Annotated in this window: 73 protein-coding genes, 1 tRNA gene, 1 other RNA gene and 1 riboswitch; of the genes, 42 read left to right on the top strand and 33 right to left on the bottom strand. The window is 72.7% G+C overall.

Annotation, left to right across the window (positions count from 1 at the left end; translation table 11 throughout):
- Nucleotides 1-341 precede the first annotated feature (341 nt).
- Both EYB28_RS18755 and EYB28_RS18750 read left to right on the top strand, forming a co-directional pair.
- Nucleotides 342-779, top strand: a complete 438-nt coding sequence (locus EYB28_RS18755; protein WP_166851110.1) for an AAA family ATPase — start codon at nucleotides 342-344, stop codon at nucleotides 777-779.
- Between the two features lie 130 nt (nucleotides 780-909).
- Nucleotides 910-1,311, top strand: a complete 402-nt coding sequence (locus tag EYB28_RS18750; protein WP_166851108.1) for a hypothetical protein — start codon at nucleotides 910-912, stop codon at nucleotides 1,309-1,311.
- Nucleotides 1,312-1,376: 65 nt separating this feature from the next.
- Here the strand turns inward: EYB28_RS18750 and EYB28_RS18745 are convergent, their stop codons facing one another.
- Nucleotides 1,377-2,261: an alpha/beta fold hydrolase gene (locus EYB28_RS18745; protein WP_166851106.1), complete on the bottom strand. Its 885-nt coding sequence runs from the start codon at nucleotides 2,259-2,261 to the stop codon at nucleotides 1,377-1,379.
- Between the two features lie 182 nt (nucleotides 2,262-2,443).
- On the opposite strand from EYB28_RS18745, the gene EYB28_RS18740 reads away from it, so the two are divergent.
- Together EYB28_RS18740 and EYB28_RS18735 are read left to right on the top strand one after the other, a co-directional pair.
- Nucleotides 2,444-3,043 carry a TetR/AcrR family transcriptional regulator gene (locus tag EYB28_RS18740; protein WP_166851104.1) on the top strand — a complete coding sequence of 200 codons (600 nt, stop codon included), beginning with the start codon at nucleotides 2,444-2,446 and terminating at the stop codon, nucleotides 3,041-3,043.
- Between the two features lie 129 nt (nucleotides 3,044-3,172).
- Complete coding sequence (locus EYB28_RS18735; RefSeq protein ID WP_166851102.1) at nucleotides 3,173-3,430, top strand: hypothetical protein; 258 nt, start codon at nucleotides 3,173-3,175, stop codon at nucleotides 3,428-3,430.
- A gap of 16 nt (nucleotides 3,431-3,446) precedes the next feature.
- Here the strand turns inward: EYB28_RS18735 and EYB28_RS18730 are convergent, their stop codons facing one another.
- On the bottom strand, nucleotides 3,447-4,229 hold the full coding sequence (locus tag EYB28_RS18730) for an SDR family NAD(P)-dependent oxidoreductase (RefSeq protein ID WP_240930655.1): 783 nt from the start codon (nucleotides 4,227-4,229) through the stop codon (nucleotides 3,447-3,449).
- A gap of 120 nt (nucleotides 4,230-4,349) precedes the next feature.
- Here EYB28_RS18730 and EYB28_RS18725 point away from each other — a divergent pair, with 120 nt between their 5' ends.
- The gene (locus EYB28_RS18725; protein ID WP_166851100.1) at nucleotides 4,350-4,841 is read left to right on the top strand and encodes a GNAT family N-acetyltransferase; all 492 of its coding nucleotides are present in this window, start codon (nucleotides 4,350-4,352) and stop codon (nucleotides 4,839-4,841) included.
- Nucleotides 4,842-4,916: 75 nt separating this feature from the next.
- On the opposite strand, the gene EYB28_RS18720 is transcribed toward EYB28_RS18725, so the two are convergent.
- The 8 genes from EYB28_RS18720 to EYB28_RS18685 form a co-directional block, all read right to left on the bottom strand.
- Nucleotides 4,917-6,452: a flotillin family protein gene (locus tag EYB28_RS18720; protein WP_240930654.1), complete on the bottom strand. Its 1,536-nt coding sequence runs from the start codon at nucleotides 6,450-6,452 to the stop codon at nucleotides 4,917-4,919.
- Nucleotides 6,453-6,616: 164 nt separating this feature from the next.
- Nucleotides 6,617-7,975: a copper amine oxidase gene (locus EYB28_RS18715; protein ID WP_166851098.1), complete on the bottom strand. Its 1,359-nt coding sequence runs from the start codon at nucleotides 7,973-7,975 to the stop codon at nucleotides 6,617-6,619.
- Between the two features lie 187 nt (nucleotides 7,976-8,162).
- The gene (locus EYB28_RS18710) at nucleotides 8,163-8,741 is read right to left on the bottom strand and encodes a hypothetical protein (RefSeq protein ID WP_166851094.1); all 579 of its coding nucleotides are present in this window, start codon (nucleotides 8,739-8,741) and stop codon (nucleotides 8,163-8,165) included.
- Entirely contained in the window at nucleotides 8,738-9,820 is a 1,083-nt protein-coding gene (locus EYB28_RS18705) for a choice-of-anchor G family protein (RefSeq protein ID WP_166851092.1), read from the bottom strand. Before EYB28_RS18705 ends, EYB28_RS18710 begins: the two co-directional genes overlap by 4 nt.
- A 328-nt stretch (nucleotides 9,821-10,148) precedes the next feature.
- Complete coding sequence (locus EYB28_RS18700; protein WP_166851089.1) at nucleotides 10,149-11,738, bottom strand: hypothetical protein; 1,590 nt, start codon at nucleotides 11,736-11,738, stop codon at nucleotides 10,149-10,151.
- Between the two features lie 310 nt (nucleotides 11,739-12,048).
- Nucleotides 12,049-12,504, bottom strand: coding sequence for a carboxymuconolactone decarboxylase family protein (locus tag EYB28_RS18695; protein WP_166851086.1), 456 nt, complete (start codon nucleotides 12,502-12,504; stop codon nucleotides 12,049-12,051).
- A 76-nt stretch (nucleotides 12,505-12,580) separates the two neighbouring features.
- Nucleotides 12,581-13,054: an Rrf2 family transcriptional regulator gene (locus tag EYB28_RS18690; RefSeq protein WP_205711064.1), complete on the bottom strand. Its 474-nt coding sequence runs from the start codon at nucleotides 13,052-13,054 to the stop codon at nucleotides 12,581-12,583.
- A 130-nt stretch (nucleotides 13,055-13,184) separates the two neighbouring features.
- Nucleotides 13,185-14,978, bottom strand: a complete 1,794-nt coding sequence (locus tag EYB28_RS18685; protein ID WP_205710963.1) for a choice-of-anchor I family protein — start codon at nucleotides 14,976-14,978, stop codon at nucleotides 13,185-13,187.
- 217 nt (nucleotides 14,979-15,195) lie between these two features.
- Between EYB28_RS18685 and EYB28_RS18680 the strand changes: the two genes are divergently transcribed.
- Nucleotides 15,196-15,732: a PadR family transcriptional regulator gene (locus EYB28_RS18680; protein ID WP_166851081.1), complete on the top strand. Its 537-nt coding sequence runs from the start codon at nucleotides 15,196-15,198 to the stop codon at nucleotides 15,730-15,732.
- On the opposite strand, the gene EYB28_RS18675 is transcribed toward EYB28_RS18680, so the two are convergent.
- On the bottom strand, nucleotides 15,718-17,046 hold the full coding sequence (locus EYB28_RS18675; RefSeq protein WP_166851078.1) for a glycosyltransferase 87 family protein: 1,329 nt from the start codon (nucleotides 17,044-17,046) through the stop codon (nucleotides 15,718-15,720). The two genes, EYB28_RS18680 and EYB28_RS18675, sit on opposite strands and share 15 nt — an antisense overlap.
- 148 nt (nucleotides 17,047-17,194) lie before the next feature.
- Between EYB28_RS18675 and EYB28_RS18670 the strand changes: the two genes are divergently transcribed.
- Entirely contained in the window at nucleotides 17,195-18,538 is a 1,344-nt protein-coding gene (locus EYB28_RS18670) for an Nramp family divalent metal transporter (protein ID WP_166852768.1), read from the top strand.
- Between the two features lie 63 nt (nucleotides 18,539-18,601).
- Here EYB28_RS18670 and EYB28_RS18665 read toward each other — a convergent pair whose 3' ends face one another.
- Complete coding sequence (locus EYB28_RS18665) at nucleotides 18,602-19,087, bottom strand: NUDIX domain-containing protein (protein ID WP_166851075.1); 486 nt, start codon at nucleotides 19,085-19,087, stop codon at nucleotides 18,602-18,604.
- Nucleotides 19,088-19,329: 242 nt separating this feature from the next.
- Here EYB28_RS18665 and EYB28_RS18660 point away from each other — a divergent pair, with 242 nt between their 5' ends.
- Nucleotides 19,330-20,574, top strand: a complete 1,245-nt coding sequence (locus tag EYB28_RS18660; protein ID WP_166851073.1) for an acyl-CoA dehydrogenase family protein — start codon at nucleotides 19,330-19,332, stop codon at nucleotides 20,572-20,574.
- A gap of 29 nt (nucleotides 20,575-20,603) precedes the next feature.
- Here the strand turns inward: EYB28_RS18660 and EYB28_RS18655 are convergent, their stop codons facing one another.
- From EYB28_RS18655 to EYB28_RS18635, 5 genes are all read right to left on the bottom strand, one after another.
- Nucleotides 20,604-21,296: a GPP34 family phosphoprotein gene (locus EYB28_RS18655; RefSeq protein ID WP_166851070.1), complete on the bottom strand. Its 693-nt coding sequence runs from the start codon at nucleotides 21,294-21,296 to the stop codon at nucleotides 20,604-20,606.
- A gap of 112 nt (nucleotides 21,297-21,408) precedes the next feature.
- Nucleotides 21,409-22,119, bottom strand: coding sequence for a nicotinamide riboside transporter PnuC (gene pnuC / locus EYB28_RS18650; RefSeq protein WP_166851067.1), 711 nt, complete (start codon nucleotides 22,117-22,119; stop codon nucleotides 21,409-21,411).
- A gap of 121 nt (nucleotides 22,120-22,240) precedes the next feature.
- A riboswitch (FMN riboswitch) is annotated at nucleotides 22,241-22,373 on the bottom strand.
- Between the two features lie 82 nt (nucleotides 22,374-22,455).
- Entirely contained in the window at nucleotides 22,456-23,310 is an 855-nt protein-coding gene (locus EYB28_RS18645; protein WP_166851065.1) for a TetR/AcrR family transcriptional regulator, read from the bottom strand.
- A 149-nt stretch (nucleotides 23,311-23,459) separates the two neighbouring features.
- Nucleotides 23,460-26,840: a CARDB domain-containing protein gene (locus tag EYB28_RS18640; protein WP_166851062.1), complete on the bottom strand. Its 3,381-nt coding sequence runs from the start codon at nucleotides 26,838-26,840 to the stop codon at nucleotides 23,460-23,462.
- A gap of 332 nt (nucleotides 26,841-27,172) precedes the next feature.
- Nucleotides 27,173-27,400 carry a hypothetical protein gene (locus EYB28_RS18635; RefSeq protein WP_240930652.1) on the bottom strand — a complete coding sequence of 76 codons (228 nt, stop codon included), beginning with the start codon at nucleotides 27,398-27,400 and terminating at the stop codon, nucleotides 27,173-27,175.
- A 156-nt stretch (nucleotides 27,401-27,556) separates the two neighbouring features.
- Between EYB28_RS18635 and EYB28_RS18630 the strand changes: the two genes are divergently transcribed.
- The 10 genes from EYB28_RS18630 to EYB28_RS18585 all read left to right on the top strand — a co-directional run bounded on the left by EYB28_RS18630 (nucleotide 27,557) and on the right by EYB28_RS18585 (nucleotide 39,567).
- Nucleotides 27,557-28,210: a disulfide bond formation protein DsbA gene (locus tag EYB28_RS18630; RefSeq protein ID WP_304599258.1), complete on the top strand. Its 654-nt coding sequence runs from the start codon at nucleotides 27,557-27,559 to the stop codon at nucleotides 28,208-28,210.
- Between the two features lie 76 nt (nucleotides 28,211-28,286).
- Complete coding sequence (locus tag EYB28_RS18625) at nucleotides 28,287-29,210, top strand: LLM class F420-dependent oxidoreductase (protein ID WP_166851056.1); 924 nt, start codon at nucleotides 28,287-28,289, stop codon at nucleotides 29,208-29,210.
- 416 nt (nucleotides 29,211-29,626) lie between these two features.
- On the top strand, nucleotides 29,627-30,352 hold the full coding sequence (locus EYB28_RS18620) for a DUF624 domain-containing protein (protein ID WP_166851053.1): 726 nt from the start codon (nucleotides 29,627-29,629) through the stop codon (nucleotides 30,350-30,352).
- A gap of 43 nt (nucleotides 30,353-30,395) precedes the next feature.
- Nucleotides 30,396-31,937 (top strand): extracellular solute-binding protein, encoded by a 1,542-nt coding sequence (locus EYB28_RS18615; RefSeq protein WP_166851050.1) that lies wholly within the window; start codon nucleotides 30,396-30,398, stop codon nucleotides 31,935-31,937.
- 89 nt (nucleotides 31,938-32,026) lie between these two features.
- A complete protein-coding gene (locus EYB28_RS18610) occupies nucleotides 32,027-33,001 on the top strand; it encodes a sugar ABC transporter permease (RefSeq protein WP_240930651.1) in 975 nt (324 codons plus the stop codon).
- Entirely contained in the window at nucleotides 33,001-33,885 is an 885-nt protein-coding gene (locus tag EYB28_RS18605; RefSeq protein WP_166851046.1) for a carbohydrate ABC transporter permease, read from the top strand. The genes EYB28_RS18610 and EYB28_RS18605 overlap by 1 nt, the downstream gene beginning before the upstream one ends.
- Nucleotides 33,885-34,589 carry a rhamnogalacturonan acetylesterase gene (locus EYB28_RS18600; RefSeq protein WP_166851043.1) on the top strand — a complete coding sequence of 235 codons (705 nt, stop codon included), beginning with the start codon at nucleotides 33,885-33,887 and terminating at the stop codon, nucleotides 34,587-34,589. Before EYB28_RS18605 ends, EYB28_RS18600 begins: the two co-directional genes overlap by 1 nt.
- Nucleotides 34,586-35,248 (top strand): DUF1961 family protein, encoded by a 663-nt coding sequence (locus EYB28_RS18595; protein ID WP_240930650.1) that lies wholly within the window; start codon nucleotides 34,586-34,588, stop codon nucleotides 35,246-35,248. The genes EYB28_RS18600 and EYB28_RS18595 overlap by 4 nt, the downstream gene beginning before the upstream one ends.
- Nucleotides 35,245-37,980: a Tat pathway signal sequence domain protein gene (locus tag EYB28_RS18590; RefSeq protein WP_240930649.1), complete on the top strand. Its 2,736-nt coding sequence runs from the start codon at nucleotides 35,245-35,247 to the stop codon at nucleotides 37,978-37,980. Before EYB28_RS18595 ends, EYB28_RS18590 begins: the two co-directional genes overlap by 4 nt.
- Before the next feature lie 222 nt (nucleotides 37,981-38,202).
- Complete coding sequence (locus EYB28_RS18585) at nucleotides 38,203-39,567, top strand: uracil-xanthine permease family protein (protein ID WP_166851038.1); 1,365 nt, start codon at nucleotides 38,203-38,205, stop codon at nucleotides 39,565-39,567.
- Between the two features lie 2 nt (nucleotides 39,568-39,569).
- On the opposite strand, the gene EYB28_RS18580 is transcribed toward EYB28_RS18585, so the two are convergent.
- The 4 genes from EYB28_RS18580 to EYB28_RS18565 form a co-directional block, all read right to left on the bottom strand.
- Nucleotides 39,570-40,214: a LytR C-terminal domain-containing protein gene (locus EYB28_RS18580; RefSeq protein WP_166851034.1), complete on the bottom strand. Its 645-nt coding sequence runs from the start codon at nucleotides 40,212-40,214 to the stop codon at nucleotides 39,570-39,572.
- Nucleotides 40,215-40,269: 55 nt separating this feature from the next.
- Complete coding sequence (locus tag EYB28_RS18575; protein WP_166851031.1) at nucleotides 40,270-40,566, bottom strand: type II toxin-antitoxin system VapB family antitoxin; 297 nt, start codon at nucleotides 40,564-40,566, stop codon at nucleotides 40,270-40,272.
- Between the two features lie 138 nt (nucleotides 40,567-40,704).
- The gene (locus EYB28_RS18570) at nucleotides 40,705-41,478 is read right to left on the bottom strand and encodes a class I SAM-dependent methyltransferase (RefSeq protein ID WP_166851028.1); all 774 of its coding nucleotides are present in this window, start codon (nucleotides 41,476-41,478) and stop codon (nucleotides 40,705-40,707) included.
- A gap of 204 nt (nucleotides 41,479-41,682) precedes the next feature.
- Nucleotides 41,683-41,767: transfer RNA gene (locus EYB28_RS18565), tRNA-Ser, on the bottom strand.
- 158 nt (nucleotides 41,768-41,925) lie between these two features.
- Between EYB28_RS18565 and ffs the strand changes: the two genes are divergently transcribed.
- The 4 genes from ffs (at nucleotide 41,926) to EYB28_RS18545 (ending at nucleotide 45,267) form a co-directional block, all read left to right on the top strand.
- Nucleotides 41,926-42,022, top strand: an RNA gene (gene ffs, locus EYB28_RS18560) — signal recognition particle sRNA small type.
- Between the two features lie 390 nt (nucleotides 42,023-42,412).
- Nucleotides 42,413-43,318: a MetQ/NlpA family ABC transporter substrate-binding protein gene (locus tag EYB28_RS18555; RefSeq protein ID WP_166851025.1), complete on the top strand. Its 906-nt coding sequence runs from the start codon at nucleotides 42,413-42,415 to the stop codon at nucleotides 43,316-43,318.
- 87 nt (nucleotides 43,319-43,405) lie between these two features.
- Entirely contained in the window at nucleotides 43,406-44,605 is a 1,200-nt protein-coding gene (locus EYB28_RS18550) for a methionine ABC transporter ATP-binding protein (RefSeq protein ID WP_304599257.1), read from the top strand.
- The gene (locus tag EYB28_RS18545) at nucleotides 44,605-45,267 is read left to right on the top strand and encodes a methionine ABC transporter permease (RefSeq protein WP_166851022.1); all 663 of its coding nucleotides are present in this window, start codon (nucleotides 44,605-44,607) and stop codon (nucleotides 45,265-45,267) included. Before EYB28_RS18550 ends, EYB28_RS18545 begins: the two co-directional genes overlap by 1 nt.
- Before the next feature lie 7 nt (nucleotides 45,268-45,274).
- Here EYB28_RS18545 and EYB28_RS18540 read toward each other — a convergent pair whose 3' ends face one another.
- The 3 genes from EYB28_RS18540 to EYB28_RS18530 are packed head-to-tail and all read right to left on the bottom strand — an operon-like array spanning nucleotide 45,275 to nucleotide 47,435.
- Nucleotides 45,275-46,063 carry a hypothetical protein gene (locus EYB28_RS18540; protein WP_166851019.1) on the bottom strand — a complete coding sequence of 263 codons (789 nt, stop codon included), beginning with the start codon at nucleotides 46,061-46,063 and terminating at the stop codon, nucleotides 45,275-45,277.
- Nucleotides 46,060-46,821, bottom strand: coding sequence for an ABC transporter ATP-binding protein (locus EYB28_RS18535; protein WP_166851016.1), 762 nt, complete (start codon nucleotides 46,819-46,821; stop codon nucleotides 46,060-46,062). Before EYB28_RS18535 ends, EYB28_RS18540 begins: the two co-directional genes overlap by 4 nt.
- Nucleotides 46,818-47,435: a TetR/AcrR family transcriptional regulator gene (locus EYB28_RS18530; protein ID WP_166851013.1), complete on the bottom strand. Its 618-nt coding sequence runs from the start codon at nucleotides 47,433-47,435 to the stop codon at nucleotides 46,818-46,820. The genes EYB28_RS18535 and EYB28_RS18530 overlap by 4 nt, the downstream gene beginning before the upstream one ends.
- A 103-nt stretch (nucleotides 47,436-47,538) precedes the next feature.
- Between EYB28_RS18530 and EYB28_RS18525 the strand changes: the two genes are divergently transcribed.
- From EYB28_RS18525 to EYB28_RS20175, 4 genes are read left to right on the top strand one after another with little or no spacing between them, the layout of a single operon-like run.
- Nucleotides 47,539-48,354 (top strand): DUF4396 domain-containing protein, encoded by an 816-nt coding sequence (locus EYB28_RS18525; protein ID WP_240930648.1) that lies wholly within the window; start codon nucleotides 47,539-47,541, stop codon nucleotides 48,352-48,354.
- Between the two features lie 60 nt (nucleotides 48,355-48,414).
- Nucleotides 48,415-50,997: a DNA polymerase III subunit gamma and tau gene (locus EYB28_RS18520; RefSeq protein ID WP_166851011.1), complete on the top strand. Its 2,583-nt coding sequence runs from the start codon at nucleotides 48,415-48,417 to the stop codon at nucleotides 50,995-50,997.
- Nucleotides 50,994-51,431: an NUDIX domain-containing protein gene (locus EYB28_RS20180; RefSeq protein WP_205710962.1), complete on the top strand. Its 438-nt coding sequence runs from the start codon at nucleotides 50,994-50,996 to the stop codon at nucleotides 51,429-51,431. Before EYB28_RS18520 ends, EYB28_RS20180 begins: the two co-directional genes overlap by 4 nt.
- Entirely contained in the window at nucleotides 51,428-51,832 is a 405-nt protein-coding gene (locus EYB28_RS20175; RefSeq protein ID WP_205710961.1) for a VOC family protein, read from the top strand. The genes EYB28_RS20180 and EYB28_RS20175 overlap by 4 nt, the downstream gene beginning before the upstream one ends.
- 196 nt (nucleotides 51,833-52,028) lie before the next feature.
- Here the strand turns inward: EYB28_RS20175 and EYB28_RS18510 are convergent, their stop codons facing one another.
- The 5 genes from EYB28_RS18510 to EYB28_RS18490 all read right to left on the bottom strand — a co-directional run bounded on the left by EYB28_RS18510 (nucleotide 52,029) and on the right by EYB28_RS18490 (nucleotide 59,244).
- Nucleotides 52,029-55,376 (bottom strand): family 16 glycoside hydrolase, encoded by a 3,348-nt coding sequence (locus EYB28_RS18510; RefSeq protein ID WP_166851004.1) that lies wholly within the window; start codon nucleotides 55,374-55,376, stop codon nucleotides 52,029-52,031.
- 134 nt (nucleotides 55,377-55,510) lie between these two features.
- Nucleotides 55,511-56,116 carry a DNA-binding response regulator gene (locus tag EYB28_RS18505; protein ID WP_166851001.1) on the bottom strand — a complete coding sequence of 202 codons (606 nt, stop codon included), beginning with the start codon at nucleotides 56,114-56,116 and terminating at the stop codon, nucleotides 55,511-55,513.
- Entirely contained in the window at nucleotides 56,113-57,357 is a 1,245-nt protein-coding gene (locus EYB28_RS18500) for a sensor histidine kinase (RefSeq protein ID WP_205710960.1), read from the bottom strand. The genes EYB28_RS18505 and EYB28_RS18500 overlap by 4 nt, the downstream gene beginning before the upstream one ends.
- A 25-nt stretch (nucleotides 57,358-57,382) precedes the next feature.
- Nucleotides 57,383-58,216 (bottom strand): ABC transporter permease, encoded by an 834-nt coding sequence (locus EYB28_RS18495; protein ID WP_166850999.1) that lies wholly within the window; start codon nucleotides 58,214-58,216, stop codon nucleotides 57,383-57,385.
- The gene (locus EYB28_RS18490; protein ID WP_166850996.1) at nucleotides 58,213-59,244 is read right to left on the bottom strand and encodes an ABC transporter ATP-binding protein; all 1,032 of its coding nucleotides are present in this window, start codon (nucleotides 59,242-59,244) and stop codon (nucleotides 58,213-58,215) included. The genes EYB28_RS18495 and EYB28_RS18490 overlap by 4 nt, the downstream gene beginning before the upstream one ends.
- A gap of 135 nt (nucleotides 59,245-59,379) precedes the next feature.
- Here EYB28_RS18490 and recR point away from each other — a divergent pair, with 135 nt between their 5' ends.
- The 3 genes from recR (at nucleotide 59,380) to EYB28_RS18475 (ending at nucleotide 61,434) form a co-directional block, all read left to right on the top strand.
- Nucleotides 59,380-59,979, top strand: coding sequence for a recombination mediator RecR (gene recR / locus EYB28_RS18485; protein WP_166850993.1), 600 nt, complete (start codon nucleotides 59,380-59,382; stop codon nucleotides 59,977-59,979).
- A gap of 72 nt (nucleotides 59,980-60,051) precedes the next feature.
- The gene (locus EYB28_RS18480) at nucleotides 60,052-60,621 is read left to right on the top strand and encodes a DUF5063 domain-containing protein (protein ID WP_166850990.1); all 570 of its coding nucleotides are present in this window, start codon (nucleotides 60,052-60,054) and stop codon (nucleotides 60,619-60,621) included.
- A 30-nt stretch (nucleotides 60,622-60,651) separates the two neighbouring features.
- Nucleotides 60,652-61,434 (top strand): TSUP family transporter, encoded by a 783-nt coding sequence (locus tag EYB28_RS18475; RefSeq protein ID WP_166850988.1) that lies wholly within the window; start codon nucleotides 60,652-60,654, stop codon nucleotides 61,432-61,434.
- Here EYB28_RS18475 and EYB28_RS18470 read toward each other — a convergent pair.
- Nucleotides 61,404-62,036 (bottom strand): TetR family transcriptional regulator, encoded by a 633-nt coding sequence (locus EYB28_RS18470; protein WP_166850985.1) that lies wholly within the window; start codon nucleotides 62,034-62,036, stop codon nucleotides 61,404-61,406. The genes EYB28_RS18475 and EYB28_RS18470 overlap by 31 nt on opposite strands.
- A 90-nt stretch (nucleotides 62,037-62,126) precedes the next feature.
- On the opposite strand from EYB28_RS18470, the gene EYB28_RS18465 reads away from it, so the two are divergent.
- The 3 genes from EYB28_RS18465 to EYB28_RS18455 all read left to right on the top strand — a co-directional run bounded on the left by EYB28_RS18465 (nucleotide 62,127) and on the right by EYB28_RS18455 (nucleotide 65,464).
- Entirely contained in the window at nucleotides 62,127-62,885 is a 759-nt protein-coding gene (locus tag EYB28_RS18465) for an SDR family NAD(P)-dependent oxidoreductase (protein ID WP_166850982.1), read from the top strand.
- A 165-nt stretch (nucleotides 62,886-63,050) separates the two neighbouring features.
- Complete coding sequence (locus tag EYB28_RS18460; protein WP_166850979.1) at nucleotides 63,051-64,352, top strand: aspartate kinase; 1,302 nt, start codon at nucleotides 63,051-63,053, stop codon at nucleotides 64,350-64,352.
- A 5-nt stretch (nucleotides 64,353-64,357) separates the two neighbouring features.
- Nucleotides 64,358-65,464, top strand: coding sequence for an aspartate-semialdehyde dehydrogenase (locus tag EYB28_RS18455; protein WP_166850976.1), 1,107 nt, complete (start codon nucleotides 64,358-64,360; stop codon nucleotides 65,462-65,464).
- 96 nt (nucleotides 65,465-65,560) lie between these two features.
- Here EYB28_RS18455 and EYB28_RS18450 read toward each other — a convergent pair whose 3' ends face one another.
- Both EYB28_RS18450 and EYB28_RS18445 read right to left on the bottom strand, forming a co-directional pair.
- Nucleotides 65,561-66,751, bottom strand: coding sequence for a Fic family protein (locus EYB28_RS18450; RefSeq protein WP_166850972.1), 1,191 nt, complete (start codon nucleotides 66,749-66,751; stop codon nucleotides 65,561-65,563).
- Nucleotides 66,752-66,884: 133 nt separating this feature from the next.
- On the bottom strand, nucleotides 66,885-67,532 hold the full coding sequence (locus EYB28_RS18445) for a hypothetical protein (RefSeq protein WP_166850969.1): 648 nt from the start codon (nucleotides 67,530-67,532) through the stop codon (nucleotides 66,885-66,887).
- Nucleotides 67,533-67,678: 146 nt separating this feature from the next.
- Between EYB28_RS18445 and EYB28_RS18440 the strand changes: the two genes are divergently transcribed.
- From EYB28_RS18440 to EYB28_RS18410, 7 genes are all read left to right on the top strand, one after another.
- Nucleotides 67,679-68,068, top strand: coding sequence for a GntR family transcriptional regulator (locus EYB28_RS18440; RefSeq protein ID WP_166850966.1), 390 nt, complete (start codon nucleotides 67,679-67,681; stop codon nucleotides 68,066-68,068).
- The gene (locus EYB28_RS18435) at nucleotides 68,065-69,063 is read left to right on the top strand and encodes an ATP-binding cassette domain-containing protein (RefSeq protein WP_166850963.1); all 999 of its coding nucleotides are present in this window, start codon (nucleotides 68,065-68,067) and stop codon (nucleotides 69,061-69,063) included. The genes EYB28_RS18440 and EYB28_RS18435 overlap by 4 nt, the downstream gene beginning before the upstream one ends.
- A complete protein-coding gene (locus tag EYB28_RS18430) occupies nucleotides 69,060-69,833 on the top strand; it encodes a hypothetical protein (RefSeq protein ID WP_166850960.1) in 774 nt (257 codons plus the stop codon). Before EYB28_RS18435 ends, EYB28_RS18430 begins: the two co-directional genes overlap by 4 nt.
- 5 nt (nucleotides 69,834-69,838) lie before the next feature.
- Complete coding sequence (locus tag EYB28_RS18425) at nucleotides 69,839-70,636, top strand: hypothetical protein (RefSeq protein WP_166850957.1); 798 nt, start codon at nucleotides 69,839-69,841, stop codon at nucleotides 70,634-70,636.
- Nucleotides 70,637-70,679: 43 nt separating this feature from the next.
- Nucleotides 70,680-71,663: an ABC transporter ATP-binding protein gene (locus EYB28_RS18420; RefSeq protein ID WP_166850955.1), complete on the top strand. Its 984-nt coding sequence runs from the start codon at nucleotides 70,680-70,682 to the stop codon at nucleotides 71,661-71,663.
- A complete protein-coding gene (locus EYB28_RS18415) occupies nucleotides 71,660-72,469 on the top strand; it encodes an ABC transporter permease (RefSeq protein ID WP_166850953.1) in 810 nt (269 codons plus the stop codon). The genes EYB28_RS18420 and EYB28_RS18415 overlap by 4 nt, the downstream gene beginning before the upstream one ends.
- Nucleotides 72,470-72,707: 238 nt before the next feature.
- On the top strand, nucleotides 72,708-73,637 hold the full coding sequence (locus tag EYB28_RS18410; RefSeq protein ID WP_166850951.1) for a bile acid:sodium symporter family protein: 930 nt from the start codon (nucleotides 72,708-72,710) through the stop codon (nucleotides 73,635-73,637).
- 120 nt (nucleotides 73,638-73,757) lie between these two features.
- Here the strand turns inward: EYB28_RS18410 and EYB28_RS18405 are convergent, their stop codons facing one another.
- Entirely contained in the window at nucleotides 73,758-76,058 is a 2,301-nt protein-coding gene (locus EYB28_RS18405) for an immune inhibitor A domain-containing protein (protein WP_166850948.1), read from the bottom strand.
- A 420-nt stretch (nucleotides 76,059-76,478) separates the two neighbouring features.
- Between EYB28_RS18405 and EYB28_RS18400 the strand changes: the two genes are divergently transcribed.
- The 3 genes from EYB28_RS18400 to EYB28_RS18390 form a co-directional block, all read left to right on the top strand.
- Nucleotides 76,479-77,585: a 3-deoxy-7-phosphoheptulonate synthase gene (locus EYB28_RS18400; RefSeq protein WP_166850946.1), complete on the top strand. Its 1,107-nt coding sequence runs from the start codon at nucleotides 76,479-76,481 to the stop codon at nucleotides 77,583-77,585.
- A gap of 234 nt (nucleotides 77,586-77,819) precedes the next feature.
- Nucleotides 77,820-80,819 carry a LamG-like jellyroll fold domain-containing protein gene (locus EYB28_RS18395; RefSeq protein ID WP_166850943.1) on the top strand — a complete coding sequence of 1,000 codons (3,000 nt, stop codon included), beginning with the start codon at nucleotides 77,820-77,822 and terminating at the stop codon, nucleotides 80,817-80,819.
- Between the two features lie 155 nt (nucleotides 80,820-80,974).
- The coding region (locus EYB28_RS18390; RefSeq protein ID WP_166850940.1) for an RHS repeat protein at nucleotides 80,975-85,668 on the top strand (4,694 nt) is incomplete at its 3' end.

Below are 85,668 nucleotides of genomic sequence, written 5' to 3'. Positions count from 1 at the left end.
ACTCGAGACACGCTATGCCGATGTCTTGAGACACCCCATTCCGATGTCCTGAGACTGGACACCACCGCTACCGCACCCACAGTGGGATTCGAGCCCCTGACCAGCGCAAACGCCGGTCAGGGGCTCGAATCTTTGGTGCTGGTCCCGCAACAGTCGCAAAGAAACGGGTCGCGCGGCGCCGTCGTCCGTTTCGCACCGGTAGGGGCGACAGCCTCGTCGGGAGCGCGGCGACGCATCGTGATGACCACGGCACGATCCTCGTCCTCGATCGAATTGGGCATGGTCGCGATGCCCGCGAACGTGGACAGTCGCTCGACCTGTCGAGTGCGTACGCTCATGGCATGGTGCGCGTTCTCGTCACTGGGATGTCGGGCGCGGGGAAGTCGACTTTGCTGGAGGAGCTTGCTCGGCGTGGGCGTCTGACCGTCGACACCGACTATGACGGCTGGGAGTTGCCCGGCGCGGTGTGGGACGAGGCTCGGATGAGCGAGCTGCTGGATCGTCACGGCGACGTGGTGGTCTCGGGGACGGTCGAGAACCAGGGCCGCTTCTATGGCCGGTTCGAGCATGTGGTGCTGCTGAGCGCCCCTGTCGGGGTACTGGTCGAGCGCGCCGCGACACGGACCAACAATCCGTATGGACACTCAGCGGAGCAGCGGGCCGAGATTCGCCAGTATGTCGTGGACGTCGAACCTCTGCTTCGGCGAGGAGCGACCGTCGAGCTTGACGGTCGCCTGCCCGTCGGCGAGCTGGCCGACGCGATCGAGAAGCTGCGGTGAGCCGCGTGAGAGCGCGCGAGCCCACGGTCGGCGTAGCGTGATCGATGTGTCAGCACCGACGCCGACGACACCTCCCGCGCACCTCTGGGGCCGCGCGGACGCCGCTCTGCCGAGCATGCGGCGCGCGTCCTTGGCATCCGCGGCTGTCGCCGCGGTCGTCGTCGCCGACGGCGGCTGGCGGATGGTGGACCTCGGCTGGTTCGCGTTCGTGGGCTACTCGCTCCTGATCTGGGCCGTGCTGCCCGTGCTGGTCACGCTCGCGATCACGTTCCTGATCACGCTCGTGACGGACGTCGAGCTGCCGATGTGGTTCACCGCCGGTGTCGCCGCTCTCGCGACAGGCTCGTGGATGGGCTGGGGCGCCGGCGTGGAGCATGGCGGAGTCGCCTACGGCGTCGTCGTCGCGGCGGGCATCTTTGGTGTCGGCCTGATCCTCGACACGCACCGGCGTCTTCGCGCTCGAGTCCTGCTCGCCGCCCTGGTCGCTGCCGCGACGGCTGTCCTGGCGTTCGTCGGCTTCGACGTCTTGTAGGGCACGGCAGCGTGCGCTCGTCTGTCGACCACCTGGCGGCGGCCGACAGACGAGCAGAACGAGTCTCAGCCCACGAACTCCCGGAGGGCGGCGGCGAGGAGCTCGGGCTGCTCCTCGGGGATGAAGTGCCCCGAACCCGGGATGGTGACGTTCCGAGCGTCGTCCGCGTAGGGCTGGACGGGCGCCGTCATGTCGGGGATGCTGCCGAACTCTGCACTGACGCCGAGGACGGGCATCGTGAAACGCCTCGTCTCCAGGAGCGCACGGTTCTGCTCGGCGGAGCGCGCGGCCTCGCGGTAGTAGGCGAGCCCGGCGTTGACGCCGCCGTCCGAGGCGAAAGACGCCGCGTAGGCATCGACGTCGGCATCCGAGAAGGCTGTCCGGTCGTGCGTCTTCGCCCGGAGAAACCATGCGATGTAGTCCCGTTCGTTGCCCTTGAGCAGGACCTCGGGGAGCTCCGGCACCTGGTGGAAGGCGAAGTGCCACGTCTTCCACGCTCGCTCGGGATCGAGCGGGACCGAGTCGGGCAGGGTGATGCCGGGGATGCCGGCGTCGAGGAGCGCGAGGCGTTGGACCTCGTCGCCGTAGAGGAGGCCGTAGGGGAACGCGGTCCACGCGCCGACGTCGTGCGCGACCAGCGCATATCGGGTGACGCCGAGCTGCTGGAGGAGGCCATGGACACGGGCCGCCATCGTCTGGGTGTCGTAGCCGTCCGCCGGCCGGCCGGATCGGCCCTGCCCGGGGAGATCGGGGATGACCAGCCGGTAGTGCTCGGCGAGGTGGGCCGCGGTCTTGAGCCAGGCCCGGGCGTCCTGGGGGAACCCGGCCAGGAGCACGAGGGTCCGGCCTGCAGGGTTCCCGCCCACGAGGGCGTGGAGACGGACGCCGTCGACGTGACGGTACTCGGTGGCCAAGCCTGTCTCGTCCAGGTGCGGGATGGTCGTGGTCATCGTGATGCTCCGTGTTCGTCGACGACGGGGATCGGCACGCCGTTGCTTCCACTCCGGGACGGGCGCTCGAAGGAGGTCAGGTCGGTGGTCACCGGGCTACCATAGCCATCTTGTACTGATCGATCCAAGATAGGGTGGATCGAGGCGAGCGGTGGAGCGACTCAGCGGGAAGGTGGTCGAGGGTGGCCGGGAAGAAGGCGTTCGACGCCGACGTGGCGGTGGAGGCGGCGATGCTCGTCTTCTGGGAGCGCGGGTACGCGGATTCCTCCATCGACGTCCTCGGCGCCGCGATGGGCCTGGGGCGCAGCTCCTTCTACAACGCCTTCGGCGACAAGGCCACGCTGTTCCAGCGGTGCCTGGCGCGGTACGGGAGCCGGTACGGCGAACGGTACGAGCAGGCACTCGGATCGCAGACGGCGGACGTCCGCGCCGCGTTGACGTCGTTCTTCGACGTGACGCTCGAGCGCATCGCGGACCCCGACGTGCCGCGCGGATGCTTGGTCGCGCAGTCCGTGATCGCCAGTCCGACCCTGCCGGCGAGTGCCGCTGCCCAGGCGGACGCCCTCCTCGGGTCGCAGCGCAAGCGGATCACGACGGCACTTCTCGGTGCTGGGGTCGCCGCATCGACCGCGGACGACGTCGCGCTGCAGCTGGCGGCTGCCAACCAGTCCCTGGCCGTCCTCAGCCGGACGAGTCTGAGCACCGAGGGGCTTGAGGCGGTGGCGCGCGCTGCGGTCTCCGCAGCGATGACAGAACTCCGATCACGCCGGCTCAACCCGTAACGTACGGTGGCCGGAGTCAACCGTCCCGGAGGCCGATGCATGGACACCGATCGCCGAGTCGGCGAGCCGACCGCGTCGACGGCCGAGAGGCCGGGGACCCCGGCGGACGAGCCGGTCAGGAGAGCGTGGATGATCGGCCTCCTGCTGCTGCAGGTCGTGCTCGGGTCGCTCTACGTCGCAGCGTGGCTCGCCAACGTCGACGGGCGGGCCGGTGGGGCCGCGACCGTCCCGGCGTGGGTGAGCGTGACGACGGCCGCGGCCGTCGTCGCAGCCGTCGCCAATGAGCTCGTCGAGCTGGCGGTCCGCCGACGCGACGGCACTCGGGTGGTACTCGCCTCGACGGTCCTGATCCAGGCCGCGTGGACCGTCGAGGCGCTCTCCGTCTAGCCGGGCGCGGACGCCGTCACGCGATGAGCGACTGGCCCCCGTCGACGAACACCTCGGTGCCGGTCACATGGCTCGCGGCGTCGGAGACGAGGTAGGCGATGGTGTCGGCGACCTGCGCGGCCACGCCGGGCTCCTGGCCGGTCAGCGGGATCTGCCCCTCGGGATAGTCGGCGTCCACGCCGAGGTTGCCGGTGTCGCGGTGCTCGGTGTTGTCGCCGATCTCCGTGTCGATGGCGCCGGGGCACACGGAGTTGACGCGCACGCCTCGCGGGCCGAGCTCGACGGCGGCCATGCGGGCGAACGCGACCTGGCCGGCCTTGCTCGCCGCGTACGCCGACGCGCCGGAGTTGCTGAACGTGCGGGTGCCGTTGATCGACGACACGACGACGACAGCGCCGCCCTGCCGCACGAGCAGGGGGACCGCGTACCGCACGGTGAGGAACGTGCCGGTCAGGTTCGTGGTGATCGTGCTGTCCCACTCCTCCGGCTCCAGCTCCTCGAGCGGGGCCCAGACGCCGTTGACCCCGGCGTTCGCGACGACGGTGTCCAGCCGCCCGAGCTCGCGCTCCACCCGGTCGAGCACGGCGCGCACCGCGGCGACGTCCCCGACGTCGGCCGACACCGGCAGCACCCTGCCGCCGTCACGGCGGATCTCGTCGGCGACGTCGTCCGCGCTCTCCTGGCGGTGCCCGAGCGCGACCACCGTCGCGCCGTCGCGTGCCAGGCGCACCGCCGTCGCGCGGCCGATGCCCGACCCCGCGCCCGTGACCAGCGCGACCCTGCCCTCCGTCGTCATCATGCACCTCCAGTGGTCGAGGCCCCCGACGCTAGTGACGACGCCGTCGCCTCGCCCGCGGGAGCGTCGGCCATGCCGAGCCGACGCGCGGCCGGGACCGCGGTGTGCGGCAGGATCGTCGACATGACCCTCCCGGCCGTGATCCGCCCCGCCGCCCCCGACGACGCCGCCGGCTGCGCGTTCGTCCACCACACGTCGTGGGTGGAGACGTACTCGCGGCTGCTGCCGGCCGACCACTGGGAGACGGACACGCTGGAGCGACGGACCGCACGATGGCAGCGCCGGCTCGACGACGGCGCCGCGGTCACGGTGGCCGAGCGCGGTGGGCAGGTCGTCGGGTTCGCCATCGACGGGCAGGGGCGAAGGATCGGGGACCACGAGCCCGTCCGCGACCGCGAGCTGCTCTCGCTGTACGTGCTGTCGGCGCACCACGGCACCGGGGTCGGGCAGGCGCTGCTCGACGCCGTCGTCGCACCAGGGACGCCCGCCCAGCCGTGGGTCGCCGAGGACAACCCGCGGGCGCGCCGGTTCTACGGCCGCAACGGGTTCCTCCCCGACGGAGCCGGCTACGTCGACGACGGTCTGGGGCTCGCCGAGGTCCGCCTCGTGCGCTGAGCTTGCGGGACACGCGAGCGGCCCGGGCCCGCGGCTGCGGGTCCGGGCCGCTCGGGCGCCTCGGCGGACGGTGCGTCAGTTGTCGGTCGGGTCCACCGGGCGCTCCGGCTCGGCCGGTCCCTGCTGAGCGTTGGCGATGCCCCGCCCCACGGCGTTGCCCTGGATCACGCTGGACAGGTCGATGCCGGTCGCCTCGCGCACGGTGTCGAACATGGCGCGCATGCCCATCGCGGCCTCGCCCGCCATGTGCGACGACGCGCCGCTCTCGCCGGAGCCCGAGAGCACCATGACGTTGCCGACGTTCCCGTACCCCTTGGCGAACTCCGTCATCATCGGCACCAGCACGTCGAGCGACCGCTGCGCGAGCACCGCCTCCTGGTTCTTCATGAGTGCCTCGGCCTCGGCCTCGATCGCCGCGGCCTTCGCCTCGCCGGCCAGGCGGATCGCGTCGGCCTCCGCCTGCGCCCGCGCTCGGGCGGCGTCCGCCTCGGCCTCCGCCTGCAGTCGGGTCGCCTCGGCCTCGCGCTGGGCCTTGCGGGCCTCCGCCTCCGCCGCCTTGACCTGGGCGTACGCGTCCGCGTCGGCCTTCTTCTGCCGCTCGTACTCGTTGATGTCGGCCTCGCGGCGCTGCACCTCGGCCGCCGCCTCGGCGTCCTTCATCCGCGCGTACGCGCGGGCGTCGGCCTTCTTCTGCTCCTCGTACTGCGCGGCGTCGGCGACACGCTTGACGTCCGCGTCGAGCTGGGCCTGGCGGTTCTCGGCCTGCTGCATGAGGACGCCCTGCTCGGCGCGGGCCCGTGCGAGCGCCTCCGCCTGCTCGGCCTCGGCGCGCGCCTCGCCGACGTCGGACGCGGCCGCCGCCTGGTTCTTGTCGTACTGCGTCTGCTCGATCAGCGTCTCCTCGCTGGTCGAGATCTCGCGCGCCTTGATCTGCCGCTCGGCGTCGATGCGGGCGATCTCCGCCTGACGCTTGACCTTCGAGACCTCCTCGGCGCCCAGCGCGTGCACGTAGCCGTTCGCGTCGGTGATGCCCTGGATCTGGAAGCTGTCGAGCACGAGGCCCTGCTCCGCCAGGTCGCTCTTGATGAGCGTCGCGATCTGGTCGGACAGCTCCTGCCGGTCGCGCATGAGCTGCTCGACCGACAGGGTCGCGACGACGCCGCGCAGGGCGCCCTCGAGCTGCTCGGTGGTGAACACCTCGATCGCGTTGTCCTGCGACACGAAACGCTCGGCCGCCCGGGCGATCGACTGGTCGTCCGAGCCGACCTTCACGAGCGCCACCCCGGTGACGTCCACGGTGACGCCCTGGATCGACTGCGCGGTCGGCTGCACCATGATCTGGCGCGCCCGCAGCGACAGCGTCTCCGCGCGCTGCGTGATCGGGTTGACGACCGCGCCGCCGCCCCGGATCACCGAGAAGCTCGCCGTCGGCCCGTCCGACCTGCGCCGCTTGCGCCCCACGATCACGAGCGCCTCGTCGGCTCGCGCGACCTTGTACCAGGCGCGCATCACGAGCATGACGACCAGCGCGACGACCGCCGCGACGGCGACCAGCACCACGATGCCCACGGCCAGCCCTGCACCGCCGACGGCGGCAAAGAACCCCTCCACGTTGCTCCCTCTCCCGGCCCGCCCGGCACGCGACCCCGGTGGCGGCGTGCGGCGAACCTTCACACCCTAGTGACCGGATCTCCTCGACACCGCCATATCCCCGGGTGATCTCGCCGCCGGACGGTCATCGGCTCGGTCGCCCGCGCACACCGTACGGAACGGCCTCAGTCGTCGAGCAGCTCCTCGTACTCCTCGGTCCACTCGTTGGACGGGACGCCGTTGAGCTCCTCGCGCTCGGGCGGGACCGCGACGCGCTGCGCCGTCAGGTCGCGGGGGAGCAGGGTGAACCCCTGCCAGTGCGTGTCCATGGGGGACTGGTCCTCGTCGCGCACCACGTGGTGGAAGCCGACGGCGACCCACGAGACGACGTCGCCCAGGTCGTCGCCCTTCCCCCGGTCGACGTAGTCGAGGACGCCGCTGCCGCACTGGCCGTCGTTGTGGGTGGCGAAGACCTGGCACTCGTCCGCGTTCGTGAACGCGACGTCGTAGCCGGCGTCGTCGCCGTGCTCGTGGTGGTCGTGCGTGAACTCGAACGAGTCGGTCTTCCCCAGGTCGATCTCGTACGAGACGGGGTGGCCGTCATCGTTGAGCACGTCGGGGGCCAGGACGCGCCACCAGCGCCGGTCGGTCCACTCGGCGGTGGTCGGCCTCGGCAGCCGGGTCAGCGCCCCCTCCAGGACGGGGGACTCGCTGCCCATCTCGCCGGTGGGCTCGGCGTCGTACTGCTCGGCCGCGAGCTCGCCCCCGGCGCCGAGGTCCCAGTGGGCGCGCCACACGACGTTGTGCGAGTGGCTCGCGGCGTGGGCCTCGTCGCCCTCGCCGACGGGCCACCCGTGCTCGGGGTCGGTGAAGTCGACGGGGGAGATGTCGCCCGTCGCGCCGAGGGCCGGCCGGATGCTGCCGTCGGAGCCGAAGGAGTACTGCGCGATGTACTCGTACCAGCCGACCTTCGAGATCGACGAGAGCTGCCACGCGCTGCTCCGGTCCGCCACCAGGGTGCCGCCGTCGCTGGACCGGTAGCCGACGCCGGTGTCCACGGTCTCCGAGCAGAGCACCTCGCGCACCGGCGCCTCGCCGAACGTGCCGTCGCCGATGTTCGGGACGGCGGTCTCGAGCCGTTCGCCGGCGCACTCCGTGTCCGTGAGGGTCTTCATCTTCGTGCCGCCGAACCCGGCCTCCGTGATGTCCGAGGTCGACCGCCCCCCGTCGTCGTACGGCACCTCGAGCTGCGCGACCGACAGCGACGCGAGGATCGGGATCGGGTCCGCGCCCGTCGGCGTGAACCGGACGTCGCGGAGCACCAGCCCCAGCTTGGGGTCCACGGACCAGCACATCGACCACGACGCGCCGTTGTCGAGCGTCCGCGTGACGGGCTCGCCGTCCTCGCACTCCTGCGCCGCGCCCGGCGCCGAGGGATCGGCCGCGGCGGGCGGGGACTCGTCGCCCTGGTCCGTGCACCCGGCGAGCAGCGACGCGAGGGCCCCGGCGGCGACCAGCGACGTGAGGAGACGACGAGAGGACATGCTTGCTCCGAACGTGGCGAGATATGTGGCGAGATGGTGGGCGTGACGACGGCGGACGCGCAACGCGAGAACGGCGGCCCGGACGTACCGGACCGCCGTTCTCCGTGCGGGTGACCGGGCGGTGGTGCCGCACGGTCACGCCCGCGTCAGTGCGGGTCGCGCCGGTGCCCGGCGCGACGGTCGCGCATCAGCAGGCGGTGATGCTCGCCCCGGCGTTGCCGAGGTTGAGCCGCCCGGCGTCCGAGGCCGGCACGAGGCCGACGCTGAGCGCCGAGACCTGCAGACCGCTGGTCCGCTCCGAACCGTCGTCCGCCGTGCACGTCTGCGTCGCCTGGTGGTTCACCTGCACCGAGACGACCTGGGCGACCTGCTCGATGAACGGCTCCAGCGCCTGACGCACCGGCACCGTGATGGCGCCGGTCTTGATGTCGCCGATCAGCGTGTCGAAGAGCTGCTGACCGCCGTCGCCGAGCACGAAGTCGCGCGCCGGGACGAGCGCCGTCTCGACGACCGGGCCCAGCGTGCTCACCGTGGTCTTCAGCGTCGTGCAGCCCAGACCACCGAGGAGGCCCTCGCCCTCGCAGGTGACGTTGGTGAGGTCACCGCTCATGAGGTTGACGTCCCACTTGGCGGTGGCGTTGCCGAGCAGCGGCGTAGTGACGTCCGCGACGAAGTGGATCGTGACGCTCTCGAGCGCGCCCTCGACCGCACCGAGCGCGATGTGCGTCGCCTCGTTCATGGCGTCGTGCACGCTCTCGGCGATCATCGGGTAGATCTCGTCGTCGATGAGCTCCGTGTTCGGGTTCTGCGCCTCTCGGCGATCATCGGGTAGATCTCGTCGTCGATGAGCTCCGTGTTCGGGTTCTGCGCGTTGAGACCCGTCGGCTGGCCCGGACGCAGCTCGCCCGAGAGCAGCTGGTCGAGGTGGATCGTCGCGGTCCCCGTCGAGAAGTCGATCGTGAGGAACTTGTTCTTCGTCGTGATCGGCTCGTCCAGGACGGCGGCGAACACCTTGTCCTGGATGTCCGACTCGATCCACGTCTCGCTGAGGTCCACGCCGGCCGGCAGGGTGCCGGTGATCGCCGTGGTGTCGATCAGCTCGTTGACCTTGCCCACGAGCTGCTTCTCGTAGGTGCCGATCGCGTCGTAGAGCTGGCCGGCGGCCTGCTCGATGAGCGGCGAGTGCGCGATGGCGCTCGCCTCGCCGACGCGGTACTCGCCGGGACCACCCACGCCGTCCGGGTCGACGAACTCGCCGTCCTCGGTGACGACGCGCGCGCCGCCCGCACCGAGCCGGAGCGTCGCCTCGTCGACGACGCCGTCGGTCAGCGAGTTGACCTCGAGCTCGTCGAAGAGCGAGAGCAGGTCGATCTCGGCGGCGCCGAAGTCGCCGTCCTCGCCGTCGAGCGTGATGGCGCCGTCGGCGCCCAGCAGGCCGGAGATCGCCTCGGTGTTGAGCTCGTCGGTCGCCGTGGACTCGCTCTGCAGCGCGCCCAGCTGGCCGAAGTCGATGATCTGGTCGAGCGGGACGTCGACACCGTCGACGCTGATGCTCTTGTCGCCGAGCGCCTCGACGTCGAGGTCGGCCGTGTTCGGGCCGGGGTTCGACGGGAACGTCGCCTCCGACTGCGCGAGTCCGGCGACGTCCTTGCCGAGCAGGCTCGAACCGAAGACGCTCGCGGCGGCCCCGGCCTTCTCCGAGTCGTCCGCCCCGGCCAGGGCGGTGCCCAGCAGGTCCGAGGCGAGGGCGTCGGCCTCGACGCCCGCGGAGCCCTGCGGGTCGACGTCGACGGTGTCGGCGAACGCGACCCCCGTCGAGGCGACCATGGTGCCCGCGACCCCCATCGCGACACCTGCCAGAACGGTCTGTGACCGCTTCAGGCTGCGTACTTTCCTCTGCATACTTCCCCCCTGGTGGTATTTCAGAGATCAAGGCCCCGAGTCCGAAGTGCCGGAAAAGGGGCCCTGGGGGAACTATCGCAACTCCCGACGGCCGTGTCCAGGGGTTCGTCACATTTTGATCACGAACTGAGGATCGCGGTCCCACCAGCGCGATCGCGGTCCGGGGCGCGCCGGAACGGCGGCCCGGACGTCCCGGCCGCCGCCCGCGGCGGGACCCGGAGAACGGCGGCGACGGGCCGCGGGCGACCGTTCTCCGGGCTGCCGCCGTCCGCTATCCGGTGGGGAAGAGGGACGCGAGCCGGGCCGCGACGAGCGTCGCGGCGTCGACCACGAGCGTGAGCACCGCGACGGGCGTGCCGGCCGAGCGGGCACCGTCGCCCACCTCGAGCCCGGCCCCGACCGTCCGCGCCGGTGTGCCCGACATCGGGTCCGCGGCCGGTGTGGTCGTGGCGCGCCCGCCCTCGTCGTCGACGGCGACGACGGTGACGTCGTCCCGCGGCACGTCGTCGGGCACGGGTGCGCACACGTCGGTCAGCGTCCCGTCCTCGTCGGCGGTCGCGGTGGTCGGGGCGCCCTGGCGTGCCCCGTCGGTGGAGGTCGCCCGCAGGGTGACCTCGGACCTCGGGAGCCAGCCGCTCGACGCGACCCGGGCGCACGCGTCCGGGTCGTCCGACGGCTCGACCTCCAGGGACGGCGCGTAGACCCGCAGCTCGTCGGACACGGTGCGGCCGGCGCCGTCGGCGGCCGTCAGCGTGTGGACGCCCGCCACGGTGCCGGCCGGCACGGGAACGGTGGTGCCGGCCGGGACGGTGCCGTCCGCGTCCGTCGTCACGGTCACCGGGTCGCCGGCGGCAGCTCCCGCAGCGTCCGCCAGCCGCAGCACGAGGTCGGTCTCGCCGGGCCATCCCGAGGACGTCACCGGGATCTCGCCGCCGGCCGGCACCGGCGACGACACGTCGACCACCGGGTCGTTGGCCGCGATCACCGTGACCTCGTCCGTGACCCGTGCCCCGGCGTCGTCGCGGGCGACGACCGTCAGGGTCGTTCCCGCCGGCACGGCGGGGACGGCGAGGACGGTGCCGGCCGGGACGTCGCCGTCCTCGTCGGTCGTCACGGTCGTCGGGTCTCCGGCGGGGTTGCCGTCGAGGTCGGCCAGCCGCAGCGTGACGTCGGACGCCGCCCTCCAGCCGCCCGAGGCGATCCCGGTGCGGCCCGCGGCGGGGACCGGGGACGTGGCCTCCAGCGACGGGGCGTACACGTCGATCCGCGCCGTCGCGGAACCGCCGTCCTCGTCGGTGCCGACCACGGTGTACGCGCCCGCGGCGGCGCCGGCGGGCACCGGGACCGTGACGTGGCCCGTGACGCGGCCCTCCGCGTTCGCGGTCACGGCCACCGCACCGCCGACGGGGCCGCCGTCCGGCCCGACGAGCGAGAGCGAGACGTCGGCCTTCGGGCGCCATCCCGAGGAGCGGATGCGCGACGCGCCGCCGGCCGGCACCGGCGACGCGGCGTCCACGACCCGGGTCTCGTCGGTGGTCTTGTCGGTGGTCTCGGGGCCCGGGCGCGGCGCGTGCTCGCCGGGACGCTCCGACCGGTCGCGGCGTCCCTCGCCGGGCGCGGGCCGTCCGTCCGGACGCTTCTCCGGGCCGGGCCGATCGACGTGCGGGTCCGCGGGGACCTGGTGCGCGACGGCGCCGTGCGACCGTATGACCTGCGTTGTCTCGAGACCGGCGGCGGGCATCGCGCCGGTCGGGCCGACCATCGTGCCCGCGACCCCCATCGCGACCACGAGCGAGGTGGCACGTGTCCACCGCGGCCTGCCCCGGGGGCGCCCCCCGGCACCCCACGTTGCACTCTGCATGCTTCCCCCCTGGTTGTCCGTCGAAGACCGGTGCCCCTCGGTCGCGCGCGGCGAATCGAGAGGCAGAGACCTTCTCAGTGACTATCGCAACTCCTCCGAAAGGTGTCCAGCATTTCTTCACATTCTCGGAAGTTGTGACACGTTCGAGATCTTGAGGGCTCGTGTCGGCCCGGAATCGGCGCGGCTAGGCCGCTGACCTGCACCGATGGTCGAGCCGGACGGCGGCGTCGCCCGCCGTCCGGCCGCCGGCCACCATTCCTGTCGCCGCCCACGGGGAGATGTCGGCGGAGATCTCGGCGGGAGCTCTCCGTCAGGTCGCGGAGGGGCGCAGCCCGGTCGTGATGGCGCTCATGTTCCAGGTGGTGATGACCCCGACCGCGACGACGAGGTCGGCGCGGCGCTCCGTGCCCAGCAGGCGCCCGGCCTCCTCCCACAGGTGGTCGTCCACGTGGCCGACGCCCGCGGTGAGCGTCTCGGTGAACGCGAGGGCGACGCGCTGCTCCTCGTCGAAGAACGGGCTCTCCTGCCAGGCCGCGACGCCGTGGACGGTACGGGTCGGCACGCCGCGCCGCTCGAGGTCGCGGGCGTGGGTGTCGACGCAGTAGGCGCAGCCGTTGAGCTGGGACGCGCGCAGCTTGACGAGGTCGTACAGGACGGCGCCGAGCGACTCGCTCATCCGGGCGTCGAGCGCCCTCAGCAGCCGGAACGTCTCCGGGCTGGCCGTCCGGGTGGGGGTGCGGGGCTCTCGTGCGGCGGTGACCGTCATGCTGTCTCCTTCAAAGCAGATATCGGATATCCAGGTATCGACCACGGTGCGCCGTCGGGGGCGGCCGTGGCCGGGATCAGGGCGCCGCGAGGAAGCGGCGCGCGTCGGCGGCGCGCCCGGCGGGCGTGGAGCCCGCCAGGTCGGCGATCGAGGTGGCGGCCAGGGCGCGCCGCCAGGCGAGCTCGGCCTCGCGCATCGCGTGCGCGACGCCGCAGGGCTGCGCGAAGTCGCGCGCGGGGCGCTCGGCGTTCATGCCCTGCCGGCGGATCTCCGTGCAGGCGAAGGCGTCGTCGGGGCCCTCGATCGCCGCGACGACGTCCATCAGGGTGATCCGCGCCGCCGGCCGTGCGAGACGCACCCCGCCGCGCCGGCCCGGCACCGACTCCGTCAGCCCGGCCCGGCCGAGGGCCTGGAGCTGCTTGACGAGGTAGGCCGTGGGCAGGTCGTAGGCCGCCGCGAGCCGGGTGGCCGGCACCGGGGCGTCGCCGCCCTCCTCGGCCCAGTGCAGCAGCACGCACACGTGCGCCGCCCACTCGACGCCCTCGTTCATCCGCACGTCGCCACCTCCTTACTGGACAAAACATATCCAGGTTTGAGGGCCACCGCCAGGCCGAGCTTCGAATGGGCGTCGCGGTCCGTCAGGAGCCGGATCCTGACGCACCGCGACACCCGTTCGCGCGTCAGCGGCGCCCGGTGAGGCGGTCCACCTCGAACAGCGTCGTCGTACCGGACACCTCGTTCGCGACGGCGAGCACCGGGCGGTGCGTCGGGGACGCGCCCGCGGGGACGAACGCCATGCCCTCCGGCCCCAGGTCACCGGCGGACGCCAGGGTCGACGCCGGGTCCGCGCCGTCGTCCACGGCGTCCTCGACGGACACGGAGTAGTCCCGGTTCGACACGTAGGTGACGAAGGACGACTCGGCCGGGACGGTGACGTCGTAGACCATGATCCCGCTCGCGCGCTCCAGCCCGACGAACGCGTACGTGCGGCCGGCCACCTTCCCGACCGTCACGGCCTCGGGCTCCGGGCCCTTGTTGTCGCTGCGTCCCTCGAAGCTCGTCTCGGAGTGGTCCGTGTTGAACGCGTCGCCGAGCGCGTCCGCCGTGACCCGCTCGAAGTCGTCGCCCGAGTCGAAGACCTGCTCGCCGTCGGTGGTCCAGACGGAGAAGGACCGGGCGCCGAAGGCGTACAGCTCGCCGTAGCACGAGCCGTCGGGCCGCAGCCCGTCCTCGACGGAGACGTCGAGGCGGCCCAGGTCGGCGTCGTCGAGCAGGCCGGCCGCGGGGGAGTCGTCGCAGACCGGCGCCAGCCCGTCGTCGCCGAGGTCCTTGACGCGCGCGGCGTCCTCGTAGTCGCCCCACTCGCGGGCGTCGCCCTCGTTCGCCGTGACGAGGTACGTCTCGCCGCGGGACGTGTACGACGCGACCCCGTCCGGCATGTACAGGCCGCGCACCGGCAGCTCGCGCACGTCGGCGGCGCCGTCCTCGTCGGAGGGGTCGAGGCCCTGGCCCGGGAGCGAGTGGTCCTTGGTGCCCAGGGGCAGCACGTCAGTCACCGTGGCGGAGCGCAGGTCGACGACGGCGACCGCGTTCGCCTCCTGCAGCGTCACGTACGCGGTGCGCGAGCCCTTCGGCACGGTGACGTACTCGGGCTCGAGGTTGCGCGAGACGCGGAACGCCGACGACCCCGACGCGTCCGCGACGTCCGGCCCGGTGACGCGGACGCCGTCCGGCAGCGCGTCGCCCTCGAACGCGTGGAAACCGGCCGTGCGCACGTCCTCCTGAGTGATCGCGGAGTGCTTCCCCGTGAGCCGGCGGGGGAGGTCGACGACCGAGACGGACCCCTCCGGGTCCACGGAGAAGTCGTCGGCGGGCTCGCCCTCGTTCGCGACGACGGCGGTGCGCCCGTCGGGCGCGACGGTCACCATGTCCGGCAGGGCCCCGACGCGCACGGCGGCCAGCGCGCTCCCGTCGCCCGCGGCGTCGAAGAGCACGAGCCAGCCGGCGTCGGTCTTCACGTCGGACTCGACGGCCACGACGCCGAGGCCGTCCGCGCGCACCGCGACCGAGTTCGCCACGGCCCCCGCGGGGATCCGCGAGCCGTCGGCGGCGCGCAACCCCGCGGTCTGCACGGCGAAGAGGCGGCGCGGGGCGCCCGGGTCCGACACGTCGAGCGCGGTGACCTCGGCCGCCCGCGCGTTCACGGAGAACAGGCGCTCGGAGCGCGCGTGGTAGGCGACGATCTCCGCGGCGGACTCGTCGAAGACGCCGGTCGCGTAGGAGCCGAGCGGCTCCAGGGAGATCCGCGCGTCGTCCGCGACCACGGTGACCGGGTCGTCGACGACGCCGGCGGGGCTCCAGGCGTGCGCGCCCGGCGCCGCGAGGCCGACGGCCGCGACGGCGGCGGTCAGCGCGGCGGGCCCGCGGGCGCGGCGGCGGGTCGGTGAGGCGGTGCGGGCTGGGGTGCGAGGCACGGGGGCTCCCTCGGTCGGCGGCCGACGGCGCACGTCACGCGCCGTCGCGGTGACCGTAGGGAGTGCGGGTTGCGGCCGGGGGCGTGCCGGGTGAACGACGCGCGACCCGGCGGTGAACGCGCCTGCGCGACCGTGACGTCGCGGGCGAATCTCTCGTTGTGTCTCTGAGACATGTCTACTAGACCTGTCTCAGAGACAGATTGGCTAGGCTCGGGGCATGGGACACGTCATCCTCGGGCTGCTGCTCATCGCGCCGCAGAGCCAGTACGACCTCGGCAAGAGCTTCGAGGCGGGCGTGATGCTCTTCTACAGCGCGAGCTCCGGGAGCATCCGGCGCGCCCTGGACCGGCTCCTGGACCAGGGCCTCGTCGAGGCGGGCGAGGCCGGCGCGCGGGGCCGTACGGTCTATCGGGTCACCGACGCGGGCAGCCGGGAGTTCCACGCCTGGATGACCGGCCCGCTCACCGGTCCCGACGCCGAGGCGGCCGCCCTGCCACGCCTCTTCTTCCTCGGGCTGCTGGAGCCGGCCGACCGGGCCCGGGTGCTGCCGCTCGTCACGCACCGGATCGAGACCGACCTGGACCGGCTCACCGCGCTGGACGCGCAGCTCGACACCGAGGAGGTGCCGCCGGGGTACGACGACGTCGCCGCCTCCCAGCGCGCGACGCTCGACTACGGCATCGCCGCCCACCGGTTCGCCTTGGACTGGTTCCGGTCGTACGCCGAGCGCCAGGCCGCCTCAGGTCAGGGCTGACCCTGCCTCGTCGCGGGGCTCCCGGCTGTCACGCACCCCGCCGCGGGCGAGCTGGGCCATACGCCAGGCCGCGCCGCCGAGCAGCACGACCAGCGCGAGGTTGCGCAGCGCCTCCACCACGACGATCCACGGCACGGCCGACAGGAACTCCCCGTACGCGACCGGGTAGACCAGGTGGGTGGCGAGCGCCGTGAGGACCACGCCCACGGCGGGCGGCACCCAGATGCGGCGGTGTCCCGGTGTGGCGAGCGCGATCGCGGCGGCCATCGGCGGCCCGATCCACGCGACGAACTGGGGGGAGCCGACCTTGTTGAACACGATGAGCGCGAGGAGCAGCGCCGCCGCCCCGAGGAGGAGGACGTCGGCGGTGTGGTCCGGGCGACGCCGCGCCGCCCACCAGGTCAGCGCGGCGAGCGCCAGCACGGCCAGGGGGAGCAGCCAGTCGAGGGCGCCCGCGACCCGCTGCGCGACCTCGCCCTGCACCTCGTACGTGAAGATCTCGTCGTTGTACTCGACGGACACGGCCGGGTCCCACAGGCGGGCGACGCTGAACCAGGTGGCCGCGACCGACTCGACCTGGAGGGTGCGCGCGCCCTGCTGGCCGAAGACGCTGAACGCCCGCATGCCCGCCCCGCCGGCGATCGCCAGGCCCACCACCACGACGCTCACCGCCGCGCCGGGGACCATGACCGAGCGCCACAGGTCCCGCACCCGTCCGCGGGTCGCGGCCAGCGCCACGACGACGGCGCCCGGGGCGATCTTGATCCAGGCGCCGGCGGTGGCGATCGCCGTGGCGAGCGCGGGGCGCCGGCCGGCGAGCACGAGCGCGACGAGGATCATCGGTGCGATCACGCCGTCGAGCCGGCCGACGAAGATGGGGCCGAGCGCGAGCAGGAACACCAGCCACCACCAGGCGCCGAGCACGCCGTGCCGCGTGCACCGCACCAGCACGACCGTCGCCACGGCGTCGAGGAGGACGATCATCGCCGTCCAGGCGATCTTGTACCCGAGCAGGCCGCCGGTGACGAGCGCGGGGAGGACCACGGGGACCAGGGCGCCGGCGGGGTAGACCCAGTCGTAATCCAGCACGGGCCACTCGCCGGCCGTCAGGCCGTGCCGCGCCCACCACTCGTACAGCGTGACGTCGCCGTAGACCGTGTACGCCCAGGCGATCGCCGCGAGCACCACCCACGTGTGCACCGCGACGAACCCGGCCGCCAGCAGCCAGGGCGAGCGCAGCAGCCGCGGCAGCGCCGCGGGACGGCGTGCGGGTGGCGGCGCGGGCGAGCTCACGGGGTGCGGCACGCGGGCCATGTTCCCAGATCTTCCCGAGCGTTCCCGGGGCCGCCCCTCGTGGCCGGTCGCACCATCCCGGAGAATGTGGGAGGCCGCGTCTATGATTTCGGGTAGACGAAACTCGGACGGAGCGAACGTGGACGATCGGAGCACGGTGAGCGACGCGATGCGGGCTCTCGGCAGGGGCGGGGCCGCCACGAGCGGGCGGCCCGGACGGCAGGCAGGCCGCCGGAGGCCCGGCGCGGCCCGCCTCGTGACCCTGCTCGGCCCCGCCTTCGTGGCCGCCATCGCATACGTCGACCCCGGCAACGTCGCCGCCAACCTCACGGCGGGAGCACGGTTCGGGTACCTGCTCGTGTGGGTCCTGGTCGCCGCGAACGCGATGGCGGTGCTGGTGCAGTACCTGTCCGCCAAGCTCGGCGTCGTCACCGGGCGCTCCCTGCCGGAGCTGCTCGGCGAGCGGCTGTCCCGCCGAGGCCGGATCGCGTACTGGGTGCAGGCCGAGCTGGTCGCGATGGCGACCGACGTCGCCGAGGTGATCGGCGGCGCCATCGCGCTGCACCTGCTGTTCGGTGTGCCGCTCGCGCTCGGCGGCGTCATCACCGGCGTCGTGTCGATGGTCGTGCTGTCCGTGCAGCAGCGTCGCGGGCAGCGGGTCTTCGAGAGCGTCGTGACCTCGATGCTCGTCGTGCTGACCGTGGGCTTCTGCGCGGGGCTCTTCTTCTCCCCGCCCGACCTGGGCGCGGTCCTGGGCGGGCTCGTCCCGCGCCTCGCGGGCCCCGAGTCGGTGCTGCTGGCCGCCTCGATGCTCGGCGCCACCGTGATGCCGCACGCGATCTACCTGCACTCGTCCCTGGCGCGAGACCGGGTGCGCCACGACGCCCGCGTGCGCGAGCTCCGTCGACTCACCTCCGCCCGGGACGACGCGGCGCTCGCCACGGTCGAGGCGCCCGCGGCGACCGTGCGGCGCCTCCTGGCCGCGACCCGGTGGGACGTCGTCGCGGCCCTGGTCGTCGCCGGCGGCGTGAACATCGCGATGCTGCTCCTCGCCGCCGCCAACCTGCCCGGGCGGACCGGCACCGACACGATCGAGGGCGCCCACGCCGCCATCGCGTCGTCGCTCGGCCCTGCCGTCGCGGTCCTCTTCGGGATCGGGCTGCTGGCCTCCGGGCTGGCGTCGTCGTCCGTCGGCGCGTACGCCGGGGCCGAGATCATGTCCGGGCTGCTGCGGGTGCGCGTCTCCCTGCTCACCCGGCGCCTCGTCACGCTGGTGCCGGCGATCGTGCTGCTGGCGACGGGGATCTCGCCGACCTGGCTGCTGGTGGTCAGCCAGGTGGTGCTCAGCTTCGGCATCCCGTTCGCGATGGTCCCGCTCGTGCGCCTGACCCGGGAGGCGGGGCTGCTCGGCCGGTACCGCAACGGCGTCGCCACGCAGGTCGTGGCGTGGGCCGTGGCGGCGGTGATCGTCGCGCTGAACGTCGTGCTGCTCTGGCTGACCCTCACCGGCTGACAACCTTTCCGGGCCGCGAGCCGTCCCCGGTGCGCGAACGCCCCTTCGTGCCGGTGCGCTCGCTCACGACGCCGCGAGCGACTCCTGGAGCCGGTCGACGAACGCGGCCTGCGCGCTGACGACGACCTCCCGCGCGTCGTCGGGGGAGAACCAGGCGACGCGGTCGATCTCGGGGACCTCGACGCGCCGGCCCGACCGCGGGGGCCACTCGATCTCCACCGTGTTCCCGTGGATCGCGGTGAGGTCCGGCACCGGGGCGGGCCACCGGCGCGCCCAGGCCAGGACTCTCTTGCCGGCGCGCTGGCGCACCTCGCCGAGGTCGAGGTCCGGGGTCGAGGCCGCGGGGACCGGCCGTCCCAGCTCCTCGACGGCCTCGCGCACCGCGCCGTCGTGCGGCTCCTCGCCCGGCTCGAGCTCGCCCTTGAGGACCGTCCACGCGCCGGCGTGCTTGCGCGCCCAGAACGGGCCGCCCATGTGCCCGAGCAGCACCTCGAGCCGGTCGTCGGGCGTGACCCGGTACAGGAGCAGCCCCGCGCTCGTCGTCGCCATCGCCTCATCGTGCCGGGGCCAGGGCGCGAGGTCGAGGTGAGGGCTCGAGGTCGAGGTCCCGCACCTCGACCTCGAGCCCGCACCTCGACCTCGAAGGTGAGACCGAGTATCGGTTGACGTGAGACGCGGTCGCGGGCCACCATGGGTGCAGACCGGCGTCGCAGTCACCAGCCTGGCGGCGCCGGTCGTCCTTCTCACCCGGGCCCGGGACCGCCGGACCCCCGCGCAGAGAGAGGCCGACGATGCCCCGCACCGCTCCCGTCATGCCCGGCGTGACCGCCCCCGACTACGACGTGTCGCAGCCGCTGGACCTCGACTACGTCGGCGCGTTCGCCGACGTCGCCCCCGAGGCGCGCGAGCACCAGCTCGCCGTCCGCGCGTTCGTCCAGGACGAGGTGCTCCCCGTCATCGACGCGTACTGGGAGCGCGCCGAGGTCCCGTTCGACCTCGTGAAGAAGCTCGCCGAGCACGACTTCCTGCGCGACGGCGTCGACGTGCCCGGGCGCCCGCGGATCAGTTTCATGGCCGAGGGCCTGGCCAGCATGGAGATGTCCCGCGGCGACGGCTCCGTCGCCACGATCTGCGGCGTCCAGGGCGGGCTCGCGCTGCGCTCGATCGTCATGCACGGCTCGCCCGAGCAGGTCGAGCGGTACGCCGAGCCGATGGCGCGCGGGGAGATCCTCGGCGCGTTCGCGCTCACCGAGCCCACCCACGGCTCGGACTCCGTGTCGCTCGAGACGGCGGCCCGCCGCGAGACCCGCGACGGCGTCGAAGGCTACGTGATCAGCGGCGAGAAGAAGTGGATCGGCTTCGGCTCCTGCGGCGACGTCACCGTCGTCTGGGCCCGCCTCGTGGGCGACGACGGCGACGGCCAGGTGCACGGCTTCCTGGTCCCGCAGGACGCCCCCGGCTACTCCGCCACGACGATCGAGGGCAAGGTGTCGCTGCGCGCCATCTGGCAGGCGCACATCGTGCTCGACGACGTCTTCGTGCCCGCCGACGCCGCGCTGCCCGGCGCCACGTCCTTCAAGGCCACCGCGGCCGTGCTGTTCGCGACCCGCCTGGCCGTCGCGTGGTCCGCCGTCGGGCACGCGATCGCCTGCTACGAGGCCGCGGCCGCCTACGCGACGCAGCGCATCCAGTTCGGCAGGCCGCTGGCCGCCAACCAGATGGTGCAGGAGCGGCTCACCCGCATGCTGTCGCTGATCACGCAGATGCAGCTGCTGGTCGCGCAGGTCACGCGACTCGCCGACGCCGGCACGCTCACCGGCGAGCAGGCGTCGCTCGCCAAGTACACGACCACGCGGCAGGCCCGCGAGGTCGCGTCGGTCGCCCGCGACATGCTCGGCGGCAACGGCATCCTGCTCGGCAACCGCGTCGCGCGGCACTTCGCGGACATCGAGGCCCTCCACACCTACGAGGGCACCGAGTCCATGCAGGCCCTGATCGTGGGCCGCGACATCACCGGGGTCTCCGCGTTCGCCTGAGGCGCAGCGGGGGTACTGGCCTCGGGGCGTCAGGTCGTCGTGACGGTCGCGGCCGTCGCGGCGACCATCACCGGCACCATGACGGCGACGAGCATCTCGTCGACGGCCTTCTTCACCGCACCGCTCGCCCAGCTCTGCGTCGACAGCTCCTTCGCCCGCGTCTCGGCGGCCCTGCGATGCTCGCGCGGCACCAGTCCGCGCACCACCCCAGACCCGTGGGCGACGGCGATGAGCGCGCCGGTGCGGGCGTCCGGTGCCGCGTGGTCGAGCAGGGCGGCGCGGCACGCCGCGCGCAGCAGCTCCTCGTGCGTGGAGTCCCGCGCCGGCCACGACGTCCGCGGGAAGATCCCGAGGACCCGGCCCTCCTCGCGGCGCAGCACGCCGCGCTCGGCGAGCCCGGTCAGGAGGGCGTCGCGCAGGCCCTTGCTCAGCGGGCGCACGAGCTCCTTCGGCCGTCTCGGTCTCTCGGCGACGACGGCGAGCGCGCGGTCCAGCGCCGGGTGGTCGGCCGGGGACGGGTCGCGCACGACGACGCGTCCCGCGCGCGCCGGGCCCCCGTCGACCGTGACGTCGCCGGGGCCGGCGACGTCCACGCGGCCGTCCAGCGCGAGCTCGATCAGCAGCGCCCCGGCGAGGCGGTAGTCCAGCTCGTCGGCGCCGACCTGGGGCCTGCCGGAGTCGTCGTCGTAGGCGAGCAGCAGCAGGTCCTCGGCGATGATCATGGTCCGATCATCGCCGAGGGTCGAGCGCACGAGTGACGATCGCGTCGGCATGTCCGGATCGGCGCGGCAGTTCCGACTGCCGATCGGATCCCGGACTGCCGCGCTGATGGCGTCACGTCGCCGTGGGAACCTCGGTGCGGTCCTGCTCGCGGCGGTGGATGCGCCACCACACGAAGAAGCCGACCAGGGTGAAGGCGCCGTAGAAGACGTACATCAGGGCCGTGGCGAAGTAGTCGGCCGACCAGAGCAGCGGGACACCGACGACGTCGACCGCGACCCACACGAGCCAGAACTCGACCCACCCCTTCGCCATGCCGTACGTGGCGACCAGCGATCCCATGAAGATCCAGGCGTCCGACCAGACCGGCTCGTACGAGCCGAGGGCGCGGAACAGCGGGGTGAGGAGGAGGGTGCCGCCGACCATCACCACCACGATGCCGAGTCGCTGCGGCCACGTCGCCCACTGCGGGTGCACGGCCGCCCCGCCCGACGCCGGTACCTTGCCGTCGGCGCGCACCTCCAGGTCGGCGCGTCGTGTACGACGCCACTGCACCCATCCGTACACGGACACGACGAGGAACATCACCTGGCGGCCCGCCTGGCCGAGCATGTCGGCGCGGCCCGTGTCTCCGAACCACGAGCCCATGAAGACGGTGAACAGCACGAGGTTGCCGGCGATGCCGACGGGCCAGGCCCACACCTTGCGGCGCATCCCGCCCAGCGCGGAGGCCAGGCCGAAGCCGTTGCCGACGATCTCGCGCCACAGCAGCGACTGGTCGCCGATGGTCAGCGTGGCGTGGAAGAACGCGTCGATCGCGTCCATCGTTCACTCTCCCGGTCCGTCGAGCGGCTGCCGGGGTGAGGGGCGGCCGTCCGCCGGGAGCGCGGGGCCCTCGCCGGCGACACGGCGCCCGGCGGCACCCACCCGTCGCCGGGCGCGTGCCGCACGTGCTTCCTCCCATCCGGACTCTGACCGTCGGCCCTGGAGTTCCACCAGGTCAACCGGCCTCGCGGAGGAGGCGCGGGTCGCGGGCTGTCACCGCCGGCTCGGAATCTCACCGACCCCGGAGCACGTACGTTGCGTGTCTGTGGCCGCCGGAGGTCCCGGCGGCGTCCTGCACAACGCAGGATGCCACAGCCGCATTCCCTCCCCGACCTCTTAGGCGAGGGCGTCCCGCACGGCACGGGCGACGTCGTCGGGCCCGGCGCCCGGCTCCAGCACGGTGACGACGACGCGGCGTCCGTCCGTGCCGGTCACGCGGGGGGTCGACGCCGGCTCGTCCGCCGGGACACCCGCCCCGCCGGCCGTGCCGGCGGGCGGCGCACCGGGGGCAGCGGACGCCGGCGCGCCGCCGGCCGTGTCGGGAGCGTCGGCCGCGTCGCTGGTGTCCCGCATCGCGCCCCGGCGCAGGTCGGCGAACGCCTCCTCGAGCTCGGGCCGCAGGTCCAGCAGCGGGTTGCGCAGCCACCGGCGCAGGATCGCGTTGTGCACGGCGACGACGGAGGCGGCGAACGCGATCGACGTCGTCGTCATCGACCGGTCCGGCGGCAGCGTGTCCCGCAGGTAGGCCGTGAAGGCCCGCTCGTAGCGGTGCGTGGTCACGAGCTCGCGGTCCCGCAGCGCGGGCACCTGCTGCAGCAGCCGGTGGCGTGCGAGCGACGTCTCCCGCTGGCCCACGTGGTGGTCGAACACGAGGCGCGCGGCGCGGCAGACCTCGAGGTACGGGTCGACGGACGGGTTCCACGAACGCTCGGTGCCGTTCCCCTGCTCGCTGCCCCCGCGCGCCTCGGGACGGGTCTCGGCGAGCATGACCACCACCTCCTCGAGGAGGATCTCGTGGTCCGCGAAGACGACGTCCTCCTTGGACCGGAACCGGCGGAAGAACGTCGCGCGGCTCACCTGCGCGGCGTCGGCGATCTCCTCGACGGTGGTCTGCTCGTAGCCCTGTCGCGAGAAGAGGTCGATCGCGGCGACGACGGCCTGGGCGTGGGTGTGCGTCCGGACGGCGGTCATGTGCAGGAGGCTACTCCGGGACGGCCGGGAGTCGTGTCGCGGGCCTACCCTGCGGGCCGCCGCTGTCTCGCGGGCAGCGGGGCCGGCGCCGCGACGGCGGCGCCGGCCCCGGGACGAGGACGGCCGGGCCGGCGCCCGACCGCCGGTCGTCACGTCCCGGTGATCTCGAAGGTCGAGCCGGGTTCCGTCACGACGTCGCCCTCGGCGGACCCGGTCACGGTGACGTTCTCCAGGATCGCGTTGCCGCGCGCCCCGCCCATCGCGAGGATCCCGGAGCCGTTGGTGGAGTCCGCGATCCGCACGTCCGTGATCCGGACGTCGGGCATGGCGCCGCCGCCGTTCTTGAACTGGATGCCGTCGTAGGTCGAGTCGACGATCTCGGTGTCGCGGATCGTGACCCCGACGATGTCGTGCGTCTGCGGGAACAGCGTGATGGCGCCGAACTCCTGGTCCTCGTTCCAGAACGCCCCACCCGTGCGGTACAGCCCGTTGTTCGCGACGAGCGTGGTCCCGGAGAACGGGAGCGGGCTGTGGTCGGTCGCCAGCATGATGCCGGGGTAGTTCATGGTGTCGTACACGAGATTGTTCTCGATCGAGTTGTCGCGGCCGCCGTAGATGGCGATGCCGTTGGCGCGCCACGGGAGCTGCACGGTGTTGTTGCGGAACGTGTTGTCGTGCGCGATGTCCACGGACGTGTCCTTCACGTACGGGTTCGCCCACACGGCCAGGGCGTCGTCGCCGGTGTTGCGCAGGGCCGAGCCCACCACAGACGAGTTGCGCGTGCCGTTGGAGAAGTTGATGCCGTCCGCGTAGGTGTTGCGGATCCGCATGCCGGAGAACCGGAGCCCGTCGGCGGGGTTCCACAGCTCCGGCTTGTTCGAGTAGTCGCGACCGACCCATACGCCGACGTTCGCGTGCTCGATCCACACGTTCGAGATCTTCGTGTCCTTGCCGAACCGTCCGTTGAGCCCGACGCCGCCCTCCGCGCCGCCGTCGCCACCGCGGATGCGGCCCGAGCCGAAGATCGCGATGTCGGAGATCTGGACGTCGTCGTCGATGTCGAACCCGAAGTTGCCCTCGTGCGGGTGGTTGATGCCGTCGGCGTCCTGCGGCTCGATCAGGCTGTAGAGCTGCGAGTGCCACATGCCGGCCCCACGGATGGTCACGTCGCGGATGCCGACCTGGTTGTACCCGGTGCGGTCGGGGTCCTCGGTGAGGATCTTGCGTTCCTGGCGCCACCGGCCGGCAGGGATCCACACGCAGTCGATGTCGCCCTGCTGGTCGGCGGTGACCGCGGCCTGGATGGCGTCGGTGTCCTCGGCGCCGTCGTCCGGCACGGCGCCGTACTCCGTGATGGAGGTGCACTGCGCGGGCTTCTGTGACGGGGGTGCGACCTGCTCGAGCTCGACGAGGTCGATGACGTAGAACTCCGCGTCGTCGTCGGCGTCGCGCTGGAGACGGAACTCCGTCCCGGCGGGGAAGTCCCGGTCGAGCAGCGCGTGCGACTCGTCGAAGAGCCGGCGCGCGTCGCCCCCGGGGGTGTTCGTGAGCCCCTCGGGGGCGTCCGTCGTCCCGTACAGCCACGAGTGCTGCGAGGACAGGGTCAGCTTCTGCACGAACTCGCCGTCCGCGTAGAGGCTGATCGTCTTCTCCTGGCCCCCGCCCCCGGGGGCGTCCGGGATCGAGCTGCGCACGACGATCGAGTTCGTCGGCACGGTGGAGGTGAGCGCGACGTGCTCGCCGGTGCTCGTGAGCCGCACCGACTCGCGGCCGGAGGACTCGGTGGCGAAGTTGGTGTGCCCGAACGTGCGCAGCGGGTCCGTCTGCAGCAGCTCGCCCTCGTACCGCCCGTCCTCGGCCTCGTACGTCGTGTAGGGCACGGGAGCGCCGCGCCCCACGGTCACGCTGAGCGTGCCGGTGTTGTTGTCCTCGTCGGTCTCGTCGACGACGTCGGTCGCGTCGGCCGTCGCGGTGACGGTGGCCCCGCCGTCCGTCGCGGTCCACGTCCCGTCCGGCGTGACCGTGACCGTCTCGCCGGGACCGATCGCCGGAGTCGTGGCGTCGAGGGTGATCTCGCCCGCGACGACGCGCGTCACCGAACCCGCGGTGACCGGTTCGTCCCCGCGGTTGCGCACCTGGACGCCGAAGGTCACGTCGTCGCCGGGGGCAGGGGACGACGGGGTCGAGGACACCGCGACGACCTCGAGGTCCGGTCCCGGGGCCTCGCCGACGGTGAGCTTCTCGGACCGGGTGCGCGCGTTGTTCGTCTCGTCGAGCTCGGCGACGGCGTCCTGGGGGTCGACGACCGCGCCCACCGTGTGCTCCCCGGCGCGGTGCGTCCCGGTGGCGATTTCCACCTGGCCGCTCGCGCCGGGCTCCAGCGCGCCGACGTCCGCCGAGCCGGCGGTGCTCCCGTCGACGGCGGCCTCGACGGTGGTCGGCGTCGAGGCGAGGTCTCCGACGTTCTCGACGGTCGCGGTGAGGGTCACGGGGATCGTCGCCGTGGGCTGCGCGGGGGACGTCGCAATCGCGGTGACGGTGAGGTCGGGGTTCGGTTCCGGTGCTCCGTAGACCTCGAGCTCGGCGACCTGTCCGTTGCCCGCCCCGGTGTTGCCGGTGAACCGTACCCGCACGTCCGTCGCGGTCCCGCTGACGGGGACGTCGACGACGTTGCCGTCAGCGGGCGCGAAGGCATGACCGGCGGACGCGGAGAGCTCGTGCCACTCCTCCGTCCCGGTGCGCCCCCACACGGAGAAGGTCTGTGTGCGCGGCCCCCACGCGTCGGAGGGGTCGAGGCGCACGCGCACCGTGCTGAGCTGCGTCGGCCCGGCGAGGTTCACGTCGAGCGTCGACGGGTAGCGGCCGGCCGCGCCTTCCCAGTAGGTGGTGACGTCGTCGTCGACGGCGTTCGCGGCGGCATAGGTCCACTGCGTCGACGAGGCCGACACCGGTCGGTCCGCCGCGCGGTTCGGCCCGCTCGGGTCGGTCGGCGGGTCCGTCGGGTCGGGGTCATCGGTCGGCGTTCCCCAGACCTGCAGCTCGGCGACCTGGCCGCTGCCGGCGCCGGTGTTGGCGGTGAAGGCGAGGCGGACCTCGTCGACCTCGGCGTCGAGCGGGATGTCGACCGTGTTGCCGTCGGCCGGGTCGAAGTAATGCTCGGCGGACGCCTCGAGGACCCGGAACGAGGCCTCGCCGTCGCTGCGACCGAGCACGCTGAACGTCTGGGTGCGTGGGGCCCACACCGAGAGAGGCGGGAGAGCGACGACGACGCGGTCGACGGTCGCCTCGGCGCCGAGGTCGACCGTCAGGTGCGCCGGGTACTGCCCGCCGGCTCCCTCCCAGTAGGTGCCGGTGTCGCCGTCGGTGGCGTGGTGCGCGGCATAGGTCTGCGTCGTCGACGACGCGGTGACGGGGCGGTCGGCCGCCAGGTCGGCGGACTCGGCGGCGCCCGCGACGGCGACGGCGCCCAGGGGTGCGATCAGCGCGGCTGTCGCCCCTGCCACGATCGTGTGCTTCCAGGGTCTTCTCATGACGTCCTCGTCCTCCCGCCCGTGCGGGGTCGCCAGCCCTGGCCGACGGCCGAGCGGCGGTGCGTGGGCCGCGCGTGGTCAGGGGTGGGTCGGTCGGCCTGGACACGGCCCGGAGGGATGTCCCGGACTTGTGGTACAGGCTCAAATTCGAGAGTTGCAGATGATGCACTGCTTTGTGCTGGCTGACTGTCGAGTTTTTGCGTGATTGACAGTACGAGGCGGCGCCGGAGGCGTCAAGGGCAGAGGAAGGAGTGGGCGGCGCAGGCCGGGCGCGTCGGCGTCGCGCCCCCCGGGGGGTTGGGCGGGAGTTCCGTGCAGGGAGTCCGTGGGGGCTACGCCCGGCGGTCGGGGCCGCGCTCCCGGCGAGGCTCGTCGAAGCGGGCGTCCGGCGGGCGCCGCCGACGCTGCAGGTAGCGCAGCTCGCGCACGAAGATGCCGAAGGCGATGATGAAGGGGATCCAGGCCCAGGCGCGCCCGCGCAGGACGACCCAGAGCATGACGAGGGCGACCGCCGCGGCACCGACGACGGTCGCGACGCTCTTCCACAGGACGTTGCCCACGGGCCCGAGGGTATCGCTCCCGCTCCGCCACCTGTCGAGCATGCGGATCCTCGCTGCCGAACATGTGGTTGGTCCGGGATCGAGTTGCCGAGAACGGGATCAACCACATGTTCGGCACCACAGGGGTGCCGGAGAAGGGTCGGTAGGGTGGCGACCGTGACTTCCGGGACCGCCACCGTGCCTGAGACCGCCCCCACCTCCACCGCCGCCGGGCCCGCCGTCGACGTCTACGTCGACCCGCTGTGCCCGTTCGCGTGGATCACCTCGCGCTGGGCGCTGGAGGTCGCCGCGCACCGGGACGTGCGCCTCACGTTCCGGCTGATGAGCCTCTACCTGCTCAACAAGGATCGCGACATCCCCGCCGACTACCGCGCCAGGATCGAGTCGTCGCGCGGCATCGGCCGGGTCGCGGCCGCCGTGCAGGCCGACCACGGACCGGAGGCCTTCTCCGCCTTCTACACGGCGGCCGGCACGCGTATACACCCGGGCGGGCGCAAGGACTACGACGCGGTCGCCGTCGAGGCGCTCGCCGAGGCCGGGCTCCCCGCGTCGCTCGCCGACGCCGCGACCTCCGACGCGTACGACGCCGGCCTCGCCGAGTCGCACGAGGCGGGCATGGGCCCGGTGGGCGACGACGTCGGCACCCCCACGATCCACGTGGACGGCGTGGCGTTCTTCGGCCCCGTGCTCACGCGGATCCCGCGCGGCGAGGACGCGCTGCGGATCTTCGACGGCGCCGTCGCGCTGGCGGCCTTCCCCGATTTCTTCGAGCTCAAGCGCTCGCGCACGAGCTCCCCGGCGTTCGGCTGACGCCGGCCCCACGATCGCAGCCGCCCCGGGCGCGCGGACCACGACGCACCGGGCGGCACTCCCGAGAGGCGAACCCATGACCCTTGACCTGCGGATCTTCACCGAGCCCCAGCAGGGCGCGTCGTACGACGACCTGCTCGCGGTCGCGAGGGCGACCGAGGAGCTGGGCTTCAGCGCCTTCTTCCGCTCCGACCACTACCTCTCGATGGGCGGCGACGGCCTGCCCGGCCCCACGGACGCCTGGACGACGCTCGCCGGACTGGCCCGCGAGACGTCCACGATCCGCCTGGGCACGCTGGTGTCCTCGGCGACGTTCCGGCTGCCCGGGCCGCTCGCGATCCAGGTGGCCCAGGTGGACCAGATGTCCGGCGGCCGCGTGGAGATCGGCCTGGGGACGGGCTGGTTCGAGCGGGAGCACCAGGCGTACGGCATCCCCTTCCCGGCCAAGCGGTTCGGGATCCTGACCGAGCAGCTCGAGATCCTCACCGGGCTCTGGGGCACGCCGGTGGGCCAGACGTACTCCTTCGCCGGCGAGCACTACACGCTCACCGACGCGCCCGCCCTGCCGAAGCCGGTGCAGGCCCAGGTGCCCGTGATCGTGGGCGGCGGCGGCCCCCGGCGGACGCCGGCGCTGGCCGCGCGCTTCGCGACGGAGTACAACCAGGCGTTCCCGGAGCTCGACACGATCGGCAAGCGGATCGCGACGATCCACGAGGCGCTGGAGACGGCGGGGCGCGCCCCGGAGTCGCTCACGCAGTCGGTGGCGCTCGTGCTGGCGCTCGGCAAGGACGAGGCACAGTTCGCGCGCCGGGCGGCCGCCATCGGGCGCGAGCCCGCCGAGCTGCGCGAGCACGGCGTCGCGGGCACGGTCCCCGAGGCGGTCGACCTGCTGGGCTCGCTGCGCGACCAGGGCGTGGAGCGCGTGTACCTGCAGGTCCTGGACCTGCAGGACCTCGACCACCTCGACCTGGTCGCGCGGGAGGTCGCCCCGCACCTCTGACCGAGGCGCGCAGAGGGGGAGCGCCCCCGAGATCGCACGTGAGCGGCCGTCGCCGGCATCCCCGGCGGCGGCCGCTCACGTGTCCGCGTCCGGACGTCGCGCCGTGGGCGTCGGGTGCAGCCACCCGCCCATGGCGGTCGACGTGCGTCCGGCGTCCCGCCCGGCCTCCCGGGAGACGCGCACGCCACCGGAGCGGCCCGTGCGGACGGTCGGAGGCGGCCCCGGCGGCCAGGCCGTGCGACGTGCTGTCCCGCCCCGCCCGCGAGGTTCGGGTCCGGGGTTGACGGGGTGAAGTTCGCCCCCTACGGTGAATCCATTCAACGGGGAAGGGCTTACCTGGACACCTCGCCGCCGAGGATCGCGGGCGGGGGAGCTGGTGGCCGTTCCCGTGCATCGATGGAGATGGGGACGGTGACATGGGTGTCAGGACGGTCGAGCCCTCTCGCCCCGCGGTGGCGTCCGGCGTCCGGTCCGGGAGCGCGGCCGGGGCGGCCCGCGTGGAGCGCTGGTACGGATGGCTCGACACGCTGCTGCACCTCGCCGTCCTGAACCTGCTGGTCCTGACGTTGACGCTCGCCGGAGCCGTCGTCCTCGGCTGGGCCCCGGCCGCCGCGGCGGCCACGGCCTGCGCCCGGGACCGCGTCCGCGGCAGGGCGTTCCCCCTGGTGCGTACCTTCGCCGCACGGTGGCGGACGAGCTTCTGGCACGCGAACCTGCTGGCCGCACCCTCCGCGGTGGCCTTGACCTTGCTCACCACCAGCGTCCTCGCCCTGCGCGACCGTCCCGGCACCGGCGCCCTCGTCGCGGCCCTGGTGACCGCGGGCGCCGTCTGCCTCGTCCACCTGCTTCTCGTGCTGAGCATGGACGCCCACTACGACCTGCGGCGCCGCGACTGCCTCCGCCTGGCCTGGGCCTTCCTGGTCCGGTTCCCGGGCGCGCCGCTGCTCCTCGCGGCCACGACGGCCCTGGTCGCCGTCGTCACGGCCCTCGTCCCCGGCCTGGCGCCGACGCTCTCCGTCGGCGTCTGGCTGCACCTGTGCACCGCGCTGTGCCTGTCCTTCTTCGCGGCGAACGACCGCCACCTCTCCCCGGCGCCCACCGGCGCCGCGGACGGACCGACCCACCACCGACCGACCCACTGACCGACACGAGTGACCGATGACGCGCACTCACGAAAGGACGATGATGCGTACACGACGGCTGGCAGCCCCGCTCGCCCTCCTCGCGACGGGGAGCCTGGTGCTCTCCGCCTGCAGCGGCGGGTCCGGTGACGACGGCGGAGGAGAGGGCGGCGACCTGGAGTCGCTGACCTTCATGTCCCCGTACTTCTCCGCGACGCCCCCCGAGGACGACGACGCCGTCGGCGCCGCGCTCGACGAGCTCACCGGGGTGGACATGGATGTCCAGTGGGTGCCGAACGCCGAGTACGGCGAGAGGACCAACGTCGTGCTCGCCGGCGACGACATCCCCGACGTCATGGTGATCCAGGGCAAGGACCAGAGCTTCGTCTCCACGGCGGAGGCGGGCGGCTTCTGGGACCTCACCGAGTACCTCGCCTCGGGCGACTACCCCAACCTGGTGCCGGAGAACCCCGAGGTCCAGGAGGCCGCCAGCGTCAACGGCAAGGTCTACGGGGTCTACCGGGCGCGCGACGTCATCCGCACCTGCGTGATCGTGCGCAAGGACTGGCTGAAGAACCTGGGGATGGAGGAGCCCGCGACGACGGACGACCTCATGGAGGTCGCGCGGGCCTTCACCGAGGACGACCCCGACGGGAACGGGAAGGACGACACGTACGGCCTCATCGTGCCGCAGTGGCCCGGCGGCATCGGCAGCTCCAGCCCCTACGACTCCATCGAGACCTGGTATGGCGCGGGCAACGTGTGGAAGGACGACGGCGGGGAGCTCGTCCCGTCGTTCACCACCCCGGAGTGGCGTGACGCCGTCGAGTTCGAGCGCGAGATCGTCGAGAACGGCTACATCAACCCCGACTACGCCACGATGGACCCGGCGACGTGGAACGAGCCGTTCCTCAACGGCAAGGGCGGCATCATCATCGACGTCCAGTCGCGAGCCTCGCAGCTCGCCGGGCTCTTCAAGGACGAGGACCCGAAGACGTACGACCAGAAGGTGGCGCTCGTCGACCAGCTCGAGGGCCCGAACGGCAAGTACACCCTGCCGACGGAGGGCTACTCCGGGTTCCTCGCCGTCACCAAGTCGGGCGTGAAGACGGAGGAGCAGCTCAAGCAGGTCCTCGAGGTCCTCGACACTCTCAACACCGCCGAGGGGCAGAACCTCATCACCAACGGCATCGAGGGCGACACCTACACCGTGGACGACGAGGGCTACCTGGTGGTCCCGGAGGACCAGGCCGAGTACCAGGAGCAGGTCGCGGGCTCGTGGGCGCAGCTCGGCATGAACGTCGCCGGTGACAAGACGTACAAGGCGAAGCCGGAGACGAAGTACGACGAGGAGCTCGCGGACGAGCGCCTCGAGCTGCAGGCGAAGGGCCTCGAGACCGCGGTGTTCAACCCGGCCGCGCCGATCGTCTCCGAGACCTCCATGACCCAGGGTGCCCAGCTCGGCCTGATCATGGCGGACGCCCGCGTGCAGTACCTCGCGGGGCAGATCGACGACGCCGGCCTAGACGCGGCGATCCAGCGGTGGCGCGAGTCCGGTGGCGACGCCGTCATCGAGGAGGTCAACGCGAAGTACGAGGGCCGGTAGCGGCTCACCGCCTCGACCGACCCCCACGGCGGGTGCCGGGCGGCCGACCGCCGGCCGCCCGGCACCCCGCGAGACCGAAGGAGACCCGCGTGTCCACCGTCGCCGACGTCCGGGCCGCGCCCGCGGCACCGTCGCCACCACCCGCACCGCCCCGCCGTCAGCGCACGCTCGGCCGCAGGATGGCCCGGTACAAGTGGCTGTTCCTGATGATGCTCCCGGGCGTCGTCTACTTCCTGCTCTTCCAGTACTGGCCGATGTACGGCGCGCAGATCGCCTTCAAGGACTACGTGCCGTTCCTCGGCATCCAGGGCAGCGAGTGGGTGGGCCTGAAGCATTTCACCGACTTCTTCTCCAACCCGGACTTCCCGCGGCTGCTGACGAACACCCTGATCCTCGCGGCCCTCGGCCTGCTGGTGGCGTTCCCGCTGACGATCGTGCTGGCGCTGCTGCTCAACGAGCTGCGGCTGACGATCCTCAAGCGCACGGTGCAGACACTGGTCTACATCCCGCACTTCCTGTCGTGGACCGTCGTGGTCTCGCTCACCGGGCTGCTGTTCGCCGTCGGCACCGGGCCGCTGTGGACGGCCCTCAACGGGATCTTCGGCACCAGCACGGACTTCCTCACCGACCCGGACTGGTTCCGCCCGCTGATCCTGCTGCAGACGATCTGGAAGTCCACCGGCTGGGGGACGATCATCTTCCTGGCCGCGCTCGCGAGCGTCGACCAGGAGCAGTACGAGGCGGCGATCATCGACGGCGCCGGGCGCTGGCAGCGCACCTGGCACATCACTCTTCCGGCGATCCGGCCGACCATCGTCGTCATGCTGATCCTGCAGACCGGCGAGATCCTCAACACCGGGTTCGAGCAGATCTACCTCATGTCGAACGCGCTCAACCGGTCGGTGGCTGACGTCTTCGACACCTACGTGTACTTCACCGGCATCGAGCAGGGTGCCTACAGCTACTCGACCGCCGTCGGGCTGTCGAAGGCGATCGTGGGCGTGATCCTCATCTTCGGCACCAACTGGCTCGCGAAGCGCTTCAACCAGCAAGGGATCTTCTGATGGCCTCGACGACCTATCAACGGTTCAACACGAGGGCCGGCCGGGCGTTCGACGTCGTCAACGTCCTGCTGCTGGTCGCGGTCGGCCTGCTCGCCGTCGTCCCGTTCGTGTACGTGCTCGCCGGGTCGCTGGCCACCGAGTACGAGATCACCACGCGGCCGTTCTTCCTGTGGCCGCACGAGATCACGACGGACTCGTACGCGTCGATCCTGTCCTCGGACATCTTCCTGCGTGCGTTCGTCACCACCGTCGTCGTCACGTTCGTCGGCACGCTGGTCCAGCTCGGGCTCACGGCGCTCATGGCCTACCCGCTGTCGAAGGTCGATCTGCCGGGCCGGCGCACCATCATGATGCTCGTCGTCTTCGCGATGGTGTTCAGCGCGGGCATGATCCCGATGTTCCTCGTCGTCAAGCAGCTCGGGCTGCTCGACACGTACTGGGCGCTGTTCCTGCCGATGGCGATCAACCCGTTCAGCCTCATCATCATCAAGAACTTCTTCCAGCAGCTGCCGATCGAGCTCCAGGAGTCGGCGACGATCGACGGCGCGAACGAGCTGCAGGTGCTGCGGCACGTGGTGCTGCCGCTGTCCAAGCCCGTGCTGGCGACGTTCGCGCTGTTCTACGCCGTCGGCATCTGGAACGACTACATGTCGCCACTGCTGTACCTGTCGGACACGAGCAAGTGGACGCTGCAGATGATCCTGCGCCAGGTGACGGCGTCCGCGCAGATGTCGGCGGAGGACATCAACGCCGACGTGCCCCCGCCCGCGCAGGGCATCAAGTTCGCCGTCGTGATCGTCGCGACGATCCCCGTGCTCCTGGCCTACCCGTTCCTGCAGAAGCACTTCGCCAAGGGCATGCTGATCGGGAGCGTGAAGGGCTGATGACCATCCATCTCGCGGGCGACTCGACCGTCGCCCCCACCGACGACGGCCGCACCTCCGGCCACGACACGATCCCGCTGCTCGGCTGGGGCGACGAGCTCGCCGCCCTCGTCGACGCGGAGGTGCGCAACCACGCGATCGGCGGGGCGACCACGGCGTCCTTCCGCGCCGAGGGGCGCTGGGACGCCCTGGTCGCCCAGCTGCGGCCCGGCGACACCGTCGTGATCCAGTTCGGCCACAACGACCAGAAGGAGCCCGAGGAGCTCGCCGCCGACGGCGGGTACCGGCGCCGGCTCGCCGACTTCGTGGCCGAGGCGCGGGCCGCCGGCGCCCGCCCGGTGCTGGCCACCAGCGTGGAGCGGCGGCTCTTCGGCGACGACGGCGCGCTGCGCTGGTCGCACGGCCCGTACCCCGCGGCGGTGCGGGCGCTCGGCGACGAGCTCGACGTCCCGGTCATCGACCTCACCGTGCTCACGCGCTGGCTGTACCGGTGGCTGGGCGAGGAAGCGTCGGCCGCGCTGTTCCCGCACGGCGCGGCGGCGAAGGCGGGCCTGCCCGTCGACGACGCGCTCGGCAAGGACAACACCCACTTCACGACGGCGGGCGCCCGCGCGGTCGCGGCCTACGTCGCGGAGGCGCTGGCGTCGATCGACGGCGCGCACGACGGCGCGGAGCCGCTCGGGGCGTGGGTGGTGCAGCCGTGACGGGCCGCTACCGCAACCCGCTCGCCGGGCCCGGCGACCTCGCCGGCTGGGTCGCCGAGGGTCCCGTGGGCGCCGAGCACCGGGACGGCGGCCTCGTGCTGCGCAGCACCGCCGACGAGGCCGCGCTCGTCGCCGACGGTCGCGGCGACCACGCGCACTTCACGTACTGGTGCCCCGAGGTCTTCGCCGCGGACGTGGAGATCTCCTGGGACTTCCGCCCCCTCGCGGGCGACGGCCTCGCGATGCTGTTCTTCGCCGCCACCGGGACCGAGGGGCGCGACCTCTTCGACCCGTCGCTGGCCGAGCGCACGGGGTACTACCCGCAGTACCACTCGGGCGACGTGTCGACGCTGCACGTGTCGTACCTGCGCCGCAAGTGGCCGACCGAGAAGCGGTTCCGCACGTGCAACCTGCGCAAGAGCCCGGGTTTCCGGCTGGTGGCGCAGGGCGCCGACCCGCTGCCCGGGCCCGAGGACGCCGACGGCCACTACCGCGTGCGCGTCACCAAGCGCGGCGGCGACGTCACGTTCGCGATCGACGACCTGACCCTGTTCACGTTCCACGACGAGGAGCCCCTGGGCGCCGGCCGGATCGGGTTCCGGCAGATGTCCCCGCTCGTCGCCCACTACCGCGACCTCGAGGTGACCCCGCTGTCATGACCACCACCACGCTCCCGACCGGTACCCGCACCGACGAGGACAGCCCTGCCGACGGCCGTCCCCGGGACGGCGTCGACGTCCCCCTGCGCTGGCTCGACGACGTCGCGCCCGACCTGACCCTGGGCGGCGTCACCTGCGGTGTCCCGCTGCGCCCGGGCGCGGTGCGCGACGCCGGCACCCTCGCCGTCGTGGACGCCGACGGCGCCCCCGCGGCGGCGCAGACCTGGCCGCTGGCGACCTGGCCCGACGGCAGTGTCAAGTGGGCGGGCGTGGCGCTGGGCGCGACGGCGCCGGCGAGCGCGTCGTACCGGGTGACCGGTGGCGCGACGGAGGACGCCGACGCCGGCCCTCGGGCCACGGTCGCCGAGCGCGCCGACGAGGTGGTCGTCGACACCGGCGCGTGCGTCGTCGTGGTCGGACGCTCCGGGCCGGACGTGGTGCGCTCCGTGCAGGTCGGCGCGGCGCACGAGCGGGTCGAGGTCGCCCGCGCGGGCCGCTTCGTCTCCAGCCGGCAGGACCACCCGGAGCCCGACCACCGCGCCCGCCGCGACGCCGTCGGGGTGGTGGACGACGTCGTCGTCGAGCAGGCCGGGCCGGTGCGCGCCGTCGTGCGGATCACCGGCCTGCACCGCGACGTGGCGTCGTCCCACGACGACGGCGCGCCCGGCTGGCTGCCGTTCACCGTGCGGCTCGTGCTCGCGGCCGGGGCGCCGACGTTCCGTGTGGTGCACTCGTTCGTCTGGGACGGCGACCCCGAGCGCGACTTCCTGTCGTCGCTCGGCCTGCGGTTCGACGTCCCGCTGCGCGCCGCCCCGTACGACCGGCACGTGCGCCTCGCCGGCGCGGACGGCGGTGTCCTGAGCGAGGCCGTCCAGGGGGTGACGGGGCTGCGCCGCGACCCGGGCGCCGACGTCCGCGCCGCCCAGGTCGCGGGCCGGCCCGCCCCGCCCCTGGACACGTGGGACACGCGCGTCTCCGACCGGCTGCGGTGGGTGCCCACCTGGTCGGACTGGTCGCTGCGCCAGCCCACCGCGCACGGCTTCACGGTGCACAAGCGCACCGCGCCGGACCGCCCGTGGATCGACGTCGCCCAGGGCACGCGGTCCGAGGGGCTCGGCTACCTCGGCGACACCGGCGGCGGGCTCGCCGTCGGGCTCACCGGCTTCTGGCAGTCGCACCCCACCGGGATCGACGTCGAGGGGGCGTCGTCCGACGTCGGCACGCTGACGACGTGGCTCTGGTCGCCCGACGCGGCGCCCATGGACCTGCGCTTCTACCACGACGGCCTCGGGCAGGACACGTACGACGACCAGCTCGACGCCCTCGAGATCACGTACGAGGACTACGAGCCCGGGTTCGGCAGCGCGCACGGCATCGGCCGCACCCACGAGCTGACCGTCACCGCCTGCCCCGGCACCCCGGACGCCGGGACGCTCGCCCGGCTCGCCGCGGGAACCGCCGTCCGCCCGCAGCTCGTCCCGACGCCCGAGGCGCTGCACGGCACCGGCGTCCTGGGCGACTGGGACCTCGTGGACCGTGGCACGCCGGAGCGGGCCGGGCTCGAGGACCGCCTCGAGACCCTGCTCGACTTCTACGTCGGCCAGGTGGACCAGCGGTCGTGGTACGGCTTCTGGAACCACGGCGACGTGATGCACGCCTACGACCCCGACCGGCACACCTGGCGCTACGACGTCGGCGGGTACGCGTGGGACAACTCGGAGCTGTCGCCGGACCTGTGGCTGTGGACGTCGTTCCTGCGCACCGGCCGGGCGGACGTGTTCCGGCTCGCGGAGCGCATGACCCGCCACACGGGCGACGTGGACGTCTACCACGCCGGCCCGTGGCAGGGCCTCGGCAGCCGGCACAACGTGCAGCACTGGGGGTGCAGCGCCAAGCAGGTGCGCATCTCGACGCCCGCGTACCGGCGGCCGCACTACTTCCTCACCGGCGACGAGCACACGCGCGACCTCATGCTGGAGCTGCGCGACTCCGACCGGAACTTCCTGGGGCTCGACCCCACGCGCAAGGTGCGGCCCGACGCCGCCACCTACCGCCCGCGCCGCGACGCCCTCGCCGTCGGGCTGGGCACCGACTGGAGCGCGCTGGCCGCGACCTGGCTCGCGGACTGGGAGATCACCGGCAACGAGCACTCCCGCGACCGGTTGGTCGGCACCATGACCGACATCGGCGCCCTGCCGCGCGGCTTCCTCACTGGGGAGGCGCTGTACGACCTCGACACCGGGCGCTTCGACACCACCCGCGACCGCGTCGTCGTCTCGCACCTGTCCGCCGTCTTCGGCCTGGTCGAGATCTGCTCCGAGCTCGTGTCGCTGGTCGACGCCGGGCTGGTCGAGGCGCCGGGCTTCCGTGAGGCCTGGCTGCAGTACTGCCGCCTCTACCTCGCCACCCCCGCCGAGCAGGAGGCCGAGGTCGGCACGGCGCTGACGGGCACGAACCTGGAGCAGGCGCACTCCCGGCTCGCGGCCTACGCCGCGCACCGGCTCGGCGACGACGGGCTGGCGGACCGCGCCTGGCGCGCCTACTACGACGGCGGCGAGTTCATGGGGGAGGAGGCGTTCCACCCGGTCCGCATCGACCCGCCCGCCGTCCTCGCGCCCGTCGACGAGGCCAGGACCCTGTCCACCAACGACGCCGCCCAGTGCAGCCTCGCCACCATCCAGAACCTCGCCCTCATCGGCCACCGGCTGCAGGTAGTCGACCGCCTGACCTGAACCGGGCAGGGGCGTGAGCGAGTCGGTCCGTGAGAGAACCATGACGAGGGCCTGCCGACCTCACGGCCCTGGCCGAGGTTTCGGCCCGGCAGCCCCGGCCGAGGTGTCGGCCCGGAGGGGGCGTGCCGCTACGCTGTGCGGCGGCAATCTGCGTCGGACGTTCACGGGCGAGCGGCGACGGCGAGCACGGCCCGTCATCCCGGGCCCGACGGACGGAGCACCATGAGCCTCGGCTGGACCCTGCACGGAGACGGCACCCGCATCGGACCGGGCGACGTCGTCGCGCCCGAGGAGCGGCTGAGCTGGCCGCGCACGGTCGGCATCGGCATGCAGCACGTCGTGGCCATGTTCGGCTCGACGTTCCTGGTGCCGCTGCTCACCGGCTTCTCGCCCGCCACGACGCTGTTCTTCTCGGCGATCGGCACGGCGCTGTTCCTGCTGATCACGCGCAACCGGCTGCCCAGCTACCTCGGGTCCAGCTTCGCGTTCATCGCGCCGATCATCGCGGCGACGGCGTCGCACGGGGAGTCGGTCGCCGTCGGCGGCATCCTCGCCACGGGGTTGGTGCTGGCAGGGGTCGGCGTGCTGGTGCACTTCGCGGGCGCGCGGTGGATCGACGTCGTCATGCCGCCGGTGGTCACGGGCACGATCGTCGCGCTCATCGGGCTGAACCTCGCCCCGGCGGCGTGGGGGACCTGCACGGAGTCCGTCGTCGACGGTCAGATCGTCCAGACCTGCGACAGCGGGTTCCGCGCCGCGCCCGTGACGGCGGCGATCACGCTGGCGGCGATCCTCCTGGTCACGGTCCTGTTCAAGGGCATCCTGGGCCGACTGTCGATCCTGGTGGGCGTGCTCGTCGGCTACGTCGTGGCGATGATCCGCGGCGAGGTGGACTTCTCGTCGGTGCGCGAGGCGTCGTGGGTCGGGTTCCCGCACTTCGTCACCCCGTCGTTCGAGCCGTCTGTCCTGGGGCTGTTCGTGCCGGTCGTCCTCGTGCTGATCGCGGAGAACGTCGGGCACGTGAAGTCGGTGGCGGCGATGACGGGCCGCAACCTCGACCGCCTCACGGGCCGGGCGCTGCTGAGCGACGGCCTGGCGACGACGTTCGCGGGGGTGGGCGGCGGCTCCGGCACCACGACGTACGCCGAGAACATCGGCGTCATGGCCGCGACCCGGGTGTACTCGACGGCCGCGTACTGGGTGGCGGCGGCGACGGCGCTCGTGCTGTCGATGTCACCGAAGTTCGGGGCGCTCATCGCGACGATCCCGGCGGGCGTGCTGGGCGGCGCGACGACCATGCTGTACGGGATGATCGGCATCCTCGGCGCGCGCATCTGGGTGCAGAACCGCGTGGACTTCTCCGACCCGGTGAACCTCACGACGGCGGCCGTACCGCTGGTCGTCGGCATCGCGAACTACTCGTGGACGGTCGGCGACCTGGCGTTCGAGGGCATCGCCCTGGGGACGGCGTCGGCCCTGGTGATCTTCCACGGCATGCGGGGGATCGCCCGCTGGCGGGGCACCTCCCACGAGCCGGCGTCGCCGGCCTCCGTGCCCGCCGGGGACGAGGCCGGGCGCGAGGGCTGACGTCAGTTGTACTCGGCGCTGGTCTGAGGCTTCTCGCGCGGGATCGGGGTGATCTCGTCGGCCGGGAGGCAGCCCTGGACGTCCTGCATGGGGGTGTCGGCGGTGAGCAGCACCTGGTCCTCCTGCAGGGGCGGGCTGTTGTGGTCGCCGATGAGCATGTCGACGACGTTGCCGGTGCGGTCGTCGAGCACCAGCCGCAGGTCGGGGTACTGCGCGGCCAGGGTGTACGCGCGTGTGATGCCCTTGACCCCGAAACGCAGCTGGGTCGCCTCCATCGTGGTGCTCATGTTGCCCGTCGAGACGACGTCGAAGCCGCGCTCTGCGAGCACCTCGGCGTTCGCGCTGGCGATGCCGATGGTCTCCGACGCGTTGAAGACCCGCACCCGGGTGTTGTCGTACGACACCGGCAGCGCGCCGTCGGGCTGGCCGTCGACGGGCGGCAGGCAGGGCTCGGGCTGCGGTGCGGCGGCGGCCGGGGTGTAGATCGGCCGCGAGAAGGGCGTGTGGAGCGCGCCGGTGTAGGCGGCCAGCGCCCCGACCGCCGCGACCAGCAGAGCCGTGATGAGGAGCCCGAAGACGACGGCCTGCCGCTCGTGCTCACGCCGTCGGCGAGCCGAGCGTGCCGGTTCCTGGGCTGGTGATGTCACGCGAAGAAACTACCTGAGTTCACGTGGGCGGGCCGTTCCGGGCGCGTGGTCTCGGTCACCGGACCGTGAGCACGCGAGCGTGCAGCACCGGGCGCTGCTGCAGCGCGGCGCGCACGGCGCGGTGCAGGCCGTCCTCGAGGTAGAGCGTGCCCTGGTACTCGACGACGTGGGCGAACAGGTCGCCGAAGAACGTGGAGTCCTCGGCGAGCAGGTGGTCGAGGTCGAGCGTGCGCTTGGTCGTCACGAGCTCGTCGAGGCGGACCTGCCGCGGGGGCACGTCCACCCAGTCCTTGGCACGCACGTGCCCGTGGTCGGGGTACGGGCGACCGTCCCCCACGGCCTTGAAGATCATGCGCGCCATCGTAGGGGGTGAAGCCGTCCACGGTCGGGACCGTCCGCACACCGGTGCCGAACATGTGGTTGATCAGGGACTCAGGGACGGAATGCCTGCTCTACCACATGGTCGGCGTCGAGGGAGGGCATGGTGGGTTCACGCAGGGCGGCGCAGCTCCACGAGGTGTCGTGCGGAGTGCGCGACGAACGGGCCCTCCGTGCGGATCAGGTCGTGGAGGGTGTGCAGCGCGGGCCGGTAGGCGTCCACGGTGAACCCCGGGACCAACCACACGACCTTGCGCAGGAACCACACGACGGCGCCGACGTCACGGAACTCGACCCGGAGCCGTTCGGCGCGCAGGTCGACGAGCTCCAGCCCGGCCTCCCGCGCGGCGGCGACCTCGTCGTCGGGGTGCCGGCCGCGACGCACCTCGTCGGGCTGCGGCCCGAGGAAGTGCTCGACCAGCTCGAACACGCTCGCAGGGCCGACGTGCTGCGCGAGGTAGGTGCCGCCGGGTCGCAGCACGCGGGCGATCTCGGCCCACCGCGGCACCACGGGGTGGCGGCTGGTCACGAGGTCGAACGCGGCGTCGGCGAACGGCAGCGGGGCGGGGTCGGGCCCGGAGTCGTCGTGCGCGACGACGGCGACACCACGGGGGTGCAGGAGCGCGGTCGCGGCCGCGACGTTCGGCGGCCATCCCTCGGTCGCGACGGCCAGGCGGGGGAGCTCGGGGGCGGCGGCGAGCACCTCGCCGCCGCCCGTCTGCAGGTCGAGGGCGGCGTCGACGGTGGCGAGCCGTGCGTGCAGCAGGCCGGCGTAGCCCCACGACGGGCGCTCCTCGGTGGCGCGGCCCTCGAGCCAGCCGAAGTCCCAGCCGGACATCGGGGCGGCCACTGCCTCGGCGACGAGCTCGTCGAACGATCGGTCCATGAGCGCCATCGTCGCCGGGCGGTGCAGGGGCCGCCATCAGAATTCGGTCCTCGGCGGGCTGCCGAACATGTGGTTGGTCCGGATCTGGAACCCCGAGTTCCGGACCAACCACATGTTCGGCATCGAGGGGGGCCATGTTCGGCATCGGGGCCGGGACGGCGAAGGGGCCCGCCCCGGCGTACCGGTGCGGGCCCCTTCGTGCGGCGGAGGATGGGGGATTCGAACCCCCGAGGGCGTGAACCCAACACGCTTTCCAAGCGTGCGCCATAGGCCGCTAGGCGAATCCTCCTGGAGCAGCCGGCGCCCGTCGTCGAGAACGGTGCGCTGGCAGCCCCAGAAGCCTACCGGACGGTGGCCGGTGGCTGGAAATCGGCAGGTCGGGCGCGCTCGGGGACGCCGCGCGCGGCGCGGGTTTTCTCCTCGGCGCGGGTCTCGGTTAGGCTGGTGGCAGACCCCTCGTGCGGCATCATCTCGCCGAACTCCCCCAGGGCCGGAAGGCAGCAAGGGTAGGTGAGCTCTGGTGGGTGCGCGAGGGGTCCTTTGCGTCCCTGAGAGTGGCCCACGCCACACTTCTCGCGATGCGGACGCATTTTGGCTCGCATAGCGAGATTCCCGGGCGTCCCGCTTGGCGAAGGTCGATCGCGGATGGTCCTGTGGGGCCATGCCCCGCACCGCTCCCGCCGCACCGACGACCGCGCGCACCTGCCGTCGCGGCGCGATGTGCTGTCGCGCGGTGTCCGCGGGTCGAATGTGCGAGCTCGACTGACCTCACCGGCATCGTGCCCAGACGACGTCGTCGTCGCCCCGGTCCGCCCGGGACCCTGTTCCTCGCCGGCTCGAGCTGATGGCCGTGGCCGCCGCCTCACTTCCTGACCCTCTCACCCTGCCTGCCCTCTCCGGCGCCGCACCCGGCGCCCGCCCGGAAGGACCTCCGATGTCCCGTAGCACCACCCCCCGGACCGCCCGCACCACCCGTGCGGTCGCCGTGACCGCCGCCGTCGCCGCCACGACGCTCGCCCTCACCGCCTGCGGTGGCTCCGGCTCGGCCGAGAGCGACGGCACCCTGCGCATCGGCGTCGTCGGTGCCTCCGACGACAAGTGGGCCGTCTTCCAGGAGCAGGCCGAGGCCGGGGGCCTCACGATCGAGCTCGTCGACCTGCAGGACTACACCCAGGCCAACCCCTCCCTGTCGCAGGGCGAGCTCGACGCCAACCAGTTCCAGCACCTGCAGTTTCTCGCGGGCTACAACGTCGACGCCGACGACGACCTCACGCCGATCGGCGCCACCGCCGTGTACCCGCTGGCCCTCTACTCCACCGAGCACGACTCGCTCGAGCAGATCCCCGACGGCGGAGAGGTCGCGGTGCCGAACGACCCGACCAACCTCGCGCGGGCGCTCCTCGTGCTCCAGGACGCCGGCCTGGTCGAGCTCGAGGACGGCGGCAGCGCCGTCTCGACCGAGGCCGACGTGCTGCCGAGCTCGAAGGTGACCGTGACCCCGGTGGCCGCGGAGCAGACCCCGATCCAGCTCCAGTCGGTCGACGCGTCGGTGGTGAACAACGACTTCGTCGACGACGCCGGGCTCAGCCCCGACGACGCGCTGTTCCAGGACGACCCCGACTCCGACGCGGCCAAGCCCTACATCAACGTGTGGGTGACCCGCGCCGAGGTCGCCGACGACCCGGACCTGAAGAAGCTCGTCGAGATCTCGCACTCGGACGATGTCGTCGCTGCCGAGCAGGAGGCCTCCGGCGACACCGCCGTCATTAAGGACAACTCGCCCCAGGAGCTCCAGGAGATCCTGACCGGCCTCGAGGACGACATCCGCGACGCCTCCTGAGCCGCTGCGGCCGGGGTGGGCGGGCGAGCCCGCGCACCCCGGCCGCGGCGCTGTGCGGGATGGCGGCGCGACGAGAGGACGAACCAGGTGAGCGAGAGCAGGGTCGGGGCAGGGGCGGGCACGCCCGTGATCGAGCTGCGCGGTGTGTCGAAGGCCTTCGGCGAGGGAGACGGCGCGGTGCGCGCCGTCGACGACGTCTCGCTGACCGTGCGCGCGGGCGAGATCTTCGGCGTCATCGGGTACTCCGGCGCCGGCAAGTCGACGCTCGTGCGGCTGGTCAACGCGCTCGAGACGGCGACGGCGGGTCAGGTGCTCGTGGAGGGCGCGGACCTCACCGCGCTGCCGGAGCGGCGGTTGCGCGGCGTGCGTGCGCGGATCGGCATGATCTTCCAGCAGTTCAACCTGCTGACGTCGCGCACCGTGGCGGGGAACGTCGCCTACCCGCTGAGGGTGGCGCGCTGGCCCAGGGAGAAGCGGGCGGCGCGGGTGGCCGAGCTGCTCGATTTCGTGGGCCTGGCCGACAAGGCGAAGGCGTACCCGCGGCAGCTCTCCGGCGGGCAGAAGCAGCGCGTGGGCATCGCCCGGGCGCTCGCGACGTCGCCCACCATCCTGCTCGCCGACGAGGCGACGTCGGCCCTCGACCCCGAGACGACCCGCGACGTGCTCGGTCTGCTGCGGCGTGTGAACGCCGAGCTGGGGATCACGATCGTCGTGATCACGCACGAGATGGACGTGGTGCGGTCGATCTGCGACCGGGTCGCGGTGATGGAGCAGGGGCGCGTGGTCGAGCTCGGCGACGTGTACGACGTCTTCGCCGCGCCGCAGGCGGACGCCGCGCAGCGGTTCGTCGGGACGGCCCTGCACGACCGGCCCTCTCCGGAGGCCCTCGCCCGTCTGCGCGAGCGGCACCCCGGCCGACTGGTCACCGTCGGCGTCCGCGAGGGCGCGAGCACCGGCACGGACCTGTTCCGGCTGCTGCGCGAGCACGAGGTCGACGGCGCGGTCGTGTACGGCGGCATCAGCGAGGTCGGCGACCGGCCCTTCGGGTCGCTGACCGTCGAGCTCGACGCGCCCGACGAGCGCATCGCGGCGTTCCTCGCCGCGCTGCGCGAGCGGGCCGACGTCGTCGACCTCGGCACCGCCGAGCGCCCGCTCGACGACCCGCGGGCGTGGCGTCCCGCCGCCGGGCCGGCCGCGCCCGAGCCCGGCGACGAGCCCGGCGACCCGTACGGCGCCGCGCGTGACGACGTCGTGCGCGGCAACCTGCGCAACTTCGGAGGCGCCTGATGAACCGCGACTGGGACACCCTGTGGCCGCTGCTGGTCGGCGCGCTCGGCGAGACCCTGCAGATGGTCGCGATCGCGATGGTCGCCGGCGGGCTCAGCGGGCTGGCGCTCGGCCTCCTGCTGTACTGCACGCGCCCGGGCAACCTGCTGGCCAACCGGGTCGTGTTCGGCATCCTCAACGCGATCGTCAACATCGTGCGGCCCATCCCGTTCGTCATCTTCGTGACCCTGATGGGGCCGGTGACGCTGCAGGTGGTGGGCACGACGCTCGGCACCGAGGCGTTCATCTTCCCGCTGTCGGTGATGATGGCGTTCGGCACGTCGCGCATCGTGGAGCAGAACCTCGTCGGCATCGACCCCGGCGTGGTCGAGGCCGCCCGCGCCATGGGCGCCTCGCCGTGGCGCATCATCACGACCGTGCTGGTGCCCGAGGCTCTGGCGCCGCTGATCCTCGGGTATACCTTCCTGTTCATCGCCGTGCTCGACATGTCCGCGATCGGCGGCATCATCGGCGCCGGCGGCCTCGGTGACTTCGCCATCCGGTACGGCTACCAGCGCTACAACTGGATGGTGGTGCTGGTGACGGTCGCGGTGATCGTCGTCATCGTGCAGGTGGTGCAGTGGCTGGGCAACCGGCTGGCGCGCAAGGCGCTGCACCGCTGAGCGCGCCTCAGACGTCCGTGAGGCGCCGCCACTGGTGCACGACGACGGCGCACGCCGCGGGCGCGATAGCCGCCGTCAGCCACAGGGCGCCGGGTGCGATCGCGGCCGCGGCCTCCGGGCCGCCCGTCCCCGTCCACAGGGACGGCACCGCGTAGGGGAACCACGAGCCGGCGCCGAGCAGGACGACGAGCTGCGTCGTGGCGACCATGCCGATCAGGGAGCCGACGGTCGCGAGCGGGCTGCGGGTGGCGGTGGCCACGACGGCGAACGGCAGCGCGAGGCCCGCGCCGAGCGAGCCGGCCGCCAGCGCCCGCCCGGCCGCCGCCCACGCCGTCGGGTCGAACGGCTCCGCCACCGACGCCGCGGCGGCCGCGGACGCCGCGACGGTCAGGGCCACGGCAGCCAGCGCGCAGGCCAGCACCCAGCCCAGCACCACGAGACACCGGGCCAGCGCCAGCGTGCCGCGCGGGGTCGCCAGCCCGAACCAGGCGCCGGCGCGGCCGTCGGCGAGGGGCTGGCCGAACGCGGCCGCCACGCCGAACCCGCCGGCCATGAGGACGGCGACGGACAGCACCTGTCCGGCGACGACCAGGTGCGTCGTCGCGAGGTCGCCGGTGGCGTAGTCCGCGAGCTTCGCGGCGCCCGTGCCGGCTACCGCCCCCGACCGGGCCAGCGCCGTCATCCCCACCGACGCGATCGGGACGAGGAGGATGAGCAGCGGGGTGGCCAGGCGCTGCACGGTCGAGCGGCGCCAGGCGAGCGCCTCCGTGCGGAGCGCCGTCGCGAGCGAGGTCATGAGGCGCTCCCGGGTGCGGCCGCCGACTCGTCGGCGGCGAGGACCATGGCGAAGAACCGGCGCTCCAGGTCCGCCCCGCCGGGGTCGAGCGTGCCCACCACGCGGCCGCCGTGCACGACGACGACCCGGTCGGCCACGCGGGCGACCTCGTCGAGGTGGTGGCTGGAGACCAGGACGGCCGCGCCGGCGTCGGCACGCTCCCGCACCAGCTCGCGGACCAGCACGACGCCCTGCGGGTCGAGCGCCGACGTCGGCTCGTCGAGGACGAGCACGTCCGGGCCGTGCGCGACGGTGCACGCGATCGCCAGCCGTTGCGCGTTGCCGAGCGACAGCGCGCGGGCCCGGACCGCCGCCCACGGCGCGAGGCCGAGCCGGTCCAGCGTCCCGAGGGCGGCGGGCCCGACGTCGCCCCGGGGTACCCCGTGCAGCGCGGCGGCGGTGCGGAGGTTCTCGGTCACGGTCAGCGCGAGGTCCACGAGCGGGGAGCCGACGAGCTGGCCGAAGCGGCGCGCAGCGGCGGCGTCCAGGCGGGCGGGGTCCTGGCCGAGTACCCGCGCCGACCCGGACGCCGGGCGCAGCCGGCCCGCGAGCACGCGCAGGGCGGTCGTCTTGCCGGCGCCGTTGAGGCCCACGACGGCGACGACCTCGCCGTGGTCGGCGGTCAGCGACAGGCCGGTCAGCGCGGCACGGCGGCCGAACGCGTGGTGGAGGTCGGTGAGCCGGACGGCGGTGCGGGGCTCCGTGGCCGGCGCGCTCACGACCGCTCCCGTCCCGCGGCCGTCGTGCCCGTCGTCGTCGCGTCGTCGGGCGGCCCGAGCAGCCGGAGGGCGTGGGTGACGGCGTCGGCGAGCGGGCGCCCGTCGTCGGGCAGCGCGAGCAGGGCCGCGGTGGCCGCGCCGAGGCAGGCGGCCGCGGCGACCCGCGCGTCGAGCGGGGGTGTGCCGTCGGCGGCGAGACGGTCCGCGATCGCGTCCTCCGTCGCGCCGGTCGCGGCCACGACGGCGCCGCGCAGGGCGGGGGCGTCCCGCTGGAGCCGGGCGACGAGGGCGACGCGGCGCCGCGCGGTGGCGTCCTCGACCGGGCCGATCGTGGCGAGCGCGGCCAGCATCCCGCGCCGCACCCGCTCGAACGGCGGCAGGCCGCGTGGCTGGGCCCCGACCGCCTCGGCGATGAGCGGGTCGTAGGGGTCGGAGACGAGGACGGCGTCCTTGGTGGGGAAGTGGCGGAAGAACGTCATCTGCGTGACGCCGGCCGCGTCCGCGACCTGTGTCACCGTCGTCGCGTCGTAGCCCTGGTGCTCGAAGAGGTCGAGCGCGGCGTCGAGGATCCGGGCCCGGGTGCGCAGCGCGCGGGGGGTCGTCAGGGCGGCCATGGTTCGAGGATAGCCCAAATGTGAGTCACTCACATTTCCGTCGCGCGTGCAGGCGTCGAGGGGCGCGCCCACCCTGGGAGGGCCGACCCGACACCGCGGCGTCGTGCCGCGGTGGGTCGACGGCATCGAGGAGGTGACGACGATCGGTATCGGTACGACGACGGGCGCGGCCACCGCCGTGGCCGCCCGGGCCACGGAGCTGAGCACGGCCGAGCTGCCGACCACGCTCGTCGCGGTGAGCACGGCCACCCTCGCCCTGGGCGTGGTGTGCGCCGTCCTGCTCGCGGTGGACGTGGCGCGGCGGCCCCAGCCCATGGGGGTCATGAACGTGGTGTGGCCGGTGACGGCCCTGTTCGGCTCGGTGCTGTGGGTCGCGGCGTACCTGCGGTGGGGGAGAGCGTCGCCGCGCGGCGCGGACGGCGGCGACCGGCCGCGCCGTCCCACGGCGGTGTCGGTGTTCCTCGGGACGAACCACTGCGGCGCGGGGTGCACCCTCGGCGACCTGGTCGTGGAGTGGACGGTGCTCGCGCTGCCGGGTCTGCTGGTCCTGGGCGGGTACGACTGGCTGTTCGCCGACCGGATCTTCGGCACGTGGGTGCTCGACTACGTGGCCGCGTTCGCCATCGGCGTCGCGTTCCAGTTCTTCGCGATCGCGCCCATGCGCGGGCTGGGCGTCCGCGCCGGGCTGCGGGAGGCCGTCAAGGCGGACGCGCTGTCGATCACGGCCTGGCAGGTCGGCATGTACGGCACGATGGCGGCGGTGCAGCTGGCCGTGCTGCCCGCCGTCCTCGGCGGCCGCGCGGCCGTGAGCACGCCGGTGTTCTGGGCGGCGATGCAGGTCGCCATGCTGGTCGGCTTCGCCACGAGCTACCCGGTCAACTGGTACCTGCTGCGCGCGGGGATCAAGGAACGGATGTGAGGTCGCGCCCCGTGCGCACCGGCCTCGTGGCTGTCGGCCCCGGCGTCTAGAGTTGCTCCGGTGACCACCGCTCTGTACCGCCGCTACCGGCCCGAGACGTTCGCCGAGGTCATCGGCCAGGAGCACGTCACCGCACCGCTGATGCAGGCGCTGCGCAGCGGGCGCGTCAATCACGCCTACCTGTTCTCCGGCCCGCGCGGCTGCGGCAAGACGACGTCGGCGCGCATCCTGGCGCGCACCCTCAACTGCGCGCGCAACACCCCCGAGAGCCCGCTCGCCGTGCCGTGCGGCGAGTGCGCCTCGTGCGTCGAGCTGGCGCGCGGCGGCCCCGGGTCGCTCGACGTCGTGGAGATCGACGCGGCCAGCCACAACGGCGTCGACGACGCGCGCGACCTGCGGGAGCGGGCCACGTTCGCCCCGGCGCGCGACCGGTACAAGATCTTCATCCTCGACGAGGCGCACATGGTGACGCCGCAGGGGTTCAACGCGCTGCTCAAGATCGTCGAGGAGCCCCCGCCGCACATCAAGTTCGTCTTCGCGACCACCGAGCCGGACAAGGTCATCGGCACCATCCGCTCGCGCACCCACCACTACCCGTTCCGCCTCGTGCCGCCGGACGTCCTCGGGCCCTACCTGGAGCAGCTCTGCGAGGCCGAGGGCATCCGGCTGGGTGGCGGCGTGGTGCCGCTGGTCACGCGTGCGGGCGGCGGCTCCGTGCGCGACTCCCTGTCGGTGCTGGACCAGCTCATCGCGGGGGCCACCGAGGGCACGGTGGAGTACGACACGGCCGTGGGCCTGCTGGGCTTCACCCACGCGACGCTGCTCGACGACGTCGTGGACGCGCTCGCCGCGCGCGACGGCGCGTCGATCTTCCGCGTCGTGGACCAGATCGTCGCCACGGGCCACGAGCCGCGGCGGTTCGTGGAGGACCTGCTCGAACGGCTGCGCGACCTCATCGTCATCGCGGTGTCCGGCGACGCCGCCGACGCGGTGCTGCGAGGCCTGCCGCCGGACCAGCTCGAGCGCATGCGCGCCCAGGCGTCCCGGCTGGGGATGGCCGAGCTCTCGCGCGCCGCCGACCTCGTCAACACAGCCTTGACGGAGATGACCGGCGCCACGTCGCCGCGGCTGCACCTCGAGCTGCTCTGCGCGCGCCTGCTGCTCCCGGGCGCCGACGACGGCACGGTGGGCCTCGCCGCGCGGATCGACCGCCTGGAGCGCGGCGCCATCGCCGCGGGTGGTGCGCCCGTCGCGTCCGCGTCCGTCGACGACCGTTCCTCGGCGCCGGAGCCGGCGGCGGGGACCGTCTCCGAACCCGCGACGACGGGCGCGGCCGTAGGGGTGAGCGGTGCCGCCGCCGTCCGGGCCGCCCTGCAGGCGAGCCGGCGCCCGGCCGCAGAACCGGAGCCGGCCGCAGCACCGGAGCCGGCTGTCGAACCGTCGCCTGCTGCACCGGGACCCGCCGAGGCGGACCGGACCGATGAGGTGCCGCCGGTCGATCAGGAGCCGCCCGAGCTCGAACCGTTCGACGAAGCGCCGTCCGGTGAGCCGGAGCGCGTGCCGGAACCGGAGCCGGTCGAGGTCGAGCCGGTCGACCAGGCGGAACCGGAGCCGGTCGACGAGGCGCCGTCCACCGCACCCGATCCTGCGCCGTCGGCTCCCGAGAGCGCCGTCACCTCCGAGGTGGTGCGGAGGCGCTGGCGCGAGGTCCTCACCGCGATCCCGAGTCCGCGAGCCGCCACGTTCCTGGGCGAGAACGCCCGGGTGCTGACCCTCGAGGGCGACGTGCTGCGCCTCGGGTTCGCGCCGGCCGTCGTCGCGCTGGCGCGTCAAGGGCGCCCGGAGACCATCTCGGACGCCGTCTACCAGGCGCTCGGCATCGCGGTACGGATCGAGATCGTCGAGCTCGACGCCGGCCCGAGCCCCCGGGAGGCTGACGATGCTCCGGCCCGGCCCGACCCGGGTGACGATGCTCCCGAGGAACCCGACCGACCCGAGTGGCCCGACGTCCCGCCGCCCGGAGAAGCACAGCCACGCAGCGGCGTCACGGGCCGCGACCCGCGCGGTGGTGCGCAGGGTGCCGCGACGGTGTCCGCGGCCGAGGTGCCGCGCGGGGGCGTCGCGGTCGCCGAGCGGGTGGCCCCGGCACGGTCTGCGGCGGACGAGGCGGATGCCGCATGGCTCGCGGGGTCGCCCCCCGCCGCGGTCCGCACGGTGCCGCCGGAGGCCGCGGCGGCACCAGAACCCGCCCGGCCGGACGCGGCGGCCGCGCTCGCCGCGCCCGACACGGCCCCGCCGTCGTCCCCCGTCGCGTCGTCGCCGGCGGCGTGGTCCCCGGACGAGTCGTCCGCCCCGGTCGCGGAGCCCACCCCGGAGCCCGCGCCCGACCCGGGTCCGCCCGCCGCGGCACCCTCGGGGGCGCAGGCGGCCCGGCTGGCGGCCGAGCAGGCGCTCGCCGCATCCCGCGCCCGGACGCAGGAACCGGCGGCCAGGCCCGCGGCGGCACCGGCCTCCCCCGCGGCGGACTACGACGAGGCCTCCGACGACGACCCCGACATCACGGCGTCCGGCCTCGTCGGCGTCCCGCTCGTGATGAAGGTTCTCGGCGGCACGATCATCGACGAGCAGGCGGAGCAGCCATGACCACCGGAACGACCCCCGCCACGCTGCACATCGTCGCCGCGGTGATCGTCCGCGACGACGGGCGCGCGCTCCTCGTCCGCAAGCACGGCACCACCGCCTTCATGCAGGTGGGCGGCAAGATCGAGCCGGGCGAGGACCCCGTCGGCGCGCTCGTGCGCGAGTGCGCGGAGGAGATCGCTCTCGACGTCGACCCCGCTGCGGTCCGTCCGCTGGGCCGGTTCTCCGCGGTCGCCGCCAACGAGGCGGACCACGTCGTCGACGCCCACGTCTACGCCGTCGACCTGCCTGCCGGTTTCGAGCCCACCGTCCGGGCCGAGCTCGCCGAGCACGTCTGGGTGGACCCCGCCCGCCCGGTGACCACCCACCCGATCGCGCCCCTGTCCGTCGAGCTGCTCTCCCGCACGGCGGCACGGGCCGGTACGGGCACGTCGTGACGGGCGGGGCGCCGCGCGGCACCGTCCACCACCTCGAGCTCTGGGTTCCGAACCTCGCCCGTGCGGAACGGTCGTGGGGCTGGCTGCTCGGTGAGCTCGGCTACGCACCGTTCCAGTCCTGGGAGCACGGGCGCTCGTGGCGTCTCGGCACGGCGTACGTCGTCGTCGAGGAGAGCCCGGCGATGAGAGCCGGCACGCACGACCGCCGCCGTCCCGGCCTCAACCACGTCGCGCTGCACGCCGGCACGCGCGCGCAGCTCGACGCGCTCGTCGACGCGGCGCCGTCCCACGGCTGGCGGCCGCTCTTCGCCGACCGCTACCCGAACGCCGGCGGCCCCGAGCACGACGCGGGGTACCTGGAGGACGGCGACGGGTTCGAGGTCGAGCTCGTCGCCGGCTGACGCCACCGGCGGGTGGGGCGGCCGATTCGGCCCGGATCGCGTCGGCAGCTCAGTATCTGAGCGGCAGTTCGAACTGCCGCCCGGATCCGGAACTGCCGCGCTGATCAGGGCGGGAACGGCCGGTCGACACTCAGGCCGGCCCCGCCCTGGGGGGCGGAGCCGGCCTGCCTGTGTCCGACGGCGCGCTCGGTGCCCGTCAGCGCACCGTCAGCTCCTGCGTCGTCGTCCCCTCGCCGTAGTGCCCGTCACCGAGGTACTCCACGGTCACGGGGTGCTCGCCGGGTGCGAGGCCCGACGTCGGCACGTCGACGTTCGCCTGACCGTCGACCAGCTGCCCCGTGACGACCTCGTCGCCGAGGGTGACGCGGACGGTGCCGGTCGCGACCGGGGCGTCCTCCTCGGGGCCGGTGACCCAGGTGATCACCTTGGTGTCCTTCCCGGACCTCACCTTCGGCGGCGCGAGCTGCGCGCGCAGGGTGGGAGCGACGTCCCCGATCGGCGCGACCTGGATGTCGCGGTAGAAGATCCGCTCTCCCGCGCCGTGGTTCTGCACGCCCAGGAAGCCGCGGGACAGGTCCCGCGCCGGGTCGGTGCTGGTGAAGTCGTTGACCAGCACCCCGTTGAGGAAGACCCGGATGGTGTCGCCCACGACACGGATGTCGTAGGAGTTCCACTCGGGCACCGGATTCAGCGCCTCGGCGATCGCGTCCGGGTCGGCGCCCTGGAACGTGTAGATCGCCCCGGTGGTGCGGTCGGCCTCGTCGGAGGCGTCGACCTGGATCTCGTAGCCCTCGTTCACGGCCACCCACGGGTCGTTCCCCGGGTCGGGGAAGCCGACGAACACGCCGCCGTTGTCGTCCTTCACGAGCTTCCAGTCGAGCTTCAGGCTGTAGGAGCCCTCCAGCCCGTCGGTGTGCCAGAGCAGCCCCATACCGCCGTCGCTGCGCAGCACGCAGTCGTCCTGGCGGCCGAACGACCCGGCGCCGGCGAGGCGCCAGTCGCCGAAGCTGGCCAGCGTGCCGTCGAACAGCGCGGTGTAGCCCGCGTCCGGCTCCGTGGCGGTGCACAGGTCCGGGTCCTCGCCGAGCGACAGGACGTCGAAGTTGACGTTGCCGTCGTCGCCCTCGTCGAACCGCAGCGTGATCGTGTTGGCGCCGGCCCGCAGGTCGAGGTCGCGGGTGACGAAGTCCCACGTCTTCCAGTCCCCGGTGCTGGGCAGCACCCACGGGTCCACCTCGGTGCCGTTGACGCGGACCGACACGGACTTGTCGCCCTCGAACGGGTTCGGCCCGTTGGCGTAGCGCAGGTTGACGGGCTGGCTACCGGCCTCGTCGGCGGTCACCGTGAAGGAGACCCCGGCGCCCTCGGACTGGATGCCGTCGACGAACCCGGAGCCCGAGTACCCGTTGTGCTCGCTGTCGAGGCCCGCGGAGCCGAGCAGCACGGCCTCCTCGGCCTCGTAGTATCCGCGGTCGGCGGGTGCCACGTAGCCCGGCAGGCTGTTGAGCGTGTACCAGGCCTCGGTGTTCCACAGCTCGCGGCCGTCTGAGTCCCTGAACGGGCGCGGGGAGCGCAGGTGCACGACGCGGCCGGGCTTGAGCCCGTCGATGTCGAGCGTGACGGTCGTGTGGTCCTCCGACACGGCGGCGCTCGCGACGTGCAGCACCTCCTCGTCGATCTTCGGCCCGCCGTACTGCTGGGTGGGCACGTACCGCCACTGGTCGACGTCGTAGGCCGCCCCGGCGTCCTCCGCGATCTTCGCCACGGTCTCGTCGGACAGGGGCTGGCTGTACTCGAGCTCGAAGCCGCCCTCGCGGACGCGCACCTCGAGGATGTCGAACGACTCCTCGCCGTTCGGGGCGAGCTTCTGCAGGCCGTACTTCAGCTTGTTCGGCTCGCTCCAGTTGCCGGCCTCGCCGATGCCGCCCACGTAGATCGCGCCGTCGGGCCCGATGGTGGTGCGGTTGACCCCGGCCTCCAGGCCGGCGGTGTGGCGGAAGACGGCGCCCTGGTACTCCCCGTCGACCTTCTCCAGGAAGCCGCGCTGCAGGCCGCCGTAGGTGACGTCGCCGAAGAGCATCTGCCCCGCGAACGGCCCTTCGGTGAGCTGCACGGGCTCGCTGGGCGAGTTGCCGATCTCGTTCTGCGGGATCCACAGGACGGGCTGGGTGACGGGCTGGTCGTCGAACGGCCCGTCCGGGTTGGTGTAGTGGTTGAAGAACCGGTCCTGCTTGACGTGCACGAGCTTGGAGGCCGGCAGCCAGGCGCCCTGGTTGTCCGTGACGAAGAGGTCGCCCTCGGGCCCGAACGCCATCCCGTTGGGGGTGCGCAGCCCGCCGGCGACGTACGTGACCTCGCCCGTGTCCCGGTCGACCTTGATGCTGGTGCCGCGGTTCTCCGCCGGCTGCGGGTCGGTCGTCGCGCCGCCGTTGTTGATGGCGACGGAGAGGTTGACGTAGAAGAAGTCCTCGTCGTGCTGCAGGCCGAACGCGAACTCGTGGAAGTTGCCGCCGAACGGCCACCGGGCGAAGGTCTCGCGCGTGTCGTAGAAGCCGTCGCCGTCGGGGTCGGTCAGCTCGGTGAGGCCGTCGCGCTCGGAGACGAAGATCGAGTCGCCGACGACGTCCACGCCCATGGGGTTGAACAGGCCGTCGGCGACGGGGGTCGCGGTGACCTGGTCGGCGCTGGTCTCGCCCGTGACCTCGTCGAGCACGAAGAGCTCGCCGGTCCGGGGGTCGTCCTCCCATCCGGCGGGGCTCACGTCCCCGGACGTCGCGACGACGAGGTCGCCGTCGGCGGTCCAGTCCATGCCCGAGACCATCGGCTCGAAGCCCTCGGGCCGCAGGTCGGTGAGGTCGTAGGCCGGGTGCACGGCGTCGAGCGGGAGGCCGTCGCCGGCGGTGTCCTCGGCGCCTTCGCAGTACTTGGTGCCGGGGGCGGTGACACGGACGACGCCGGCCTCGGTGCTCAGCACGTCGTTCGGCACGACGGTGAAGGAGTCGGCGCCCGGCGGCCGCCACTCGAGGCGCAGCACCTGGCCGCCGCCGGCCTCGAAGAACTCGACGAGGAGCTCGTGGTACCCCGCGGTGAGGGTGACGGTGCCGTCCACCGACTCCTCGCCGTGCAGCCCGTCGTTGTCGACGACCACCTGGTCGTCGATCGAGAGCCGGGAGCCGTCGTCGCTGGTGAGCCGGAAGGTGTACTCGCCGTCGGCGGGCACCTGGAGGTTGCCGAGGGCGTGGGTGAGGAAGTTGTCCTCGAGCCCGAACTCGCCCGCCGTCGTCCAGTCGACGGTGGGCATGAGCTTGTCGACGTTCGGTGTCTGCCCGTCCTTGAGCGTGCAGAGGCTGTCGATGCCCTGCCGCAGGTCGTACGTCCGCAGCGTGACGCCGGGCTCCTGTGGGGGAAGGTCCTCGGCGGTGGCGGTGGGGAGCCCGGTGGCACCCGCCGCCGGGAGGGGGCCCAGCGCGGCCAGTGCACCGAGCACGGCCGTCGTGGTGAGCCCGGCTGCTCGTCGCCGGGCGGGGGACCGTCGTGGCTGCATGCTTCCTCCTCGAAGTGCGTCGTCCTCGACGTGACGTGAGCCTAAGGAGGGTTTTGACGAACGTCAATCAAAAGTTGAAGGAATTTCACGATAACTCGGTCGTGGGTGGACTCAGCCGGGTGCCTGGAGAACGGTCAGAGCCAGCCCTGGCCGCGGGCCACGCGCGCCGCCTCGTGCCGGTTCGTCACGCCGAGCTTCGCGACGGCGGACGACAGGTAGTTGCGCACCGTGCCGGGGGCGAGCGCGGCGCGCTCGGCGATCTCGTCCACGGGGGCGCCGTCGGCGGCGAGCTCCAGCACGTCGGCCTCGCGGGCCGTCAGCGGGGAGTCCCCGGCCGCGATGGCGTCCGCGGCGAGCTCGGGGTCGACGTAGCGCCCGCCGGCCGCGACCTGGCGGACGGCGTCCGCCAGCACGGTCGCCGGCGCCGTCTTGGGCAGGAAACCGCGCACCCCCGCGGACAGGGCCTTCTTCAGGTGCCCCGGACGGCCGTGGCCCGTCACGATGACGACCCGGCACCCGGGCTCGCGCCGCCCCACCTCCTCGGCGACGGCGATCCCGTCCGCCCCGGGCATCTGCAGGTCGAGCACGGCGACGTCCGGGCGGTGGCGCACGACGGCGTCGACGGCCGCCGGGCCGTCCCCCGCGACCGCGACGACGTCCAGGTCGTCCTCGAGCGCCAGCAGTGCGGCGACCGCGTCGCGGATGAGGGTCTCGTCGTCGGCGAGCACCAGCCGGATCATGCGTCATCCCTCCTGTCGGGCCCGGGCAGGCGGGCGGTGAGCGTGAACCGGCCGTCGGCCCGGTCGACGTCCAGGGTGCCGCCGACGGCGGCGAGGCGCTCCCGCAGGCCGGCCAGGCCGTTGCCGCCGGAGGTCGTGACGACGGCGTCACCGACGCCGTCGTTCGTCACCCGCAGGACGGCGGTGCCGTCCTCGACGTCCAGGCGCAGCACGCACTCGCCCGCCTCCGAGTGGCGCACCACGTTGGTCACCGACTCCCGCACCACCCACGCGAGGGCCTCGGCCTGGGAGACCGACAGCGGCGGTACGTCGCCCACCACGCGCGCCCTGATGCCCGCGGCGCGCAGCACCGAGCGCGCGCCGGCCAGCTCGGTCGCCAGGTCGGCGGCGCGGTAGCCGGCGACGACGCCCCGCACCTCGCGCTGCGACTCCTGGGCCAGCGCCCGGACCGAGTCCATCTCGTCGGCGGCGCGCGGGTCGCCCCGCCTCGCCAGGGCCGCCGCGAGCTCGCTCTTGACGGCGACCGCGGACAGCGCGCGCCCCACGACGTCGTGCATGTCCCGGGAGATGCGCAGCCGCTCCTCGGCGACGGCGAGCCGGGCGCTCACCTGGCGGGCGGCGTCGAGCTCGCGGATCACCTCCAGGCTCCATACGGACAGGCGCATCGTCCCGGCCCAGAACGCGGGGACGCAGCACGCCAGCACCGCGACGACGACGGAGCCCGCCACCGGGGGCGGGTCGGCCGGCAGCCGGACCGCGAGGATCAGCGCGCCCGTGACGACGACCCCGGCACCGAGCCACCGGACGGTGAACCGTGACGCGAGGGCGCCCAAGGTGAACGCGGCCGCCCAGGCGATCCAGAACGTCCTGGGGTCGATCGCGAAGAGGCTGTCGGCCGGGCTGTCGGGGTCGTACGGCGGCAGGATCGTCAGCCCCAGGACCAGTACGGCCGCTGTCGTCACGCCGAGCGCGACCGCGGCCCGGCGCGTCGCCGTCGAACGACGCAACGAGCCGCCGATCCCGAGGTGCACGACCGCGAGACACGACCCGGTATGGGCCAGGACGGCCATCGCCGCCACAACGAGCCACACGTCCGAGGCGGGCCACGAGCGGGCGCTGGTGACCGGGACCAGCGCCGCGAGCGGCTCGAACACCGGAAGGAGGTAGAGGCTGGACCGCGTATAGGCGTCGAGACGGCGCACGCCGACGGCGACGCTCGACGTCGGGGTCGGTGTCGTCACGGCGCCACCCTGCCACGTCTGGGCGTCACCGGCGCGGCTCCCAGCGCATCCACCGCCGGGCGGCGAGGACGCCGACGACGGCCCACGCGGCGAGCACGGCCACCGGCACCGCGGCGGCGGGGAACGTCTCGGCGAGGGTCAGCGTGCGGCCGCTCGCGTCGGTGCCCGCGAGACCGAGCCAGCACAGCTCGACGACGGGGCGCAGCGGCGTGAACCGCGCGATCTGGCCGAAGACGCCGTCGTTCGCCCCCGGCGCCGTGAACATGCCCGCGAACGGGAGCATCACGACCACCAGGGGCAGGGTGGTGAGCTGCACCGACTCGACCGTCCGCGACAGGCCCGACGTCGCGACGGCGAACAGGCCGATCACGGCGAGGCCGCCCAGCAGGCCCACGACCACCAGCAGCGGGTTGACCAGCCCCGGCGGGTCGAGGAGCGCGGTCACGGCCGCGAGGCCGACGAGGACCTGCGCGACGACGACAGCGGCCGCGGGGACGGCGGGGGCGAGCAGGATCTCGCCACGCGTGCACTCCCCGGTGAGCAGCCGCTGCAGCACCCGGTCCTCCCGCCGGGCGACGTACGCGGTGGTGAGGTTGTAGTACACGACGAACAGCAGCCCCATCACCACGAGCATGGCCAGGACGGCCGTGGCGGTGGTGGCCTCGTCGGCGCCCGCGCCGCCCGGGTCGGCGACCATGGCGAACGCCCCGACGAACGCCAGCGGCAGGAGGATCGCGTTCATGAGCGCCGTGCGGTTGCGCACCAGCAGGGTCGTCTCGGCGCGGGCGAGTGCGGCGATGCGGCGTCCGCCCGCGACGGCGGGGGAGCGGCGCGCGGGGGTGGTGGTGGAGGTGCTCATGCTGCCGTCCCTTCGGTGACGTGCGTGGTCCGACCGGTCTGGTGGTCCGGCGCACCGCCGGCCTCGGCGAGCGCCAGGAACGCCTGCTCCAGCGACGCCGGGCGGGCCTCCAGCTCGTGCAGTCGCAGCCCACGTTCGCGCGCCCAGAGCAGCACCGTGGTCAGGTCCTCCTGCAGGCGCTCGGTGCGCAGCCGGACCCGGCCGCGCTCCGCCGTCGGACCGCGGTCCGGGGCATGTCCCGTGCTCGGGACGCCCGCCAGCACCGGCAGGTCGTCCGGGGTGAGCACGAGCGGTGCGCCGCCCGCGTCGTGGGGCACGAACTCGATCCGCGCGGGCTCGGCAGCGACGACGTCCGCGACCGTGCCGGAGCGCACCACCCGGCCCGCGTCCATGATGGCGATCCGGTCGGCGAGCTCCTCCGCCTCCGCCAGGTAGTGGGTGGTCAGCAGCACGGTCACGCCGTCGTCCAGGAGGCCGCGCACCAGGCGCCAGGTGGCCTGCCGGCTCTCCGGGTCCAGGCCGGTGGTCGGCTCGTCGAGGACGAGCAGGTCGGGCCGGCCCAGGACCGCCAGGGCGAGGTCGAGGCGGCGTCGCTCGCCGCCCGACAGGCTCACGACGCGCACCTGGGCGCGGTGCGAGAGCCCGACGGCGTCGAGCACCTCGCCCGCCGGCCGCGGCCGGGTCAGCGTGCCCGCCCACATGCGGGCCGTCTCTGCCACGGTGAGGTCGGCGGAGAAGCCCGCGTTCTGCAGCATCACCCCGACGTGCGGGACGACGGCGCGGCGCTCGCGGTAGGGGTCCCGGCCGAGCACGCGGACCTGGCCCCCGTCGGCCGGGGCGAGGCCCTCGACCAGCTCGACCAGGGACGTCTTGCCGGCGCCGTTCGTGCCGAGCAGGGCGACGAGCTCGCCGCGCCCCACCTCGAGGTCGACGCCGCGCACGGCCTCGAACGCGCCGTAGCGGCGTCGCGCCTCCCGGACGGAGACGACCGGTCCGGCGTACGGCCTGTCAGTCGGTTCTGGTGTCATGGCTCCAGCCTGGCGAGCGGGCGTCGCCGCAGGTAGTGCCGCCGATCACCGGTTCGCGTGAGGGACGCACCGCGGGGCCGTGACGGATGTCATGGGCGCGTCGGGCGTCGGTGCCGGCACGTAGGCTGATCCCTTGTGTACGAGGGCGCAGTCCAGGACCTGATCGACGAGCTCGGCCGTCTTCCCGGCGTCGGGCCCAAGAGCGCGCAGCGGATCGCGTTCCACCTGCTCGCGGCCGACGCCGCCGACGTGCGGCGTCTGGCCGACGCGCTCACCGAGGTCAAGGCGCGCGTGCAGTTCTGCGAGACGTGCGGGAACGTCGCCGAGTCGGCCACCTGCCGCGTGTGCGCCGACCCGCGCCGCAGCGACGAGGTCCTCTGCGTGGTCGAGGAGCCCAAGGACGTCGTCGCGATCGAGCGCACGCGCGAGTTCCGCGGCCGCTACCACGTGCTCGGCGGGGCCATCAACCCGATCGAGAACGTCGGCCCCGACGACCTGCGCATCAGCCAGCTCATGTCCCGCCTGGCCGACGGCGCCGTCACCGAGGTCATCATCGCCACCGACCCGAACGTCGAGGGCGAGGCCACCGCCACCTACCTGTCGCGCCTCATCGCCCCGATGGGCGTGACCGTCTCCCGCCTCGCGTCGGGCCTGCCCGTCGGGGGAGACTTGGAGTACGCGGACGAGGTCACGCTCGGCCGTGCGTTCGAGGGTCGGCGGGTCGTCGGCGGCTGACCATGCCGCCGTCGGGCGGACGACCGGACACCGAGCGCGCCGGGGATCACGGCGCAGGGAGCGAGGAGGACCGTGGGGGAGATCGAGCCGGGCTCGGAGTTCCGCGACGTGGCAGAGCAGATGTCGGCACAGGCGCGCACCTTCCTGTCGACGACGACGCAGGTCGCCTCCGGCGCGGCTCCGGGCGCCGAGCTGTCCCTGCTGATCCTCGCCACGTCCGACCTGCTCGCCGTGGGCGCGCGGCTGGCCGCCATCGTCGACGTCGTGCCGGCCGAGCGGTTCGAGCCCGACGCCGGGCCCGAGACCGACGTCGACCCGCTGCGCGACGCGCTCGCGAAGATGTTCGACGGCTTCGACGACTACGTCGAGGTGTCCGACCCGGCTCTCAGCGCCGACGTCGCGCCCGCGACCCTCTCCGGCGACCTCGCGTGCGTCGCCGAGGAGATCGCCAAGGGGCTGCAGCACTACGACGACGGCCACGAGCTCGAGGGCCTCTGGTGGTGGCAGTTCAGCTACCTGTCGGTGTGGGGCGAGCGGGCGGCGTCCGCCCTGCGCGTGCTGCAGGGCGTCCTCGCACACCTGCGGCTCGACGTCGCGGACGACGTCGCCGCCGAGGCGGAGTACGACGCGCTGCACTCCTGACGGCCGGCCCGGGCGTGGCAGGATCGCCGCGTGCTCGATCTCGACGTCCTGACCATCGTCCTGCTGGTGCTCGCCGGGCTGACCGCCGGCTGGATCGACGCCGTGGTCGGCGGCGGCGGGCTGGTCCAGCTGCCCGCGCTGCTGCTCGTCCCCGGCATCTCGCCGGTGCAGGCGCTGGCCACCAACAAGGTCGCGTCCATCATGGGCACCTCGACCAGCGCGATCACCTACTACCGGCGGGTGGGGCCGGACCTCACGACCGCGGGCCCGATGGCGCTCGCGGCGCTGGCCGGCGCGTGCGGGGGAGCGGCGCTCGCCGCGCAGATCCCCGCGGACCTGTTCACGCCGATCATCCTCGTCGTGCTGGTCGCCGTCGCCACGTACACCGTGCTCAAGCCGAGGATGGGCGAGCACACGAACCTGCGCTGGGAGGGCAACCGGCACCGGTGGACCGCCGCCGGGATCGGCCTGGTCATCGGCGCCTACGACGGGCTCCTCGGGCCCGGCACGGGCACCTTCCTCGTGATCGCCCTGGTGAGCGTGCTCGGGTACGCGTTCCTGCCGGCGTCGGCGCTCGCGAAGATCGTCAACTTCGCCACGAACCTGGGCGCGCTGCTGTTCTTCGTCCCGCACGGCGCCGTGATCTGGGGCCTCGGGCTCGCGATGGGCGCGGCCAACCTCGTCGGCGCGTACGTCGGGGCCCGGATGGCGGTCGCCCGGGGCAGTGCGTTCGTGCGCGTCGTGTTCGTCGTCGTGGTGGGCGCGTTGATCTGCAAGCTGGGTTACGACGTCGTGCGGGACTGGGGCGCCTGACCGCCGGGGCGGGCGACGGGTGACGCGAGCCGCTTCGCCGCCTCGACGACGGATCGCCGGCGCGCCGCGCGCTCCCGCCGGTCGTCCGGTCCGGCGTCGGTGATCATCTCGGCGAGCTGCGGCACGGTCTGCCACCAGGCGGCGAGGGCGATGAGCACGAAGACGAGGTGCGCGGGGCTGATGCCGTCGTCGAGGACGCCGTCGCGCTGGGCGGCGGCGAACCGCGCCACCTTCTCGCGGTAGTGCGTCGTGCGGGCTGTCGCACGGGCGGTCGGGCCACCCTGCAGGCCCTCCCACTGCAGCAGGCGGCTCAGCTCGGGGTGGGCGGCGTGGTAGTCGTAGGTCGTCCCGGCGAACTCCCCGACGTCGTCCAGGCCGACGCCCGCGAGATCGACGGCGGCCGCGAGTCGCTCCAGCTCGGTGGACAGGACGAGGTCCCACAGGGCCTTCTTGTCCCCGAAGTAGCTGTAGAGCCTCTCCTTGTTCACCCCGGCCCGGGCGGCGATCGCGGCGACGGTGGTGCCGTCGAAGCCCCGTGCGGCGAACTCCACCAGCGCGGCCTCGCGAAGTCTCCGCCGCGTCCCCTCCGTGTCCCACGCCATCGCACCAGATTACCAACGCTCGAGTTGGAGATGGCGAGGAGGAGGTCTACGGTCGTTTCCAACCGCAACGTTGGAGTTGAAGGAGGAGTCATGACCGACATCGACCGTCTTCCCGCGCAGGTCCGCCCGCCGGCGCCCGGGCTGGTCGCGCTGGTGGCCGGAGGAAACGGCGGCATCGGGTTCGACACGGCGCGACAGCTGCTCGATCACGGCCTCGAGGTATGGATGGGTGCGCGTGATGTCGACAAGGGCCGGCGGGCAGCGACCGGCCTCGGTCCGGGCGTGCACGTCGTGCAGCTCGACGTGACGGACCCCTCGTCCGTCGCCGCGGCGGCCGCGCAGGTCGGCGACCTGGACGTCCTCGTGAACAACGCGGGAGTGAACCCTGGCGGCGAGGACATCGCCAGGACGACGCCCGAACAGCTGCGACTCGCCTACGAGACCAACGTCTTCGGGCTCGTCGCGGTGACACAGGCCTTCCTGCCCGCGCTGCGCCGGTCGGCGCACCCCCGCATCGTCAACGTGTCGAGCGGGACCGGGTCGTTGGCCTGGAACGCCGGACCGAACCCGCAGTTCGACTGGGAGCGCGTGCGGGGTTCCGGTCTCGCCTACCGGAGCTCGAAGACCGCCGTCAACGCCATCACGCTGCTGACGGCCCAGTCGCTCGGCGACGACGTCAAGGTGAACGCTCTCGCACCCGGCCTGCGCCGGACCAACCTCCTCGCCGGCACGACCGCCGGCGGCGACCCCGCCGAGGCCGCCGCGGGAGCCGCCCGCCTCGCGCTCCTCCCCGACGACGCCCCGACGGGCGCTCTCTGGTCCTGGGACGGGACGCGTGCGCCCTGGTGACAGCCGGCAGTGCGTCCGCGGCCGCCGTCGCGCCGCCTGGGTGCGGGGTTGACCAGGTGGTTTCGTCTATGGCGGGTCTGGCGATTACCATCGTCGTGCCAACATCCATCCCGGCGGACCGTTGAGAAAGACGGAGGCCGGCGAGACGAAGGTTGTGAAAACCGCATGGCACTAGTCGTGCAGAAATACGGAGGGTCGTCCGTCGCGGACGCCCGCAGCATCAAGCGCGTCGCCAAGCGCATCGCGGAGTCCAGGCGGGCGGGGAACGACGTCGTCGTCGTGGTGAGCGCCATGGGCGACACCACGGACGAGCTCCTCGACCTCGCCGGGGAGATCACCCCGCTGCCGCCCAAGCGCGAGCTCGACATCCTCCTCACCGCCGGTGAGCGGATCTCGATGTCGCTGCTCGCGATGGCGATCACCAAGCTCGGCGTGAAGGCGAAGTCGTTCACCGGACAGCAGGCCGGGCTCCTCACGGACGCCGTCCACGGCCGCGCCCAGATCGTCGACGTCGTCCCGCACCGCGTCCACGAGACGCTGCAGAAGGGGCAGGTCGCGATCGTCGCGGGGTTCCAGGGCGTCAGCCGCAGCAACGACGTCACCACCCTCGGCCGTGGTGGGTCGGACACGACGGCGGTCGCCCTGGCGGCCGGTCTCGGCGCCGACGTCTGCGAGATCTACACCGACGTCGACGGCGTCTTCACCGCCGACCCGCGGGTCGCCACCAGCGCCCGCAAGATCGACCGCGTCACCTACGAGGAGATGCTGGAGCTCGCCGCCGGCGGCGCCAAGGTCCTGGCGCTGCGTGCCGTCGAGTACGCGCGCCGCTACGAGGTGCCCGTGCACGTGCGCAGCTCGTTCTCCACCAAGACCGGCACCCTCGTGACCGGCACCTACGGTGACCCGATCGACCCGAACGCCCCCGCGAGCCAGAAGGACACGCAGATGGAAGACCCGATCATCTCCGGCGTCGCGCACGACGACAGCGAGGCCAAGATCACCGTCGTCGGCGTGCCGGACAAGCCCGGCATGGCAGCCCGCCTGTTCGAGGTCGTGGCCGGCGCGGGCGCGAACATCGACATGATCGTGCAGAACGTCTCCGCGGGCGAGACGGGCCGCACGGACATCTCCTTCACCCTGCCGCACGCCAGCACGCAGGCCACCGTCGCGGCGCTCGACGCCGTGCGCGAGGAGATCGGCTACCTCGCGCTCGAGGACGACGACCAGATCGGCAAGCTCTCGCTCGTGGGCGCGGGCATGAAGTCGAACCCCGGCGTCTCCGCGCGGCTCTTCGGCGCGCTGCGTGACGCGGGCATCAACATCGAGATGATCTCCACCTCGGAGATCCGGATCTCCGTGGTCACCCGCGCCGACATGCTCGACGACGCCGTGCGCGCCGTCCACACCGCGTTCGGCCTGGACTCCACCGAGGGCGAGGCCGTGGTCTACGCCGGGTCGGGGCGGTGAGCGGCGTGGCAGAGATCAGCACCCACGGCGCGAACGTCGCCGTCGTCGGCGCCACCGGCCAGGTGGGCGGCGTCCTGCGCCGCCTGCTCGCCGAGCGCGAGTTCCCGGTCAAGGAGCTGCGCTTCTTCGCCTCCGCCCGGTCGGCCGGCACGACGATCCCGTTCCAGGGCGTCGGCGTCACCGTCGAGGACGTCGCGACCACGCCCACCGAGGAGCTCGCGGACGTCGACATCGCGATCTTCTCCGCCGGCGGCTCCACGTCGCGCGAGCACGCGCCCCGGTTCGCCGAGGCGGGTGCCGTCGTCATCGACAACTCGTCCGCGTGGCGTCTCGACCCCGAGGTGCCGCTCGTCGTCTCCGAGGTCAACCCGGAGGCCATCAGCGAGGCCGCCAAGGGCATCGTCGCGAACCCGAACTGCACCACCATGGCCGCGATGCCCGTGCTCAAGCCGCTGGCCGACGAGGCCGGGCTGGAGCGCCTGCGGGTCGCGACCTACCAGGCGGTGTCCGGCTCCGGGCTCGGCGGTGTGCGTGAGCTCGCCGACCAGGCGCGCGCCGCCGTCGCCGGGGACCTGGAAGGGCTGGCCCACTCCGGGTCCGCCGTCGACTTCCCGGCCCCGGAGAAGTACACGGCGCCGATCGCGTTCGACGTCCTCGCGCTCGCGGGGAACCTCGTGGACGACGGGTCGGGCGAGACCGACGAGGAGCAGAAGCTCCGCAACGAGTCCCGCAAGATCCTCGGCCTGCCCGAGCTGGCCGTCGCCGGCACGTGCGTGCGCGTGCCCGTGTTCACCGGCCACTCGCTCGCGATCCACGCCGAGTTCGGCGCCGCGATCACGCCCGAGCGGGCGCGCGAGCTGCTCGCCGCCGCGCCGGGCGTCGAGCTGGCGGACGTCCCCACGCCGCTGGACGCGGCCGGCGCCGACCCGTCGTTCGTCGGCCGCATCCGCACCGACCAGTCCGTGCCCGGCGGGCGTGGGCTCGTGCTGTTCGTGTCGAACGACAACCTGCGCAAGGGCGCGGCGCTCAACGCCGTGCAGATCGCGGAGATCGTCGCCGCCGACCTGGCGGAGCTCGCGACGCTCGACGCCGCGGAGACCGCCGGCGCCTGACGACGCCGCTCGCAGCTCGACGGGCCCGACGACGGAAGCACCGTCGTCGGGCCCGTGTTCATCCGCTCGGGCGGAAGCCCCGGGTGACCTGGCGCATCACACACTCTCCCGAGTCAGCATGTCGAGCACGCGCGGCGCGAAGAAACGCCGCTTGTACGCATCCGGGTCGACGACGGCGAGCACTCCGAGCTCGACGAGCTGGCCCACCAGCTTGTTGGCCCTGCCGTAGGACACTCCGAGCTCGGCCTCGACCCTGCGGACGGTGAACGTCGGGTTGGCCACCGCGACGTCGACGAGTGCGTGCGCGGAGTCGGCCCGAAGGTGCGAGGCACGGATCACGTCCTTCAGCTCGGCCTGGACGGCGACGAGCGCGACCATCTCCATCCGGGTCATGTCCGCGGCCTGTCGTAGGCCCTCCGCGAAGAAGCGGACGTACCCGTCCCAGTCGTGGCGTGTGCTCACGCCGAACAAGTGGTCGTAGTACAGGCTTCGTCGGGCCTCGAACCATGGGGAAACCGTGAGGGTGGGCTCGGCCAGGACTCCGGTGCTCTGGAGATGGAGCACGATCAGGAAGCGGCCCACGCGACCGTTGCCGTCCCTGAAGGGATGCAGCGTCTCGAACTGGTAGTGCGACATGGCGGCCGCGACGACCGGGTCGATCATCCCCCGATGGTCGGAGCGCATCCAGTCGACGAGGTCACGCACGCCAGCCTCGAGCAGGTGCCCGCCGGGTGACGGGACGAAGCGGGCCGCTTCCACGGGGAACCGGACCGTGGCGGCGTCGTCGCGGCGCCCGATGACGACCTGTCCGTCGCGGAGTCGCCCGGACTCAGGTTCCAGGGACGTGCCTGCCATCAGGATCCCCTGGAGCTCGCTGAGCATCGTCACGGAGAGCGGCCAGCCGTCGGAGGCACGAGCGAACCCGGTGTTCGCCATCCGTACGTAGTTGAGGATCTCGACGAGCTCGGCGGTGGCCGGCGCCTCGTCGTCGGCCGTGAGCACCTGGGCGAGGGGCGCATAGGTCCCTTCCAGGGCCGATGTGCTCTGGGCCTCACGGCGCAGGGTCGGCATGCGCAGCAGCGTCGGGTTCGGGAGCTGACGGCCGGTGCTGTCCAGCGCGGCAAGGGCCGCGCGGGCTTCGGCGACCGCCAGGTAGGTGACGGGGGAGAGGTCTGGCATCGTCGGCGGCAGCGGCGCGGGAACGAAGGCCTTGTGCTCCCACTCGCCCAGGGCCGGATCGGTCCCGCGGATGGTGACAAGTTCTCCCGGGGCGTCGTTCAGGAACATTTCCGGATCCACAATGCGACTCTAGAGCGTGTTGAGTGACATTGCTGCGCCGGCAATGTCACTTGTGGACAACTGTCGCGACGACTCACGCCGTCCGGCAGCGCGGGCGTGGCGGCGTCGAGGACGTCCCCCGTCAGGGGGCCGCCGCAGGCGCGTCCCGCCGCCCGACGGCGGGGCCGACGACGACGATCGCCGCCGCGGCGGCGACGTGCCACACCGCGTGCCCGGCGGACCCGACGTCGATCCAGTCGGCCGCGCACCACGGGCGGTCGGTGCGGGACAGCTCGCCGGCGAGGGTGGCGACGCCGAGCACCACGAGGGCGGTGGCGAGCCGCCGCCGGACGGCCGGGCGCGCGATCGCGCGGGCCGCGACGAGGACGACCGCCACGGCTGAGGCCAGGCCCTGCGCGACGATCGAGGCCGTCGGGGACACGGCGGCCAGGCCCACGCCGGCCAGGGTGGGGACCAGCCACCACCACGTCCGGGCGCGCCGGCCGGCGAGGTCGGCGGCGGCGTCCGCGGCCACCAGCGTGTAGGCGCCGAGCAGCGGCGGGTCGTGCAGCACCGGGTTCCACGACGGCGCGGGGCCGTGCTGCACCAGCGACCCGACGCCGACCAGCGCGGCGAGCACCCCGAGCGCGACGACCTCACGCCGCCGGGGTCCCGCGACCAGCACCCATGCGCCCGCCGCGACGAACGCGAGGCTCGACCACGTGCTCGCCGCCTCCGCCCACGACGGCCCGGTCGGCGTGCACGCCTGCGCCAGCGCGAGCGGTGCCATGCCTCCAGCGTCGTCGCGGTGCGGGAGCCCACGCCACCCTCGCCGCGGGTGGAGTCGACCCCGGGGTTGCGCGAGCACAGACTCCTGTGGTTCATTAGTCGAGTAATGAACCACATAACCAAAGAACCTGGCGCGAGGAGGCTGGCGTGTTCGACGGTCCCGAACCGATCTACGTCCAGATCGCGCAGATGATCCGGGCGCAGGTGCTCGCCGGAGAGCTCGCGGAGGAGGAGCAGGTCATGTCGACCACGCAGTTCGCCACGACGTTCCGCATCAACCCCGCCACCGCGGCGAAGGCGTTCACCGCGCTCGTCGACGAGGGCGTGCTGTACAAGCGGCGCGGCCTCGGCATGTTCGTCGCCCCCGGCGCCCGGGAGCGGATGCTCGAGCACCACCGCAGGGCGTACTTCGACGACGTCCTCGCCCCCGCGCTCGCCCAGGCCGACATCCTCGGCATCTCGACCGACGAGCTCGTCGCCTACGTCCTCGGGACGAACGGCCACGGGCGCACGACCACCACCACGGAGAGCTCATGAGTCCCGCACCCTTCGGTGCCCGTCTCGACGACGTCGTCGTCCGGTTCGGCACGCAGCGCCGGATGACCTCAGACGGCACGACGGTGAAGGAGGACGCCACCACCGCGCTCGACGGCGTCGGCCTGACGATCCGCCCCGGCGTCATCACCGGCGTCCTCGGCCGCAACGGCGCCGGCAAGTCGACCCTGCTGTCGCTCCTCGCGGCCTTCAACCGGCCCACGAGCGGCACCGTCCGGCTCGGCCCGGACGGCGACGACGCGTGGGAGGACCCGTGGGAGAACCCCTGGGTCACGGCGAACGTCCAGCTCGTGCGCGAGAGCGGCGACCTGCAGGACGACGAGAAGATCTCCGAGTCCCTGAGGTACTACGGCGACCTGCGGCCCGCGTGGGACGCCGACCTCGCCGCCCGGCTCCTCGACCTGTTCGAGGTCAGCACCCGCAAGAAGCCCAGCGCGCTGTCGCGCGGCAAGCGGTCCGCCGTCGGCGCGACCATCGGCCTGGCCTCGCGCGCACCGCTCACGATCTTCGACGAGGTCTACCTCGGCATGGACGCGCCCACCCGGTACGCGTTCTACGACGAGATCCTCGCCGACTACGCCGAGCACCCGCGCACCATCCTGCTGTCCAGCCACCTGGTGGAGGAGGTCGAGCGGCTGTTCGAGGACGTCGTCGTGCTGCACCGCGGCTCGGTGCTGCTGGCCGAGACCGCGGAGGAGATGGCCTCCCGCGGGTTCAGCCTCACCGGCCCGGCCGCCGCCGTCGAGCGGCTGTCCGGCGACCGCCGGGTGCTGCACCGCCAGCGCCTGGGCGCCACCGTCCAGGTGACGCTCGAGGGCGCCCCCGACGACGCGACCGCCGCCGAGGCGCGGTCGGCCGGGGTCGAGGTCGGCACGCTGCCGCTGCAGGACCTGTTCGTCCGCCTCACGCAGCCCGCGGGCGGGGACGGGCGCCACGCCGACGCGCCGGCCGCGACGGGCGGGGAGGCACCCCGATGAGCGCCGTCACCGCCGACCGGCGCGCCGCGTTCGCCGCCCGCGCGCAGGCCGCCGCCGTCCGCCGTGTCACGCGGACCGCCGCCGCCGTCTCGCTCGTGGTCGGCTCCTGGTTCTGGGGCATCTTCGCCCTGGCGACCGTCGCCGTGCCCCTGATCGTGCACGCCGCCGGCGGCGTCATGGGCGGCGGCGTGACGACCGGGGCGGAGTACTCCTCCCGCTGGTTCGCGTTCAGCATGGGCGTCGTCGTCACCGCGACGGTCGTCGTCACCCACCTCGCCGCCGGCGGTACGCGCCGGGCGCTGTGGATCGGACAGCTGCGCGCCGCCGTCGTCGTGGGCGTCGCCTACGGGCTCGCCTTCGTCGCCGTCCTCCTCCTCGAGTGCGCCGTCTTCGGCGGCGTGGGCTGGACGTGGGAGCGTGCCGGCGCGAGCCTCGCGCACGACGGCGCCGGGTGGCTCGCCGTGACGTTCGCGTCCGAGGCGCTCGTGGCCGCGACCTACCTGCTCGGCGGCGTCGCCGTCGCGGCGGGCTACCAGACCCACGGCCTCTGGCGGGGCACCCTCCTCGTGCTGCCCGCGCTGGTGCTGCTGTTCCTCGCGGACATCGCGTCGAGCACCGGCGCCGGCGAGGCCGTCCTCGGGCCGATGCTGGGTGGGCTCGACCAGCCGTCGGCCGGCCTCGGCCTCCTCGTCGGCGCCGCCGTCCTCGCCCTCGCCGTGGCCGCTGCCTACCAGCAGGTGCGCACCCTCCGACTGCGTCCCACGAGGTGACCGCCATGACGACCACGTCGAACGTGTCGACCGCACCGGCCCCCCGGGAGCCACGTCCCCGCACGGAGGCCCGGTACCAGGGCCCGTACCGGGCCGCGACCCGCGTCGTGCGGCGGCGCGTCACTCGCACCCTCCTGCTCGCCGGGGCCTGGTTCTGGGCCTTCTGGGCCGCCCTCGTCGTCGGGACCCCGTTCGCCGTCGACCGGTGGGGCGGCGACATCGCCGGCCTCACCTACGACGCCGCGGGCGGTCCCGCGCGCTGGGTCGCCTTCGCGGTCGGCGTCATCACGGCGACGGCGCTGCTCACCCTGCACGTCGCCGCGGGCGGCACCCGGCGTGCCTTCGTCGACGGCGCGGTGCGCGCCGCCCTCGTCGGCGGCGCGGTGTTCGGCGTGCTGTCGGTGCTGCTCTCGCTCGCCGAGGAGCGCGTGTACACCGTGCTGGACCGACCGTGGCGGGGCCCGTCCGCACTCGTGGACCCGAGCACGCCCGCCGGTGCCGTCGTCGCGGCCGCCGGTGAGGCGCTCGTCGTCGTCACGTACCTGCTCGTCGGCGTCGCCGTCCTCGCCGGCTACCGACGGTACGGCGCCTGGCGCGGGACGCTGCTGATCCCGGCGCTGCTGGTACCGGCGGCGCTCGCCGACCTCGCCACCCGCACCGGCACCCTCGGCATCCTCGTGCGCGGCCTGGACGCCGGCCTCGCCGTCGACACCGTCCTCACCCTTGCCGGCGGCGCGGCCGCGGCCGCCCTGGCGACGGTCGTCGCCCACCGGATGCTGCGGTCCGTCCCGCTCCGACCATGAACCTGCCGCACCTGCTGCCCCCACCCAGAAGAAGGAGAACCCGATGACCGACCCGGTCGTGGAGGTGACCCACCTCCGCAAGACGTACGGACCGAAGGTCGCCGTGGACGACGTCTCGTTCGCCGTCCAGCCCGGTGAGATCTTCGGCATCCTCGGCCCCAACGGGGCCGGCAAGACGACGACCGTGGAGACGCTCGCCGGCCTGCGCACCGCCGACGGCGGCACCGTCCGCGTGCACGGCGTCGACACCCAGCGCGACCCGGCGGCCGTGCGGGACATCCTGGGGGTGCAGCTCCAGGAGGCCACCCTGCACGACAAGATCACCGTCGCAGAGGCGCTGCGCCTGTTCGCCGGGTTCTACAGCGACCCCGCCGACCCGGCCGACCTGCTGGCCCTGCTCGACCTCACCGAGCACGCCGGCAAGCAGTTCGCGAAGCTCTCCGGCGGGCAGAAGCAGCGCCTGTCCATCGCGCTCGCGCTCGTCGGCAACCCGAAGATCGCGATCCTCGACGAGCTGACCACCGGCCTCGACCCGCAGGCGCGGCGCGCCACCTGGGACCTCGTCGAGCGCGTGCGCGCCACCGGCGTCACGATCCTGCTCGTCACCCACTTCATGGACGAGGCGGAACGGCTCTGCGACCGGCTCGTCGTCATCGACGCCGGCCGCGTCGTCGCCGAGGGCACCCCGACCCAGCTCATCGACGGGCTCGAGGGCGGCCGGACCGTCGTCGTGCGGTTCGCCCCGGCGGACGTCGAGCGCGGCCGGCGCGAGCTCGCCGTCCTCGCCGACCGCGACGCCGAGGTGGAGGGGGTCGCGCCCGTGGACGGCTCCGAGGTCGAGTACGCCGTCACGGGCACGCGCCGCGTGCTGTTCTCCCTCGTCCCGGCGCTCGCCGCCGCCGACCTCGTGCCCGACGACGTCCGCACCGTGACGCGATCGCTCGAGGACGTCTTCCTGGCCGTCACCGGCCGCAGCTACGACCCCGAGGCGCAGCCCGCGCTCGCAGGAGAAGGAGGCACGTCATGACCACCGCCGTCGCCACCCGTACCGCCACCCGCCGCGGCGGCCGGCAGCGCGGCTTCGGCCTGCTGCTGCGCACCGAGACCGTCGTCTGGCTGCGCGACTTCGGCTCCGTGTTCTTCGGGATCCTGTTCCCGTCCGTGATCCTCCTCGGCGTCGGGTTCGGCATCCCCGGCATGCGCGAGCCCATCACCGACGCGCCGGCCGACTCACCCTGGTACGGCGTGACGCCGATCGCGACGTACCTGCCCACCGTGCTCGCCATGGCCGTCGGCACCCTCGCCATCATGTCGCTGCCCGTGACCTTCGCGACCTTCCGCGACAAGGGGGTGCTGCGGCGGCTGTCCACGACGCCGATGCGGCCGCAGGCGATCATCGTCGCGCACCTGATCATCAACGTCGTCACCACCCTCGTCGGGGTGGCGCTCGCGCTCGTGGTGGCACAGCTCGCGTTCGGCATCGTGGCGCCGACCCAGCTCGCCGTCCTGCTCGGCGCCTTCGCGCTCGGGATGCTCGCGATGTTCTCGCTCGGGATGCTCATCGCCGCGCTGGTGAACAAGCCGTCGACGGCGAACGCCGTCGGCTCGCTCGTCTACTTCCCGCTGCTGTTCCTCGCGGGGCTGTGGACGCCTGGTCCGATCATGCCGGACATCGTGCGGCAGGTCGGTCAGTTCACGCCGCTGGGCGCCGCCGCGCAGGCGATGAACACCGGCTGGTTCGGCGACGGCGTCCCGCTGCTGCAGTACGTCGTCATGGCGGCGTACACGGTGGTGCTCCTGCCGCTGGCGATCCGGCTGTTCCGCTGGACCTGACTCGCTCGGGGCCCTGTCGAGGGGTTCCGGTCGAGCCGACGACGGGTCCTCGTCGCGAGGCGCGCCATCCGCTGCTCGTTCCTCGCGGCTCCCGCCAGGCCCGTCCAGCCTCTCGCCGAGGACCCGTCGTCGACTCGACGCCTGCTCCGTCACGGCCGCAGATCTCCCTCGCTACCGGAGCTGCGGCCCGCCGTCGGGTGTGGGTTCGGAGTGCGGGGGAGCGGTAGGGTCCACGGTCATGCGCGCAGTGGCTGAGCTGGCCGGTCGGTGGTTCGCGGTGCTGGTGGTGCTCGGGGGAGCGGCGGGGCTCGCCGCCCCCGAGCAGCTCACGCCGATCGCGAGCCAGATCCCCCTGTTCCTCGGGATCATCATGTTCGGGATGGGGCTGACGCTCCGCGGCGCGGACTTCGTGCTCGTGGCGCGGCGCCCCTGGGCGGTGCTCGTGGGCGTGGTCGCGCAGTTCGCGGTCATGCCGCTGGTGGCCTGGGGCGTCGGCACCGTGCTCGGCCTCGACGGCCCCGCCATGCTCGGCATGATCCTCGTCGGCGCGGCGCCCGGCGGGACGGCGTCGAACGTCATCGTGTACCTCGCCAAGGGCGACACGGCCCTGTCCGTGACCCTGACCGCCGTGTCCACCCTGCTGGCGCCGCTGCTCACCCCGGCGCTCGTGCTGTGGCTCGCCGGGTCGTCTCTCGACGTCACCTACGGCTCGCTCGTCACGTCGATCGTGCAGATCGTGCTGGTGCCCGTGCTCGCCGGGCTCCTCGTGCGGACGTTCGCCGGCGGGATCGTCGAACGGTACTTCCTGCCGTACCTGCCGCTGGTGTCCGTGACGGCGATCGTCGTCGTGGTGGCCGGCATCGTCGCGGCCAACGCCGACGCCGTGCTCAGCACGGGGCTGCTCCTCGCGCTCGCCGTCGTCGTCCACAACGGCATCGGGCTCCTGCTGGGTTACGGCGCGGCCCGCGCCGCCGGCCTCGACGAGACGGCGCGGCGCGCGGTGAGCATCGAGGTCGGGATGCAGAACTCCGGCCTCGCGGCGAGCCTCGCGACCACGCACTTCAGCCCCGCGGCCGCTCTGCCCGCCGCGCTGTTCTCGGTGTGGCACAACGTGTCCGGCTCGGCGCTCGCGTCGTACTGGGCCCGCCGCCCCGTCACCACCCGGTGAAAGTTGTCAGGCCCAGCGCGACGTGAACGTCGCGCTGGGCCTGACACGTGCATCGTCCGACGAGCTGTCAGACCCTGCGCGACCCATGTGTCGCGCTGGGCCTGACAGCTCGGCGGTGGGTCAGTTGACCTGGATGGTCGTGACCCCGGACTTCGCCTTCTCCTTGAGCACCTCGATGGTGGTGCCCGTGCCGCCGACCAGGACCGACCCGCCCGGGTTGGCCTCGTCGTAGTACGCGGCGGGGTCGGTGTCGTCGAAGACGGCGACCCCCGGCGTGCTGCCGGCCTCGAGCGTCGTCAGGCCCGTGGCCGTCTCGCGGCTCAGCGACAGCGGGTCCGTGGACTGCAGCCCGAACGTCGCGTCGAACGACTGGACACGGTTACGGGCCACCGTGCCGTCCGACCAGGTGAGCGCCTGGGCGTTGGCGTCGACCGGCAGTGCCTGCCCGCCGCCCGGGTGCTGGGAGGTGTTGTTGTCGCCGTAGAACGAGTTGACGTACCAGATCAGCAGGCCGTCCTGGTACGGGTAGTGCTCCACGGTGTTCGGGGCGGTGGCCTGCCAGCCGAAGTTGTACGGCCCGGTCTCCAGCGTGGAGTCGTACCCGACGTAGCGCCGGTTCTCCGCCACGTAGTAGTGCGAGAACGTCACGTCGTAGGTGCCGTCGGCGCCCACGATCGTGAACCCGTCGTTGGTCCAGTCCGTCTCGCCGCCGGCGAAGTCCTCGGCGAGGGCGTCGCCCACGGCGACGTCGTCCACCATGAAGCCGGGGTTGTTGACGCCACCGTCCGCGGTGTAGCGGAAGCGGACGGACGCCGTCTGCCCCGCGTACTCGGCGAGGTCGGCCTCGAGTCCGACCCAGGCCCCGTCGGTGGTGCCGGAGATGCCGCCGTGCGCGCCCTCGTCCGACCGGTTCGTCGTGAGCGCGGTCCACGAGGAGCCGCCGTCGGTGGAGACCTCCGCGTAGGCGTAGTCGTAGTCCGCCTCGATGTCGTACTGCACCGTCGCGGTGAGCGACGCGCCGTCCGGCACGACGAACTCCGGCGAGGCGATCGTCGAGGTGAGGTTGCTGCCCGTGCCCGAGTAGGCGAACTCGCCGTCGACGGGCTCCACGCCCAGGTCGACCGTCTTCTCACCGTCCGGCAGGTTGACGACCGCGGCCTGCGCGTTCTTCGTGGCGTGGTACGACGGGCCGAGGTCGATCTTCTCGCTCGCGCCGGCGTCCACCGTCTCGTAGTCGAGCCAGCCGAGGAACATCTTCTCCGTGGCGCCCATGTGGTTCGGCGTGGTGCCGATGCTGCCCTCGCCGTGGCTCATCCACGACCCGGAGCTCATGAGGTTCCAGAACCCGGTGCCGTTGTCGCCACCGTTGGTGTCGTAGTAGTCGGGCAGGCCCAGGTCGTGGGCGAACTCGTGCGCGAACACGCCCAGGCCGCCGTTCTCCGGCTCGGTGGTGTAGTCGCGGATCCAGATGTCGGAGTCGCCGATCTTGATGCCGCCGGCGGGCTCGAAGTCCGCGGGTCCGTCACCGTTCAGGTAGCCGTTCGGGTTGACCGCCCAGCGGTGCGACCAGATCGCCGACTCGGGGGCGCCGGCCTCCTCGCCCTCGCCGGCGTGGATCGCCTGGAAGTGGTCGATGTAGCCGTCGGGCTCGTCGAAGATGCCGTCGCCGTCCAGGTCGTAGCGGTCCCAGACGTCGAACGACTGCAGGTACTCGGTGATCTCCTCGGGCGTCTTGCCCTGGGCGAGCTGGTCGTCGTACCAGGCGTCGGCGGTGTCCTGGACGAAGCGCGTCATGTCGGCGTTCGACTCCGTCTGGCCGTACGACGCCGAGCTGTAGGGCACCGTGACCCAGTCGGAGACGTCGCCCTGCAGGTCGAAGCGGCCCGACGACATCTCGTCGTACACGTCCGCGAACGACTCGCCGCCCTGGTCCTCCAGGCCGGTGAAGAACATCTCCTGGTAGTGCTCGCTCGAGAAGTCGGGCTCCCAGTAGGTGGAGTTGTCGTCCTCGCCGGGCTCCGGGATCTCGTTGTGGACGGGGCCCGAGGCCGGCGCGTCCGGGAAGCGGTCGTCGGCCTGGTCGCCGAAGTCGACGAGGAAGGTCAGCAGCTGCGCCGTCTGGTCGGTCTCGTACTCGACCCACTGGCCGGGGGAGACCTGGACCACGTCGGAGCTGTTGCCGCCCCGGCTGCGGGTGGTGACGTCGGACTCGCCGGTGGCGAGCTGTTCGACGGCGGTCTGCTTCAGCGCACGGCGCTTGTCGCTGAGGGTGTCCGGCCGGTCGTCCTTCTTCTGGACGGCGGGGGCGTCCGAAGGCGGGGCGTCCGCGGCGGGAGCCGCGGCGGCGACGCCGGGTGCGACGACGGCCGCGGCCAGCAGGGCCGCAGCCGTACCGAACGCGCTGGTGGTGCGTGTTCTCACTGTTCCTCCAGGGGTGTCGGAGCACCCGGTCGCCTGTGACCGGGTGGCCGGGCCCCGAACCGTGTGCCCGGGGCATGTGGCGGGGATCACCCAACCAGAGAAGTGTCACGAACGCTATACGGGCACGTTGCACGCCGTTTCCCGGATGCTGGACCGGGTGGACGGGCTGCAGGGCGCCGCGTACCCTTCTTGTTCGTGGACACCCGTTGGTATTGGCGCTTTACGCCGGCTCCGGTAGGAGCTCGGCGGGCTTTCGCCTGACCGACACCCACTCCGGAGCCAGCACAGGGCCTAGGACGCGACGCGCGTCCGGGGCCCTTCGTCGTCAGACGGGGCCGCTCCGGTCGGGCTGGGGCTCGCTGCGTCCGACGACGCCGGACAGCAGCCGCACCCGACCGCGACCGACCAGGAGCCCCCGCGATGAGCACCACGACCGACTCCGCCGCCCATACTGAGCTGATGGCAGAGACCTCCGACCTGCGCGTGCGCGCGCTCGACCCGCTGCCCGCGCCCGGCGAGCTGCGGACCGAGCTGCCCCTCGGCACCTCCCGCAGCGACCTCGTGACGACGTCGCGCCGCGAGGTGCGCGACGTGCTGCGCGGCGAGGACGACCGCCTCGTCGTCATCGTGGGGCCGTGCTCGGTGCACGACCCGGCGGCCGCCCTCGACTACGCCTCGCGCCTCGCGCCCCTGGCCCGCGAGCTCGCCGACGACCTCGTGGTCGTGATGCGCGTGTACTTCGAGAAGCCGCGCACCACCGTGGGTTGGAAGGGCCTCATCAACGACCCGCACCTTGACGGCTCGCACGACGTGCACCACGGCCTGCGGCTGGCCCGCGAGGTGCTGCTCGGCGTGCTCGACGCCGGGGTGCCCGCCGCGTGCGAGTTCCTGGAGCCCACCAGCCCGCAGTACATCGCCGACGCCGTCAGCTGGGGCGCGATCGGGGCGCGGAACGCGGAGTCGCAGGTGCACCGTCAGCTCGCGTCGGGGCTGTCGATGCCGGTCGGGTTCAAGAACGCGACCGACGGCGACGTGCAGATCGCCGTCGACGGCTGCATCACCGCGGCGAGCGAGCACACGTTCTTCGGCGCGGACGCACTGGGACGCGCGGCCGCCGTGGAGACCCTCGGCAACCCCGACTGCCACGTGATCCTGCGCGGCGGCCGCGGCGGCCCGAACTACGGCGCGTCCGACGTCGCGGCGGCGCTCGACGTCGCCCGGACGTCCGGGCTCGGCGGCGCCGTCGAGCAGGGCGTGGTCGTGGACGCCTCGCACGGCAACTCCGGCAAGGACCACGTGCGGCAGGCCGAGGTCGTCCGCGAGATCGCCGCCCGCCTCGCCGACGGCGAGCAGGGGATCACCGGCCTCATGCTGGAGAGCTTCCTCGAGGCCGGCGCCCAGAAGCCCGGACCGCTCGACACCCTCACCTACGGACAGTCCGTCACCGACAAGTGCATGGACTGGGGCACCACCGCCGAGCTGCTCGGCACCCTCGCCGCCGCCGTGCGGGAGCGTCGCGCGGGCTGACCCGAGTCGCGAGAGCACGCGCCCCTGCCCGCCGGCCGGCGGGCAGGGGCGCTTCTCTCTGTCCGGACCGCGGCGTCGCCGTGAGCGACCGCAGACCGTACTGACGACCGAGGCATGCCTGAAGCGCGAACAGCGGGTGAAAAACCACGGCTGGCTTTGCTCACCTTTGACCTATCGGTAGGGTCGGGCAACGGCCGGGGGGTCGGTACGAGAGATATACGAGGTTTGTCGCCGATGACTGTCCTGCCCAGACGCTCCCTGGCCGCATCCGCGGTCGTCGGCGCCATGGTCCTGGCCACCACACCCGCCGGTGCGGCGGGCGCCGCAGACGACGCGACGGAACCCGCCATCACGTGCGTGACCAGCGTCGACGATCCTGCGCTGGCGGTCGACACCGCCGCGGAGTGCGGAACCGAGGTCGAGGTCGCGTCGGCACGCACGGCGTGGGACACGCTGTACGCGACGCCCGAGGGTGGCTCGCGGGTCGAGACGTCCGCGGGTGCGGTGCGCACCCGGGCCTCGAACGGTGATTGGCGCCCCATTGACACCGCATTGATCCCCGGAGATGCGGGCATCGAGGTGTCGGCGCCCGTCTGGCCGATGGTCTTCTCGGACGGGACCGCGGGCCAGCCGTTGGCGACGATCGAGCGTGACGGGCACGTGCTCGAGTTCGACGTGCCGTTCGAGCTTCCCGCCCCACAGGTGGAAGGGCCGAGCGTGACGTACGCCGACGTGCTGCCAGGCGTGGACCTCGTCGCGTCGGTCAACGACGACGGCACTGGCTTCTCCGAGGTGCTCCGTGTGGAATCGCCGGAGGCCGCGGCGCAACCGGCCCTGCAGCGCCTGGACTTCGACGTCCAGGTCACCGACGGGCTCGACGTGGCTGCGGACGACGGCGGGTTCGTCGCCACCGACGGCGCCGGTGAGCGGGTGTTCACCAGCCCGACGCCGCTGATGTGGGACTCCGGTGCACGGCCCACCGCGACGGCCGGCGTGCAGAGCCTGTCGGAACCGAGTCCCGAAGACCTGCACGAGCTGGTCACCGGTGAGCCTGCTACCGCGGAACCGGTGCGTCGGCCCGCCCCGGACAGCGTCGTGGCGGCCATGCCTGCGACGGTCCAGGACGTGTCCGAGGGCGAGGCCCGGGCTACCACCACAGAGTCAGAGCCGCCGGATGCGGAGGCGTCGGGCGGCACGGTGTCGGTGACGCCGGACGCGGCGATGGTCGCCGACCCGGAGACGTCGTGGCCGATCTTCATCGACCCGTCGGTGTCGGGCTCGCGGCACGAGTGGACGGCGATCCGGTCGACGATCTCGTCGGACTACAAGTTCTCCGGCGACCAGGGCCTGGGGCTGTGCGACGTGCAGACGGTGTCGTCGTGCGGGGAGGACTTCAAGAGCCGTCTCGTGTGGGAGTTCCGCGACCTCGCGGCGATCGGGAACGTGGCTCCGGGAGACATCACTTCGGCGACGTTCAAGGCGTACGGGACGCACTCGTTCAACTGCACGAACTACTACGTGCGGGCGTACCGCGTGGAGAACATCGCCTCCGGGACGACGTGGTCGTCGAACTCGGGGTGGACGGACGGGCGCTACCAGTCGAGGCGGTCGGTGCACCACAAGTCAGGTTGCCCCTCCAGCCCGGGCTGGGTCGAGTGGAACGTCACGGACGCCGCGAAGACCACCGCGTCCAACAACGTCGGCTACCTGACGATCGGCCTCAAGGCGGCCGACGAGACCTCGATGTCGAGGTGGAAGCGCTACCGGTACGACGCCAAGCTCTCCATCTCGTACAACCGGCCGCCGAAGACGCCGTGGGACCTGGATGTCGTGGCGGACGGATCTGTCGTGGAGTGCGGTTCGGGTGCCTGGGTGCGGGACACGACGCCCAAGCTGCGGGCGCGGATCGGCGACCCGGACGGCAACCGTGTTTACCACAACTTCAACGTGCGCACGGATGGCGGCGCCTCGATGTACTACAACGGGCCGAAGAGCGGGACGTCGTTTGCGAGCGGGTCGCTGGTCTCCCGCACCGTGCCTTCGGGCTCCGCTCTGACCACCGGTCGCTATCTGTTCGACGTCCAGGCGCAGGATACGAGCGGGCTGTGGGGACCCTGGGCGCACTGCTCGTTCAACATCGACGTCAACCCGCCCAACAAGCCGACGGTGACGCCCGTGGACGGTGAGCCCGCGGTCTACGTCACGGACAGCGAGACCGGAGGGATCGGCGTTCGCGGAAAGTTCGCGATCGGGAGCAACGGCTCCGGGGACGTGAAGTACTTCAAGTACTCGTTCGACGACTCGACGTCGCTCACCAAGACCCTGACGGGGACGTCCGGGACGATCTCGTACACCCCCACCACGGCAGGACCGCACACGCTGCGGGTCAAGTCGGTGGACCGCGCGGGCAATGTGAGCAGCATCCGCAGCCACACGTTCGACGTCGCCGCACCGGTGGAGGACGCCGCCTGGGAGCTCAACACGGGCTCGGGCCTGGTGGGAGAGGACTTCCTCGGGCGCCAGGACCTGCAGCTGAGCAGCACGGCGATGTGGATCGATGGCCCATTCGTCGACAAGCTGCCGGGCAACCACGCGCTGCAGTTCGACGACGCGTCGGACACGGCGCAGACCCAGGGGCCGGTGGTGCACACCGACGGCAGCTTCGTGGTCTCCGCGCACGTGCGGTTGGACAGCTTCGGGGACTACGCGGCCGCCGTGAGCCAGGACGCGCCGGAGAGCAACGGCTTCTGGCTCGGCTACTCACCGGACCGGCGGTGTGCGACCGACGCAGGCAACGGTTGCTGGACGTTCGCCATGCGTCCCGCTGACGGCGAGTACGGGACGATCGTCACCACCGACTTCCAGGTCACCGAGGACAAGTGGATGTACCTGGTCGGCTCCTACGACGCCACCGCGGACGAGATGAAGCTCGTGGTGTGCGATCCCGACCCGATCGACGACGACCCGTTCGACGGCGAGGACCCGGAGCAGGTCAGGGCGGCGAGCGGTGCGTTCACCACGCCGTGGTTCGCCAAGGGGCCGCTGCAGCTCGGGAGGGCGCACTACAGCGGCACGACCTACCGGGACCTGTGGCGCGGTGCGGTCGACAACGTGCGGGTCTACGACGGCCAGCTGCTGGATGCGGACGACACCAAGATCCGCCGCGTGTGCAAGGGGGCGCCCATGTACTCGACCGTGCCGGGCGGCGACATCAACGACCCGACGGAGCCGTGATGCGGGTGAGGACTGCGATGCGAGCAGGGACGAAGGGAATCGGCATGAACGGCAGGTCTCGCCTGGTGACGGGTGCAGCGGTCAGCGGCGCACTGATCGCGACCATGGCTCTCGCGGGTCCCGCTTCGGCGGCCGACGCGGGACACAACGACTCGTTGAGTGCCCAGGAGCTCCAAGAGCGCAAGTCGTGGACCGCCGACGAACGGCGCGCGCACGGCGAGAAGCTGCTGGGCGAGTTCGAGGACGTGGCGCGGATCTCCTCGGTCTCGGAGGACTCGGGCGACAGGTCCGACGACGCCACGGACGCGCCCTCCTGGTCACCCGGGAAGGTCTCCTGGCCCGAGCCCGCCGAGGCCGGGCTGGATGTGGCCGCTACCGCACGGCGCGCCGACGTCGGTGGCCTGCCCGTGAGCGTGAAGTCGTCGGGCCTGTCGGAGGGGCGTGCGAAGCAGTCGAGCAAGGGCTCCACGAAGGCCGCCGACCACGAGACGCGGAAGATCCAGGTCGAGGTCCTGCGACAGGACGAAGCGCGCGCCCTGGGTATCGAGGGTGTGCTGCTGCGGGTGAGCGATGCCTCGGCGACGACGGGGGCCTCGGCCGAGGCCTCCCGTGGGCGTGCCGCGGACGGCCAGGCCACGCAGGTCGCGCCGGTGCGTGGAGTGGATCTCTCCGTCGACTACTCGACCATCGCGGACGCCTTCGGCGGGGGCTGGTCGGACCGCCTACGCCTGGTCGAGATCCCCGAGTGCCAGTTGACCGGTGCCGACGACGCCGGGACGAGCATGACCGGCGACTGCGAGCCCGCGAAGCCGCTGGCGTCGATGAACGACCCCGAGTCCCAGACACTGTCGGCCACGCTCGCCGAGCCGTCGTCGACGATGCTGGCGATGACGGCCGACGAGTCTGGTTCGTCGGGCGACTGGTCGGCGACGTCCCTGTCGCCGTCGGCGTCGTGGGACGTGTCGACGAACACGGGCAACTTCTCGTGGTCGTACCCGATGCGGGTACCGCCGGCGCCTGCCGGACCGGAGCCCGAGCTGGCGCTGGGGTACTCCTCGGGGTCGTTGGACGGGCGCGTGGCCTCGACGAACAATCAGTCCTCGTGGATCGGGGACGGGTGGGACATGTCGCCGGGGTTCATCGAACGCCGGTACGTGCCCTGCCTGGACGACCGCAAGGATGTCGACGGCAAGAGCGCGAACAATGCCTCTCACCCCAGCGGTGACCTGTGCTGGGACTCCGACAACGCGACGATGACGTTCGACGGGTCCGCGGTGGAGCTCGTCAAGGACGCCTCGACGGGCAACTGGCTCCCCAAGCACGACGATGCGACCCGCGTTCAGCATCTGACCGGTGGGCAGAACGCGGACGACAACGGTGAGTACTGGAAGGTCACGACGGCCGACGGCACGCAGTACTTCTTCGGGCGCGGGCAGCGGTCGGCGTCGGACTCGACCAAGCTGAACTCGGCATGGACCGTCCCGGTCTTCGGCAACCACGCCGGGGAGCCCTGCCACGCGTCATCGTTCGGCTCGTCGTCGTGCACGCAGGCCTGGCGGTGGAACCTGGACTACGTGGTGGACACCTCCGGCAACACCATGACGTACACCTACGGCACCGAGACCAACCGGTACGGCCGCAACAACAACACCTCGTCGGTGCAGTACGTGCGTGGCGGCTGGCTGAAGAACATCACCTACGGCCAGCGCAAGGGCGTCGAGACGTCGTCGAAGGCGCCGGTGCGGGTGGACTTCTCGGTCTCGGAGCGGTGCCTGAAGACATCGACGCAGTCCTGCTCGTCGCTGACCGACTCCACGGCGTCGGCGTGGCCGGACGTCCCTGCCGACCTGATCTGCACGTCGACGAGTTCGTGCGCCGACGTGACCGCCCCGGTGTTCTTCACCCGCAAGCGGCTGACGACGGTCACGACGAAGGTGCTCGACTCGGGTTCCTACCGGGCGGTGGACGCGTGGACGTTGCAGCACACGTTCCCCGACCCGGGAGACTCGGAGGACCCGGTGCTGTGGCTCGACAAGATCACGCACTCCGGCAAGGCAGGCGGCACGACGACGCTGCCCGCTGTCGACTTCGACGGTGAGCAGATGGCGAACCGGGTCGACGAGTCCGGCACGTTCATGCCGATGAACCGGCTGCGGCTCACGGAGATCCGTTCCGAGTCGGGGGCCCTGACCACGCTGACCTACTCCCCGCAGGACTGCACGGTCTCGGACCTGCCGGCCGACCCGGCGACGAACACGCGCCGCTGCTTCCCGGTGCGATGGACCCCCGAGGGTGCGACGGAGCCTGTCACCGAGTACTTCCACAAGTATCTTGTGACGGGCATCGCCGAGGACCCGCGGGGCTCGGACCCTGAGCAGGTCGTCACGACGTACAGGTACGTCGGCGGCGCCGCCTGGCGCTACGACGACGACCCGCTGGTGGCGAAGAAGGACCGCACCTGGGGCCAGTTCCGTGGGTATGCCACGGTGGACGTGACCGAGGGTGAGACGGGCAGCTCGACGCCTGGGCGCACCCGGTTCCGTTACTTTCGGGGTATGGACGGCGACCAGAACGGGTCGGGTGGTACGCGCTCGGTCGCTGTGGACGGGGTGACCGACCACGACGAGTTCGCCGGCATGCTCCGCGAGGAGATCACCTACAACGGCACCGGTTCGTCGGTGGTGGAGAAGGTGACGAGCACCCCGTGGCGTTCGGGTGTGCAGGCGACGGACGCCGACGGGCGCAAGTCGTACCAGGCGGCGGTCCAGACGGTCGTCACCACCACGACGGCTCCGAAGCTCGCCGGGGGCGAACGGGAGACGTACGTCAAGAACTACTTCGACTCCCACGGTCAGGTCTACAAGGTCCTGGACCTGGGTGATCGGGACAAGACCGGTGACGAGCTCTGCACCAACCGCTACCGGGTCAGCAACACCAGCAAGAACATCATCGGTGCGGTCAAGCGCGAGGAGGTGCTGTCCGTCGGCTGCTGGGGCGACATCTCCCGTCCGGCTGACGTGGTCTCTGACGAGCGGTACTCGTTCGACGGGCAGTCGTTCGGGGCAACGCCGACCAAGGGCCTGGTGACTCGCACCGAGCAGGCGAAGAAGTACAGCTCGGGGAGCCCGGTGTACGTGGCGACGGAGCGCACTGTGTACGACGCGCTCGGGCGCGCCACGTCGGTCACCGATGCGCTGGGGCGTACCTCGACCACGGCGTACACGCCGGCGAGCGGCGGCCCGGTGACGAAGGTGACCAGCACGACGCCGGACCCCGACGGGTCGGGGTCGGCGTCCTCGCACACCACCGTGACCGAGCTCGACCCCGCATGGGGTGCGCCGGAGACCGTGACCGACCCGAACGGGAAGGTCACCACCGCGACGTACGACGCGCTGGGCCGCATCACCAAGGTATGGAAGCCCGGACGAGTGCAGGGCGAAGAGACCCCGCACCTGCAGTACACGTATACGGTGCGGTCGAACGGCCACAACGCCGTGACGACCAAGACGCTGGACGCGAACAACAACTACCGCACGAGCGTGTCGATCTATGACGGGCTGCTGCGTGACCGCCAGACGCAGGTCCCGGGAGCGAACCGAGACATCGGTGGTCGAGTCGTCAGCGACACGAAGTACGACTCGCGTGGCCTCGTGGCCTACACCTACGACACGTGGGCGACGACCGGGGACCCGTCCACGTATGCGGTTCTTCCGTCGGAGGCGGTCCCGACCCGGACGCGGTTCGTCCGCGACGGTGCGGGCCGTGTGACGGCCGAGGTGTTCGAGGTGAACGAGGACGAGCGGTGGCGGACCACGACGACGTATCTTGGTGACCGTACCGTGGTGGATCCTCCGGCGGGTGGGACGCCGACGAGCACGATCACCGATGCCCGTGGCAGGACGACGACTCTGCGTCAGTTCACGGGATCGGCGCCGACGGGCGACCACCAGGACACGACGTACTCCTACGATCAGGACGGGAACCTGGCGGAGGTCACCGACGCGGCGGGGAACGAGTGGACGTACACGTATGACATGCGGGGGCGTCTCGTGGAGGCGCACGACCCGGACAAGGGCACGACGATGTCGACGTTCGACGACGCGGGGCAGGTCCTGACCACGACGGACGCGCGCGGCAAGACGTTGGCTTACACGTACGACGACCTCGGCCGGACGACCGAGCGTCGGTCGGGTTCGGTGTCGGGGGCCCTGTTGGCGTCTTGGACGTATGACACGGTGGCGAAGGGTCAGGTGTCCTCGTCGACGAGGTATTCGGGTGGGGATGCGTATACGACGTCGGTGACGGGGTACGACGACGCCTACCACCCGTCGGGGCAGACGGTGACGCTGCCGGCCTCGGAGGGTGAGCTCGCGGGGTCGTATACGTCGCAGTTCTTCTATGCCGATTCGGGTGATTATCGGGGTGCCAGGCTTCCGGCGCTGGGGAACTTGTTCGCTGAGGACGTGGTGACGCACTACGACGAGGCGGGGATGCCGGAGTGGCTCGATGGTGGTGGTGGTGTGGGGGTGTATGTGGCCACGACCCGGTACACGTCGCAGGGCCAGGTCGAGCAGATGGACCTCGGTACGACGCGTTCGTTCCTGGTGGCGAACGACTGGGACGAGGGCACGCGCCGGCTGATGAAGACCAGCTTGGATCTGGAGGGTGTGTCGGGTACGGATCTGGCGGCGTCGTTCTCGTATGACGCGGCGGGGAACGTGGTGAAGGTCGATAATCGTCCGACGGCTGATGGTGCTCCGGCGGCCGATACGCAGTGTTTCGACTATGACGGGTTGCGGCGGTTGACGTCGGTGTGGACGCCGGCTGGTGGGTCGTGTGCGACGGCGAA

Origin of the sequence: Isoptericola sp. BMS4 (genome assembly GCF_011634835.1) — a bacterium.
Classification (GTDB): Bacteria; Actinomycetota; Actinomycetes; order Actinomycetales; family Cellulomonadaceae; genus Isoptericola.
The sequence above is the reverse complement of the archived record's forward strand: the minus strand, read 5'-3'. Positions and strand labels throughout refer to the sequence as shown.

Excerpts from the sequence above, each read along its gene's own strand:
- EYB28_RS18755 (WP_166851110.1), top strand. The coding sequence starts at position 342 with ATGGTGCGCGTTCTCGTCACTGGGATGTCGGGCGCGGGGAAGTCGACT.
- EYB28_RS18745 (WP_166851106.1), bottom strand. The coding sequence starts at position 2,261 with ATGACCACGACCATCCCGCACCTGGACGAGACAGGCTTGGCCACCGAG.
- EYB28_RS18735 (WP_166851102.1), top strand. The coding sequence starts at position 3,173 with ATGATCGGCCTCCTGCTGCTGCAGGTCGTGCTCGGGTCGCTCTACGTC.
- EYB28_RS18730 (WP_240930655.1), bottom strand. The coding sequence starts at position 4,229 with ATGATGACGACGGAGGGCAGGGTCGCGCTGGTCACGGGCGCGGGGTCG.
- EYB28_RS18725 (WP_166851100.1), top strand. The coding sequence starts at position 4,350 with ATGACCCTCCCGGCCGTGATCCGCCCCGCCGCCCCCGACGACGCCGCC.
- EYB28_RS18715 (WP_166851098.1), bottom strand. The coding sequence starts at position 7,975 with ATGTCCTCTCGTCGTCTCCTCACGTCGCTGGTCGCCGCCGGGGCCCTC.
- EYB28_RS18710 (WP_166851094.1), bottom strand. The coding sequence starts at position 8,741 with ATGATCGCCGAGAGCGTGCACGACGCCATGAACGAGGCGACGCACATC.
- EYB28_RS18705 (WP_166851092.1), bottom strand. The coding sequence starts at position 9,820 with ATGGGGGTCGCGGGCACCATGGTCGCCTCGACGGGGGTCGCGTTCGCC.
- EYB28_RS18700 (WP_166851089.1), bottom strand. The coding sequence starts at position 11,738 with ATGCAGAGTGCAACGTGGGGTGCCGGGGGGCGCCCCCGGGGCAGGCCG.
- EYB28_RS18695 (WP_166851086.1), bottom strand. The coding sequence starts at position 12,504 with ATGACGGTCACCGCCGCACGAGAGCCCCGCACCCCCACCCGGACGGCC.
- EYB28_RS18690 (WP_205711064.1), bottom strand. The coding sequence starts at position 13,054 with ATGAACGAGGGCGTCGAGTGGGCGGCGCACGTGTGCGTGCTGCTGCAC.
- EYB28_RS18680 (WP_166851081.1), top strand. The coding sequence starts at position 15,196 with ATGGGACACGTCATCCTCGGGCTGCTGCTCATCGCGCCGCAGAGCCAG.
- EYB28_RS18675 (WP_166851078.1), bottom strand. The coding sequence starts at position 17,046 with ATGGCCCGCGTGCCGCACCCCGTGAGCTCGCCCGCGCCGCCACCCGCA.
- EYB28_RS18670 (WP_166852768.1), top strand. The coding sequence starts at position 17,195 with ATGCGGGCTCTCGGCAGGGGCGGGGCCGCCACGAGCGGGCGGCCCGGA.
- EYB28_RS18665 (WP_166851075.1), bottom strand. The coding sequence starts at position 19,087 with ATGGCGACGACGAGCGCGGGGCTGCTCCTGTACCGGGTCACGCCCGAC.
- EYB28_RS18660 (WP_166851073.1), top strand. The coding sequence starts at position 19,330 with ATGCCCCGCACCGCTCCCGTCATGCCCGGCGTGACCGCCCCCGACTAC.
- EYB28_RS18655 (WP_166851070.1), bottom strand. The coding sequence starts at position 21,296 with ATGATCATCGCCGAGGACCTGCTGCTGCTCGCCTACGACGACGACTCC.
- pnuC (WP_166851067.1), bottom strand. The coding sequence starts at position 22,119 with ATGGACGCGATCGACGCGTTCTTCCACGCCACGCTGACCATCGGCGAC.
- EYB28_RS18645 (WP_166851065.1), bottom strand. The coding sequence starts at position 23,310 with ATGACCGCCGTCCGGACGCACACCCACGCCCAGGCCGTCGTCGCCGCG.
- EYB28_RS18640 (WP_166851062.1), bottom strand. The coding sequence starts at position 26,840 with ATGAGAAGACCCTGGAAGCACACGATCGTGGCAGGGGCGACAGCCGCG.
- EYB28_RS18625 (WP_166851056.1), top strand. The coding sequence starts at position 28,287 with ATGACCCTTGACCTGCGGATCTTCACCGAGCCCCAGCAGGGCGCGTCG.
- EYB28_RS18620 (WP_166851053.1), top strand. The coding sequence starts at position 29,627 with ATGGGTGTCAGGACGGTCGAGCCCTCTCGCCCCGCGGTGGCGTCCGGC.
- EYB28_RS18615 (WP_166851050.1), top strand. The coding sequence starts at position 30,396 with ATGCGTACACGACGGCTGGCAGCCCCGCTCGCCCTCCTCGCGACGGGG.
- EYB28_RS18605 (WP_166851046.1), top strand. The coding sequence starts at position 33,001 with ATGGCCTCGACGACCTATCAACGGTTCAACACGAGGGCCGGCCGGGCG.
- EYB28_RS18600 (WP_166851043.1), top strand. The coding sequence starts at position 33,885 with ATGACCATCCATCTCGCGGGCGACTCGACCGTCGCCCCCACCGACGAC.
- EYB28_RS18590 (WP_240930649.1), top strand. The coding sequence starts at position 35,245 with ATGACCACCACCACGCTCCCGACCGGTACCCGCACCGACGAGGACAGC.
- EYB28_RS18585 (WP_166851038.1), top strand. The coding sequence starts at position 38,203 with ATGAGCCTCGGCTGGACCCTGCACGGAGACGGCACCCGCATCGGACCG.
- EYB28_RS18575 (WP_166851031.1), bottom strand. The coding sequence starts at position 40,566 with ATGATCTTCAAGGCCGTGGGGGACGGTCGCCCGTACCCCGACCACGGG.
- EYB28_RS18570 (WP_166851028.1), bottom strand. The coding sequence starts at position 41,478 with ATGGACCGATCGTTCGACGAGCTCGTCGCCGAGGCAGTGGCCGCCCCG.
- EYB28_RS18555 (WP_166851025.1), top strand. The coding sequence starts at position 42,413 with ATGTCCCGTAGCACCACCCCCCGGACCGCCCGCACCACCCGTGCGGTC.
- EYB28_RS18545 (WP_166851022.1), top strand. The coding sequence starts at position 44,605 with ATGAACCGCGACTGGGACACCCTGTGGCCGCTGCTGGTCGGCGCGCTC.
- EYB28_RS18540 (WP_166851019.1), bottom strand. The coding sequence starts at position 46,063 with ATGACCTCGCTCGCGACGGCGCTCCGCACGGAGGCGCTCGCCTGGCGC.
- EYB28_RS18530 (WP_166851013.1), bottom strand. The coding sequence starts at position 47,435 with ATGGCCGCCCTGACGACCCCCCGCGCGCTGCGCACCCGGGCCCGGATC.
- EYB28_RS20180 (WP_205710962.1), top strand. The coding sequence starts at position 50,994 with ATGACCACCGGAACGACCCCCGCCACGCTGCACATCGTCGCCGCGGTG.
- EYB28_RS18510 (WP_166851004.1), bottom strand. The coding sequence starts at position 55,376 with ATGCAGCCACGACGGTCCCCCGCCCGGCGACGAGCAGCCGGGCTCACC.
- EYB28_RS18505 (WP_166851001.1), bottom strand. The coding sequence starts at position 56,116 with ATGATCCGGCTGGTGCTCGCCGACGACGAGACCCTCATCCGCGACGCG.
- EYB28_RS18495 (WP_166850999.1), bottom strand. The coding sequence starts at position 58,216 with ATGAGCACCTCCACCACCACCCCCGCGCGCCGCTCCCCCGCCGTCGCG.
- EYB28_RS18490 (WP_166850996.1), bottom strand. The coding sequence starts at position 59,244 with ATGACACCAGAACCGACTGACAGGCCGTACGCCGGACCGGTCGTCTCC.
- EYB28_RS18470 (WP_166850985.1), bottom strand. The coding sequence starts at position 62,036 with ATGGCGTGGGACACGGAGGGGACGCGGCGGAGACTTCGCGAGGCCGCG.
- EYB28_RS18465 (WP_166850982.1), top strand. The coding sequence starts at position 62,127 with ATGACCGACATCGACCGTCTTCCCGCGCAGGTCCGCCCGCCGGCGCCC.
- EYB28_RS18460 (WP_166850979.1), top strand. The coding sequence starts at position 63,051 with ATGGCACTAGTCGTGCAGAAATACGGAGGGTCGTCCGTCGCGGACGCC.
- EYB28_RS18450 (WP_166850972.1), bottom strand. The coding sequence starts at position 66,751 with ATGTTCCTGAACGACGCCCCGGGAGAACTTGTCACCATCCGCGGGACC.
- EYB28_RS18445 (WP_166850969.1), bottom strand. The coding sequence starts at position 67,532 with ATGGCACCGCTCGCGCTGGCGCAGGCGTGCACGCCGACCGGGCCGTCG.
- EYB28_RS18435 (WP_166850963.1), top strand. The coding sequence starts at position 68,065 with ATGAGTCCCGCACCCTTCGGTGCCCGTCTCGACGACGTCGTCGTCCGG.
- EYB28_RS18430 (WP_166850960.1), top strand. The coding sequence starts at position 69,060 with ATGAGCGCCGTCACCGCCGACCGGCGCGCCGCGTTCGCCGCCCGCGCG.
- EYB28_RS18425 (WP_166850957.1), top strand. The coding sequence starts at position 69,839 with ATGACGACCACGTCGAACGTGTCGACCGCACCGGCCCCCCGGGAGCCA.
- EYB28_RS18420 (WP_166850955.1), top strand. The coding sequence starts at position 70,680 with ATGACCGACCCGGTCGTGGAGGTGACCCACCTCCGCAAGACGTACGGA.
- EYB28_RS18415 (WP_166850953.1), top strand. The coding sequence starts at position 71,660 with ATGACCACCGCCGTCGCCACCCGTACCGCCACCCGCCGCGGCGGCCGG.
- EYB28_RS18410 (WP_166850951.1), top strand. The coding sequence starts at position 72,708 with ATGCGCGCAGTGGCTGAGCTGGCCGGTCGGTGGTTCGCGGTGCTGGTG.
- EYB28_RS18400 (WP_166850946.1), top strand. The coding sequence starts at position 76,479 with ATGAGCACCACGACCGACTCCGCCGCCCATACTGAGCTGATGGCAGAG.
- EYB28_RS18395 (WP_166850943.1), top strand. The coding sequence starts at position 77,820 with ATGACTGTCCTGCCCAGACGCTCCCTGGCCGCATCCGCGGTCGTCGGC.